Genomic DNA, 115,343 nt, shown 5'->3' on the forward strand with positions numbered 1-115,343 from the left:
GGTTGTCTCACGTGGTGATGGTGTGAACTGCGGCATGATGTCTCTTCATGAGTGCCGATCTGTCGCGGCGGCTGGTTCCTGACGGTTTGTGGGATCTGGTCGCGCCGTTGCTGCCGTCGTTCAGCTCTCGCCCGCAGGGCGGTGGAACGGCGCCGTTGGATGAGCGGGCCGTGTTCACGGCAGTGGTGTATGTGCTGACCAGCGGGTGCGCGTGGAGGTATCTGCCGGAGACGTTCGGGGTGTCGCCCGCGACGGCGCATCGCCGGTTCACGGCATGGACCGGGGCCGGGCTGTGGCGGCGTCTGCACCGGGCGGTCCTGGACGAACTCGGCGCCCGGGGTGAACTCGACTGGACGTCCGCGATCGTCGATGCCGCGTCGGTGCGGGCGAAAAGGGGGGCTCGCTGACCGGGCCGAACCCGGTCGATCGCGGCAAGAAGGGCAGCAAGCTGCACGTGCTGTCCGAGGCTCAGGGCATTCCGCTCACCGTGACCGTGTCCGGCGCGAACATGCACGACAGTCTGGCCCTCAAGCCGCTGATCCGCGGCATCCCCGCCATCCGCTCCCGACGCGGCCCCCGTCGGCGCCGCCCGGTCAAACTCCGCGCCGACAAGGCGTACTTCTCCGCCGCCCACCTGACCTGGCTGCGTGAACGAGGGCTGGTCCCACGTATCGCGCGACCGGGCATCGAGTCCGGCGAACGACTTGGCCGGCACCGCTGGAAGATCGAGCGGTCCATCGCCTGGCTCTTCGGCTACCGCCGCCTCACCGTCCGATACGAACGAAAGGGCTCCCACTTCCTCGCCTTCCTCGGCCTGGCCGCCGCCCTCACCTGCTACAAGAAGCTCGCAAAACTCACCACGTGAGACAACCTCTCAGAGGACTGGACGACGATGCCTAAAATTGTGTTGGCCAATTTTCGCGCCGACTACGCCGAGAACGTTCGATCCGCTTCGGGGTTTCCCGTGGGAACCAAGACGGGAGGGGACACCAGCTGCCGCTTCCTGTGGCACGCGTCCGAGGGCGACGTACTGGTCGTTCCGGACTCCGTGGGCCCTGAACACATCAAGCACTACAGTGCGCTGGCCGGGGTGGACGGGAGCCGCATCAACGTGGTGCCCGTGGACCATCTGCTGTCGGACAGCGCCCTGACCGACGAGGCATTCGTGTCCCGCCTGCGCCCGTTCGTCGGTACAGACCCGGCACAGTGGTCGCTGTTCCCCTGCGTATTCACCAAGGGCGTGGCCGAACTCGCTGACGCTCTGGGCCTCGCACCGGCCGCCGGGAGCGGATTCGCCGACCAGAACGGCGTGGACATGCTCAACCTGAAGTCCACGTTCCGCAGGCTTGCTGCCGGAGCAGGCGTTCCCCTTCCCCCGGGAAACGTTGTCCGGTCTTCCGGCGAACTCGCCAGGGCGATCACCGCAAACGTGGCCGAGACCGGCATGGCGATCGTGAAGCAGGACCGCAGTGGCGGTGGCCACGGCAACGTCGGTCTTACCACCCTCCAGGGCGCCTCGCTGCCGGGAACCCGGTACTCCCGGTTCATCGGCTCCGTAGACGTCGAAGCCCTCGCCCTCGAGCTGTGGGACGAACTCTCCGACGAATCCAACTCCCTGCTCGTGGTCGAGAGCTACCAGGAAGCACGTAAGCGCTTCTACCTGGAGTTCTTCATATCCGACGAGGACGTCACGTTCCTCAACGGCGGGATGATCCGCTACTCGCCCGAGAGTAGTGGCACGGAGGCGAACGAATCCGCGTCCGAGAGCCCGCGGTGGGTCGGCCTCGACCTGCAGCTGCACCTCGGCAACCGGGCGCCCACACCGAAGTGGTGGGCCACGCCCGGACCTTCCTCGACCTGGTCCGGCAAATCGGCTATCGGGGACACGTCAACATTGACGGCCTGGTCACCGTGGCCGGTCACATCTACTTCCACGAGATCAACGCCCGCTGGGGCGGAAGCCTCGTCTACCACGAGGTTGGGGACAGACTGCTCGGCCACGGCTACGCCGACCACGGCCTGGTCTCCTCGGCCCTCGGCACGGATCCTGTCCCCTTCGAACAGCTGGTTTCGCTGATCGACGAGTCGCGCCTGGCGTTCGACCCGGACACCCGGACGGGCGTCGTGCCGATGGCGGGCAATTCCGACCTGGGAGGCGGCACTGAGTCCGTGGTCCTCGGGCGCGACGCCGCTGAGGTCCGTGACCTCAAGGGCCGGCTGAGCGCATGTATCGCTGGCCGTGCCCGGACCGAGGGAGCCTGAGCTCATGCCGGTCGAGTTCGACGCGGATTCGTTCAAGCCTGCGGAACTCAAGTGGACTGAACAGGGCCCCGCGAACATTGGCCTCGGGGTCGCCGAGATGGACTTCGGCACCGCGCCTGTCGTCGTCGACGCTGTCCACGACGCGCTGCGGTCCGGTGTGCACGGTTATCTGTCGCCGGCCCGGTCACTGGCTACACGTGTCGCGAGCGCCCAGTGGCAGAAGTCCCGCTACGGGTGGTCGGTGGACCCCGAAATGGTCCGGCTGGTGCCAGACGTCGTCACCGCGTTGTTCCGGATCATGACGGAGTACATCAACCCCGAGTGGCCGGTAATGGTCATGACGCCGGCGTATCCGAAGTTCTTCAAAATCGCCGATGCCCTGGGCCGCCGGAGCATTGGCGTGGAGCTGCTCCGGGAACCCTCCGCCTTCACACTCGACCTGGAGCGTGTAGAGGGCCATCTGAAGACCGAGGGCCCGTGTCTCGTCGTCCTGTGCAACCCGCACAATCCGACAGGGTCCGTTCTGAAGGAGGGTGAGCTAGTACAGCTGGCGGAGCTGGTGCGCAGGCACGGCGGCATGGTGATCAGTGACGAGGTCCATGCCCCGTTGGCCTACCCCTCCGCCACGCACCTCCCCTTCGCCTCGCTGCCTGGTGAATCAGCGTCGAGCATCACTTTCACGATCACCTCGGCGTCCAAGGCATGGAACATCTCCGGCATCAAGTGTGCAGAAGTGATCCTGCCGCACCGGAACGCCGTGGCAGCATGGGATGGCTCCGAGATGCTGCGCTCGACGTCGAACTCAACCTCCACCCTGGGGGCTGTCGCGGCGATGGCCGCGTATCTCGACGGCGCAGAGTGGCTGGATTCGGTGATCGACTATCTAGCCGGAAACCGCGACGTCGTCAGCCTCTTCGCCCGCACCGAGCTGCCCGTCATCGGCTACGTCGAGCCAGAGGCTTCGTACCTGTCGTGGCTGGAACTGCCTGAGTGGCTCGGCCAGGGCAACGCAGGCCCTGCGGAGTTCATCTCGCGGGCAGCCAGAGTGTCGGCCATGGAGGGTGCCGACTTCGGGCCGGTCAGCAAGGACTTCGTCCGGCTGGGCTTCGCAACCTCATGGCCCGTTCTCCTCCAGGCGCTCGACCGGATAGCCGACGCGATAAAGGGAGGCCCGGTGAAGTAACCCGACGCCGCGAGCTTCGGGCGCAGCGGCACCCCCGCTACGCACAGGGAACGACCGCCCCTCTCCCGCGTCCACGCCTGCCGCGCCGCGGGCCCGGCGAGGACGCAGCCGGGCGCTCGTGACGGGGGCGGGTCAAGAGACCGCTGGGCATCCCGCTACAGGCCGGCGAAGAGCGTATTCGCGCGGCGGCGGCCGCCCGGATCGGCTGTCGGGGGCCCCGCAGCCGCGCTCCGAGCGCCACACGGAACCTGGCCATGCCTGGAGAACGAAGGGATAGAACAATCAGCGAAGACAGGGCTAGCGAGACAGACGTGACCGCGCAGACCACCAGCAAAAGAGCCTGGGCGACGGTCGCGGTTCTCTGCGTGTGATGTCGAGCTGCTGCAGCGGGCCGGCCGACTCCCTCACATGCAGCACTTATGTAGTGACCAAACCTTGCAAGTCGCAAATGAGGAGAAGAATGGACCACCATCTGTCCCCCGAGCACGAGGAACTCCGCAGCACGATCGAGGCGTTCGCGCACGACGTCGTTGCCCCCAAGATCGGCGACTACTACGAGCGCCACGAGTTCCCGTACGAGATCGTCCGCGAGATGGGCCGCATGGGCCTGTTCGGCCTGCCCTTCCCCGAGGAGTACGGCGGCATGGGCGGTGACTATCTCGCGCTCGGCATCGCGCTCGAAGAGCTGGCGCGGGTCGACTCCTCCGTGGCGATCACACTGGAAGCGGGTGTCTCGCTGGGCGCCATGCCGATACACCTCTTCGGCACGGACGAGCAGAAGCAGGAGTGGCTGCCCCGGCTCTGTTCCGGTGAACTGCTCGGTGCCTTCGGTCTGACCGAGCCGGACGGCGGCTCGGACGCGGGCGGCACCCGCACGACCGCGGTGCGGGACGGCGATGAGTGGGTGATCAACGGCTCCAAGTGCTTCATCACCAACTCCGGTACGGACATCACGGGCCTGGTCACGGTCACCGCCGTCACCGGCCGCAAGCCGGACGGCCGTCCGCTGATCTCCTCGATCATCGTGCCGTCGGGGACGCCCGGGTTCACGGTCGCGGCGCCGTACTCGAAGGTCGGCTGGAACGCCTCGGACACGCGCGAGCTCTCCTTCTCGGACGTGCGGGTCCCGGCGGCGAACCTCCTCGGTGAAGAGGGTCGAGGATATGCCCAGTTCCTCCGGATTCTCGACGAGGGCCGGGTCGCCATCTCCGCGCTAGCGACGGGTCTCGCGCAGGGTTGCGTGGACGAGTCCGTGAAGTACGCCAAGGAGCGGCACGCCTTCGGGAAGCCGATCGGGGCGAACCAAGCGATTCAGTTCAAGATCGCCGACATGGAGATGCGGGCGCACATGGCGCGGGTCGGCTGGCGGGACGCGGCGTCGCGCCTCATCGGCGGGGAGCCCTTCAAGAAGGAGGCGGCGATCGCGAAGCTCTACTCCTCCACGGTCGCCGTCGACAACGCCCGCGAGGCCACGCAGATCCACGGCGGCTACGGCTTCATGAACGAGTATCCGGTGGCCCGGATGTGGCGGGACTCCAAGATCCTGGAGATCGGCGAGGGCACCAGCGAGGTGCAGCGCATGCTGATCGCCAGGGAGCTGGGCTTCGTCGGGTGACGCCGACCCCCGGGGTTCCATTCACGTCGCCTTCGCCAACGGGAGCGGCAACGATCAGTAGTTAGATGGGGGCTTCGGTCCGGGGTTGAACAGGAGTACTGGAAAGTGCTCCTGTTTCGCCCCTTCCTCGGCGGGCGGACGCCGTCTGCGGACAGTGGCAGCGGGGCCAAGGGGCGCTGGTGGCGGTCCCTAGTGCTCTGACCGCATGGGTTCGCCGGGTTGGCGGTCGTGGCGGTTGGATGTGCGGTGACGCAGGTCGGCTTCCCCCTGCGCAGTGAGCGAGAGGAGCTGGCCGGGCCGGTACACGTTCTCGGTGATGTCCTGATGCAGTAGCCCGTCGGCGACCAGCCGCTGCACGGTCTGCGGGAAGACCGCCGGGTCCTGCCACTGGGCCCTCTCCCGCGAGATGTACGGGTCCTCGCCGATCGCGTTGCGGCGAAAGCGAACACCTCCGGCCGCAACCACTCCGAGGGCTACCAGCCCGCGCTCCCCGGCAACGGCCCAGTCGTCGTCCCGGTGGGGCCTCGTCTCCTGGCCCGGCCCATGGCTCTTGTTGCTCGCGTGTTGAGCAGGCTCCGGCGAGGAAAGAAGCCGGCGGTAGGCGGACAGGGACTCGACGAGCTGGCTGTATGCCCGGTCCTGCTGGGCCAGGCCGTCTCCGAGGTCCGGTAGAGCTGTTTGCAGCAGCGCGTACGACACCTGGGCTCGGCCGACTTCACCGCGACCAGTGCCTTCGAGCAGCCGCTGAGCGCGCTGGACCGCGTTGAGCACGCTCTCGTGTCGCTCGTCCAGCGCCGCTGCGGCTTCGATGACGCGTGTAGCGGCCTGGTGCAGCGGCTCCTCCGGACCATGTGCGAGGGCGTGCACGCTGACATCCCCGACACCGAGCACTTCGACGACGAGATAAGGCCCAGGGTGTGTGTCTGCGTCGTACGGGTTCACTCCGTCGTCTCCATCCGGGCGAGCAGGGAGCGGACCAGAGCGGGCAGGCTCCCGGGATCGTTGTCGAGCCGAGGGCGGTCGCTCAATTCGCTGAGGAGATCGGCGTCATCGAGCAGGCCGCTGGAGATCTCCATGCAGGCGTCGGTGATCCGGGCGGCGGCGAGCAGCGACTGGGAGAGAACCTCGACGTAGTCGTCCGGCGCGAGGCCGGCGGCCTCGGCTGCGTTGCGGACCGCCTCCAACTCAAGTGCGTTGAAGGCGAAGTCGAACTCGTCGTCCCGCTCAGTACCACCGGGCGCGGCGGCGATCGGGGCGCGTGGCTCCGTGGGTATGCCCACGCGGGTACAGATCTCGTCGACCGAGGAGGTCAGCTCGGCGAACGACTCGGTGAGCCACCCCAGCGCGGAGGCGTAGGAGGCCAGAGCGAACAGGCCCGCCGAACCAGCAGGGCGTGGCTCTATGGCCACGAAGCCCTCGAACCGGTCGTTCAGCTCGGTGATCACGCGGGGCCCAGCGGCCAGCGGACCCAAGACGGGATGCAGGTAGGAGCGGGCGGCGGCCGTCGGGTACTCGGCGGCAGGGATGCCGCCGACGTTCTGAGCGGCCTCGGTGAGGAGATCCGCCAGTTCTGAACGGGTCCGCGCAGTACGGTCGTTGGTCATCGATGGGTGGCCTTTCGAGAAGCAGTGGCCGAGGGCGGCGCTGGTGACGGGGCAGCCGCGCGGCCCGTTGTCGGCCGTTCGGTGGTGAGCGTCGAGCGAGACCGGGCGGCCTGCACGCGGGCCTCCGTGGCGGAGTCCGGGCCGACCCCTTGCTGGGGCTCGGTCCGTAGGTGGGCCGCGCGGTAGACCGCGTAGTCCTTCCGGCTGCCAGCCGCCACGAGGTAGATCTCGCGCTTGTGGGTCGAGGTCGGTGGCGCTTGGCGGAACTGGATGACCAGCCGGTAAGAGACCTCCGGGTCGACGTACACCTTGTGGAAGCCGGCGAGGCGGCCCTTCAACGGCAAGCAGTCGTCGCTTCCGTGGACCAGGTTCTGCAGCTCCAGCAAGGCCAAATCGCGCATCTCAGAGGGGAGTTCCCGCAGGTCGGCGATGGCGTCAGGGTGCGCGGCGAAGGCGAAGCGGGCACGGCTCACAGCAGCCTCCCCTGGACCGCACGCTGGACCGGTGCCGCCGCTGTCGCACGGGGCGCGTCGAGCCCGGTCTGCGGTGTCGGAGAGGTGCCGGCGGACCGGGAAAGAGCGATGCGGGCGATGCGGGCCCGGACGACAGCACCGTTGTGGTCGCTGTACTCCGGAGGCTCGGGCAGCGGTTCACTGCGCTCGTCCAGCCAGGTCTGGGCGACGCCGACGTCGGGGAAGGCGCCTTCGCGCATCGTGTACGTGCCGGCACCGTGGTTCCACTCCTCGTAGAAGAGGTGAACCGGTGCCTGGGTGGCCTGGGAGTCGTTGACGAGTGTCCACGCCTCGCTGGGGTTGTCGTCAGAGGTGTAGGTGTCGAGGACCTCGTAGCGGGTGCCCGACTTCTGGATCTGCTGTTCCACCTGGAGGGTGAGGTCGTCGGCGGGCTCGATGTAGTCGCCACCGTGCAGTGCGATCCGTTCGAGCGGGCAGCCGCGTTCTGCCAGCCAGTTCTGTGCGAAGGACGCCGTGGCGTGGTGACTCGTCTCGAACGTGAACGTGGACTGCCGCAGATCCCGAGCGACCGCGATCGCAACGAGCTGTGGCTCGCCGGGTATCCCCCAGGTGACCGATCGGTCGTGGGCGAGGACGAAGCTGTGCGAACCGTTGGGTGTGGTGTGGTGCTGGGACAGCACCGTCAGGTCGCCAGCCCAGAGAGCCTCCATCGCCTCCTCGGAGTCGTCGTCGACCGGCGAGAGATCGTCGAGGCCGAAGTCGAGAACGTCGTTCACGCCGCCACCCCCGCCTGCTCGGGCGCCGGGGTGGCCAGCACCCGGTGATTGGGGCGAGTTGCGCTGGTCGTGCAGGCCGCGAACGGTCCGTCGGGCGCACGCAGGTGCGCCAGGGTCTGGTCCAGGTGGTCGCGGTGCCAGGTCGAGGGGCCGGACAGGCCGGCCTCCGTGTCGGTGAACTGCTGCCAGGCGAGCCAGAGTGCGTGGAGCCGGGCGACGGCCTCGGGGTGTTCGTGCCAGTGCGCGCACCAGGGACGGCTCGTGCTGATCTCCCGGCCGTACACCGGCAGGAAGAGGTAGTTCACCCAGTCGCTGAGGGCAGCGAGTTCGACGGCGTACTCCTTGCCGCCCAGGGCGAGGATGAACACCGAGGCGGGGCCGTCGGGCTTCTTCCCGTCAGCCGCCTCGGCTTCCGGAGCGCCGTCCGGCGGCTGGATGGCGCCGGGGTCGGGCTCGGAGCCGAGGCGGTCGAGGATGACGCCGTGCTGCCTGACCTCGGCCATGGTCTTGGCGAGGGTGCTGGCGAGGTCGTCGAGGTCTGCGTCGGGGACGCGGTACGGCTCGGGGCCGGGGGAGGTCGGGCTGGTGTCGGTCATGGGGGTGTGCTCCATCTGTGAGACGGCGACATGCCCGAGAGGATCCGGAGAATCAGCGGTTTGGTCCGGCCGGAAAATCGCGGTAGTGGAGCGCTATCGGTCGGCGCAGCGGGGACAGCGGGGGAAGGGTGGTGCCAGCAACTGCAAGGCGTGCGAAGCCTGTTGTGGGACGACGCCGTTGCCGAGCGCGGTGAGCTGCGCCGGACGGCCGAGCCCCGGAGTCGCGGTGACCCAGCCGGCGTCGAGGCCCTGCATCCACTCCACGAAGTCCGCGCGGAGCCGACCGGCCGCGTCTGTGGGGGCCGGGGCCGGGCGGGTGAGGCTCTCCCATCGGGTGATGGCGGATCCGTACGCTCCCCATCGCCGGTCCGCGCCCCCGCCTCCGGCGTCTCCTCCGCCCAGAGGGGCAGGACCACCGCCGACAAGGGAGGCCGCCATCCCTTCCCGGGGCGGCGGCCCGGGGTGCCCGTGTCGCTGGCCCTCGGCGTCGGCAACAGAGACGCAGCCGCGCTGGGCAGGGTCATGTCGCCATTGCCGTGCCGCTGGTTCGGCGAGCCCTTGATTCCGTCCGACGCCTTCGGGGTCGGCAGCAGCAGCCACTCGACCTCGTCGGCCAGGTTCGGACCGTGCCCCCCGCTCTTCCGCTTCGATGGATGCTGGCTGCCGCCGTTCTTCCCGATGTTGCTGGTCGGCGTCTTCAGCAGGGTGCCCGGCGGGCCAGGCGGCGAGGAAGATCCGCTCGCGGCGGTGCGGGGCCCCGACGTCGGAGGCGCGAAGCACCAGCCACTTCGCGTCGTACCCGAGGTCGGCCAGGGATCCGAGTACGGCACCGAGTGCCCGCAGAGCAGGCTGACCTGCGGTGTCTCCCAGACACCACGGGCAGGGTTCCACGTCGCCAGGGGAACCGGCGGGGGAGGTGAGGAGGCCGCGCACATTCTCGATCACAACCAGGCAGGGTCGGAGGGCTGCGACCGCACGGGCGACGTGCAGCCAGAGCCCGGAGCGGGTCTGGGCGTTGAGTCCGGCCCGGCGGCCGGCGACCGAGACGTCTTTGACAGGGGAAGCCGGCCGTCAGGACGCACACCCGGGGGACGGTGCACCAGTCGACGGCGGTGATATCGCCCAGGTTCGGGACGCCGGGCCAGTGGCGGGCCAGGATGCGTGAGGCGTTCGGGTCGACCTCGGCGTGCCAGGCGAGCGTGCCGCCGAGCGCGGACTGCACGCCCAGGTCGAGGCCGCCGTACCCCGAGCAGAGAGACCCGATCAAGGGGGTGGCGAGGCTCGGGGCCGTGACGCGTAGGTCCGGCGCGGCTGCGGAGATGGGGTAGATCAAGGCGAGTTCCAGAGGCAGAAGAGGCTGGTGGGGAGGGGGTCTCACGGGTGGCCGCGCGAGGGTGGTCGGGCTGCTGACTGCGTGGGGAGACGGCTGGCCGGGGCTGGGGGTGACGCGCCTGGGCGTGGTGTGCTGCGGGCGCGGGCGGCCTTCACTCGGTCGGGCGGCGGCTCGGCCGTCGGCGGCGCGGATGCCGTGGCCTTCGGAGCCGGACTGCTGTTCGCGGTGACCCAGCGGGCACGTACCTCGTCGAGCGGACCGAGTTCGTGCAGGGCGTGGTTGATCAGCCGACCGGGCCCCAGAACCTCGTCCTGGGCCAGAGTCCGGATGGCTCGCGCGGAGGCGGCGGCGGTGCGGGTGACGGAGGAGCGCATCACCCGCTGTCCGAACCAGTCAGCGCTTCCGGGGACCATGCCTTCGCAGACGGCGGCCAGCTGCTCGCTCGACACAGTGCCGTCAGCCAGCAGACCGCGTCGCTGGGCCTCCCAGAGCAGGGTGATCCGGTCGATTGGTTCGCCTCGGTGGTGCAGCGCGCCCAGGCACCGGTAGAGCTGCCCGTGGGTAGGGTCGGCGAAGTCTCCCGGCCGCAGCCAGGCCACCACCTCGCCCATGGCCCCCGGCTGTTCGGCGAGGACCGCCAGGAGGAACCGCTCGTCCTTGGCGACTTGGCTGCTCTGCGCCGGAGGCGGGATGTCCGTGGCGGCAGAGCGCCCAGCGGTGGGTGGGACCGGTCGAGGGTCGGTTCCCCAGCGTCGTGCAAGGTCGGTGAGTACGCCGGTCAGGACGTCCGCCGTACGCAAGGCTCCCTCGACCTCGCCTTGGACGGCGTCGGCCCGAGCCGCTTGGTGGAGACGGATCGCGTGCTGGGCGACGGTGCGGTGAATCGCCCCCTCCAGCACCATGCGTCCGTACACCGGGGCGTGCTCGGTTCGGGGACACGCCTGGATCAGGGTGTGGGCGTACGCCGCGGTCAGCCCGCGCACGTGCTGTCCGGCCTCCTCGACCGCGTCGGTCACCCACGACAGCGGCAACGGACCATCGGCCGAGAGCGCGGGATGCCCGTCGTTGCGCAGCTTGCGGAGGGCGGCGAACAGCGCTTGGTGGACGGGCCGATAGAAGTGGTCCGCAGCGAGCCACTCCAGGTGCGTGAGCTGCTCGGGGTCGAGGAGTGCGGCACCGAGGACCGCCTGCTCGGCACTCATCAGTGGGTTCACCGCCGGCCTCCGGGATCAACGCAGGACGCCTCGTCCTGCCGGATGAGGAGGCTGGTGACTGCCTGGTCGGCAGCGGCCATCGACAGCGCGAAGTCGTCCAGGACGGCGGTGAAGGCGGGATCGGAGGCGGGGACCGAGTCGGCCCCGCCGTCAAGCCACCACCAGCCACCGCGCAGGACGACCGGAGCGTGGGCCAACCGCCCTTGCTGTGGTGTGGGCGCGCTCATGCCGACAGTCCAAGATCGTCCTGGTCGATGCTTTTCGCGAGGGCGCGCTCGGTGATGGCCTTCGTGGCGCGGGCGGAAGCCGGGCCGACCACCTTGGCGGAGGGCTCCTTGTACCAGGGCTTGAGGTTGAGCATGGCGACCCGGATGCCGGTGGCCAGCAGCAGAACCTTGCCCTTGGGTAGGGCGCGGATGGCGTCCGGCGGAAGGATCCGCTCCGTGCGCATGCTCACCGAGGTGGACTTGCCGCCCTCGCTGGTCGACACCGAGGTGGTCTGGACGTCGTGATCGCCGACCTGACGGCTGAGCCGGTCGGCGAAGTCCGCGTCATCGATGCCAGATCCGATGATCTTGATGGTGGCGGCGGAGTACAGGGCGTCCATACCGGCCTCGCCCCAGCACCGCTGGCCCTGACGGTAGGACTGCAGGATCGTCATCGGGATGACGCCTCGGCTGCCCAGGTGGCTGTAGAGATCAGGGAGGTCCGAGATGCGGCAGACGTTCGCCGCCTCGTCGAGGACGCACAGGGCGGGCGGGTCGAGTCGCCCGCCGGAGCGCTCGGCCACGATCACGGCCGCGCGCATCACGGCGTCGGCCGCTGCCGCGATGATCGCGGACGCGCTGCCGCCGCCGTCCTTGCTCAGCAGGTACAAGGTGTCACGGGACGTGGCGAAGGCGAACGGCTGGAACTCGGGAAGGTCGTCGTTGGGGGTGACCCAGGCGGCGACGTCCGGGTCGAGCAGGCAGCTCGCGTACTGCCTCGCGGTCTCATAGATGCCGTCGCGCGTTTCGGTCGCGCCGGAGACGGTGCCCTGGAGCTGGGCGGCGACCGCATGGTGGCCCGCGTCGGTGAGCAGGTCCACCGGGGTGCGGTCGGCCGGCATCGCGAGCCAGGCCAGGACGTCGGTGATCGGCCGCCGGTGGGACGCGGCGGCGAGGAAGAGGGCACCGAGGGTGTTGCTCGCGGCGGTGGACCAGAAGTCGGAGCCGCTGGACTCGTCCACGCTCGCGGTCACGAAGTGCCCCGCCAACCTCTTAGCCCCGGCGAGATCGCGGGCGTCAGCGAGAATGTCCCACCACATCCCGCGCGGGTGGTGGGCGATCTGCTGCGGATCGAGGGTCCAGATCGTGCCGACCTCGGCACGGACGTCCACCGTGGTGGTGAAGGCGTCGTTCGCGGCTTTGTTACTGGTGAGCAGGACCGGGCCCGGTGCCGAGAGGATCGCGGGGATCGCCAGCCCGGACGTCTTGCCGGAACGTGGGGCCATGATCGCGACGATCACGTCCTCCCAGGACGCGCGGACCTCCGCACGACCGGGATCGAGGGTGCCGAGCAGGATGCCGCGGTCAGCGGGCAGGACCTCTTTACTCTCCCGGCCGCCCAGGCTCGGGCGCAGGCTCTTCGCCTTGGCGACGATCTCCTTGTCCAGCAGCGGCGCCAGGTCCGCCTTGCGGGCGAGGCCGGACTTGGACCCGGCATGCCAGCGCATCCACAGCACGGCAGCGGTGACGACCAGGGCAACGGTGAACAGGGCGGGGACGACGCGGGCGCCGATCATCAGCATGCTGGTGCTCAAGGCCGGCCACAGCACCTCCGGGTGCAGCAGCGCGTCCGTTACGCGGAAGGGGGCCCATGTCCCGCTCCCGACGAAGGTGTTGGTGAGATTTCCGGTCAGCCAGGCCAGGGAGCCGAAGGCCATGGCGGCGCCGAGGATGCCGAACAGGAGGTAGAGGAGCGCGTCCGACCCGGTGGTGGTCGAGGGCGCGCTGGTGCGCGGGGAAGGCACGGCAATTCCTTAGGTGTGCGAGCGGGCGGGGGCTAAGCGGGCTCGGCTCTCGTGCACCTCATGGGGGTACTCCTGGACGTCGGAAGCGGCACGTTTCAGCGGGTCGGCTGGCAGAACGAGGCGCTGGGAGAGGTGCTGCGGTGACCGGCGGCGAAGAGAGCGGCCAGGGTCACCGTCGGGGGGCTGAGGCGCGCGGCGGGTGACCCGCCGTGGTGTGCGGCGGCATCTGGGAACTGGACGCCGAGGAGACCTTGGCCTGGTTCGCCGCAGGAGAAGTGGTCAGAGTGGCACCACGGTGATCACGGACGGTCCGTGCTGCCGAGTAACTCGTCGAATAGGCGCCGACGCGGCGTAGCTCGGCCTCGGAATCGACGAGTTCAGACTGGGCTGAGCTGACGAACTCCGAGGCGAAGCCGAACCGGTCGGCGAGCGCATACGCGTCGTCGTCCAGGTCGTTGACCTGTTCTCCCGCTGCTTCCAGCGCCTCCCGGACACGCTCCAGCGCACCGTGCTCGGGGTGAAGGAGGTGGTCAACTGCCCGCTGAAGGCTGGCTCCGTCTTCGGCCGCACGGATCTGGTCCGTGATGCTGAGAAGTTCGGCTCCGGCGGCGTAGGGCCCCAGCGCATGCACCGGAGGGCTCATCCGGGCCGTGTCGAGAGACGGCGGAAGGGTGACGTCATAGCGAGCGGCTCGAAGCATCTCGGCCGCATGGCTGGCGATGGCGACCTGGTCGGCGAGCGGAGTGGTGGTGGGCAGGCGATGGCGTCGGCCGTGCCAGTCGTCGATCTGCTTGAAACCGGCATGACGGAGGAGCTGCGCGGAGAGGTCATCAGTAGCGCCCTTGGCAACGACGCTGCCGCTGAACTCGGACGTGATGGTGATCGAGGTAGGCACGGAAGTCTCCGGGGCAGAGGGAGCGAAGGACCCGTTGGAGGTGGGCCAGTGGGCAGAGCGTCCGGCAAATCCGGCGTTTGGTCCGGCCGAGAATCGCTGGTAGAGGCCGCACGGTGGCGGTCAGCCGGGTGCCCCGCCGCAGCAGGGCACCCGGTCGGTCAGAAGAAGGGATTCTCTGTCGGCCGGTCGGCCCCGGTGGCGGCTCGGAGCAGTTCGGTGAGGTCTTCGGGCTCGGACGACCTCTGGTCTATCCACCACCCGGCACGGGTCACCGTACGAGCGTTCTCCTCGATCTCCGCCCACTCCGCTTCGCTGGTCGTGCCCTGCTCGGGATCAGCATCGAGACCGCCACAGCCTGGACGAAGTTCGGCGGCAACTGGACTCGATACGCGGCAGAACTCCCCGACTGGCCTCATCCGCGGACGTGATCTTCAAGCCCTTGATCAAGAAACCCGGTGCCTCACCGGCACCAGGGGTCCTAGGGTCCAATGCATGGATGCTGAACGACTTCAGGTCTCTTCGCAGAGATGGATGGCAGCGGCTCTTGCTGCGTTCTCCCACGGCTCGGAGTCGTACGACTTCGCGGTCCACCATGCCGGGATCGCCGCCGAGCACCTACTGAAGGCATTCCTCGTCTCTTTGCACCCGAGTCTGGTGGTCGAGGGGAAGGACTTCGACTCCCTTCTGCACGCCGCTGGGCAGGGCGGACATGCTTCTGCACCAATCACCAAGGTCAAGACAATTGGGCTGGTCGAGGCACACTCCCGCACCTACCGGATCCTCCGGAACAAGATCCCCATTAGCCAGCAGGACCTGATTCCCCTAGCCAACGCACGAAATGGAGTCGCGCACAGCGGCCTCCACGAGGTCACGGACGTCCGCACCGTCTTCACCACCTGCCTGCGCTTGCTAGACCCGCTCCTGGTTGAGCTGAACATCTCTCCCGCCGCCTACTGGGGCCCCTACCAGGATCTTCATGACGAACTGATCCGAGAGCGGATACAGGACACGACCCTTCAGCTGCAGCAGAAGCTTGCTCAAGCCCGAACCACGTTCGAGCACCGCTTCGGACACCTCGGCCCTCAGGAGCGCATCGCGGTCTTGGCCGCCGCGACCCGCCGTCCCGCTCGGGCAAGGGACTGCGTCGAGAAACCCTGCCCCGCGTGTCATTCGAGGGCGTGGTTGCACGGCACCACCATGCTCAACGAGGAGACGAAGCTAGCCCGATTCACCCCTGGCACCTTCTGGTGCCTTGCCTGTGACCTACAAGTCCAAGGCGAAGAGCTCCAGGAACTGGGAGATCTTGGGAAGGAGACGCTGGTGGAGACGAACCGCCGAGTCTTCCTCGGCTTCGAACCTGAGACCCAGAAAATCCCTGAGGAAGACTGGGAGCCCGACGAGGACTTCCTCAGAGGTCGCTAGCTCCTCGGCAGAGGCGTTCATCAAGCTGCGTTAGCCGCAGTTACCAATAACGGCCATGGAAGGGCCTCCTTGAGGAGTTGGATCAGCGGTCACGGGAGTACGCGACGCGGGGGTCAACCGGCCGGACCGCCGGTGTGGTGACGGCGGCGGGGACCGGTGCCCTGCCCGGGATACCGGCACACGCCGGGCTGGCGGCGAGCGCGGCGGCGCGCAACGGAGACGCGCGAGCGGGACCACGGACGCGCTCACGGTCGGCGGTCGGCGTGGCAGCAGGGCGGGGCCGAGCCGTCACCTCTTGAGCGAGGCGGGGCTGCACTGCGACCTGGAGCCCCGAACGGTGCAGGGCCACCGTGGCGTCGGCGACTTTCCCTAGCGCCTCGACGCGATCGGTGGTCGCGGGGAGCGTGTAGATGTCCAGGCTCGAGTTGTGCCGCCAGCCGTCCTCCACCAGCGCGAGCCCGCTGAGGCCGGAGACACGGTCGTCGAGGGCTGCAACGATGCCGAGCTGCGGGTGATCGGCGAAGGCGACGTCTGGTTCACCGAGCGGACCGCGGTCGCGTACCTGTGCCGTTTCGGGCGCCAGCGCAGGGTCAAGTGCGACGTCCACATCGACCTGGTAGCCGGCCTTGCGCAGCAGCTCGATGGCCCGGCTCGTACGGCCGTGTCCGTCACGGTTCTGGTCGGCCAGCGCGTACAACGTCGGCTGGTCGGGGACGGGATGGAAGTCGAATCCCTTGAGCATCCAGGTGCTGGCCGCGAGGTTCTTCGGGTTCGCGGCGACGATGCCGTGGACGGGGTGGTGGCCGAAGGCCAGGTCGGGCAGCACGTCGTAGTGGCTGGGCATGGCAGATCCATCCGAGGCGGGTGCGGTTACAGGTGCGGGCGGCGGGCGGATCAGTTCTGAGGGTGCGGTGCACGGAGGACTCCTGGATCGAGGTCGGTCAGAGCCGGGGAGCGGATGAGGAACTGGCCGACGGCGGCGCGGCCCGCGCGGAAGACTCCGGCGGCGGACCGGTCGGGAGCACGCGCTGGCCGACCGACGGCGAAGAGGCGAGAGCGACACTCGCCCGGGATGGAGCGGAGTCGGGCGGGAGCACGGTGGCGGCGCGCGCCTTGCCGGAACGTTCCTGCTCCTGGCGTGGCGGTACGCCAAGCTGGTCCAGGCAGGCGTCGACAGCGGAGAGGAGGTCCGGCACGCTGCCGCCGTGGCACGCATGCGGACCGTCCGGCTCGGAGTCGTAGATCACCTCGTAGACGGCAGGCTCGACGGACCGGTGGCGGGTGACCATCCAGCTTTCCGGGGACTCGGGGTGCTCGGAGGGTGGCTCCTGCGGCGGCGAGATGATCAGTGAACTGCCGTCGGGAAGCTCGGCGTGGACGATGTAGTCGCTGAGGCCGTACTCGACGGTGCCCTCCAGGCCGCGCTGCCCGAGCGCGGAACAGAGGGCAGCCTGAAGGCGACGCGGATCGGACGTGGCGGTCGGGGGCGGGGTTTCGTGGTGCATGGAGTTCTCCGTTGCGAACACCCCGCCGCACGGCGGGAGCCGACGGGGCGTGGAGCTTGAAGGAGTGCGGTGGTCCATGAGGATCCGGTGATCGGGCGGTTTGGCGCTGCCGTGACTGCGTGCTAGCGATCACCGCGAGCGACCGGGAGCCGACGGATGCGATGCCGGCGGGACCTGGGGCGAAGCAGGTGATCCGGCAGGGGCGTTGTGCGTCGAGCGGGTCAGGGCGACGCGAGCCCGCTCGGTCTGCGCCGGCCGTTCGGTGTCCGCCCGGTGAACTAGGTATTCGCCGACGCGCACCAACGCCGGTCCCTTAGAACCCAGTTCGTGTGAGTAGTGCCAGCCTTCGGTGTTGCGGTGCTCCTCGGCACGCTCCTGGTAGAGGTGGAGCACGCTCGGCTGCGAACCGTCCATAAGCGCCATGACGCCGTCCCATTCGTGCCGCAGCTCCTCCGCCCGGAACAGGATGGTGTCGATCCCGCGTATCCGACGGAGGTCGTCACTGATCGGCCCCTCGACGTAGTCGGGGCCGTCGGCGGCGGCGCGGACCCCGGCCAGCACCTCGGGTCCGTGGTTGAGGAACACCTCGGCGTGCTTCCACGCTTCGGCGTCCCGCTTGACCTTCCCGTCCCCGTAGACCTTGTCGTCCAGCGGCCAGCCGTCCGCGTCGCAGAGGGAGTCCGAAACCGCATCCCAGGCGTCGCACGCCTCGTTGATCCCGGCGGCGGCCGAGGCCAACGCCGGGAGGTGCCGTCGCCACGCCAAAGGGTCGGTGGTCCGCGACGGCTGGTTGTCACCGGAGGAAGGAGTGGAAGAAGCAGACATGATCGATTCCCGTTGCTGTGCTGGTCGTTGGGCTAGGCCGCCATGCGGGCGTCTGTGTCGAACAGCTCCCGCTCGGTCGGGTGGAGGATGTGCTGGGTGATGAACGAGCGGCCGGCGACCTTCCACAGACCTCGGCCCTTGGTCAGGGCGGACACCGCCTGGGTCTCGACGCCGGTCAGGCCGAGCAGAGATGCAGCGGCGGCGAGCTGGTCGGGCTCCTGGCGGTAGATGATGCGCGTGCTGCAGTCCGCGAGGAGCCCCTCGGCAAGGACACGGCCGCGCGACCCGGCGTCGCCCGCCGAGAGCAAATCGCTGAGGCGGTGGATCACCATCAGGTTCGCGATGCCCAGCCCTCGGGAGAGCTTCCACTGGCTCTGCATCCGCTCCAGCAGCCCGACGTGCCGCATCAGCCGCCACGCCTCGTCGTAGATCACCCAGCGTCGACCACCATCGGGATCACTGAGGGCTGACTCCATCCACGCGCTCGCGCACGTCATCGCGAGCACCAGTGCCGTGTCGTCACCGGAGCCGCCGAGACGGGAGAGATCGATGGACAGCATCGGTGTGGTCGGGTCGAACGACACGGTGCTCGGCGCGTCGAACATGCCGCTCAAGTCGCCGTGCACGAGACGTCGCAAGGCATGGGCGAGGTCCTGGGCGGCTGAACCGAGGTGCCCCGCTTGGTGGCCGAGGGCCTGGTCGAGGCGTTCGGGGGAGCCGAGTACGTGCGCGATCGCGCCGAGCAGCGGCACCGTGCCCCGGGCGGCGGCGTCAGCGACGACCAGATCCAGGGCCAGGTCGAGGGCGGTGTGCTCCATCGGCAGCAGGTCGCGCTTCAGGACGGTGCGGGCGAGGCTGGCCAGCAGCAGCAGACGGCGCTTGCGAACTTCCGTGAACCAGTCCTCTTCGCTCACGGAGGCGGGGCGGGCCGGAGCGTCCAGCGGGTTCAACCGGCCGGGGAGCCCCGGGCCCAGGGCGATGCTGTAGCCGCCGAGGGCTTGCGAGACACCGGTCCACTCCCCCTTGGGATCGCAGGGGATGTAGATCCGGTAGCCGTGGGCGATCGACCGGGTGGCGATCGACTTCGCCAGCGCGGACTTGCCCATGCCGATGATGCCGGCCAGGACCGCGTTGGGGTTGGTGAAGCCCTCCACCCTGCCGCTGTTGTAGAGCGAGAACGGGTCGAAGCAGAAGGCCGCCTCCGCGTGCACATCGCGGCCGATGAACACCCCTTCGGCGCCCAGGCCGCCCTCGGCCACGAACGGGTATGCGCCGCTGGCTGTGGCGGTGGTCATCCGGTGGGCGGGCAGGGCGAGCTTGCCGCCGCGGGCGGAGGCCGGACCCGGGCGACCGGCGAGCGGGTAGGTGGGCCGCAGATCCGGGTCGAGGGTCTGCTCGGCGCGGTGCTTGGGCGGGTTTCCGACGAGGCGTGCCTGGCGGCGGGCTTCGGTGAAGCCGGCTCGGGCGGCCCGCTGTTCGGCGCGTGTCGTCTTACGGGGCACGAACAGAGGGGAGGCGCTGGCGCGGGTACGGGGCATGAGCGTTTCTCCAGATGAGGGGCGGGTCAGCGGCGGACGAGGCCGGTGAACGGGGCGTGCAGGTCGGCCGGGGTGGTGCGCCGCCGGACGAGATGAGCGGTGCGCTGATGGCGCTGGCAGATGGTCAGTCCCGGTGCTCCCTCCGGAAGGCCGGCCTGGCACGCCTCGGGTGCGGGGATCTCTCCGGAGTTTGGCCGGGGCGCCGCGTGGTAGGCGGTGTGGAGGTGCTCGGCGGCCTGCCAGATGCGGGTGCGGGCGGTACGGAGCTGGTCGCCCTCGACCGCGACGAGCTGCCCGGTGCGTCCGGTGTGGGCGTCGAGCAGCCCGTACAGCGCGACGAGGTGGGCGTGCAGGGTGTCCAGCTCGGCCCGGCTGGTGACCAGCGGGCCGCCCGGGATGTTGAGCGCCCGGTGGAAGTCGAGCGCGGCGGTGGCGAAGGGCACGAAGTCCTGCGCGGTCGGGCTGGCGGTGCGGGACATGAGGGTGCTCTTTCGAAGGGAAGGGTCAGGCAGCGAGCGCGAGCGGCAGGGCGGCGGCGGTGAACGCCTCGGCCTGCTGCCAGGTCAGCGGCCGGAGATCGAGCTGGGCGCCGACAGCGGCGGTCTCCACGACGGCGCAGGCGGTGCGCAGCTCGTCCTCGGTGTCGGCCGAGACGGTCAGCAGACCGGTCAGGGCGACGTCGGCGTGCCCGGCGATGAGCTGGCGTTCGCGGGACTTGATGTCCTGGTACTCGATCGAGTCCGCCTCGGAGTCGACCTGGCCGCGCCGGGCCCGTTCGGCGGCGTCGGCGATCACGCTGGACTTCTTGCGCTGCACGTCGCGCAGGGCGGCGTCGAGGTTCTTCGGCTCGTAGGAGAGCGACAGCGTGCGCCGGACGCCGCCGGTGAACAGGAGCTGGTGCAGGAAGCCGGCGCTGGTCTCGGTGCGCGGCCAGTTCTCCACCCAGTAGGTGGCGTGCACGGCGGAGTCGGTGGCGATGTGGTCCGCCTTCTCGACGACCACGACGGGGCCGGCGGCGGCGGGCTCGGCCTCGGGGCGACCGGCCGTGGACCAGCGGTCGAGTGTCGCCAGCGCCTTCGGGTCGTAGGAGGTGCGCACCACGGCGGCGATCTCGCGGGCGGTGAGCCAGCCCGTCGGGGTGAGACCGGCGGTCCGCGCCGCCTGGTCGAACGTGGAGGTGAGCTGGGCGAGGACGCTGAAGGCACCGGTGAGACCGCCGCCAGCCTGGTTGATCAGCCGACGGGCCGCCTTGGTGTCCAGGGACACCGCGACGTACGCCTCGTGCGGGGCGGCTGCGGGACCGGCGCTCTGGATCAGCTCGTTGTAGATCGCGCCGGCCATCGGGGTGTCGGGGCGGCCGTGCTCTTCCCAATAGCGGCGCAGCGCGTCGCCGGAGTCGGGGATGGTGCGCTCGATCACCTGGATGCGGGCGATCTGCCCGGTACGGGCGAGAGCTGCCAGCGCGCGTCCCCAGCCGCCGACGTTGGCCTGCTGGGTGCCGGGGTCGAGCAGGGCGTAGGCGCGGGAGGAGACCTTGACCACCGCGGTCAGCGTCCCGGTGTGCGGGTTGTGGACGGCGCCGTACTTGCCGTCGGGAGCAGTGGTCACGCGCAGGCTGGCAGCGGTGCCGGGAAGGTGGAGCAGGCCCTCGCGGGTCGGCCGGCGGGACGGCCGGGTGAGCCAGACGAGCTGGCCTCGCATCCGGCGCAGCGCGTACCGAACGACGATCGGGGCCCAGTCCGCCAGAGCACGGCCTCGGTGGCGGACGAAGACGAGCAGGGCGATCACGGCCCACAGGGGGATGAGCTGGAGGGCGCCGACCACACCGCGGGCGAGGATCACGGCGAGAAGGAGAAGGCCGGTGAGCCCGGCGACGGCCAACTGCGGGACGGACAGGCCGAGCAGGACGCCGCGCCTGCTGCGGTGCGGGAACTTCACGGTGGGCGTGGAGGACTGGTGCTTGCCGGACATGGTGGTTCCAGACGGTGGGAGCGGGCGGAGGACGGGGCGCGCGGCGCTCTTCTGGACGTCATGGCGAAATTTTCCTGCTGGTGGGGGGGCGGGGGCGGGCCGTGGAGTGCGTCCCGCCCCCGGGGGATGTGGGTCAGGAACCCGACGGCGGCTGGGTGGGATACACCCAGTTCGTCGGCGTCGCGGAGCCGGTGGCCGACGGTCCGGACGCGGACGCCGGAGTGCCCGAGGCCGAAGGTCCGGGGTCGGCTGGCGGCATGGAGGTCATGTCGCCGCCCGGAGCCGATGCGGCTGCGAGGTGACCGGAGCCGCCCGCGACGCCTTGGGCAGTCGATTCGGGCCCTTCCGGTTCGTCCTCGCCAGGACGTGTGATCAGTGGCGGGATCCCGGGGCGACGGATCAGAGCCCGGCCCTTGTCGCCGCTCGCGTCCGGGTCTTCGCCGTACCGGAAGCGGGTCTGCTGCTTGGGCGGCCCGGCGTCGATGCCCTCCTTGCTGAGGTTGCCGCCGGAGGGGTTGATGCCGGAGGCGACGCCATTGGTGCCCGCGCCCGGGACCTGGTTCGGACCCTGCGGAGCGGGGGCGCCGGTACCGGCCCGCAGTGCGAGGCTGCCTGCGGTCTTCGCGGCTCCTGCGGCGACCGCCATGCCGGCGACACCGGTGCGGTGCATGTCGTCGTGGCCGCCGCCGTCGCTGGCCCAGTGGACGAACTTGTACGTCGCGTAGGGGCAGAGCAGCACCAGGACCATCACGACGATGCCGGCCATCGCGTCGGACAGGGCCGCCATTCCGTCGCTGGCGTCGGTCTTGCCCATGGCGGAGACGCCGATCAGGAAGACCACGGTCATCAACAGCTTGGAGACGATCAGGGTGCCGGTGGCCTCGATCCAGCCGCGCCGCCACCGTTTGGCGACTTCCCAGCCGCCGCCCGCCCCTGCGAACACCGCGAGCGCGACCATGATCAGGACGCCGACCTTGCGGGCCACCATCACGCCCCAGTAGAGGAAGGCACCGATCGCGCACCCAAAGGCCACCAGCGCGGGCACACCCCAGCCGAGGCCGTACATGGCCCCCATCTGATCGACCTTGATCACACGGCGGATCGCGTCGTCGATCGAGGTGTTGGCGGCTTTGAAGAGGCCGTCGGACAGCGCGTCCACCACGGTGATGGCGACGGTCGTGAAAGCGATGGCGGAGAAGCTGAAGAGGACTCCGGTCATGGTGCCGAACGCCGCCTTGGCGAGTGCGCGTTCGTCTCGGCGCCAGGCCGCGGTCATGAGCTGGATGCAGAAGATGCCGACGGTCAGGGCGAGGCCGATGGGCAGCAGCAGCTCGTAGTTGTCGCGGAACCACCCGGCGTTGAGGTCGATGGCCGTCGTCTTGTTGACGGCCTTGGCGGCCAGGTCGGCCGCGCTGGACGCCAGCTCGCCTGCCGACTTCGCGATCCACGCGCCGAGACCGTCGGTGACGGTGCCAGCGGGGTTGGTGGCGAAGTCGACAGCGCCGCACACCTTGTCCATCAGCGGGAAGTCGCAGACTGCCATGGGTCGTACCTCCGTTCTGGGGCGAGGGTCAGGGCGCGACGGACGGCATGACGCCGACCAGGACGCAGGAGTGGTTGGGCCGGCACTGGATCGCGAGGGTGGTGGACCGGCTCTCCGCGCCGCCGGCAGCCGAGCCCTTCCAGCGAATCGACTGCTTGCCGGAGACCGTGACGGCGTAGACGTACGCCTGGGTGATCGCCCCGGGGTCGTCCTGGAGGGCCTGGGTAAAGGCATGCGGGAAGTGCCCCTCGTTGATCTTGGCGGTGGCGACCTGTTTGTTGGCCGCCATCTCCTTCCACAGCACGGCCGAGGGGACCGCCTGGTCGACGGAGGCCGGGTCGGCGTACTTCGACTCCGTGGTCAGCCAGCCGCGCAGCGCCTTGCGCAGCTCGGGCTGCGAGTACGCGCGGGTGTCGTACGACCACAGCGCTGCGGCGGCGGCCTTCCCGTACGTGATCGGGTCGTGGGTTTTCGGCGGAACGGGCAGAGCGCGGGGCCGGGTGTGCGGCCCGGACGGTGCCGCGGGCGACGAGGACGCCGTGGGCGAACTCGGCGGTGGGGAAGCAGTATCGGAGGGGCTTCGGCCCTCGCGGGTGAGGTAGGCGGCCAAGCCGGCGAGGGCGACGAGCACCGCCAGGACGGCAGTGCCGAGCAGCGCCCGGCGGCGCACGCGAGATGCGCCGCCGGGGTGGGTGGAGTGCTGAGCCATCAGTGGACCTGCGTCCCGAGCGTCGAGAAGAACGCCACTACACCGTTGGCCGCACCGAGAAGAAGGGCCGCGCCCGCGCTGACCAGCACGCCCTTCTTCCCGTTCGCCTCGGCCTGGTGACCACCGGAGTGGTGACCCCAGGCCCACACGCCCGCACTGACGGCGAGGGCTCCGACCACGGCAATGAGTCCGAACAAGTTGATCGAGCCCATCACCTGCTTGAGGACGTTGAGGCCAGGGAGCCCGCCCTCGTTAGGCTTGATTCCGGGGTCGTAGGCGAGCTGTATGACCTGTTCAGCGAGATACACGGGAACTCCAGTTCGAATGAGCGCACGCCAAAGCCCGGTGAGACGAACCAGCGGTGCGAGGGGAGGAGGGGAGGAGCGCCGGTCAGACGACTCGGCGGGCCGCGAGAATCCGCGATTTCCAGGACGCGACGGTGGTGATCCGGACGACGTCACCGGTGTGCGGGGCGTGGACGATCAGGCCCTGCCCGATCGCCATCCCGACGTGTTCCGGTACGGCGGCCGTCCCCTCGGTGAAGAGGAGGTCGCCCGGCTTGAGGGCATCGACCGAGACAGCCTTGCCGTCCTTGACCTGCGTGTACGTGGTCCGCGTCAGGGTGACTCCGGCGGCCTTGTACGCGCCCTGCATCAGGGAGGAGCAGTCGCAGCGGCCCATCGGGTTCTTGCCGTGGGAGTCGGTGCACGTGCCGCCCCACTGATACGGGGTGCCGAGCTGGCCGAGCGCCCACCGGATCGCCGTCTGTACCTTCGGCGGCGCGGAGGCGGGAATCTTGTACTCCTCCGGCAGTGCACCCGCCGGGATGGTGCCGAAGTCCGTCCCGTCGCCGTCCGCCGAACAACCCCCCGCGGAATCGGGAGATGGGCTGCCGGTCTCGGCAGAGCCGGACGGCGACAGGCTCGGCGATGCGCCGCCGGCCTTCTGCAACAGGGGCTCGATGGCCTTCTGCAGGGCGGTGGCCAGCGGCTCCCATTTGGCGTACGCCTCCGGGAAGCCCGACTTCTGTACCGCCTGGGCGGCCTGGGTGACAGAGAGGGACTGCCAGCCGGAGACCTTCTTGAGCCCCTCGTAGAACTTCGTCGAGGCGTGCACCGGGTCGAGGATCTGGCTGGCCGTACCCCAGCCCATCGACGGCCGCTGCTGGAAGAGACCCAGCGAATCGCGGTCTCCGTAGGTCAGGTTCCGCAGGCCGCTCTCCTGCAGCGCGGTCGCCAAGGCGACGACCTGCCCTCGGGCGGGGATGTTCATCGCGACGCCCGTGGCCTGGATCGTCTTGGCGTTGGGCACCTGGTCGGCAGGCGCGTCCAGCCCCGGCACGGAGACCGAGCCCTTGTCGCCGCCGTCCAGGATGGCCTTCACCTGCTTGGCGACGGCGGAGGTGTCCACACCCTGTGCGCCGTCGGTCGAGCACGAAGCCGAGGCGGTCCCGGCACCGATGCCAAGGATCGGCAGGGCCAGCAGGAGTGGTCCGGTGACGCACAGACCGACGAGGGCTCCCGTCGTCTTCTTCACGGCCGCCGCCGTTCAGCGCGACGGCGGTGCGGACCAGACGACGGAGGTGGGTCGGGGCGCGGGTGTGTCAGGGCATGCTGCATCGCAGCGGCTCCTCGGTGTTCGAAGGAGACGCGGTGCCGACTTCTCGTGCAAAGCCGTCGGCACCGCGCCGATGTGCATCCGCCTCTCGGCGAGCCCGGGTCAGAGGAGTTGGTAGCTCCAGGACGCCGGTTTCAGGTCACACGCGGCAGCCAGCCGCGCTCGTAATCTCAGGCAGTGCACGTGGGCCTCCTCACGGCGCTCGCGGGCAGATGGGCAACATGCCTCCGACGCCGCCCGATTGGACGAGACAGCACCGATAAGCACAGCTCAACGGGGGCGGAGCAGTGCTCCTTCCCGGTGGCACGGCGAGACAGTAGACCGGGATTCCGGCCGCGCCAAACGACTGCCATCCAGGGGCCCGAAGCAGGGAGCCACCTCGTTAGGCGCGGCCGGAATTCGCCGTTAACCTCCGCTGCAACCTCGCACCGGATGCATGCCGTTGAGCGCTGTCCGGAGCAGGTCCAGACTCCGCCGCGCCCGAAGAGAGGCCCTCCCCATGAGCTACACGCTGCACCGAGGCGACGCCCTGACCGCCCTGAAGTCCCTCCCGGACGAGAGCGTCCAGGCGGTGATCACCGATCCGCCGTACAACTCCGGAGGCCGCACCAGCTCCGATCGAACCGGCCGCACCGCTCGCGCTAAGTACGTCACGAGCAACTCGGCGCACGACCTCGCCGACTTCCCGGGTGAGAACCGCGACCAGCGCTCCTACCGCTCCTGGCTCACCGAACTGCTCACCGAGGCGTACCGGGCCTCGACCGAGCACGCGGTCGCGATGGTCTTCACCGACTGGCGACAGGAGCCGACCACGTCCGACGCCCTGCAGATGGCGGGATGGACCTGGAGCGGCACGATTCCGTGGATCAAGCCGTCCAGCCGGCCCCGCAAGGGCGGGCCGAAGCAGGACTCGGAGTTCATCATCTGGGGCGTCAAGGGCTCCCTCGACAACACCCGCGATCTCTACCTGCCGGGGCACTACATCGCCTCCCAGCCCCGCAAGGGCCGGGTTCACATCACCCAGAAGCCGGTTGAGGTCATGCAGCAGCTCGTCCAGGTCTGCCCCGAGGGTGGCACCGTCCTTGACCCGTTCACCGGCAGCGGCTCCACCGGGGTCGCGGCCCTGCGCGAGGGACGCCGCTTCGTGGGCGTCGAGCTGTCCGCGCACTACGCGGACGTCGCCGAGCAGCGACTCCGCGCCGAGCTGACCAAGGGCGACTTCGACCTGGCCGGACCGGAGGCATGAGCGTGAGAGCGAAGAGAGGCCAGGGCCAGCGGCCCACAGACGCCAGAGGGGCGGCTGGAGCATCGACTAACCGATGCACCAGCCGCCCCTCCTGTTACGTCAGGCCGCCTCGAACGCCCGCCGGATCAGCGGCGCCGCCTTCTCCAAGTCGGCTGCCGAGACGACGCGGACCTCCAGGTCGCCGGTCCCAAGGTGTCCGATACCTCGCATGTCCCGGGTGAAGCCCTCCTCCAACTCCACCGCGTCCGGGTCGAGTCTGAGGTACAGCAGGATCGCCTCGTGCTTCGGACGGAAGATCACCGACGCCACGTTCACCAACCGCCGGTAGGCGATGTAGTGCCGCAGGGACGCCACCTCCACCTCGCCCCATGCCGTGAGCGCCTCGTCCAGTTCCGCGTACAGGTCCCGCAGGCACTCCGGCACCGCTCCTCCACCCGCAGGCGGAGAGACCGCCGAAGCCGTCGGCACGCTGTCCGCCACGGGTGCCCGCTCCCGGCCCCGGCGAGAAGAGGCAGCGCTCGGGAAGCCGGTCGCGGAGTCCACGAGCAGCAGCCCCAGCAGGCCACCGTCGAAGATCCGGTAGCGCACCAGGTCGATCCGCTCGGGCAACCTCTGCACCGCCACCCGGTCGTGGTGCGAGAAGCCCGCCGCGATGCAGATCATCCGCGGACGACGCCAGTCGACGGACTCGGCGGCCTCCGCCCCCAGCACCTTCCGCACAAGCGCCTCGAACTCGTGGTGCGCCGACTCCAGCCAGGACAGGTAGGAGACCGCCTGGGACATCACCCCTTCTCTGAACTACGAGTTGAGAGGGCCGGCGCCAGACCGACATGGCCGGTCACACTCCGATGAAGCTCACGGTTTCTGTCATGTCCGCCCGCCCGGTACGCAGCCGTGGCACGCCCTCCTTCTCGAATCCCACCGCGACACCGCAGAACAGCACGAGCCCGTCATCGGCTCCGACGATCTGGCTGACGGTCTTGCGATACATCGTCCACATCACCTGGGGGCAGCTGTGCAGCCCTTCTGCCCTCAGTAACAGCATGACCGTCTGCAAGTGCATCCCCGCGTCCCCCCACTGCCCTGGCCCCATCGTCCGGTCGAGGTAGCAGAACAGCACGACCGGTGCCCCGAATGCCCCCGAGTTCAGGGCGGCGATCTTCATGGGCCTGTCGGGGTCGTCGCGCTCGATTCCCAGTGCCTTGTACCGCTGAGCAGCCGCGGCGGAAAAGCGGTCCACGTACGGCGAGGTGAGTTCGGCCGGGTACATCGGATACTCCCGCTCATCCCCCGGGTCTCCCGCCCGTGCCCTGGCTGTTGCGCGCTTCTTCAGCTCGGCCAGGGGCTCGCCGGTCACGACATACATATGCCACGGCTGGAGGTTCCCACTCGACGGAGCCCGCGTTGCAGCGGCCAGCACGCGTTCGAGTATCTCTTTGGATACCGGCTCATCGCTGAACGCCCGCACAGCCCGGCGACTGTCCACGGCTTCATACACATCCACGTCTGCTTTTCCTCTCACTTAACGACAGCCACTTCTCTACCGTCTTGAGCACGCACACGTGGCAACAGGTGATCCGGATCGCACTTCGGTCTGCGGCTGGCGGCAGCGCTGTTGGTCGGCCTGTCGATGCGATCGGCCTCCGCTTGCTCCACGAGGCGGTGGATGGGCTCGTCGGTGACCGGAGAAATCATGGAGCGGGCTCCTTGACGTCACTGGTGCGGATCGCGATCTGGGCGAAGGTGGGCATCCCTAGGTCGATGGCAGTGCCACGCCGACTCTGCTCGGCATGAGGCTGAGCGAGTTTGTGCTCTGCCCCGGCCAGGCTCACCTGCAGCCCTTCCACTTCGCCGAGCCATCCTTCGCGTTCGGCCTCGGCGATGCGGGCGAGAAGGTTGTCGCGGATCTCGACGAGCCGGTCACGCTGGGCGGGGTCGGGCCAGAGCATCGGGCAGCGCACGCAGGCGTGTTCGTGGATGCAGGGGGTGCCGAACGCGCGGCCGCATGCTCCGATGGAGACTTTGCGCCGCTCGAAGTGGCCGAGGAACTCCTGCCATTCCTCGTCGGTGGGGACGCGGTATTCCTCGCTCGGGCGGAGGGACCTGCGGCGGGCGAGGAACCCCATGTGCGCCTGGATCGCCTCTTCGGGGTAGACGGCCTTGTAACCGAGAGTCACGTTGATGTCCTGGTGGCCGGCGATCACCTGGGCGATGTGTGGCGGCAGCCCGTTGAGGATGGCATCGGTGATGAACAGCCGGCGGAAGTCGTGCGGTGTGTAGCGAAGCGGTGCACCGGTGACGTCGGTCAGGCCCGTGTCGATGAGGGCCTCGTCGAGCATGGTGCGAACGGTTTCATCGGTGAACGCGCAGTCGTCACCGCGGATGCGTCGTTGGAACAGCAGCGGGGACGGCTCCTGCCACGCACATTCGCGGCGGTCGTAGGAGCGGACCAGGGGGACGGCGCCGGTGGCCTCCCGGGCTCGGCAGATGATCGCGCTCAGGACGTCGGCGAGCTCGGGGCTGACCAGCAGCAGCCGCTCGGTATCCGTCTTGGACGGGACGATCTGCAGGAGGGGGACAAGTTCACCGGTGGTGGGCAGCCGATATTGGACCAGGCTGTGGTGGCTGAGTTCCAGCAGTTCCTCGATGCGGATGCCGGTGGCCCGCAGGACCTCGACCACGGCCCAGGTCCAGAAGGCTCTCTCGTCATCGAGTCCCAGATCGCGGCGTTTTCCGGTGTGCGGGTCCTCGGCCCAGATCCTGCCGGCTGTTCCGTGCGGAACCACGGCGCGTACGAGTTGCTGACCGGCAGCGATGAACACCTCGCCGGGGCCGGCATGGCGAGCGGCCTCCAGTACCGCGGCAGCGTCCTTGCGGCGCTGGTCGACCGTGCGGACGAGGATCGGCAGGACCGGCAGGCGCTCGCGGGTGCGGGCGTCCATCCTTGCCTTGCGTCGCCGTTGTACTTTGCGGTTCTCCAGCTCGTCAGCCTTCACCGGGCTCGGCGCCACCCACGGGCCCCAACGGCCGGGATCTTCCAGTGCCCACTGCGCGATATCGAGGTAGAAGGCCCGCACCTGGGTGAGCGTGTCCCGGTGGTTGAGCCTCTCGACCTTCGTGCTCGTGCGTCGGCCGTCGGGGCCGGTAACGGTCTTGTCCTTGGTGCGCATCCTCTGCTTCCACTGCCCGATGACGTCCGGGGCAAGGCGGAGACTGGCGGCGTCGGGATGATGGTGCTCGATGTCCTGCCAGAAGCGCTTGCCGAGGTGGTAGGAGAGAGACTTCAAGCTGTTGTAGTCCAGAGCGGGCTGGCGTTCACGGAGATAGTCCACCAGGAGGTCACGGACGGGACGGCAGCGCAGTCCGTAGCGGTCGACGAGTTCCTCGGGGGTCCGCTGTCCTCGGTTGCGGACCCCGCGCAGATTCTGCGGGGCATCCTCTCCCAGAGCTCCGAGCTGGTGCAGCAGCCGGTAGAACACCTCGGTTCCCGCCGTCATCCGCTTGAGAACCGTGGCCTGGGCCTCGAAGAGCTCCAGGACGTCGCCGACGGTGATCCCGGTCAGCATGCCGCCCTTGGCCGCGAGGATGAGGGCGCTGCGGCAGAGAGCCGCGCTGACGGCACCCGACCGTAGGTCCTGGACTGACGCGCCCAGCTCCCGCAGATCGTCGTCCCTCTGGACGCCCACCCCGAGTTGTACGCCGAAGCCCGCCGCCAGGCCCGGGAACTCGGCGACGCCCTCTCCTTCCAGCGCAGCGATCTTGCCCTGTTCCACCTCGACGCGCGGACCCGGACCGTCACCTGCCGCCTCGTCGAGGTCAAGTGCTACACCGCGCTCGACGACATCGGCGCCTACCAGCGCCTCAAAACCAAGGTGACCCAGCAACTCGGACGGAGCCAGACCGTCCTCACCGAGTCCTTTGATCCTGCCCACGCCACCCGGGATCGGGTGGACCGACCGGTCAAGAACCTGGCTCTCGGATCCCTGCTCCGCTTCTATCTGGAGCGGGCGGCACGCCACGGGACCATGGGGCACGCCCCCAGGACAGCGGCCCACGCCCTGCTCGACAGCCTCGACGACGGCTACGCCCTCCACTTCACCCGCAGCGGCCTGATCTTCGACCTCGCCCGCGAGGGAACCGACCGTGAACTCGACGACGAGGTGGAGTTCCACCGCATCGGCAGCGATCTGATCACCGAGCTGATCAACGCCATTCGCACGGTTCGCCCGGGTGTACCAGCGCCTACGGACCTAGCCGTTGATGAGGAGCAGGAGGATGAGGATGGAGCGGCCACAGCTCCCACCCTGGCACTGTCGCAGTTGGCTGTGCCACGGCTCTCAGACGCCGAGTTCCGGGCACCTGATGCTCAGGACGAGCGGGATGCCCAAGATGCCCATGAGGAAGACCAGGAGCAGGCCGGTGGGGGCAAGGCGGCGACTGTCCTCGACACGGACGGGGTCGCGAACGGCCACGGCACCACGCCAATCACCGCAACTGGGCGTGCGGGCCGTGAGACAGGCTCGGCTCAGGCCGAGGCACCTTTGACTGTGCCTGCTGCCGACGCGGCGGAAGCGGTCCCGGCGTCTCCCTCTTGGGAAGGGCCCGCATCGGCCGCTGCTACCCCGGGCGGTACCGGAAATCCGCTGCGGACGGGGACCGTCCCTGAGAGTCAGGGCTTCCACGAGGCGCTGACCATCGATGTCCAGCCCACCTCTGCCACAACGGGACCGGTGTCACCAGGGGGCCTCCCTGAGATCTTCCTCGGCGTCACCCGCCCCTCCCCACAACACGGCGTACTCGGCGAGGTGGCGGGCCGGAAAGTCGCGGTCGATCTCGACGAAACCCACACCATCAGCCTCTTCGGCGTACAAGGAGGCGGCAAGAGCTACACCCTGGGCAGCATCATCGAGATGGCCTCGCTGCCCACCCCGCCGGTCAACGAACTTCCCCGCCCTCTCGCGACCGTGGTGTTCCACTACAGCCGCACCATGGACTACACACCGGAGTTCACTTCCATGGCGCGCCCCAATGGTGACCAGGCGCAGCTCCAGGTCCTGAAGGAGCGTTACGGAGCAGACCCCCAAGCACTGTCGGACGTGCTGCTGCTCGCCCCCGCCAGCCAGGTCGCCGACCGCCGACGGGAATTCCCCGGCATCGACGTCCAGCCCCTCGCTTTCTCCTCCGCCGAACTCCAGGCAGCCCACTGGCGCTTTCTCATGGGAGCGGTCGGCAACCAGTCAACGTACATCCGGCAGCTGACCCGCATCATGAAGTCGAACCGCAACAACCTGAACCTCGGCGTCATCCGGCAGGGCGTGGCCGATTCCGGTATGCCCGACCACGTCAAGCAACTGGCCCAGGAGCGGCTCAACCTCGCCGAGGACTACATCGACGACAACGCCCGGCTCACCAGCCTCATCAGACCCGGCCGACTGATCATCGTTGACCTACGCGACGAGTACATTGAGAAGGACGAAGCGCTCGGTCTCTTCGTCGTCCTGATGCAACTGTTCGCCGAGGCGCGCAACGGGGACGAACACTTCAACAAGCTGGTCGTCTTCGACGAAGCGCACAAGTACATCGACAGCCCGGACCTCGTCGCCGGCCTGGTCGAGACCGTCCGCGAGATGCGCCACAAGGGAATGAGCATCCTGGTCGCGAGCCAGGACCCGCCCTCCGTACCGATCTCCCTGATCGAACTCTCCGACCACGTCATCCTGCACAAATTCACCTCGCCAGCCTGGTTGAAGCACCTTCAGAAGGCAAACACCGCCTTCGCCAACCTGCGCTCTGAGCAGATGGCGCAGCTGCAGCCGGGCGAGGCATACGTGTGGGCGAGCAAGTCCACTGACCCGGCGTTCACTCACGGAGCCGTCCGGATGCGATGCCGTCCTCGGGTGACCCGGCATGGCGGAGGGACGAAGACGGCAACGGGCGGACAGCGAGCTGGCAGCACGTCGTCACAGTGAGCGCTTCGACGAGGTGGGTGCTTAGCCCGTGACACCGGCGCCTGTCTGCAATAGAGGACCCACGCCCGCGCGGTGTAGGTCCTTCATTGCGTGGCGAGGTGATCGGTTAGAGGACCCAGATGAGTGGCTGGACCCCAGGCTGCGTCGCGAGGCCGGAGACATCGGGCAGGTGGCGGCTTGCCTCCTCGACCACACGCGGTCGGCGTGACGCGACCGACATCAGACGTTGCGAGGTCGCTTCGGTGACAACTCTGCGTAAAAGCTGACGACTGCTCAGGTTTACCTGACGCATCGTCGACCAATCAAGATCATCTTGCACACGCGTTGCACAAGGTGCTGAAAGACAACAGAGATCAGCGAAAGGTTGTGAAGGTAAGTATTCGCAGGTCAGGCAACATGTCGCGGTGTCGTGCCCCTTGTCTCCAAGGGGCACGACACCCTGCCCGTCAGATGTCCCGGAACGTCTCGATCTGCGCCCCGACCGAGTTGAGCCGCTCGGCCAGATCCTCGTACCCGCGGTTGATGACGTACACGTTGCGCAGTACGGACGTGCCCTCGGCCGCCATCATCGCGAGCAGGACGACCACGGCGGGCCGCAGGGCCGGCGGGCACATCATCTCGGCGGCGCGCCAGCGGGTCGGGCCCTCGACCAGGACCCGGTGGGGGTCCAGGAGTTGGAGGCGGCCGCCGAGGCGGTTGAGGTCCGTCAGGTAGATGGCGCGGTTGTCGTAGACCCAGTCGTGGATCAGCGTCTTGCCCGACGCGGCGGCCGCGATGGCCGCGAAGAAGGGGACGTTGTCGATGTTCACGCCGGGGAACGGCATCGGGTGGATCTTGTCGATCGGCGCCTCCAGCTTGGAGGGCCGGACGGTGAGGTCCACCAGGCGGGTGCGGCCGTTGTCGGCGGGGTACTCCGGCGTGCGGTCGTGGTCGAGGCCCATCTCCTCCAGGACCGCGAGCTCGATCTCCAGGAACTCGATGGGCACCCGGCGCACCGTCAGTTCCGACTCCGTGACGACCGCGGCGGCCAGCAGGCTCATCGCCTCGACCGGGTCCTCGGAGGGGGAGTAGTCGACGTCCGTGTTGATGTCCGGCACGCCGTGCACGGTGAGCGTGGTGGTGCCGATGCCCTCCACCTTGACGCCCAGCGCCTCCAGGAAGAAGCACAGGTCCTGGACCATGTAGTTGGAGGAGGCGTTGCGGATGACGGTGACGCCGTCGTACCGGGCGGCGGCCAGCAGCGCGTTCTCGGTGACCGTGTCCCCGCGCTCGGTCAGCACGATCGGCCGGCGGGGCCGTACGGACCGGTCGACCACCGCGTGGTACTGGCCCTCGGTCGCCGCGATGTCCAGCCCGAACCGGCGCAGCGCGATCATGTGCGGCTCGATGGTCCGCGTACCGAGGTCGCAGCCGCCGGCGTAGGGCAGTTTGAAGCGGTCCATGCGGTGCAGCAGCGGGCCGAGGAACATGATGATGGACCGCGTGCGTACGGCGGCATCCGCGTCGATCGCCGCCATGTTCAGCTCGGCCGGCGGGACGAGTTCCAGGTCGACGCCGTCGTTGATCCAGCGGGTGCGTACGCCGATGGAGTTGAGCACCTCCAGCAGGCGGTACACCTCCTCGATGCGCGCGACCCGGCGCAGCACCGTGCGCCCCTGGTTGAGCAGCGAGGCGCACAGCAGGGCCACACACGCGTTCTTGCTCGTCTTCACATCGATGGCGCCGGACAGCCGACGACCGCCGACCACGCGCAGGTGCATCGGGCCCGCATAGCCCAGAGAGACGATTTCGCTGTCCAGTGCTTCACCGATGCGAGCGATCATCTCAAGGCTGATGTTCTGGTTGCCGCGCTCGATGCGATTGACGGCACTCTGACTGGTGCCGAGCGCTTCGGCAAGTTGTGACTGTGTCCAGCCCCGGTGCTGCCGGGCGTCACGGATGAGCTTGCCGATGCGTACGAGGTAGTCGTCTGCCATGAGCTTGAGGCTATCTCAGATATGAGATGGTGCCTCTCGAGGGGGGCCGTTCGGGTGATGACGGCGAGAGACCTGAGGGTTCGTCAACGGCGCTTGGCCGTACGGGTGCGGCGCCATCCGAAAGGTCCGGGCAAATCCACTGATGTCGTACGTCGTCCTGTGCTGCTGCTCGTGTGCCGCGGCCCGTGGCGGCCACCACCGGTGGTGACGGACCAGGAGCGCCGGTTGATGTTCAGGCGTACGCCCGGCAGGATCCGGAAACTCTTGCGGAAGGTGAGGGGCATGTGGGCCTCCCTTCAGGATCGGTGTCAGTTGCTCCCAACTCCTGTCGGATACCCCCACTTGGCGAACTGATGGCCGTACTGCACCGCCTCCTCGAAGGTGACCGACGTCACCGGCTCCGTGCCGTACGGCGGTACGACCGGACCGACGACGTACCGGTGCCGGGTGACGCGACCGTCCTCGTCCCGCAGTTGGAGGACACCCGGCTCCGGGCAACTCCACGTCAGCCGTGTGACGGACTCCCCGTCGAGGTTGGCCAGCGAGCTCCACCCCTCGCCGTTGGCGCGGAGCTCCATCTCGGACGACTCCATGACGCCGTGGTCGAAGGGGGCGCTGTCCCAGTGGCCGATGAGCGATTCGTCCAGGCCTGCCCGCGGGTCCGTGGCGTCCCGCTCGGCGATCCAGAGAAGGAAGGCGGTGTCGGCCCCGCCGGTATCGACGACACGCGGGCCGTGCAGGAGAACGCCCAGCCCGTGTTCCTCGTCCCACGGGCGGGAGAACTCGATGCCCACGTAGGGGATGCCGTCCCTGGAGACGGGGTGGACGTAGAGGGTGCTGACGTGGACCGGATCGGTGAGGCCGGACGCGGTCGCCAGGTCCTCCGGCTGCAGGATGTGGACGGCGTGTGCGCTCAGGGCGGGCCGGGCCGCGGCGAGCAGGGCCGGCAGCCGGGCGACCGTCCACGCGGCCGATGCGATCTCGGCGGCGTCCAGCGGGTGGTCCTCCCGCCCCTCCGGCGCGTAATAGAGGGGGACGAGCGTCCCCGCGGTGGCGGCCCAGGTGTCCGGCGGCAGCGGCACCCGGGTCATCCAGGCGAACTCGTCCCAGGAGAAATCGGCTCGGTTCATGGTCGCAGGAGGACATCACAGCGAGGCCGGGCATGACCAACCCGGCCCCATGTACTAGAGTTATCTCGACATCGAGATATCTGCCGAGGCGCGCCGCGGTCGCACGTCGTCATCAGTCCGGCAGTAAGGCATGCCTAACTTAGCCTTACCTTAGCGGATCGGCCAAGAGGGCGTGGCGGCAGGATGCGGTGGTAAGCGCACAAAAATGAAGGAGACTGTCGTGTCGGCGAACAGCTTCGACGCCCGCAGCACGCTGCAGGTGGGCGACGAGTCGTACGAGATCTTCCGGCTGGACAAGGTGGAGGGCTCGGCCCGCCTGCCGTACAGCCTCAAGGTCCTGCTCGAGAACCTGCTCCGCACGGAGGACGGCGCGAACATCACCGCCGACCACATCCGCGCCATCGGCGGCTGGGACTCGCAGGGCCAGCCCTCTCAGGAGATCCAGTTCACGCCGGCCCGCGTGATCATGCAGGACTTCACCGGTGTGCCCTGTGTCGTGGACCTGGCCACCATGCGTGAGGCCGTGAAGGAGCTCGGCGGCGACGCGGCGAAGGTCAACCCGCTCTCCCCGGCCGAGCTGGTCATCGACCACTCCGTCATCGCCGACAAGTTCGGCACCAACGAGGCCTTCGCGCAGAACGTCGAGCTGGAGTACGGCCGCAACCGCGAGCGCTACCAGTTCCTGCGCTGGGGCCAGACCGCCTTCGACGACTTCAAGGTCGTCCCGCCCGGCACCGGCATCGTCCACCAGGTCAACATCGAGCACCTGGCCCGCACGGTCATGGTCCGGGGCGGCCAGGCGTACCCCGACACCCTCGTCGGCACCGACTCGCACACCACGATGGTCAACGGCCTCGGTGTGCTGGGCTGGGGCGTCGGCGGTATCGAGGCCGAGGCCGCGATGCTCGGCCAGCCGGTCTCGATGCTCATCCCGCGCGTCGTCGGCTTCAAGCTGACCGGTGAGCTCACGCCCGGCACCACCGCCACCGACCTGGTGCTCACGATCACCGAGATGCTGCGCAAGCACGGCGTCGTCGGCAAGTTCGTCGAGTTCTACGGCGAGGGCGTGTCCGCCACCTCGCTCGCGAACCGCGCCACCATCGGCAACATGTCGCCGGAGTTCGGCTCCACCGCCGCGATCTTCCCGATCGACGACGAGACCATCAAGTACCTGAAGCTCACCGGCCGCGATGCCCAGCAGCTCGCGCTCGTCGAGGCGTACGCCAAGGAGCAGGGCCTCTGGCTGGACCCGAAGGCCGAGCCGGACTTCTCCGAGAAGCTGGAGCTCGACCTGTCGACGGTCGTCCCGTCGATCGCCGGCCCGAAGCGTCCGCAGGACCGTATCGTCCTCGCGAACGCAGCCGAGCAGTTCAAGGTCGACGTCCGCAACTACGTCGACAGCGTCGACGAGGCGGGCCAGGAGTCCTTCCCGGCCTCGGACTCCCCGGCCATGGCGCCCAACGGCGCTCCGTCCAACCCGGTCACCGTGACCGCCCCCGACGGCTCGACGTACGAGATCGACCACGGTGCGGTGACGGTCGCGGCCATCACCTCCTGCACCAACACCTCCAACCCGTACGTCATGGTCGCCGCCGCGCTCGTCGCGAAGAAGGCCGTGGAGAAGGGCCTGACCCGCAAGCCGTGGGTCAAGACCACCCTCGCCCCGGGTTCGAAGGTCGTCACCGACTACTTCGACAAGGCCGGGCTCACCCCCTACCTCGACAAGGTCGGCTTCAACCTCGTCGGCTACGGCTGCACCACCTGCATCGGCAACTCCGGCCCGCTGCCGGAAGAGGTCTCCAAGGCCGTCAACGACCACGACCTCGCGGTCACCTCGGTCCTCTCCGGCAACCGGAACTTCGAGGGCCGGATCAACCCCGACGTCAAGATGAACTACCTGGCGTCCCCGCCGCTGGTCGTCGCGTACGCCCTCGCCGGCTCCATGAAGGTGGACATCACCAAGGACGCCCTGGGCATCGACCAGGACGGCAACCCGGTCTACCTGAAGGACATCTGGCCCTCCGAGGCCGAGGTCAACGACGTCGTGGCGAACGCCATCGGCGAGGACATGTTCAACAAGTCCTACCAGGACGTCTTCGCGGGCGACGCCCAGTGGCAGGCGCTGCCGATCCCGACCGGCAACACCTTCGAGTGGGACCCGCAGTCGACCTACGTCCGCAAGCCCCCGTACTTCGAGGGCATGACGATGGAGACCACCCCGGTCTCCGACATCACCGGCGCCCGTGTCCTGGCCAAGCTGGGCGACTCGGTCACCACCGACCACATCTCCCCGGCCGGTGCGATCAAGGCCGACACCCCGGCCGGCAAGTACCTCACCGAGCACGGTGTGGAGCGTCGCGACTTCAACTCCTACGGCTCGCGCCGAGGCAACCACGAGGTCATGATCCGCGGCACGTTCGCCAACATCCGCCTGCGCAACCAGATCGCGCCGGGCACCGAGGGCGGCTACACCCGCGACTTCACCCAGCCGGACGCGCCCGTGTCGTTCATCTACGACGCCTCGCGCAACTACATCGAGCAGGGCACCCCGCTGGCCATCCTGGCCGGCAAGGAGTACGGCTCCGGCTCGTCCCGCGACTGGGCCGCCAAGGGCACCGCGCTCCTCGGCGTCAAGGCCGTCATCGCCGAGTCGTACGAGCGCATCCACCGCTCGAACCTCATCGGCATGGGCGTCCTGCCGCTCCAGTTCCCGGAGGGCGCGAACGCCGAGTCCCTCGGCCTGACCGGCGAGGAGGCCTTCTCCTTCACCGGCGTCGAGGAGCTCAACAACGGCACCACCCCGCGCACGGTGAAGGTCACCACCGACACCGGTGTCGAGTTCGACGCGGTCGTCCGCATCGACACCCCCGGCGAGGCGGACTACTACCGCAACGGCGGCATCATGCAGTACGTGCTGCGCTCGCTCATCCGCAAGTAAGCGGTGCCGCAGGGCAGTTGAGGGCCGTATCCCCGGCGACGGGGTGCGGCCCTTCGCCGTGTCCGGAATCAGGGCATCCCAGGTCATCACCCACCCTCAGGCGGAGCACAGGGTTCCCTCAGCGGACGGGGACACGATCAGTACATGACTGGCACCGCCGGGTCCCGAACCGGCCGCGTACGCGTGCACCTCGTCGACGACGAGCCCACGCTCACCGAAGTGTTGTCCGTGGCCGTCGCCGGGACCCCACAAGCCGTCGTGCTCGACGGGATGCCGGGCCGGGCGCCGAGGATCCACACCGTGCACGGGCCGGGTCACGCGATCAGGCCGGCGGAGGAGCGGAGATGACCGCCAGGCCGCGCCCGAGGCTGCGCACGCGCTCCCTGCGCACCCGGCTGCTCCTCTTCGTCGGTGCCACCCTCGCCGTCGTGTGCGCCACCATGGCGTTCACCACCGCCTACGTCCAACGCTCCTACCTCATGGACGACCTGGACGACCGCGTCACCCACGCTGCCGAACGCAGCCTGGGCGGTGCCTCGCGCCGCCCGGACCTCGAGGACGACCTGGGCTTCCTCACCGCATCCGGCCAACCCGCCGACATCCTCGCCGCCCGGCTCGACGCGGACGGCACCGTCCTCTCCGCGGAGGTCGTCGGCCCGGACGCCGCGCCCAAGGCCCTCACCGCCGCCCAGCGCACCGCCCTGCAGGGCATCGGCACCGACGGCTCGAAGCACACCCGGACCGTCCCCGGCCTCGGCACCTACCGGGTCACCGCACTCGACGACAACGGGCTCCGCGTGCTGACCGGGCTCCCGATGGACGACGTACGGCACATGATCAACAGCCTGGCCGTGATCGAAGCGGTTCTCGCGGGCGCCGGGCTCGTCCTCGCGGGCTGTACCTGCGCGGTCGTCGTACGACGCCAGCTGCGGCCCCTCGACCGGGTCGCCGCCACCGCCGCCGAGGTCACCCGCGCGCCCCTCGGCCGCGTCGAGCACCTCGGCCTGGCCCGGGTGCCCGAACCCGACACCGACCCGGGCAGCGAGGCCGGCCAGGTCGGCGCGGCGCTCAACCGCCTGATCGACCACGTCGAGTCCTCGCTCGCCGAACGGCAGCGCAGCGAGGAGCGGGTGCGGAGCAGCGAGGAGAAGATGCGCCGCAGCGAGGCGAAGATGCGGCGCTTCCTCGCCGACGCCAGCCATGAACTCCGTACGCCGCTCGCGTCCATCGCCGGATACGCGGAGCTGATGAACCGCGGCACCGGCCCTCTCGAGCCAGTACTGGCCTGGCGCCGCGTATCCGCCGAGTCGGCCCGGATGACCGGCCTGGTGGAGGACCTGCTCCTGCTGGCCCGGCTCGACGAGGGACGGCCCCTGCAGTCCGCCGAGGTGGACCTGGCCGCGCTGGTCGCGGAGGCGGTGTGGGACGCGCGGACCGCGGGCGGCGGCCACGACTGGCAACTCGAACTGCCCCTCGACGCGCCCGCGCTGGTCGCCGGTGACGCGGCCCGGCTCCGTCAGGTGGTGGCCCACCTGTTGGCCAACGCGCGTATGCACACGCCTGTTGGCACGACGGTGGTCGTGTCCGTCGAGGCCGCGCCCGCCCGCTGCGTCATCCGGGTCCGCGACGACGGCCCCGGCATTCCGCCCGCCCTCCTGCCCGGGGTCTTCGAACGCTTCACCCGCGCCGACTCCTCCCGCTCCCGCACGGACGCGCGAGCGGGAGGGTCGGGGCTCGGACTGGCCATCGCGGCGGCGATCACGTCCGCGCACGGCGGCCGTATCGACGTACACAGCGTCCCCGGCTGCACGGAGTTCACCGTCGGCCTCCCGGCGGCGGACCAACCGGCGGGGGTGCAGGCGGCCCGGAGCAGGCCGGCGTCGGTCTAGGCGATCCGGTCTCGGCGACACGCCCGTGGCACAGGCACTGGTCTGATGCGGCTGAACAGCCGTGCGACACAGGGGATTTGCGATGGGCGACCGGCATACGCCGCTGAGCACCGGGGCATCGGAGCCCATCGGGTCCATAGGCGGCTATACGCTGCTCGACCGGCTCGGCAGCGGCGGCATGGGCGTCGTCCACCTCGCCCGCGCGGCCTCCGGACGTCAGGTCGCCGTCAAGGTCGTCCACACGCACCGCAGCAGGTGGAGTGGGAGCCGGATGACGGGCGGGACGAGGCGTACAAGACCCTGCTGAGGGTGAACCCGGCCGGCGGGGCCGCCGTCCGGACCCCGCTGGCGGGTACCCCGCGCGGCACGGCCACCCTCATCGGCGGTGCGGTGTACTTCGTCCGGCCCGACGGGACCGTCACCGCGAACAGGGTGACCGACGGCGCCCGGCTGTGGCAGCAGGGGACGCAGCTCGAGAACCTGTCGGCGCCGGTGCTGTCGACGACGTACGACCACCTCTACTTCGCCAACCGCTACGGCCGCCTCCTCGCGCTCGACCGGAAGACCGGCGCCGTACGGTGGACCACGGACAAGCTGGACGACCCGGGTACGTCGGCGCAGGACAGGATCCCGAGCGTGCTGCTCGTGAAGGACGCGATCGTGGCCGTGGCGGGCGACACGGCGTTCTCCGTACGCCCGGACCGCGCCGGCATCTCCTGACCTCCCCCGCACCACCACTGACGGCACCAGTACCTCGAGGGCCGCACTCACCGAGGTGCGGCCCTTGTGCGCCAGCCGTTTACAAGTGGGCCGGTCGGCGCTAGCTTCCCCCACAGGTGGGGTGGGAGCGCTCCCACAGGGTGGACCGGAACCTGCCCCGTGGTCGCCCCCGCCCCCCGCATCCGCACACACGTCCGCGCAGGCGTATCCGCTGCGTACCCGCGCACCCACACACACGGCCCGTACCTCAAGGAACGGACTGATATGTCATGATCACGACAAAAACAGTCTCGGCGGGATCCCCGCGCCGATTAGTACTCCCCACCCGCGCCAGAGCCCTCTTCCTCGTCCTCGTGGCCCTGCTCGCGACGATCCCGGCGCTCAGCCTGGTCGTCACGGCCGGCGGCGATGCGGAGGCGCACGGCACCCCGATGAAGCCCGGCAGCCGTACCTTCCTGTGCTGGCAGGACGGCCTCACCGACACCGGTGAGATCAAGCCGGTCAACCCGGCCTGCAAGAACGCCCAACAGGTCAGCGGCACCACGCCGTTCTACAACTGGTTCTCGGTGCTGCGCTCGGACGGCGCCGGCCGCACCCGCGGCTTCGTGCCGGACGGCGAGCTGTGCAGCGGCGGCAACACCAACTTCACCGGCTTCAACGCGGCCCGCGACGACTGGCCGCTCACCCACCTCACCTCGGGCGCGACCGTCGACTTCTCGTACAACGCCTGGGCGGCGCACCCGGGTTGGTTCTACGTCTACATCACCAAGGACGGCTTCGACCCGAAGCAGACCCTCACCTGGGACGACATGGAGGACCAGCCCTTCCTCTCCGTCGACCACCCGCCGCTCAACGGCAGCCCGGGCAACGTCGAGGCCAACTACTCCTGGAACGGCAAGCTCCCCGACGGCAAGTCGGGACGGCACCTCATCTACATGGTGTGGCAGCGCTCGGACAGCGCGGAGACCTTCTACTCCTGCTCCGACGTCGTCTTCGACGGCGGCAACGGCGAGGTCACCGGCATTCACGACCCGGGCAACCCGACCGAGCCGGTGCCGGGCACCTGCACGGCCACCCGCAGGACGACGGGCAGTTGGAACGGCGGCTACCAGTCCGAGGTGACCGTCACCAACTCCGGTGACGTGCCGATGCTGGGCTGGATGGTCGACTGGACGCTGCCGGGCGGCCAGAAGGTCGACAGCCTGTGGAGCGGCAACGCGACCTACACCGGCCAGGCGGTGATGGTTCACAACGCCGACTGGAACGGTTCGCTGGATCCGGGGGAGAGTACGACGTTCGGCTACGTCGTCTCCGGCTCCGGCGGTGACACGGCGACGACACTTCCCTGCCGGGTCGGCTGAATCGCCGCCGGCCGATCTGTCGCCTCGAACCGCTGCTCAGGGCGGACCCGGTGGGCTGTGTGCCACCGGGTCCGCGAGCCGGCCGGGCGTGGGGGGAGAACGTCCGGCCGGGTGGTGTCGGCTTGTGGTGAGGCCATTGACGGCGACAACGTTGTCCGATGGCCTGTACGTGACTCTACCGCCCCAACGGACAACGATGTCAATCCGGTTGGGCGCTGAGCCACTTCACGTGCCCCGCCCGCTCATTCACGCCCGCACTGGACTCAACACACCTGCCAGCCAGTCGAGTTGGCGACGCACATGCACCGCGTCGCCCCCTTCGTGACCGTTGTACGGATAGGCGTGGATCTCCTTGCGGGGGTCCGCGCCGGCCAGCTCCCCATAGCGGTTGAACGCGGCGTACGCCCCGCTCGGCGGGCACACCGTGTCGCGCAGGCCCACGCCGAAGTGTGCCGGGGCCTGCGCGCGCCGGGCGAAGGAGATGCCCTCCAGGTAGGACAGGGTGCGGTAGGCCGCCTCTTCGGCGCCCCGGTGGACGGACAGGTACGCGGTGATCTCGCCGTACGGTGCCGCGTCGGTGAGGTCGAGGGCGCGTCGGATGCCGCAGAGGAAGGGGGCCGTGACCAGGACGGCCGCGAGGTCCGGCACCAACCCGGCGGCGGCCAGGGCGAGGCCGCCGCCCTGGCTGTTGCCGACGACCGCGACGCGGCCGCTGTCCGCCCCGGGCAGTTCCCGCACCGCGGCGACCGCGCGCACCGCGTCCGTGATCAGGCGGCGGTAGTGGTGGTCCTGCGGGGCGAGCAGGCCGCGTACCGCGGGGCCGGGGCCGCCCGGGGCGCCCGTGTGCGGGTCGGGGGTGTCGCCGCCGCAGCCGTACTGGTCGCCCTGGCCCCGGTTGTCCATGAGCAGGTGTGCGTATCCGGCGTTCGCCCAGGTCAGCCGCTCGTGCGGGAGGCCGCGCCCACGGCCGTACCCGGCGTACTCGACGACGGCAGGCAAGGGGGCGCGCACCCCGGCGGGCCGGCTGTACCAGGCGCGGACCGGATCGCCGGCGAAGCCGCGGAAGGTGACGTGCCAGGTCTCCGTCAGCCGTAGACCGCTGTCCACCGGGCGGGCCGACACCACCGGGTCCCTCTGCCCGGCCTCCTTCAGGGTGCCGAGCCAGAACTCGTCGAAGTCGGAGGGCTCTTCGGGGTCCGGCCGGTACTGCTCGAGCTCTCTCAGGGGCAGGTCGAACGCGGGCACGGCGGCACCTCACAGGCGTCAACGGGGCGGCTCGGTCCGATCGTTGCGGCCGTAAGTCGGAAAGTTCCGTCGTGACCGCGCCGATCCCTTCATCTCTTCCACCCTCGTCCCGAGGTGAATCCAGGGCGGCGCAGTCGTCTCACCGCTCAACTTTCCCCTCTGCAGCCCCCATTGACAGCGCTTTCTGCTGCCCCTAAGTTGCCGCGAAGTTACCGGTAAGAGCTCGAAACTTTCGGTTCCGCGTCCCATGCCACGGAAGGCCCGAGCATGAGCACGTCCACCACGTCGGCCCCACCGCCGGGCACCCAGGACCCCCCTCCGGCCCGGGCCGCGCCCCGCCGCCGTACGCGAAAGGCCGCGCGCCCCGGATGGCGGCGGACCCTGCGCCGGGACTGGCAGCTGTACTCGCTGGCGGTGCTGCCGCTGCTGTTCTTCCTGGTCTTCCGCTATCTGCCGATGATCGGCAACGTCATCGCCTTCCGGCGCTTCGAGCCGGGCGGCTCGATCTTCGGCGAGCAGTGGGTGGGGCTGCGCTATGTGCGCATGTTCCTCACCGACCCCACCTTCTGGCAGGTGTTCCGCAACACCCTGTGGCTCGGCGGACTCACGCTGGTCTTCTGCTTCCCGATTCCGATCGTGCTGGCGCTGCTGCTCAACGAGGTGCGCAGACGCTCGCTGAAGCGGTTCGTGCAGTCGGTGTCGTACCTTCCGCACTTCCTGTCGATCGTGATCGTCGCGGGCATCACGATGCAGATGCTCGCCACGGACGGCCCGGTCAACCACGCGCTCGGCTGGTTCGGCCACGAGCCGATCCGGTTCATCCAGGAACCGGAGTGGTTCCGCACGATCTACGTCGGCTCGGAGATCTGGCAGACCGCCGGCTGGGGCACGATCCTCTACCTCGCCGCGCTCACCACGATCCACGAGGACCTGTACGAGGCCGCGCGCATCGACGGCGCCAACCGCTGGCAGCAGATCTGGCACGTCACCCTGCCCGGCATCCGGCCCACGATGATCACGCTGCTGATCCTCAACATCGGCACGTTCATGGCGGTCGGCTTCGAGAAGGTCCTGCTGCTCTACAACCCGCTGACGTATCCGAAGGCCGACGTGATCTCCACGTACGTCTACCGGACCGGTGTCGAGTCCAACAGCTTCAGCTACGCCGCCGCCATCGGCCTGTTCGAGGCGGTCATCGGCCTGGTGCTGATCTTCTCCGCCAACCAGCTCTCGCGCCGCACAGTGGGGACGAGCCTGTGGTGAGCGTCAACCGGCCCACGCGTGGATACCGCGTCTTCCAGGGCGTCAACGGGGTGATCCTCACCCTCGTCGTGATCGTGACCCTGTACCCGTTCGTGAACATCGTCGCGCGGTCCTTCAGCGGAGAACGGCAGATCCGGGCCGGCGAGGTGGCGTTGTGGCCCAAGGGCTTCAACCTCACCACGTACAAGATCGTGTTCCAGGACTCGATGTTCTGGCGGAACTACGGCAACACCGTGCTCTACACGGTCGTGTCCACCGTCATCGCCATGGTCCTGACGACGTGTTACGCCTACGTCCTGTCGAAGAAGCAGCTGCGCGGGCGCGGACTGCTCGTCGGCATCGCCGTGTTCACCATGTTCTTCACCGGCGGTCTGATCCCCAACTACGTGCTGATCAGCAGCCTCGGTATGAAGAACACCATCTGGGCGCTGGCGATCCCGAACGCGATCAGCGTCTTCAACCTCCTGGTGATGAAGGCCTTCTTCGAGAGCCTGCCGACCGATCTGGAGGAGGCCGCGCAGATCGACGGCCTCAGCACGTACGGCATCCTCCTGCGGATCGTGCTGCCGCTGTCCAAGGCGGTCGTCGCGACGATGATCCTGTTCTACTCGGTGGCCTTCTGGAACTCCTGGTTCGCGGCGTTCCTGTACATGGACAGCACCGAGCTGATGCCGGCCACCGTCTATCTGCGCAACCTCATCTCGGGCGCCACCGGCGGCGGCAACGCCGGTGCCGCCACCGAGCAGCTCAGCCAGGTCGGGGCGAACATCCAGTCGGTCACGATCGTGCTCACCGCGCTGCCGATCCTCTGCGTGTACCCGTTCGTCCAGCGGTACTTCGTCTCGGGCGTGATGCTCGGCGCGGTCAAGGGCTGACGGCACCTCAATTCACTTACGGAACAAAGGAGTATCCGTGACGAACGCAGGAGAGCTGTCCCGGCGTCAGATCCTGGCCGCCGCAGGATTCATCGGCCTCGCCACCCTCACCGGCTGCGGCAGCGGGGACGACGGCGGGGACTCCAAGGACCTGTCGAAGAAACAGAACGGGGCGATGAAGGAGTACCGCGCCGGCCAGCAGTTCAAGGCCGCCAAGGCGCTGTCCTTCTCGGTCCTGCACAACAACAACCCGGTCTATCCGACGAAGGACAGCTGGCTGTTCTGGAAGGAGCTCACCAAGCGCACCGGAGTCACCCTGAAGCCCGTCGACGTCCCGCTCGTGGACTACGAGAAGAAGCGCAGCGTCCTGATCGGCGCGGGCGACGCCCCGTTCCTCATCCCCAAGACGTACCACCCGGCGGAGGTCGCCTTCGTGTCCTCCGGCGCGATCCTCCCGGTCAGCGACTACGTGCACCTGATGCCCAACTACCAGGCCAAGGTGAAGAAGTGGCGTCTTGAGCCCGAGCTCGACTCCATCCGGCAGTCCGACGGCAAGTACTACCTGCTGCCCGGTCTGCACGAGAAGGCCAAGTCCGGCTACTCGCTGTCCTTCCGCACGGACGTCCTCGACAGGCTCGGCCTGAACCTGCCCACCACCTGGGACGAGGTGTACGAGGTCTTCAAGGCGATCAAGGCGGAGTACCCGGACCGCTACCCCTTCTCCGACCGCTGGAGCATCAACACCCCGTACCCCGTGGCCGCCCTCCTCAGCTACCTCGGGCAGGCGCACGGGGTCAGGGCGGGCTGGACGTACGACAACATCAGCTACGACTCCACAGCGCAGAAGTTCGTCTTCACCGGCGCGCAGGACGGCTACCGCCGGATGGTCGAGTTCCTGAGAAAACTGGTCGCCGAAAAGCTGATGGACCCGGAGAGCTTCACCCAGACCGACGACGCCGCGGTGCAGAAGCTGCTCGGCGAGAAGTCCTTCGCGATCAGCGCCAACCCGCAGGAGCTGGTGCAGAACTACCGCTACAACCTGGAGAAGCAGGTCGAGGGCGCGAAGATCGAGATGATCCCGGTGCCGCTCGGACCGGCGGGGCCGGTGCTCATCGGCGGCAGTCGCCTCGAGAACGGCGTCATGATCTCCAGCAAGGCGCTCAAGAGCGACAGCTTCGTCGCGATGATGCAGTTCGTGGACTGGCTCTGGTACTCGGACGAGGGCCAGAAGTTCTGCAAGTGGGGTGTCCAGGGCGTCACGTACACCGAATCCGGCGGCACCCCGAAGCCGGCGTCGGGCATCAGCCTCATGGGCTCCGACCCGGACGCCCCGAAGGACCTGCAGAAGGACTACGGCTTCTTCAACGGCGTCTTCACCTACGGCGGCAGCTGGGCGCTGGTCTCCTCCTCCTTCAGCCCGGACGAGAAGAAGTTCCAGGCCGCCATGGCGGAGCGCAGAGAGCTGCCCATCGCCCCGGCGCACCCGCTCCAGTCCTTCGAGCAGGAGCAGGCGACGCTCTGGGACACCCCGCTCCGGGACCACGTCACCCAGAACACCCTGAAGTTCGCCCTCGGCAAGCGCCCGCTGTCCGAATGGGACGCCTATGTCGCCGAGTTGAAGGCGAAGAACATGGACCGGCTGGTCGACCTGCACAACAAGGCGCAGGACCGATTCAAGAAGGAGAACGGGTGATCCGTGTGCCCGCCGGGTCGAGTGGCCGGCTCTCCGACGCCTGGCGCTTCCGCGTCGGCACCGGCCGCCTCGATCTCGCCCTGGTCACGCGGCACGGCGACGGCCGGGTGACCGTCCTCGCCCGGGCGCCGGTCGACGCGAGCGGTGAGACGCCCGGGCCGGAGCGGCACGCACTGCGCCGGTCCGTCCCCGTCGCCGCCCCGGAGGCCTTCGTACGACGCTCGCTCGTGGACGAGGAGCACGGCAACGCCCGTGCCGCCTGGCAGCGCATGGCCGGCCCGCGTTCGCCCCGCCCGCACCAGATCGACGTACTGCACGAAGCCGCCGAGCCCGCCCGCCCGCACCAGAGGCTGCCGGCCCAGGACGGCCGGGTAGACCTGGACCTGACACCGAGCCGTCATGAGGTCACCCTCGTCGAGGTGACCCCCGTCGAGGACGAGGCACCGCCGTGGACGGACGAGCGGCGGCCGCTGGGAAGGGAGCCGCAGTGAGCACGAGCACATCCGTCACCTTCGGGGAGGGCGTCCTCTCCCGCGCCGCCGCCCTGATCCACACCCTCGTCACCGTCGAAGCGCTGCTGCTCGCCGCCGCCGCACCGGGCCTGGCCGGACTGCTGCTGGTGGGCCCCGACGCCGCCAACCTCCCCCTGGCCGCCCTGTGCCTCCTGCCCCTCGGCCCGGCCCTGTCCGCCGCCCTGTACGCCCTCCACCACCGCGACCGGGACCTCACCGACCTCCACCCGGCCCGCACCTACTTGCGGGGCTGGCGGCTCAACGCCCTCCCGGCCCTGAAGCTGTGGACGCCGCTGCTCGCCTGGCTGACCGTCGTCGCCTTCACCCTCACCCACTTCTCCGCCACCGGCCTCCCCGGCTGGTGGGCGGTGCTGCTCGCGGCCGTCGGCGCCGGCTCCCTCCTCTGGGGCGCGCACGCCCTGGTGCTCACCTCGCTCTTCGCCTTCCGTACCCGCGACACGGCCCGCCTCGCCGCGTACTTCCTGTTCCGGCACGGCCGCGCCACCCTCGGCGCCGCCTCGCTGCTCGTCCTCGCCGCCGGACTGACCGCCCTGCTGACCGAGGCCCTGCCCGCCCTGCTGGCCGCCCCGCTGCTGCTGTCCCTGCTGCACAGCGGCCGCCCGGTGATCGCCGAGACCCAGGAGGACTTCACCGCATGACCGTGCCCGGCACCCCCAGGATCCCGTACGGCGGTGACTACAACCCCGAGCAGTGGCCGGAGGAGGTCTGGGACGAGGACCACCGCCTTTTCGAGACGGCGCGCATCGACACCCTCACCGTCGGCGTCTTCTCCTGGTCGCTCACCCAGCCCGCCGAGGACACCCACGACTTCACGGTCCTCGACCGCGTCCTCGACCGTGCCGCCGCCGAGGGCCGCCGGGTCTGCCTCGCCACCGGCACCGCCGCCCTCCCGCCCTGGCTCGCGAAGAAGTACCCCGAGGTCAACCGCACCGACTTCGAGGGCCGCCGGCACCGCTACGGCCAGCGCCACAACTTCTGCCCCAGCTCACCGGCGTACCGCCGCCAGGCCACGGCGATGGCCGCCCGCCTCGCCGAACGGTACGCCCAGCACCCGGCGTTGCTCGCCTGGCACATCAACAACGAGTACGGCGGCGCCTGTTACTGCGAGCTGTGCGCCGAGGCCTTCAGGGACTGGCTCCGCGAGAAGTACGCCACCCTGGACGCCCTCAACGACGCCTGGTGCACCACCTTCTGGTCCCACCGCTACACCGACTGGGCCGAGATCGAGCCCCCGAACGCCCTCACCGAACACTGGCGCGGCCCCGACCACACCGCCTTCCAGGGCACCACGCTCGACTACTTCCGCTTCACCACCGACGCCCTCCTCGGCTGCTTCCTCGCCGAGAAGGACGCGATCCGCGCCCACGACCCGGACACCCCCGTCACCACCAACTTCATGGGCATGTACCGCCCCCTCGACTACCACCGCTGGGCGCCCCACCTCGACTTTGCCTCCTGGGACAGCTACCCGCCCCTGGACGCCCCGCCCACCTGGCCCGCCCTCGCCCACGACCTGATGCGCGGCCTCAAGGACGGCGCCCCCTTCTGGCTGATGGAACAGACCCCGTCCACCACGGCCTGCCGCGACGTCAACCCCCTCAGGCGCCCCGGCGAACTCCGCCTCGCCACCTTCCAGGCCGTCGCCCACGGCGCCGACGCGGCCCTGTACTTCCAGATGCGCGCCTCCCGCGGCGCCTGCGAGAAGTACCACGGGGCGGTCATCGGCCACGCGGGCCGCGACGACACCCGCGTCTTCCGCGAAGTGGCCGACCTGGGACGGGAGTTGGAGCTGCTCGAAGACGCGAGCCTCGGCGCCCGCACCCCCGCCCGCACCGCCCTGGTCTTCGACTGGGACAGCTGGTGGGCCCTGGAGATCTCCGACGGCCCCTCCCGCCTCGTCCGTTACCAGGACACCGTCCACACCTACTACCGTGCCGCCCGCGAGGCCGGCGCCGACGTGGACGTGATCCCCCAGACCGCCGACCTCACCCCGTACGAGGTGGTTCTCGCCCCCGCCCTGCACATGATCAAGGGCGACCTGGCGGCTCGCCTGGAGGCGGTGGCCGCACGAGGTGGCACTGTCCTCTCCACCTTCCTCTCCGGCCGCGTCGACGAACACGACCGAGCGTTCCTCACCGACGTCCCCGGCCCGCTCGCCCCCCTCATGGGCATCCGGGTCGACGAATGGGACTCCCGCGCACGGGACTTCGTACAGCCGGTAAAGCTGGGGGAGTTGACGAGTGAGGCCCGCCTCGTCTTCGAGATCGTGCAGCCAGGCGGCGCCGAGCCGATCGCCACCTACGGCACCGACTTCTACGCGGGCACCCCGGCCGTGACGCGCAACGAGTACGGCAAGGGCGAGGGCTGGTACGTCGCCACGGCCCTCGACCAGCCGGGCGTGGACCACGTCGTACGCCGCATCCTCGCCCGCCACGACCTGCTCGGCCCGTACGCCGACCAGCCGGGCCTGGAGACCGCGACCCGCGTCGCCCCGGACGGAACCGTCCTCCTCTTCCTCCTCAACCACACCACCGACCCCGCCCACCTGACCGCCCACGCCACTGCCACCGACCTCCTGACCGGCAAGCGGGTCGAACACGGCGAACCACTCACCCTCGACCCACTCGGCACAGCGATCCTGCGCATTCAATAGAACGGATCAATAAATGCGGCGCCCCTGTGCGTCCGGCACACCCGACTTCCGGAAGAAGTAGCTGTTGATCTGATCGCGCCACTCGCGGGCGCTGCGGAGCTGCTCCTCGTACCGCTCCGCCCCCCGCGCGTGGCGCGCCGGATCGATCACGCCCGCCAGCGAAGCCCACACCTCCCGGGCCGCCTCCACCTCCTCGACGCCCTCGAAGTGCGTGTCGTAGATGTGCTGGATCACCGTCTTCCCGCTGTGCAGTACGTGGTCGTACGACACGTGGTGGAAGAACAGCAGCAGCTCGTCGGGGCAGGTGTCGGGCGACTCGTACAGCTCGGCCCAGGGCTTGGCGTACTGCCCCGCGTACCCGGTGCCGGTGGAGCAGCTGCGATCGACGCCGACGCCGTTCCGGTCGGCGAAGTGGTAGGTCCCCCAGGGGCTGTACTCGTAGCCGTCCACGCTCGGCCCGTAGTGGTGCCCAGGCTGGACCATGAAGCCCACGCCGAGCGGCGCGGTGTACTTCTCGTACGTCCGCCACGAACCGTCCAGCGCCGGGCGCAGCCCCGTCGCAGGACCCGTCCCGAAGGTGAGCCGGATCCACTCGTCGAGAACGCCGTCCGGATCAGCGTCCGGCTGCCAGGCCAGCCGACCGAAGGTGTAGAGGTTCGCCTGGGCGAGCGGATGCCCGGTCCAGAAAGGGTCGTCGCCGACGTTCGACACGGCGACGAGCCCGCCTGCCAGCTGTCCGACGCTCGCCTCCCAGTCCACCGGGAACCGCAGCACCTCGCTCCACATCGGCCCCAGCCAGCACACGTGCCGCTGCTGCCCGGTGTACTCCTGCGTGGCCTGCACCTCCACCGCGAGGCGGGTCCGCGGCATCGCGCCGATCAGCGGGGACACCGGCTCCCGTACCTGGAAGTCCATCGGCCCGTGCTTGACCTGGAGCACGGCGTTCGACGCGAACTCCCCGTCCAGCGGCACGAAATGGTCGTACGCGGCCCGCGCCCGGTCCGTCGTCCGGTCCCGCCAGTCCTGGCGGTGGTCGTAGACGAAGGCCCGCCAGTGCACGGTCCCGCCGTACGGTTCGAGCGCGGCGGCGAGCAGGTTCGCCCCGTCGGCGTGACTGCGGCCGTACGCGAACGGGCCGGGTTGGCCCTCGGAGTCGGCCTTCACCACGTACCCGCCGAAGTCCTCGATCTCCTCGTACACCCGCGCCGTGGCCCCGGCCCACCACGCCCGTACCGAGGCGTCCAGCGGATCGGCCGTCGGCAGCCCGCCGAGCACCATCGGCGCGGCGAAGGTGACCGACAGATGGGTACGGATGCCGTACGGCCGCAACGCGCCCGCGATCTCGGCGACTTCACCGATCCGGTCCGTGAGCAGGTGTGCCTCGGTGTCGTGCACGTTGACGTTGTTCACCGCCACGGCGTTGATTCCACAGGCCGCCAGCAGCCGGCCGTACGCCCGCACCCGCTCCAGCTCGCCGCGTGCCCGCCCGTCCGCCCAGAACAGCGACCCGCCCGCGTATCCGCGCTCCACCTGGCCCATGACCGGGTGCACGGCCACGTTGTCCCAGTGGTCCAGCATCCGCAGCGCCAGTGCCGGACGGTGTTCCTCCTGCGGGCGCTCACCCGTGAAGGCGTCCTCGCCGAGCCGTACGACATGGAACAACCCGTACAGGAGCCCGGCCTGTCCCGACGCGGTGACGGTCGTACGGCCGCCCTCGCGCACATACGTGAACGCCTCGGTGCCATCGGTGCCCGTCAGCTCCAGCACCAGGTCGTACGAAGGAGCGCCCGGCTCGGCGTCGCGTACGACACGACCACCGAACCGGGCGCAGGCATCCGCCACTTCCGCGTGCGCCGAGTCCACCAGCAGGCCGGATCCTCGGATCAGCGTCCGCCGGGTCCCGACCGCCCGGAAGGCGTCCGGTGGCAGCCAGGCCGGGTCGACACCCTCGGGCGGTACGGGCACGGGAAGCGGCATCGGGACCCCCAACTCGGCTGCTCAGGCAAGCAGTTCGACCTCGGACACCACCGCCTCGCCGTCGACGACCAGACGGTACTTCTCGTAGTTACCCGGGGCTTTCACCGAGAACGCACGTGTCTGCCTGTCCCACGCGAAGGACTCCCCGGAGCGTTCGTCGAGGGTCTTCCACGTGGTTCCGTCGGCCGAGCCCTGGAGCGTCCACCCGGTCGGTGCCTTCGTGCGGTCCGACGACGACGTCAGCGTGTACTGCACCGCCTTCGCATCCTTACCGACCGGCAACTCGACCGTGGACACCGGGGCTTCGGTCGCCGACGTGTCGTCGAACAGGGCACCCTCACCCTTCAGCACGTCCGCACGCGGGGCCGGCGCCTTGTCGTCCTTGCTGATCGACACGGGGGCCGCGTTCTTGCCCGTACCCCACGAAGAGGGCCGCGGTCCCATGTCGAAGTCCAGAACGCCACCGCGGGCGAGCAGCGCGTGGGGGAGGGAAGTCGACGACCAGGAACGGCCGTTGACCCTCAGCCCCTGCACGTACACGTTACGCGCGCTGTTCTTCGGCGCCCGGACCACCAGGTCCTCGCCGTTCTCCAGATGAACGGTCGCCTTGGTGAACAACGGTGACCCGACGGCGTATTCACCGCTGCCCATCACCAACGGGTAGAAGCCCAGCGCGGAGAACAGGAACCAGGCCGACTGCTCGCCGTTGTCCTCGTCGCCGTGATAGCCCTGTCCGATCTCGCTGCCGGTGTACAGCCGTGACAGCACCTCGCGCACGTTCCGCTGGGCCTTCCAGGGCTGTCCGGCCGCGTCGTACATGTAGTTGACGTGGTGGGCGACCTGGTTGGAGTGTCCGTACATGCCCATCCGGACGTCCCGGGCCTCGGTCATCTCGTGGATGACGCCCCCGTACGAACCGACGAACTCGGGCGAGGCGGTCTCCGGTGTCGCGAAGTACGTGTCGAGCTTCTCCGCGAGCCCGGAGCGTCCGCCGTACAGGTTGGCGAGTCCGCGCGAGTCCTGGGGTGCGGTGAAGGCGTACCCCCAGCCGTTCGTCTCGGTGTAGTCGTAGCCCCACACCCGCGGGTCGTACGCGGACGACTCGACCCGCCAGTCGCCCTTCGCGTCCCGGCCCTGGAAGAAGCCGGCCTTGGAGTCGAACAGGTTCACATAGTCCTGGGCCCGGTCGAGGAAGTACTCCGACTCCTCCTGGTACCGCTTCTCCCCGGTCTTCCTGTACAGCGCCTGGCCCATCCGCGCGATGCCGTAGTCGTTGAGGTAGCCCTCCAGCGCCCACGACAGGCCCTCGTGGGTGTCGGTGCTCGTGTAGCCGAGGAAGGGCGAGGTCGCCATGCCCTTGCGGCCCACGCCGGACGACGGGGGCACGACCGTGGCGTTCTTCAGGGCCGCGTCGTACGCCGCCTTCGCGTCGAAGTCGACACCCTTGACGTACGCGTCCGCGAAGGCCACGTCCGAGGAGGTGCCGGTCATCAGGTCCGCGTACCCGGGCGAGGACCAGCGCGAGGTCCAGCCGCCGTCCTTGTACTGCTGCACGAAGCCGTCGACCATCTCGCCCGCCTGATCGGGCGTCAGCAGTGAGTACGCGGGCCAGGTCGTCCGATAGGTGTCCCAGAAGCCGTTGTTGACGTACACCTTGCCGTCCACGATCTTCGCGCCGGTGTGTGTCGGGGTGTCGGGGCCCGGCATCGGCGAGAAGGGAGAGGCGTACTGGTACTTCGAACCGACCTTCTCGAAACCGGAGTTCGGGTACAGGTACAGGCGGTACAGGCTGGAGTACAGCGTGGTCAGCTGGTCCGGCGTCGCGCCCTCGACCTCGACCTTGCCGAGGATCTTGTCCCACTGCTTCTGGGCACGCGACTTGACCGCGTCGAAGGAGGTGCCGTCCGGGATCTCCTGGCGCAGGTTGTCCTTCGCCTGATCGACGCTGATCAGCGAGGTGGCCAGACGGAGCGTGACCGTGCGGTCGTCGCCGGCGTCGAAGCGCAGATGGCCCTTGACCCCCCTGGAGGTGCCTTCGGTCACCGGCTTGTCGAACACGCCGTACACGAACAGCCGGGTGGCGCCCGTCGACAGTCCCGACTTCACGTCCGAGTACCCGGTGACGACCCCCGCGGCCTTGTCCAGGGTCAGCCCGGCCTGGTCGGTCACGTTGTCGAAGAGCACGCTCGCGTCGTCGCCGGGGTAGGTGAAGCGGAGCGCCGCCGCGTGGTCCGTCGGCGTCATCTCCGCCTTCAGGCCGTTCTCGAAGCGCACCCCGTAGTAGTACGGCCGCGCGGTCTCGTTCTCGTGCCGGAAGGCCAGCTCGCGGGCCTCACGGCCGGTGTCCGGGGTGCCGGACGCGGCCGACGGCATCACCTGGAAGGTCTGCCGGTCGCCCATCCAGGGACTGGGCTCATGGCTCGCGCTGAACGCCTGGACGGTCGGCAGGTTGTCCGCGTTGTTCGCGTTGTTCGCTCGCGCGTAGTCGTACAGCCAGCTCAGCGAGGAGGCGTTGGTCACCGGCGTCCAGAAGTTGAAGCCGTGCGGGACGGCCGTCGCCGGGAAGTTGTTGCCGCGTGAGAAACCTCCGCTGGAGTTGGTGCCGCGGGTGGTGAGCGCGTAGTCGGACAGATGGGCCTTCGGCTTCTCCGGGGCGACCGGCTCGATCCTCACGTCGTCGAGCCAGCCCCGGAACTTGGCCGGGCCCGCGGGGGAGTCGTACGCCACCAGGATCCGGTCGACCCTCTTCCCGGCCGCGACCGACCCGATTCGCGAGACCACGTTGTTCCACTGGTTGACGTAGAGCACCTTGGCGGCCCCCTGCGCCCGCGGCGACAGCCCGAACCCGTGCTGGTCGGTGGCTCCCAGCCCGCTCAGCTGGGTGCCGTCGGTGAAGGCCAGGTCCACGGAGACGTTCGTGGCGTCGTAGTCCCGGTCGCCGTCCGCCATCGACGGGAAGACCCGGTACGACAACCGCGTGTCCCGGCCGACCGCCACGTCCACGTCGAAGACCTTGTTGTACGAGTACGCCCGCCCGTCGGCCGTGTGCCTGCCGGCGTACCGCAGCGCCCGCTTGCCGGTGAAGCCCGCGCCCGCCTTGGCGGTCGGCGAGCCGCTCGGGCCGCGGTCGACCAGCGAGAGCATGTCCTGCGGGACCGGGCCGTCGCTGCCGCCGGTGGAGAACTGGACGTCGGCGAGCTGTAACACTCCGGAGGCGCCGTTGTTCTTCGTGATGTCGAGCCGGAAGTGCCGGTACTCGGCGACCGGCTCCGCGAGGTCGTACTTCTTCGTCAGGAACCGCTCTTCGAACGACTCGCCGGAGCGGGTGTCGAGGGACTTCCACTCCTTGCCGTCCGTGGAGCCCTGGAGCGACCAGTCCTTCGGGTCGCGCTCGGCGAAGTCGTTCGCGGAAGTGAGCGCGTACGTCACCACCTTCACCGGCTTGTCCAGGTCGAACTCGGCCCAGCCGGTCGGCTCGAAGGCCAGCCATTTGGTGCCCGGCTCGCCGTCCACGAGGTTCTCCTTCACCTCGCCGCCGCCGGTGTTCTCGGCGCTCGCCCGGACGTCCGTGACGTGGTCGGTGACGTTGCCGGGGATGCCGGTGCTGTAGCCGCCGTCGACGCCCAAGGCCCGTTTGCCGCCGTCGGGGGCGGTGTCGACGGTGTTGAGCCAGTCGGGTGCCGGGTCGCCCGTCTCGAAGGACGAGGCGAAGGACCGGTCGGCCGCGGCGGGCGCCTGAGGCAGGGCGACCGCCGCGCCCTGCGAGCCCACCGTCATGATCAGGGCGGCCACCGACACCCGGACCGCCGCACCACGTCTGTGCCGAACCCTGTGCTGCTGCATACGCGAGCACTCTCCCCTGCGCGTGTGTGGACAACGTTGTCAATTGCTCTGCGCAAGGATCAGTTGTGGCTCAAGTGAACTGTGATGTCAAGGGTGTTGACTGTGGCATTCGGGCTCTATGTCAGGGATTTTTCCGGCAAGGTGCACACAGGTCGCTCATATTTCCGGGAGGTCTCAACTCGGGAAAGACCCGCGGCCAACCTTGCATTCGATCTTGCTCCATTGACCTGAAGTGGACTATACCTGTCGACGATTCACACGATCCGCACGTCATGATCCGCACGAACCTGCTTGACCTGACCGCGGTGCCCGGGAGGATCCGGTACACCGCCTGAGTCCTGGAGAAGGCGAGGACTTGAGCATGGGATCCACTTCCGCCGAGAACAACGGCACCGGTGGCGTCGGCCGCCGCGATCTGATCAAGCGGTCCGCCGCGCTGGGTCTGATCTCCGTCCCCACGATGAGCTTCCTGTCGGCGTGCGCCAGCAGCGGCGGCGACGACAACGGGGACAAGGCCGAGACCGGAGAGAAGACCGCGAAGAACCCGCTGGGTGTGAACGACACCGCGGGGATGGAATTCGTCCTGTTCGACGGCGGATTCGGCAAGGAGTACGCCGAGGACGCCGTGAAGATCTACGAGAAGAACTTCCCCAAGGCCAAGGTGAAGTTCTCCGCCACCCAGAAGATCCAGTCCACCCTCCAGCCCCGGTTCAACCAGGGCACCCCGCCGGACCTCATCGACAACTCCGGCGCCGAGCAGATGGACATGGGTGTCCTGGCCGGCAAGAACCAGCTCACGGACCTCACCCCGCTCCTCGACGCCCCGTCCTACGACGACCCGAACAAGAAGGTCCGTGACACGCTGCGCCCCGGCATCGTGGAGATGGGCCAGCTCGACGGCGACCCGGTCTGGATCATGTACTACGCCTACACGGTGTACGGCGTCTGGTACTCGCAGAAGGCCCTGGACTCCCTCGACGCCGCCTATCCCGAGACCTGGGACGAGATGCTCGCGGTCTGTGAGAAGGCCAAGAAGCAGGGCATGGCGGGCTGGACGTACGCGGGCAAGTACCCGTACTACCTCCCCTTCTCGCTGTACCCGATGATCGGCAAGGTCGGGGGCGTCGAAGTCCTCGACGCGATCGACAACCTGGAGCCGAACGCCTGGAAGCACCCGGCGGTCAAGGCGTGTTTCGAGGCCTACTACGAGCTCTACAAGAAGGGTTACATCCTCAAGGGCACGCCCGGTCTGGACCACATCCAGTCGCAGACCGCGTGGGCCAAGGGCAAGGCGCTGTTCATCCCGAACGGCTCCTGGGTGGAGAACGAGTCGGCGAACGTCATCCCGGCCGACTTCAACCTCGCCGTCTCCGCGCCGACCGGCATCGACTCCTCCGACAAGCTGCCCTTCGGCACCATCTGGGCCTCCGGCGGCGAGCCCTTCATCGTCCCGGCCAAGGCGAAGAACGGCACCGGCGGCATGGAGCAGCTGCGCATCATGCTCAGCGAGGCGTCCTCGAAGAACTTCACCAGCAAGGTGAAGTCGCTGACCGCGTACAACGGCGGCACCGACGGCATCACCCTCACTCCCGGTCTCAAGTCGGGTGTCGCGGCGCTGGAGAAGGCCGGCGACAACGTGGTGAATCCGCGTCTGCAGGACTGGTACGTGCAGTTGCAGAAGGAGAAGATCGGGGTGTCCGGGCTCGGCGAGATGATGGCCGGCCGTCTTACTCCGGCCGAGGCGATCAAGAAGATCCAGGCCTACGCCGACGAGACCGCCAAGGACACGTCGATCAAGCACTACAAGCACCAGTAAACGGACCGGAGAAGCGATGCAGCACGGCAAGTACCGGTTCATCGTGGGGTTTTTGGCGCTGCCCCTCGGACTGTACGCGCTATTCGTGATCTGGCCGTTCATCCAGTCCATCTACTACTCGTTCACGGACTGGACCGGCCTGAGCCCCGAATTCAAGATGGTCGGCCTGGACAATTACCGGAGGATGCTGGACGACGAGATCTTCTGGAAGTCCTTGCAGCACAGCTTGATGTTCGCGCTCGTGCTGCCGCTGGTGACGATCAGTCTGGCGTTGTTCTTCGCCTTCATGATCAATGTCGGTGGACGGCGAAGGAAGGGCGGCCCGGTCATTTCCGGCGTCCGGGGCTCTTCCTTCTACAAGATCGTCTACTTCTTCCCGCAGGTGCTCTCGATCGCCATCGTCGCCCTGCTGTTCGCTTTCGCGTACAACCCGGACAGCGGCGCCATCAACTCGCTGCTGCGCGGGATCGGGCTCGACAGCGTCCAGCCCCTGTGGCTGGGCGACCCGAGCCTGGCCCTGTGGTGCGTGATGGCCGTGCTGGTGTGGTCCACGGTCGGCTTCTTCGTGGTTCTCTTCTCCGCCGGGATGGCCTCCATCCCGGCGGACCTGTACGAGGCCGCCCTGCTCGACGGGGCGGGCCGCGCCACCACGTTCTTCCGGATCACCCTGCCGCTGCTGTGGGACACCGTGCAGTCCGGCTGGGTCTACATGGGCATCCTCGCCCTGGGCGCCGAGTCGTTCGCGGTCGTACAGATCATGACGACCGGTCCCGGCGGTCCCGACTACTCGACCACCGTCATGGTCCTGTACGTGTACCAGAAGGCGTTCCGCGACGGGCAGGCCGCCTATGCCACCACCATCGGCGTCGCCCTTCTCGTCGTCACGCTGGCCTTCGCCGCCCTCGTGATGCGGCTGGGCCGGCGCGAGCGGCTGGAGTACTGATCAGATGAAGACCGAGACCCCCGCCCCTGTTCCTGCCGAGTCCGGTGTCCCCGTCGCCAAGACCGACTCCGCGGCCGGCCCGCCCCGCAAGGAGAAGAAGGAGGGCACCACCCTCAACGTCTTCTCGCACGGGATCCTGGTCATCTGGGCGATCCTGGTCGTGATGCCGTTGCTGTGGGCGGTGATGACGTCCTTCAAGGACGACAGCTCCATCTTCGGCTCGCCCTGGTCGCTGCCGGACAAACTGCACTTCGACAACTGGTCGCGGGCCTGGACCGAGGCCAACATGAGCGACTACTTCCTCAACACCATTCTGGTGGTGGGGGGGTCGCTCGTCGGCACGCTGGTGCTCGGCTCGATGGCGGCCTATGTCCTGGCCCGCTTCGACTTCCCGGGCAACCGGTTCATCTACTACTTGTTCATCGGCGGCATGAGTTTCCCGGTCATGCTCGCACTGGTCCCGCTGTTCTACGTCGTGAACAACATGGGCCTGCTGAACACGATCCACGGCCTGATCCTGGTCTACATCGCCTACTCGCTCCCGTTCACGGTGTTCTTCCTGACCGCGTTCTTCCGCACTCTGCCGAGCTCGGTGGCGGAGGCGGCCTTCGTGGACGGGGCCTCGCACTCCCGGACGTTCTTCCAGATCATGCTGCCCATGGCCAAGCCGGGCCTGATCAGCGTGGGGATCTTCAACTTCCTCGGGCAGTGGAACCAGTACATGCTGCCCACGGTGCTGAACACCGATCCGGACAAGCGCGTCCTCACCCAGGGCCTGGTGCAGCTGGCGGTCAGCCAGGGGTACAAGGGCGACTGGTCGGGACTGTTCGCGGGCCTGGTGATGGCGATGCTGCCGGTGCTCGCGGCGTACATCATCTTCCAGCGTCAGGTGGTGCAGGGACTGACCGCGGGGGCGCTGAAGTAAGGGCGCCCTCACCCGTACGGCCACCGCTTCCGGATCTTCCGGAAGCGGTGGCCGTGTTTGTGTACATGAACGCGGATGCGGTTCAACCTCTTGACGGGAGGCAACCCGAACGGCTCAGCTTAGAGTTCACTAGTTGGACATAGACGGGGCCTCATTGAAGCGGTCCCCGCGCGCAGGAGGTCGTCGTGGAGACTCCGGGGTCGCAGTCGTCGCTGCACCGAGCCAACCTGGAGCGGGTCGTACGGGCCGTACGGCTGGCCGGGTCGCTCACGCAGGCGGAGATCGCGCGGGCGACGGGCCTGTCCGCGGCGACCGTCTCCAACATCGTGCGCGAACTCAAGGACCGCGGAACCGTCGAGGTCACGCCCACCTCGGCGGGCGGCCGCCGGGCCCGCAGCGTCTCGCTGAGCGGGGACGCCGGGATCGTCATCGGCGTCGACTTCGGGCACACGCATTTGCGCGTCGCGGTCGGAAACCTCGCCCACCAGGTGCTGGCCGAGGAGGCCGAGCCGCTCGATGTGGACGCCTCCTCGACGCAGGGCTTCGACCGGGCGGAACAGCTGGTCAATCGCCTGATCGCAGCAACGGGCGTCGACCGGTCGAAGATCGCCGGTGTGGGTCTCGGCGTACCCGGTCCGATCGACCTGGAGTCCGGCACCCTCGGCTCCTCCGCCATCCTGCCGGGCTGGATCGGCACCAAGCCCGCCGAGGAGCTCAAGGGCCGCTTGGGCGTGCCCGTGCACGTGGACAACGACGCCAATCTCGGCGCCCTCGGCGAGCTGGTGTGGGGCAGCGGGCGGGGGGTGCGCGACCTGGCGTACATCAAGGTCGCCAGCGGTGTCGGCGCCGGCCTGGTGATCAACGGGAAGATCTACCGCGGGCCCGGTGGCACTGCGGGAGAAATCGGACATATTACACTTGACGAGTCCGGCCCCGTCTGCCGTTGCGGAAACCGGGGCTGCCTGGAGACCTTCGCGGCCGCGCGGTATGTGCTGCCGCTGCTCCAGTCCAGCCACGGGACCGACCTGACGATGGAAGGCGTCGTACGACTGGCGCGGGACGGAGACCCGGGCTGTCGTCGGGTGATCGCCGACGTCGGCCGACACATCGGCAGTGGAGTCGCCAATCTCTGCAATCTGTTGAACCCGAGCCGGGTGGTCCTGGGTGGTGATCTCGCCGAGGCCGGTGAGCTGGTGCTCGGGCCGATCAGGGAGTCTGTCGGCCGCTATGCGATCCCCAGTGCGGCACGCCAACTGTCGGTGCTTCCAGGGGCCCTTGGAGGTCGTGCGGAGGTGCTCGGAGCACTCGCTCTCGCGCTCAGCGAGATGGGTGATTCGACCCTTTTGGATGGCACGCTGCACGCGGCCACTCCTGCCTTCACTTAGAGAACGCAGGAGGCCGTTGCCATCTCGTTAAGTATTTACTTCTTGACGTCGCACGTGTGGCCGAGTTGACTTCCAGCCACCTCGGTCGCAATGTCGCGGCCTCGTCAGGGAGGTTTCTGAAGTGAATACGCGTATGCGTCGCGCCGCCGTTGCTGTTGTGGTCTCGGCGCTCGCCGTCTCGGCCGCCGCTTGTGGCAAGGCCGGTGACGACGACTCGGACAGCGGCAGCAGCTCGGACAGCAAGTCGATCGGCCTGCTTCTTCCCGACAACGTCACCGCTCGTTACGAGAAGTTCGACAGGCCGTACTTCGAGGACAAGGTCAAGGCGCTCTGCTCCGACTGCACGGTCGATTACGCGAACGCCGCGGCCGACTCGGCCAAGCAGGCGCAGCAGGTCAGCAGCATGATCACCAAGGGCGTCAAGGTCATCGTGATCAGCGCCCAGGACTCCGCCGCGATCAAGTCCTCGATCCAGAGCGCGGTCGACAAGGGCGTCAAGGTCATCGCGTACGACCGGCTGGCCCAGGGCCCGGTCTCCGCGTACGTCTCCTTCGACAACGTCAAGGTCGGCGAGCTCCAGGGCCAGGCCCTGATCGACGCTCTCGGCTCCAAGGCGACCCCGAAGTCCAAGGTCGTCATGATCAACGGTGACGACGCCGACCCGAACGCCGCGCAGTTCAAGGAAGGCGCCCACAAGGCCCTCGACGGCAAGGTGGACATCGCCTACGAGCAGTCGGGTCTGTGGAAGGACACGGTCGCCGCGCAGAAGATGTCGGCCGCCATCACGCAGCTCGGCGCCAAGAACATCGCGGGCGTCTACGCCGCCAACGACGGCATGGCCGGTGGTATCGCCACCGCCCTCAAGGGCGCCGGCATCAGCGGCATCCCGCTGACCGGTCAGGACGCGGAGCTCGCCGGTATCCAGCGCATCGTCGCCGGCACCCAGTCCAGCACCGTCTACAAGGCCTTCAAGCCGGAGGCCGAGGCGGCCGCCCAGCTCGCGGTCAAACTGCTCGACGGCAAGAGCATCGACGACCTGGCCACCGAGACGCTGACCAGCGGCTCCGGCGACAAGGTGCCCTCGCAGCTGCTGACCCCGGTCTCGGTCACCGTCGACAACATCAAGGACACGGTGATCAAGGACAAGCTGTACACCGTCGCCGACATCTGCACCGCGACCTACGCCGCCAAGTGCAAGGCAGCCGGTCTGCAGTAGCAGCCGCGCAGCGGCATGCAGAGCCTGTCCGGCGCCCGCCCCACCTTCACACCCCGCTGCGGGGCGGGCGCCGGACGGAAGCATGACGCGAGCGGCCAGGGACGTTCGGGCACATCCCCGCGCCGTCCCGGCGCCGCTCAGCCGTTGCCAAGAGGCACCGGCCGCGCGCATGTTCATCTTGTTGACCAGTGCCTCGAGCACAACCCTCCGCGCCTTTCGACAAGCGCGGCATCCCCGCCGGTCAGGCGGCGAAGGAGATGGTTCACGTGTCCGCTACGCCCGTGTTGGCGTTGCGCGGAGTCTCCAAGCGATTCGGTGCGGTGCAGGCCCTCACCGACGTCGAACTGGAGGTCCACGCCGGAGAAGTGGTCGCCCTGGTGGGCGACAACGGCGCAGGAAAGTCCACGCTGGTCAAGACGATCGCCGGCGTGCACCCCATCGATGAGGGCATCATCGAGTGGGACGGCAAGCCGGTCAGCATCAACAAGCCGCACGACGCCCAGGGACTCGGCGTCGCGACCGTCTACCAGGACCTCGCGCTGTGCGACAACCTCGATGTCGTCGGCAACCTCTATCTCGGCCGTGAGCTGCTGCACCGCGGTGTCATCGACGAGGTCACGATGGAGAAGAACGCCCGCGAGCTGCTGAGCACCCTCTCCATCCGCATCCCGAGCGTGCGCATCCCGATCGCCAGCCTCTCCGGCGGTCAGCGCCAGGTCGTCGCGATCGCCCGCGCGCTGATCGGCGACCCGAAGATCGTCATCCTCGACGAGCCCACCGCCGCCCTGGGCGTCGAGCAGACCGCGCAGGTCCTCGACCTGGTCGAGCGGCTGCGCGAGCGCGACCTCGGCGTCATCCTCATCAGCCACAACATGGCCGACGTGAAGGCGGTCGCGGACACCGTCGCCGTCCTGCGCCTGGGCAAGAACAACGGGTCCTTCCCGGTGAAGGACACCACCCACGAAGAGATCATCGCCGCGATCACCGGGGCCACGGAGAACGCCGTGACCCGTCGTGCCGGGCGTCGCACCACGGAGGCGGCAAAGTGAGCGACACGTCCAAGACCGTGAAGCAGGATCCGGAGCCGGCCTCCCAGGCCACCGTCGCTCCGGCCGACGACCCCACGGCCGCCCCGGTCACCGTCCTCGACCCGCGGCTGCTGATCCGCGAAGAGGGTCTCAAGGGCTACCTGACCGAGTTCAAGCGGAAGATGAAGGGCGGCGAGCTCGGCTCCCTGCCCGTCGTCGTCGGCCTGATCGTCATCTGGACGATCTTCCAGCTGCAGAACGACCGGTTCCTCAGCGCCGACAACCTGTCCAACATCAGCTACTACCTCTCGGCCACCGGCATGCTCGCCATCGGCCTGGTGTTCGTGCTGCTGCTGGGCGAGATCGACCTGTCCGTCGGCTCCGTCAGCGGCCTGGCGTCCACGGTGTTCGCCGTCTTCGTGGTCGACCACGGGGTGAACTCGTGGCTGGCCCTGGTACTGACCGTGATCACCGGCGTCGGCATCGGCGCCCTGCACGGCTGGTTCTTCGCGAGGATCGGCGTTCCGGCCTTCGTGGTGACCCTGGCGGGCTTCCTGGGCTGGAACGGTCTGATGCTGTGGCTGCTCGGTGAGAGCGGCACCATCAACATCCCGGACGAGGGTCCGGTGCACCTGTTCGGCCAGAGCTCGTTCTTCATGGACCAGGCCATCATCGGTGCCTACGTGCTGGCCGGCCTCGGTGTCGCCTCCATGCTCTACGGCTCGCTCATGGACCAGCGCCGCCGTCGTGCCGCCGGTGTGCCCTTCCGGCCCACCAGTGAGATCGCGCTGCGGGTCGGTGCCCTCGCGGTGGCCGCGTTCGTCGCCGCGTACGTGCTGAACTCGTCGGCCGGTGTGTCCAACGCGCTGGTGATCTTCCTCGCGTCGCTGGTGATCGTGGACTTCGTGCTGCGGCGTACGCCGTACGGCCGCAAGGTCTTCGCGGTCGGCGGTGGCATCGAGGCCGCCCGCCGTGCCGGTATCAACGTGTCCATGATCCGTATCACCGTGTTCGCCATCGCCGGTGGCTTCGCGGCGGTCGGCGGCATGTTCTTCGCCGGGCAGACGCAGAGCGCCACGCTGAACGCCGGTGGCGGCAACACGCTGATGCTGGCGATCGCCGCGGCGGTCATCGGTGGCACCAGCCTCTTCGGTGGGCGGGGCACGGTGTGGTCCGCGCTGCTGGGCATGCTGGTCATCCAGTCGATCCAGACGGGTCTGGACCTGCTGAACATGAACACGTCGATCCAGTACATGATCACGGGTGCGGTTCTGCTGGGTGCGGTTGTTATTGACTCCGTCTCGCGTAGGAGTCAGAAGGCTGCGGGTCGCGCGTAGCGCGGAAGCGCCGTCGGGGTGCGGTGTTCTGGCGGCTGACCGGCCGTATGTGGCTGGTCGCGCAGTTCCCCGCGCCCCTGGGGAACCAATGTTGCCCGGCATCGAAAGGTGCCGGGCAACAGTCATGTCGTAGGAGCGCCGCAACTTGGGTACAGCCGATCGCGTGACGTATGACGCACCGCCCGGGCGCGGGTCGCAAAGGCGGAACATTAGACTCGACAAGCCCGGCAACAGCTCTACTGCAAGGAGGCACGGGTGCCGCTGCTGACCCGCATCAGGGGACCGCGTGATCTGGACCGGCTCAGCCTGGAGCAGCTGGACCAGCTGGCCGAGGAGATCCGGAACTTCCTCGTCGACGCCGTCTCCAAGACCGGCGGCCACCTCGGCCCCAACCTCGGTGTGGTCGAGCTCACCATCGCCCTGCACCGGGTGTTCGACTCGCCCAGGGACAAGGTGCTGTGGGACACCGGACACCAGTCCTATGTGCACAAGCTGCTCACCGGCCGTCAGGACTTCTCGAGGCTGAAGATGAAGGGCGGCCTCTCGGGCTACCCCTCGCAGGCCGAGTCCGAGCACGACGTCATCGAGAACAGCCACGCCTCGACGGTCCTCGGCTGGGCCGACGGCATCGCCAAGTCCCACCAGATCCTCAAACGCGACGACCATGTGGTCGCGGTGATCGGTGACGGGGCGCTGACCGGCGGTATGGCCTGGGAGGCGCTCAACAACATCGCGGCCGCCAAGGACCGCCCGCTGGTCATCGTCGTCAACGACAACGAGCGCTCGTACGCGCCGACCATCGGCGGCCTCGCCGACCATCTGGCCACGCTGCGGACGACGGACGGGTACGAGCGGTTCCTCGCCCGCACCAAGGAGGTCCTGGAGCGGACGCCCGTCGTCGGCAGGCCGCTGTACGAGACCCTGCACGGCGCCAAGAAGGGCCTCAAGGACTTCATCGCGCCCCAGGGCATGTTCGAGGACCTCGGCCTGAAGTACGTCGGCCCGATCGACGGCCACGACATCGAGGCCCTGGAGTCCGCGCTGGCCCGTGCCAAGCGCTTCGGCGGCCCGGTCATCGTGCACTGCCTCACCGAGAAGGGCCGCGGCTACCAGCCCGCCCTCCAGGACGAGGCGGACCGCTTCCACGGCATCGGCCCCATCCATCCCGACACGGGACTGCCGGTCAAGGCCTCGGGCGCCGACTGGACCTCCGTCTTCGGCGACGAGATGGTCCAGCTCGGCAAGGAGCGCGAGGACATCGTCGCGATCACCGCGGCGATGCTCCAGCCGGTCGGCCTGAAGAAGTTCGCGGACGCCTTCCCGAACCGCATCTACGACGTCGGCATCGCCGAGCAGCACGCCGCCGTCTCCGCGGCGGGCCTCGCCACGGGCGGTGTGCATCCGGTGTTCGCGGTGTACGCCACATTCCTCAATCGTGCCTTCGACCAGGTCCTCATGGATGTCGCCCTCCACAAGTGCGGTGTGACTTTCGTACTGGACCGGGCCGGTGTCACCGGTACCGACGGTGCCTCCCACAACGGCATGTGGGACATGTCGATCCTCCAGGTCGTGCCGGGGCTGCGGCTGGCCGCGCCGCGCGACGCCGACCAGGTCCGCGCCCAACTGCGCGAGGCCGTCGCCGTCGACGACGCGCCGACCGTGGTCCGCTTCTCCAAGGGTGCAGTCGGCCCCGCCGTACCCGCCGTGGGCCGCGTCGGCGGCATGGATGTGCTGCGCGAGCCCGGCACCGACACCCCGGACGTGCTCCTCGTCTCCGTGGGCGCGCTGGCGCCCATGTGCCTGGAGATCGCGAACCTCCTCGACAAGCAGGGCATCTCCACCACCGTCGTCGACCCGCGCTGGGTCAAGCCCGTCGACGAGGCCATGGCCCCGCTCGCCGAGCGCCACCGCGTGGTCGTCACCGTCGAGGACAACTCCCGCGTCGGCGGTGTCGGTTCCACGATCGCGCAGGCCCTGCGCGACGCCGGAGTCGACGTCCCGCTGCGCGACTTCGGCATCCCGCCGCGCTTCCTCGACCACGCCTCCCGCGCCGAGGTCATGGCGGAGATCGGCCTCACCGCCCCCGACATCGCCCGCCAGGTCACCGGCCTGGTCTCCAGGCTGGACGGCAAGTACGGCAGCACGGCGGCCGAGGTCGACTCGGTGGAGCCCGCGCGCGACTGACACCCCCGAATGGGCCGTTCGTACCACCCTTCACAGTGGTACGAGCGGCCCATTCGCGTGAATCCGCCCGCGTCGGGGCATACGCACTACGCCCCCTCTCGATCATGTCGAGGACGACAAAGCGTGGGAGGTACGCCCGTGAGCAGCACCCTCTTCCGGACGAAGAAGGTCGAGCAGTCCATCCTCGATACCGAGGAGCCAGAGCACGCGCTCAAGAAATCCTTGTCCGCGCTGGATCTGACCGTCTTCGGCGTCGGCGTCATCATCGGCACCGGCATCTTCGTCCTGACCGGCACCGTCGCCAGGAACAATGCCGGTCCCGCCGTCGCCCTGGCCTTCGTGGTGGCCGGGGTGGTCTGCGCGCTCGCCGCGCTCTGCTACGCCGAGTTCGCGTCCACCGTCCCGGTGGCCGGCTCGGCGTACACCTTCTCGTACGCCTCACTCGGTGAACTGCCCGCCTGGATCATCGGCTGGGACCTGGTCCTGGAGTTCGCGCTCGGCACGGCGGTGGTCGCCGTCGGCTGGTCCGGCTACGTCGCCTCGCTGATGGACAACGCCGGGTGGCAGCTGCCGGAGGCGCTCAGCGGCAGAGACGGGGCCGACGGCTTCGGCTTCGACATCCTCGCCGCCGCGCTCGTCCTGGTGCTCACCGCCATCCTGGTGCTCGGCACCAAGCTCTCCGCGCGTGTCACCTCGCTGGTCGTCGCCATCAAGGTGACGGTCGTCCTGACGGTGATCATCGCCGGTGCCTTCTTCATCAAGGGCGACAACTACGACCCGTTCGTCCCGAAGGCGCAGGACGTCCCGGCGGGCGACAGTCTCCAGTCCCCGCTCATCCAGCTGATGTTCGGCTGGGCGCCCTCCAACTTCGGCGTGATGGGCATCTTCACCGCCGCCTCGGTCGTCTTCTTCGCCTTCATCGGGTTCGACGTCGTCGCCACGGCCGCCGAGGAGACCAAGAACCCGCAGCGGGACATGCCCCGCGGCATCATCGGCTCCCTCGTCATCTGCACCACGCTGTACGTCCTGGTGTCGATCGTCGTGACCGGCATGCAGCACTACAGCGAGCTGTCCATCACCGCCCCGCTCGCCGACGCCTTCAAGGCCACCGGACACCCCTGGTACGCGGGCTTCATCAGCTTCGGCGCCGCCGTCGGCCTCACGACCGTCTGCATGATCCTGCTGCTGGGCCAGACCCGCGTCTTCTTCGCGATGAGCCGCGACGGACTGCTGCCCCGCTTCTTCTCGCAGGTCCACCCGCGGTTCAAGACCCCGCACCGGCCGACCATCCTGCTGGGCGTGCTCATCGCGGTCCTCGCCGGCTTCACTCCGCTGAGCGAACTCGCCGAGCTGGTGAACATCGGCACGCTGTTCGCCTTCGTGGTCGTCGCGATCGGCGTGATCATCCTTCGCAGGTCCCGCCCCGACCTGCACCGGGCCTTCCGCACCCCGTGGGTGCCGTTCATCCCGATCCTGTCGGTGTGCGCCTCGCTGTGGCTGATGCTCAACCTGCCCGCCGAGACCTGGTTGCGGTTCGCCATCTGGATGGCGGCCGGTTTCGTCGTGTACTTCCTCTACGGCCGCTCCCACAGCCGTCTGGGCGGGCGGCAGGAGACCGAGGTCGGCCAGGTCGTGAAGCCGCCGAACGGCAGCGAGGGCTAAGCCACCGGCGCTGCGGGCCGCGAGCGCCCGTGCCCTCGGAAACGGAGGCCCGGGCGGGTCGTTCGTCAGGTCGGCCTGACGGTCCGTGGACCTGTCACCTCGGCCCTCAACTCGTCGACCCGACACGGTAGTTCGTGGTCCGTTGTTCCGTCCAGTACCGGGTGGTCAACCGTCGGTGCTGCGGGCCGCGAGCGCCTGGGCCCCTGGAAACGGAGGTCCGGGCGGGTCGTTCGTCAGGTCGGCCTGACGGTGCGTGGACCTGTCACCTCGGCTCCCAACTCGTCGACCCGACACGGTAGTTCGTGGTCCGTTGTTCCGTCCAGCCGGGTGGTCACCCGTCGGTGCTGCGGGCCGCGAGCGCCTGGGCCGCTGGAAGCGGAGGTCCGGGCGGGTCGTTCGTCAGGTCGGCCTGACGGTCCGTGGACCTGCCACCTCGGCCCCCAACTCGCCGAGCTGGCGCCGTAGTTCGTGGTCGGTTGTTCTGTCCAGTACCGGGCGGTCACCCGTCGGTGCTGCGGGCCGCGAGCGCCCGGGCCCTCGGAAGCGGAGGCCCGGGCGGGTCGTTCGTCAGGTCGGCCTGACGGTGCGTGGACCTGCCACCTCGGCCCCCAACTCGCCGACCCGGCGCCGCAGTTCGCGGTCCGCCGTCACGACCAGCACCGGACGGTCACCCGCCTGGCCCGTCAGGGCCACGATGTGGTCGTCCCCGCTCCCCGGCGCGGCTTCCACCCGCACCCCCGGTACCGGCTCCACGCCACGGGCCGCGCCCTCGACGACGAGGACGATCTCCACTGCCCCGGAACGCCCCGGCACCCCGTCCGCCGCCAGCCGGTCCCGCAACCGCTCCGCGGCCCCTCGCCGGTCCCGCCACCACCCGTCGGGCACCGACCCGACGACGTTCGCGGCGTCCACGATCACGAGCAGGGGGGCGTTGTCGTCCATACCGGCCAGGGTCCCACGGCCGATGGGGGACCGGGGTGCCTGTTCAGTCCTCCCGCTCTGTTCAGTCCTCCCGCTTCTCGTCGAAGCTCGCGAAGTACGCCGCCACCATGTCCTCGTCGGCGTGCCCCTGCGCGGCAGCCCGCTCCAGCCGTTCCGCGCTCGCGACCGCCACGTCCAGCCGTACGCCGTTCCGCTCGCCCGCCTGGACGATGAGACGGGCGTCCTTGGCGGCGGTGGCCACCCCGAACTGGGCGGGGGAGAGCCGGTCCTCGAGGACGAGCGCGGCCTTGGCGCGCAGATAGCCCATGTCGAGCGGGCCGCCCGCGATGAGGTCGAAGAAGTTCTGCGGGTCGACGTCGAGGGCCTGGGAGAGGGCCAGCACCTCGCCGGTCGCCGCGGTGGCGGCGATGACCCAGCTGTTGGCCACCAGCTTCAGCCGGGTGGCGGAACCTGCCGCGCCGTCCTCGCCGGTCCACACCGTCCGGGCGCCGACCGCGTCGAAGACCGGCGTCACCGCGGCCCGGCCCTCGTCCGGTCCGGCGGCCAGCACGGTCAGCTGGCCCGCCTCCGCGGGCTGCCGGGTGCCCAGCACCGGCGCGTCGAAGAAGACCAGGTGCTGCTCGCGGGCGAAGTCGGCCAGTTCGCCGATCGCCTCGATGCCCGCGGTCGTCGACTGCGCCCAGGCGACGCCGGGACGCAGGCCGGGCACCGCCGCGCGCATCACGTCCAGGGCGGCGGGACCGTCGTACAGCATGGTCAGGACGACGTCGGCGCCCCGCACCGCCTCGGCGGGGGTGTCGGCGACGTACGCGCCGTCGGCGGCGAGGGGTTCGGCCTTGTCACGGGTGCGGTTCCAGGCCCGGACGGTGTGTCCGGCGCGGACGAGGTTGCGGGCCATCGCGGCCCCCATGATCCCGGTGCCGAGAACGCTCACGGTGCGGGTGTCGGTCATGACGTCAACTTCCTGTCCTCGTACGGTGCCGACTGCTGCCGACCAGCCTGCCCGATCGGGGCGGAAGCCGTCGGGGCGCCTCCCCGCACCCGGGGCCAGGCGGTGTCGGGAAACCCCCTCCGCTTAGAGTGAACCGGTGAACGGCGACTGGCTCCTACGCGGCCGAGACGGCCGCCTCAGTGTGTATCTGCCCGCGGGCGACGCCGTCCTGTGCCGCGCGGAGCGCGGGCCCGGCGGGTCGTGGGAACCCGCCCGCCGGGTGGGCGGCGACCAGAAGCTGCAGCCCGTGCTCGCGGTCGGCCAGGGTGCCGACGGCTACGCCCATCTGGTCTCCTGGCGGCCCACCGCCGCCGGCGAGTGTGGCCTGGTGCACTCCACGCACTTCCGCCCCCGGCTCGCCGCCCTCGACTGGCTGTCGATCGGGCACCCCAACAAGAAGGGCGCCCGCACCGGCACGCCCGCCGTCGCGGTCGACGCGCAGGGCCGCGCCCATGTCTTCGTACGGAACAAGGGCGGCGGCGTGAGCATGGTCGCCCAGAAGGAGAAGGGCGGCTGGGACCCCTGGCGCGACCTCAAGGGGAGCGGCGTACAAGAGGACTTGGCGGCCGTGACGGGGGAGTCCGGACGCGTCGAGCTGTACGCGGCCGTCCCCGGCGGCATCCTGCACTGGCGGCAGGAGAAGCCGGGCGCCCAGCCTGTCCTGGAGGAGACGATCGAGGCCCCGGTGCGGCCCGGCACCCTGCGCGCCCTCGCCACCTCTCCGGAGAGCACGACCCTCTTCTTCGCCGACACCTCCGGCGACCTGTGCGCCTGGCGGCCCGGCGCCAAGCCGGTCACGCTCCTCGCGTCCGCCGGCCCCGGCCCGGTCTCCGCCGTCCGCTGCGAACTCGACGGCCACGACTGCACGTTGATCGCCCAGCGCTCCGCGAGCGGCCGGGTGGCGTTCGCCGCGTACCCCACCGAGCAGGAGTCGGCGGGCGCCTGGTGGACCGAGTCGGGGCCCCAGCTCCCCGCGGACGCCGAGGTGTGCCTGGCCGTCGACGAGGACGACCGGGTCGTCGCGGCGACGCTCTCCCCGTCGAACGGGCAGCTGCTCCTCACCCGCCGCAAGGCGGAGCCGGGCCTGGCGCTGGAGGCCTGGCGGCAGGTGTGAGAGCGAACCCGCAGCCGGCGCCCGTCGTACGCGAACGGCCGGCGGCCGGGCTCCCGGGGTGCACGTGTCCCGCACAGGGTCGCCATGCGTTGTTCACCGAACGCTCATTCTATGATGGGCCAGCTCGGCCCCGCACACGGGTTCGGGACTGGCAGGTCAGCCGGCCGAGCGTCACGGAAGGGGCAGGTCACGTCATGCGGACCAGATCCGGGCGCGCCGCGCCCCGCGGGAGAACGGCCGAGGCCGTCGAGCGCACGGCGGCCGAGGACCACGCGGCGCAGGGCACCGTGGACGGCCGCTGGCTGACCCTCGGCAAGGACGGCCGTCTGACCGCCTACGCCCGCACCCGGGCGGGCCTGCTGCGGTGGACCGAGGTCCGGCCGGGCGGCCCGGCATGGACGGGCCCCGACTTCTTCCCGGTCGCGAACCTGACCCACCTGTACCTCGCCCAGGGCAGCGACACCTACGTCCACTTCCTCGGCCGGCGCGAGGTCGCCAGGGGCGACGGTCCGCCCGCCGTCGACGTGGTGCACGCCGTCCAGTACCAGACCGGCCGCCCCGTCACCGAGTGGCGCTCGCTCGGCAACCCCCACCAGGACCGCGAGAAGGCGGCCCGCTTCGGCGTCCCGGTGGCCGCGGTCGGCACGTCGGGCCGTGTGCACGTCTTCGCGCGCAACGCCGGTCGCGGGGTGATGCTGCGCCGGGAGGCCCCCAGCGGGAAGTGGGAGCCGTGGAAGGACCTCACGGGCAGCGGCGTACGGGACGGACTCGCCGCGGTCGCCCACGACACCGGGCGCATCGAGCTGCTGGCCGGCGGTGAGCAGGCCGCGATGTGGTGGCGCCAGGCCGAGCCCGACGGCGACTTCGGGCCGGAGCCGAACATCCCGGTCCGGGTGGCGCCGGGCACGGCGAGTGTCCTGTCGACCGGGCCCGACCGGGCGACGTACTACTGGGCCGACCCCGACACGGGCGGGCTCGTCGCACACCGTCCCGGCGGCTGGGTGATTCCGCTCGGCGGCGCCCCGGCGGGGGATCCGGTCGCGGTGCTGCGCGCGACGCTCGACGGCTACGACTGCACGCTGCTGGCCCACCGCGATCTCGACGGGCAGGTCATGCTCGCCGCGTTCGGCACCGAGAACGAGCAGGGGGGCGTGTGGTGGTCGCCCACCGGTGAACGCTGCCTGGGCGCTCCGGCGTTGGCGCTCGACGGCCACGGCCGTGTCGTGCTCGCCGTGCTCGGCCAGGACGGAGCGCTGCACATCTCCCGGCAGACTCCCGAGCCGGGGTTCTCGCTGGCCCCGTCGATCCGCGTCTGACGGCCGACAGGGCCCGCGGGGTGTCAGCCGCCGGCCGGTGACTTCTTGGCCGACTCGGGTACGTCCTGGTCCTTGCGCAGCGCCTCCCACAGCTGTTCGGCCTGCGGCTGGGCGGCGACCACCCGGTTGGGGTCCTGCTCGTCGTACTTCACCGGCAGCATGATCGTCTCCATGGCGGCCGGGTCGACCCCGTTCATGCTGCGGCCGAACTCGGCGAGCTGGGTGAGGGAGGCGAGCTCGGAGTCGGTGGTGAGGGACTCGGTGAGCTCGTTGGCGATCTTGAACGTCTTGGTGGGGCTGCCCAGCAGGTCCTGCTGCTTGATCTCGGAGAGCAGGGCGATCATGAACTTCTGCTGGAGGCCGATGCGGCCGAGGTCGCTGCCGTCGCCGTGGCCGTACCGGGTGCGCACGAACTGCAGGGACTCCGTGCCGTTCAGCCGGTGGGTGCCGGAGCCGAGGTCCAGGCCGCTGTTGCTGTCCTTGATCGGTTCATCGAGGGTGACGGTCACGCCGCCGATGGCGTCCACGAGGCCCTTGAAGCCGGCGAAGTCGATCTCCATGTAGTGGTCCATGCGGACCCCGGACATCTGCTCCACGGTCTTGACCACGCAGGCCGGACCGACCTGCGAGTAGATCGAGTTGAACATCACCCGCTGCGCCGAGGACACCTCGGTGCCGTCGGACTTCGCACACGCGGGACGGGTGACCAGGGTGTCGCGCGGGATGCTGACGGCGACGGCCTTCGTACGGCCCTCGGGTATGTGCATCACCAGCGCGGTGTCGGAGCGCGCTCCGGAGACCTTGCCCCCGTCCAGCGCGGCGTTGGCGCCGGCGCGCGAGTCGGAGCCCAGGACCAGGATGTTCTGGCCGGAGGTGGGCAGTTTCTCGGGCCGTTCGCCGCCGATCGCGTCGTTGATGTCGACGCCCTTGATGTTGCCGTCGAGGTCCTGGTAGAGCCAGTAGCCGGTGCCGCCCGCGGCCAGTACGACGGTGACCAGGCCCAGCGCCACCCAGCGGCCCACGCGGCGTCGGCGTGGTGCGGCGGCCCTGCGGCCCGACGGCGCTCGCCTGGATCTGCGGGGGCTGGTGTCCGTCGGGGCATGCGTCATGCCTCGGTCCTCTCTCGCTCAAATGGCTCGTTGCCTGGTCCGTACGTGGGGGGCACGAGTGCGGGGAGAGGGGCCGGGCCGCGCGGCGGTGAACGCCGTGATGTGCCCGAACTATAGACGGCTTTCCGGGTGGGGCGGTGCCGGGTGTCCGTTAACCCGCCCGATTCCGGATGTTCAATGGTTGCACGCGTGGCCGTGTGTTTTGGGTTACTTGTGATTGCTGTTGACAGCTATGTGAACCCACGGTGATGATGTGCCGGACCTGTGAAGGTTAAATCTTAGGTGTGAATGAAACGCCGACGACACAGTCGGCCGGGTGTGGTCGCGGATTCGAGCCGGGGGGCACGAGGGCGGGCGGCCACCATGCTCACCGTCGGCCTCGGCCGGGTGAGGAACGAGGGGGAGTGGCTGAGGTGCTGCGTGCGTCGGGCCGTGAAGGGCGGCGGCGTGACGGCCGTATCTGATCACGTCGTCCAGCAGGCGCCGGGCGCAGCCGTCCGCACCGGGCGGGGCGAGGGTGGACATCCGCGGCCGGCCGCGGCCGAGCCGACGACCCTCACCCCCGAGCACGGCGACGTCTACGTCGAGCCGGGACTCACCCCGCTGGCGGCCCGCGAGGCCAACCGCTCCGCGCTCACCGCCCTGCTCGACACGGCCGGCGTGGCCCACTTCGCCGTCCGCGGCACCTCCGACCACGGCACGGTGATCGCCGTCGCCGAGGAGGACCGGGACCGGGTGCTGGCCGTGGTGTTCCGCGGGCTGAGCCAGTTCCCGGGCCACCTGAGCGTCATCGACCCGGACGCGCCGCGGCCCGCCAAGCCCGTCTCCTCGCGGGACGCCAAGGCCTGGCGCACGGTCAACGGCGCCCGGATCCTGCAGATCAGCTGGTACCGCACCGACCCGGGCCGGCACCTGCTGCTCGGTCACGAGTACGGCTGCGCGATCGAGTTCTGGCAACGGCACGGCACCCACCTGGTCGCGCCCCGCGCCAACCGCGCCACCTGGGCCGTCGCCGTCGACGGGAGGAACGTGCTGGGCGCCGCCCGGCTGTTCAGCCGCTTCGTGTCGGACTGGACCCCGGCCCCGCTCGCGCCCGCCCTGGCCACCCGCCCCGAGTTCCTGGTGCACTGCGCCGACGACATCGCCTTCCCCGTCGACGCCGTCTACACCTGGGTCGACGGCGACGACCCGGCCTGGAAGCAGCGCAAGGCACAGGCCAAGGGCGAGGTCTACCACGCCGAGTCGGCGAGCGACGCCCGCTTCATCAGCCGTGACGAACTGCGCTACTCGGTGCGCTCGATCCACCTGTTCGCGCCGTGGATCCGCAACATCTACATCGTCACCGACGACCAGGTGCCGCCCTGGCTGCGCGAGGACGTGCCCGGGCTGCGCATCGCCACGCACCGGGAGATCTTCCGCAACCCGGCGGACCTGCCGACCTTCAACTCGCACTCGATCGAGAGCCAGTTGCACCACATCGAGGGCCTGGCCGAGCACTTCCTGTACTTCAACGACGACATGTTCATGGGCCGCCCGGTGGCCCCGCACGCCTTCTTCACCCCCACCGGCACGGCGCGCTACTTCCCCTCGCGCAACCGCATCCCGCAGGGACCGGTCGCGGAGACCGACACCCCGGTCGACGCCGCGTGCAAGAACAACCGCGCCCTGCTGCTCGAACGTTTCGGCAGAGTGATCACCCAGCCCATGGAGCACATCCCGTACGCGCTGCGCCGCTCCGCGATGGAGGAGGCCGAACGCGACTTCCCCGAGGCCTGGGCGCGCACCTCGGCCAGCAGGTTCCGGGCGATGACCGACCTGTCGCCGACCTCGTCCTTCGCGCTCTACTACGCGGCGCTGACCGGACGGGCCCAGCCCGGCTCGATGCCCTTCACCTATCTCCAGCTCGCCGTGCCCGACCTCGCCGACCGGCTGCAACGCCTGCTCGACGGACGTGACCAGGACACCTTCTGTCTCAACGACGCCTTCTCCACACCCGAGGACATCGAGGCCCAGCAGGAGCTGCTGGACGGCTTCCTCGATTCCTACTTCCCCACACCCAGCCCCCACGAGCGATGAAACGGAGTTCATGACGTGTCGGACCCGACGTCCATGAGCTCCGCAGCCCAGGTCTACAAACGGTTCGTCCCCCAGCCGGTACGCGCCGCCGCGACCACCACGGTGCCGGTGGGCGTACGACGCAAGGTCAAGCGACAGCTGGCCCGGACCCTCGGCCGGCGCGAGGCACGGCTGCACCGCCGTGCCCTGCGCCGGGTGCGCAAGGCGGAGTTCGGCCGCTCCGAACGCCGTACCAAGGCGCCCGACGGCAGGCTCGGCCACGTCCACACCGGACTCACCGTCGACCTGGCCCGCCGGCTCGACCACGACCTGGTCACCCACGCCCTCGACACCGCCGACATCCCCTGGTTCGCCGTACCCGCGCTCGACGACCGCCGCATCTGCCTGGCCGTCGACCAGCAGGACAAGGGCGCCGTCCGCCGGGTGCTACGCGCGTTGCTGGAGGAACACACCGGCTATGTGGTCTCCGTGTCCCCGGCGCAGAACGACACCTCGGACCTCCCGGGCAGCCATGTGAAGGCGTGGAAGCACTACGCCAAGGCCAAGGTCATCCGCCTGACCTGGCTGCGCACCGACCCCACCGAGCACCTGTGGACCGGCGAGGACCAGGGCATCGAGATCGAGTTCTGGACCACCGACACGAAACTGCCCCAGGAACGCCTCGTCGGCCCCCGCCCCAACCGGGTCCAGCGATCCGTGCCCAGCGACGCGCCCGGCGTCGAGATCGGCATCGACCGGCTGTGCGGCTACGCCGACATCGACGGTGACCTGGAGCCGACGATCACCCTGGAGACCTTCGACGTCCTGCGCCTCGAAGAGATCACCTTCCCCGTCGACGCGGTCCTGCTGTGGCAGCACCCGACCCCCTGGGGCGAGGAACTGCTGCGCGCCGCGCTGCGCTCCCTGCACCAGTACGCCCCCTGGGTGGACGTCGTCCACGTGGTCGCCGAGGCCGAGCCGCCCGCCTGGCTGAAGGCCGGCGACCGGCTCACCGTGGTCCGCGCCCGGCCGGGCGCCGAGTGGTACCTGCACCAACTGCCCGACCTCGCCGAGCACTTCCTGCTGCTGCGCCCCGGCGCCCTGTTCGGCCGGCCGGTCCGCCCCTTCGACTACTTCACGCCGACCGGCTCGACCCGCCCCCGGCGCGGCCCCTGGAACGCCCAGGAGTCCTTCGCGCCGTGGACCCGCGCCGCGTACTCCGCCACCGGCCGGGTCGCCTCCCACGGCTACGCGCACGGCCCGCAGCCGCACCGCGTCAAGACCCTCGCCCGGCTCGCCGACAGCGGGGCCGCCCCGCTGCCCCTCGACGACGGGCAGCGGCTGCCCGTCGTCCCCGGCACTCACCCCGTGGACGGCATGGTCCACCACGTCGGGCACACCGCCGGACTCGCCGAACCCTCCGGGGAGGCGTCCGTGACGCTGCACGGCGCGCTGCCCGGCATCGCCTCCCACCTCACCCGGCTCCTCGTCCGCCGCGACACCCAGCAGATCCAGTTCCTCGGGCTCGGCACGGAAGAGGCGCGCACCCGGGGCGGCACCAAGGCGGTCGTGCGGTTCCTGCGCCGCTACCTCCCCGTCCCGAGCGTCTTCGAGCAGGACGCCTCCCACCCCTCCCACTCCTCGGACAAGGCGGACCACCGGCCGTGAGCATGGGCAACCCCGAGGCAACCGCCGCGGTCGGGGCGTACCGCACCCTGATCCCCGCCGGGCTCAGACGCCGTATCGCGCGCCGGGTCCCGATCCGGCTGCGCATGGCGCTCAAGCACCTGCTGCGCCGGCTGCACGCCCTCGGCCTGGTGATCCGCGTGGTCCGCGGCATCCGGGCCCGCCGCCGCTGGCCGCACCTGTTCGGACCGGGCGAGCGGCTCGCCGCGCTCGCCGGACACAGCGCCCGGATCGCCCTGGTCCGGCCGACCGTCTCGCCGCTCGGGCTGCGCGAGGCCAACCTCGAACTCGTCGTCACCGCCCTGGAGAAGGCAGGCGTCGACTACTTCGCGATCCGCGGCACCTCCGACTTCCGCTCCTGCCTCGCCGTCGCCGAGGGCGACCGGGACCGGGTCGCCGAGGCGTTGCGGCGCTGCGCCGAGCACAGCCCCGTCTACCTGCGCGCCTGCCGGGGCGAGGCCGCCCAGGGGCGGACGGCGCTGGCCGGCTCCCGGCCCGGCCGCCACCTCGCCGACACGGCCGCCGTGCTGCGCGTCGGCATGATGTGGAGCGACCCGGCCGGCTCCCTGCTGCTGGGCCTGGAACACGGCTGCGACATCGAGTTCTGGCGGCCCGAGGAGGGACGCCTGCGGGCCCCGCGGCCCAACCGCGTCACCGAGGACGTCGCCCTCGACGAACCCCGGGTCACCGTCCCGGTCAGCCGCCTCACGGGTTTCGCCGCCCTGCACACCCGCCGCACCCGCTCGGTGCGCACCATCCGGCCGTGCGCCGACCCACTGCCCGAGGACGTACGGTTCCCCATCGACGTCGTCTACACCTGGGTCGACGGCAGCGACCCCGCCTGGCAGCACCGACGCGGCGGCTACGGCGAGGGCGGCTACCACACCGAGTCCGCCAACGCGGCCCGCTACATCAGCCGCGACGAACTGCGCTACTCGCTGCGCGCGCTGGAGCAGAACGCCCCCTGGGTGCGCCACGTCTTCCTGGTGACGGACCGACAGCGCCCTGTCTGGCTCAACGACAGCCACCCGCGCGTCACGGTCGTCGACCACACACAGATCTTCGAGGACCCGGCCGCGCTGCCCACCTTCAACTCGCACGCGATCGAGAGCCGGCTGCACCACATCAAGGGCCTGGCCGAGCACTTCCTGTACTTCAACGACGACATGTTCCTCGGCAGCCCGGTCACCCCCGGCGACTTCTTCCTGTCCAACGGCATGACCCGCACCTTCTTCTCGCCGTCCCAGGTGCCCCGCTGGGACCCGAGCCCCGTGGACCGCCCCGTCGACGCGGCCGGCAAGAACAACCGGCGGCTCCTCCAGGAGCACTTCGGCACCGCCATCGTGCAGAAGCTGCGGCACGCCCCCTACGCGCTGCGCCGCAGCGTCCTCCAGGAGATCGAGCACACCTTCGCCGACGAGCACCTACGCACCTCGCGCAGCCGGTTCCGCAGCGCCAGCGACATCTCCATCCCCTCCTCGCTGTACCACTACTACGCCTACTTCACCGGCCGGGCCGTGCCCTCGAACATCAGCTTCGCCTACCTCGACCTCGCCAGACCGGAGATCCAGCGCCGGCTCGGCATCCTGCTCGCCCGCCGCAACCGGCAGGCGTTCTGCATCAACGACACCCTCTCCGACGGCCACGACACCGACCGCCAGACGGCGATGCTCCGCCGCTTCCTGGAGTCCTACTACCCCGTGCCGAGCCCCTTCGAATGGAAGGACGGACGGAAGGAGCGTGAGGTCCGGTGAAGATCTCCTTCCTGATCAACAACATCTACGGCATCGGCGGCACCAACCGCACCGTCATCAATCTCGCCGAGGCGCTCGCCGTCCGCCACGAGGTGGAGATCGTCTCGGTGTTCCGGCGTGCCACCGCCACCAAGTTCGAGATCTCCCCGCGCATCACCGTCCGCGCCCTGGTCGACCTGCGCCCCGGCTCCGCCGACCGCGACGCCGCCGGCAGCGACGAACCGAGCGAAGTGGTGCCGCGCCAGGAGGAGTTCTACGCCCAGTACAGCCGGTTCACCGACGGCCGCATCATCCGTGACCTGGAGAAGACGACCGCCGACGTCGTCGTCGGCACCCGGCCCAGCCTCAACCTCTTCGTCGCCGCCCACACCCGCGACGGCGCCCTGCGCGTCGCCCAGGAGCACATGACCCACCTGGCCATCCCGCCGGCGGTGCGCGCGGAGATGGCCCGGGTCTACCCGCGTTTGGACGCCATCACGACCGTCACCGAGGCCGACGCCCGCTCCTTCATGGAGAACACCCCGATCCCCGGCATCCCCGTCGTCGGCATCCCCAACAGCGTGCCCGAGCCGGCCGTCGCCCCCTCCGACGGCACCCGCAGGGTCGTGGTCAGCGCCGGCCGCATGCACCAGATCAAGCGGTACGACCTCCTCATCCGCGCCTTCTCCACCCTGGCCGAGGAGTTCCCCGACTGGCAGCTGCGCATCTACGGCGACGGCGGCGAGGCCGGCAAGCTGCGCACCCTCGTCACCGAACTCGGCCTGACCGGGCGGGCGTTGCTCATGGGCGGCTTCTCCCCGATCGAGTCGGAGTGGGCCAAGGGCTCCATCGCGGCCGTCACCTCCAGCGCCGAGTCCTTCGGCATGACCCTGGTCGAGGCGATGCGCTGCGGCCTGCCCGTGGTCTCCACCGACTGTCCCGTCGGCCCCCGCGAGATCCTGCGCGACGGCGAGGACGGCTTCCTGGTGCCCAACGGCGAGGTCGAGGGCATCGCCTGGGGCCTGCGCCGCCTCATGGCCGACGAGCCGCTGCGCCGCACCATGGGCGCCGCCGCCCTGCGCAACGCCGCCCGCTACGACCCGGCCGCCGTGGCCGACCGCTACCTGGAGCTCTTCGAGGACGCCGCCCGCCGCCGCGCCGCCGCCCAGCGCGGCTACCGCGCACCCGCCGCGGGCCGCAGGACCGGCGCCGACCAGCTCACCGTGGAGCCGGTCGCCCTCGGCGCGACCGTCGTCGACGTCACCGCCGACGACGCGGGCTGGCTGCGGTTCAGCGCCGACGGGCCCGCCGAGGGCCGCCGCCGCTGGCAGTTCGTCCTGCGTCACAAGCCCGTCGACGGCGTACGCCGCCCCGACCTGCCCCTGCGCACCTCGCGCAAGGACCTCGACAACGGCGGAACCCACTACAGCGCCGTCCTCACCCCGTCGGCCCTCGACGAACTCGGCGACGGACGCTGGCAGGTGACCATGGGCGCCCCCAAGACGTCCCACGTCCACATGAAGGCCGGCGTCCGCGACACCCGCGCCCTCATCGACGCCCGCGCCCGTCTGATCGCCCGCCCGCCGTCCGGCCCCATCGGCTGGAACCTTCCCTACGCCCAGCCGAACGGCCGGCTGATGCTGCGCACGGTCCTGCGCGAGGAACACGCCGAGTGCACCGGCGTCGACGTCGGCGACGGCGCCGTCACCCTGCGCGGTGTGCTCTGCGGCGGACGCCGGATCGAGGCCGGCGCGCTGTTCATCGTCAGCCGCCGCGGCCGGCACCGACAGAGCTTCTCCGTGCCCGTGCAGGTCACCGGCCGCCAGGCGTTCCGGGCCGAGGCACCCCTGCGCAGAGTCGTCGACCACCGCCTGGAACGCTGGGAGGACTGGGACTGGTGGCTGCAGCCCGACCCCTTCGACCGGCGCAAGGTGCGCGTGTGCCATGTGCTGGAGGACTTCCCCGACGTCAAGGGCGCGTACGTCTACCCGTCCGTCCCGCTGGTCGGCGACGAGCCCTCGGCGTACGCGGTGGTCCACCCGGCCCGGCCCGTGTGGGTGCGGCCGTACTGCTCGGCCTCGGGGGCGATGGCCATGAACGTGGTCGACCGATGAACGCGACCCGCACCGACGAGACGGCCGGAAGGGCCCGATGAACACGACGACCCAGATGACCACGACGCCCGGCCGAGGAGGCCCGATGACCGCCGTGACCCGAACCGTCCTCCATGTCGTCGCGCACCAGGACGACGACCTGTACTTCATGAACCCCGACCTGGTCCGCTCCCTCCAGGACGGCGACCGGATCGCCACGGTGGTCCTCACCGCGGGCGAGGGCGACGGCATCAACGTCGACACCAACGAGCCCCAACGGCGCGCGGTAGCGCCGGACTTCGCCCGCTACAGCACCGAGCGGGGCTGCGGACTGCGCTCCGCGTACGCCCGCATGGCCACCGGCAACCGCGACCATCCCTGGCAGCGCGAGCCCGTGGACCTGGTGCCCGGGTTCGCCACGGAGCGGTTCACGCTCGTCGGCCACGACCAGGTGAGCCTGTACTTCCTCCAGCTGCACATGGGCGCGCCCACCGAGCGCGGCACCCGCACCCGGCTCCACGAACTCTGGGAGGGCGCCCTGCGCACCCAGGCCACGCTCCCGGTGCACGGCTGCACCGTGGGCGAGGTCCAGCACGTCACCCGCGAGCAGGTGATCGGCGGACTGGCCGCCCTGCTCGGACACCTCCGGCCGACCACGGTGCGCACGATGGACCCCGACCCCGAACACGACGGCGGGCGACCGGAGTTCGTGTGCTCGGACCACGTCGACCACACCACCACCGCCCAGTTCGCGCTCGCCGCCCTGGCCCGGCACCGCGAGGCCGGCCACAACCCGGTCGTCGAGCACTACCGCGCCTACGCCAACCGCTTCTGGGGCTACAACCTGGACTCGACCGCGGCCACCGAGAAGGCCGAGTACCTGGCGACGTACGCCGGTCTCGACGCCCCCACCGTCTGCCCGCACGGCACCTGCCAGACCTGCGGCGACCGGCAGCTGGGGCCCGACCCGTTCCGCAGCACGCACATGATGAGCGCCGCCTACCGCTACTCGCCGACCACGAACTGGCTGCGGCTGGGACCGGGCGGACGGCTCAACGCCTTCGGGGTACTGGCCGGCCGCCTCGCCTTCTGGACGGAGACCGGCCCGGGCAGCGGCGAGTGGAAGGGGCCCTACGTCCTGGGCGACGGCTGGATCGCGCCCACGCTCGCCGTGACCGGGCTGCCCGGCGGCCCGGCCGAGCTGGTCGGCCTGCGCCGGCAGCACGTGGTGGGTGGCGGAGTGACCGTCGACGTCGTGCACACGGCCCAGGACCCCGGCGGCGACGGCTTCAACGGCTGGCAGTCCCTGGAGAACCCCGACTGGGCGAACGGCGACGGCCGCCGCCAGCGCGAGGCGGGCGTGCCCTCGGCCGCCGTCGACGCGGCCGGCCGGCTGCATGTCTTCGTCCGCAACTTCGACCAGGGCATCAGCCTCCGCCGCCGGGACAGCGACGGCGGCTGGGCCCCGTGGGAGAACCTCGGCGGCAGCTTCGTCCAGGACGCGGGCACCGCCCTGACCACCGAGCGCGGCACCGTCGAGCTGTACGTGCCGGGGAAGAACTCGGTGTGGCGCTGGCACCAGACCGAGCCCGGCGGTGCCTTCCTCCTCGACGACACCCTCAAGACCGGCCGGCCGGCGACCGGCGGGATCACCGCCGTCGACTCGGGCGGCGGCCGCACCTGCCTCTACTTCCGGGAGGCCGGTACCCAGCAGGTCATGGCCTACCGCCAGCACGCCGACGGCCGCTGGCCCGGTTCCGGCGCCGGAGTCGGCGGCCACGGCGGCACGGGCGCCGTCGCCGCGCTGTGGGCGCCCGAACGCGGCGCCCGCGAGGCCTTCCTGGCCCACCGCGGCAGCCGCGGCCGGCTCGTCGTCTCGCTGCCCGACCGGGACAAGGACGTCTCCGGCACGCACTGGCACGAGTCCGGCGAGATGGTCGCCCACGCCCCGGCGATGGCGTACGACGCGACGGGCGCGCTGGTCGTCGCCGTCATCGGGACGGACGGGAAACTGCACACCCGCCGCCAGCTCGCGCCGACGGCGGGCAGTCCGCTGGGACCCTGGCGTCCCTGACACGATCGCTCCACCATCCGACACGGAAAGCGAGTACACGCATGGCAGTTGGACGAAGAGTGTTCCTGGGCGGCTTCACCGCGGGCGCGGTGACCGTCGCGGTCGGCGGCGCGGAGACGGCGGCGGCCGCGGCGGGGTACACGGACTACGCCTCGCCGGCCAACTTCTGGAGCACGTCCACCACGGACCCCACGGTGGCCATCAACCTGGCGGCCACCTCGGGGCCCGCGACGGCGCTCAACGTGACCTCGAAGAACCCGCAGACCTCGGCCATGAACCTGACCGGTACGGAGACCGGCCGCGGGACCCTGAAGATCTCCCATGTGGGGTACGCCGACGGCTCGGACCCCGGCTCCTCCGCCCTGTCGATCGACCTGCTGACGGCGGGCACCGCCGCGCAGGGCATCTTCCTCACCTCGACCAACGGCCCGACCACGGGCGCCCTGATGGTGCTGCGGAACACCCCGGGCCGGGACGACTTCGTCGTCAAGGGCAACGGCCTGACCGGCATCAACATAAGCCGCGGGGACAAGCCCCTGTCCCAGCTCCACGTGGTCCAGGGGGCCGACGCGCCCTCGGCCATCCTCGCCGAGGGCGCGGTGCGGCTCGCGGACGTCGACGCGGAACCGACCAACGCGCCCGCCACGGCCGGCGGCGGCTCCCTCTACGCCCAGGACGGCAAGCTGTACTGGAAGGGCGTCGGCGGTACGCCCACCCGGCTGGCGTGAGGGAGGACGAGCGTGCAACTGACCCCCGAGCAACTCGTGTCCGAGTTCCACGACGCCGTCATGGAGCTGTACTTCGCCCGTAAGCGCATCAACGCCCTGGAGGCGGAGAACACCGAACTGAGGGCACGGCTCGCCGCGGCCGAAGAGAACGACTCCACCGAATGACAAGAGGGCCTCCGCCAAAGGCGGAGGCCCTCTTCACACAGGCACTTCACACAGACGCTGTCACGCCGGAACCGACGCCACGCCCGGAGTCAGGAACCGCTTCCCGGTCACGCGCTCGGAGACACCCTCGCGGTCCAGGTACGGCGTGATGCCGCCCAGGTGGAAGGGCCAGCCGGCGCCCGTGATCAGGCAGAGGTCGATGTCCTGGGCCTCGGCGACGACGCCCTCGTCGAGCATGAGCCCGATCTCCTGCGCCACCGCGTCCAGGACGCGGTCACGGACCTGCTCCTCCGTCAGGACCACATCGCCCTGCTTGAGCAGCGCGGCGACCTCCGGGTCGAGCTCCGGCTTCCCGGAGTCGTACACATAGAAGCCGCGCTTGCCCGCCTTGACGACGGCAGCGAGGTTCGGGGAGACCGTGAAGCGGTCCGGGAAGGCCCGGTTGAGGGTCTCGGACACGTGCAGACCGATCGCGGGACCGACCAGCTCCAGGAGCACCAGCGGCGACATCGGCAAACCGAGCGGCTCGACGGCCTTCTCGGCGACCTCGACCGACGTGCCCTCGTCGATGACGTTCTGGATCTCGCCCATGAAGCGGGTGAGGATGCGGTTCACGACGAACGCCGGGGCGTCCTTCACCAGAACCGCGGTCTTCTTCAGCTTCTTGGCGACACCGAACGCGGTGGCGAGGGAGGCGTCGTCGGTCTGCTCGCCGCGGACGATCTCCAGCAGCGGGAGAATCGCGACCGGGTTGAAGAAGTGGAAGCCCACGACCCGCTCGGGGTTCTTCAGCTTCGAGGCCATCTCGGTGACCGACAGCGAGGAGGTGTTGGTGGCGAGGACCGCATGCGCCGGGGCGACCGCCTCGACCTCCGCGAACACCTGCTGCTTGACCCCGATCTCCTCGAACACGGCCTCGATGATGAAGTCCGCGTCGGAGAAGCCCTCGGCCTTGTCCAGCACACCGGTCACCAGCGCCTTGAGGCGGTTGGCCTTGTCCTGGTTGATACGGCCCTTGCCGAGCAGCTTGTCGATCTCGGCGTGGACGTAGCCCACACCCTTGTCGACGCGCTCCTGGTCGATGTCGGTCAGCACGACCGGCACCTCCAGGCGGCGCAGGAACAGCAGCGCGAGCTGCGAGGCCATGAGGCCCGCGCCCACGACGCCCACCTTCGTCACCGGACGCGCCAGGTTCTTGTCCGGCGCACCCGCCGGGCGCTTGGCGCGCTTCTGGACGAGGTTGAACGCGTAGATACCGGCGCGCAGTTCGCCGCCCATGATCAGGTCGGCGAGCGCCTTGTCCTCGGCGTCGTAGCCCTGCTGGAGGTCGCCGTTCTTGGCGGCGGCGATGATGTCGAGGGCGCGGTAGGCGGCCGGAGCCGCCCCGTGCACCTTGCTGTCCGCGATGAACCGGCCCTTGGCGACGGCCTGGTCCCAGGCCTCGCCGCGGTCGATCACCGGACGCTCGACCTCGACGTCGCCCTTGAGGACGTTGGCCGTCCAGAGCAGCGACTGCTCCAGGAAGTCGGCGCCCTCGAAGATCGCGTCGGCGATACCGAGGTCGAAGACCTGCTGACCCTTGAGCTGCTTGTTCTGGTTGAGCGAGTTCTCGATGATCACCGAGACGGCCTTGTCGGCACCGATCAGGTTCGGCAGCAGGGTGCAGCCGCCCCAGCCCGGGACCAGACCGAGGAAGACCTCGGGGAGCGAGAAGGCGGCGATCGCCTTCGACACCGTGCGGTACTTGCAGTGCAGGCCGACCTCGACGCCGCCGCCCATGGCCGCGCCGTTGTAGTACGCGAAGGTCGGCACGGCGAGGGCCGACAGCCGCTTGAAGACCTCGTGACCGCCCTTGCCGATGGCGAGCGCGTCGTCGTGGTTCTTCAGGAGCTCGACGCCCTTGAGGTCCGCGCCGACCGCGAAGATGAACGGCTTGCCGGTGATGCCGACACCGACGATCTCGCCGGCCGCGGCCTCCTTCTCGACCTGGTCGACGGCGGTGTTGAGGTTCGCCAGCGAGGCCGGGCCGAAGGTGGTCGGCTTGGTGTGGTCCAGGCCGTTGTCAAGGGTGATGAGCGCGAAACGGCCCGCACCGAACGGCAGGTCGAGGTGGCGTACGTGCGCGGACGTCACGACCTCGTCGGGGAACAGCTCGGCCGCGCCCTTCAGGAGTTCAGCGGTGCTCACTTGTCGCCTCCGGCGTCCTTGTGGTGCGGGTTCTCCCAGATGACCGTGGCGCCCATGCCGAAGCCGACGCACATGGTGGTGAGGCCGTAACGGACCTCCGGCTGCTCCTCGAACTGGCGGGCCAGCTGCGTCATCAGCCGGACGCCGGAGGAGGCCAGCGGGTGACCGTAGGCGATCGCGCCGCCGTACTGGTTGACGCGCGCGTCGTCGTCCGCGATGCCGTAGTGGTCGAGGAAGGCCAGGACCTGGACGGCGAAGGCCTCGTTGATCTCGAAGAGGTTGATGTCCTCGATGGCCAGGCCCGCCTTGGCGAGGGCCTTCTCGGTGGCCGGGATCGGGCCGTAGCCCATGACCTCGGGCTCGACGCCCGCGAAGGCGTACGAGACCAGGCGCATCTTGACCGGCAGGTTGTTCTCGCGGGCGAAGTCCTCGCTCGCGATGAGGGAGGCGGTCGCACCGTCGTTCAGACCGGCCGCGTTGCCGGCGGTGACCCGGCCGTGCACACGGAACGGCGTCTTCAGACCGGCCAGGTTCTCCAGCGTGGTGCCCGGGCGCATCGGCTCGTCGGCGGTGACCAGGCCCCAGCCCGTCTCACCGGCCTCCGGGTTCGTCCGGCGTACGGAGATCGGCACCAGGTCGGCCTGGATCTTGCCGTTGGCGTACGCCTTGGCGGCCTTCTCCTGTGAGCGCACCGCGTACTCGTCGGCGCGCAGCTTGGTGATGTGCGGGTAGCGGTCGTGCAGGTTCTCGGCGGTCATGCCCATGAACAGGGCGGACTCGTCGACCAGCTTCTCGCTGACGAACCGCGGGTTCGGGTCCACGCCCTCGCCCATGGGGTGGCGGCCCATGTGCTCGACACCACCGGCGACGGCGACGTCGTACGCGCCGAAGGCGACACTGCCCGCGACCGAGGTCACGGCGGTCAGCGCACCGGCGCACATGCGGTCGATGGAGTAGCCGGGGACCGACTGGGGGAGACAGGCGAGGATGCCCGCGGTGCGGCCGAGGGTCAGGCCCTGGTCGCCGATCTGCGTGGTCGCGGCGATGGCGACCTCGTCGATCTTCTTCGGGTCGAGACCGGGGTTGCGCCGCAGCAGCTCCCGGATCGCCTTCACGACGAGGTCGTCGGCACGGGTCTCGTGGTAGATGCCCTTCGGGCCCGCCTTGCCGAACGGGGTACGGACGCCGTCTACGAAGACGACGTCCCTGACGGTACGAGGCACGATGGCTCTCCTCCAGAATGCGGGACGGCTCTACTGCTGCGATGCGCTGAGCGCGCGCTCAGAACCCATGCTACTTGTGGGTAACCAGGCTGCCCAGTCCCCCCGCCCCAAGCGGTGAAGGTCACACCTTCGGCGGAGCCGTGGATCCCCGCGGAGTCAGCACCGGAGTCGGCACCTGATGCGACCCGGGCCCGTCTCCCGTGATCACCCCGAACAGCGTCCGCGCCGCCTCCGCGCCGAATCCGTGCACGTCGTGGCTCATCGCGGAGAGGGGCGGATGCGTGATCCGGCACAGCTGGGAGTCGTCCCAGGCGAGCAGGGACACGTCGTCCGGCACGCTCAGCCCCATCTCCGCCGCCACCGCCAGCCCGGCCACCGCCATGATGTCGTTGTCGTACACGATGGCCGTCGGCCGGTCGGGGGCCGCCGCCGTCAGCAGCGACCGTGTCGCCCGCGCCCCCGCCTCGCCGGAGTAGTCCGTGGCCACCTGCCAGGCCCCGGCCAGTTCCAGGGCGCGGGCCGCCTCGTCGAAGGCGGCGGTCCGCATGGAGGTGTGCCCGAGGGCCGCCGCACCCCCCACCCGGGCGATCCGCCGGTGCCCGAGCGCGGCGAGATAGCGCACCGCCTCCGTCACCGCGGTGGCGTCCTCGGTCCACACGGAGGTGAGGCTGCCCGTCAGCGACGGATGCCCGACCGCGACCACCGGCATCCCGAGCCGCTCGACCGTCGCCACCCGGGGATCGTCCGCGCGGAAGTCCACGAGGATCGACCCGCCGATCTGCCGCCCCCGCCACCAGGACTCCTGCAGCCCGACCTCCTCCTCCAGACTCCGTACGAGCCTCAGCAGCAGCGAGCAGGAGTGCTCGGTCAGAACACTCTCCACCCCCGAGACGAACTCCATGTAGAAGGGTTCGAGCCCGAGCAGCCGGGCCGGCCGGCAGATCGCCAGCCCCACCACGTCCACCCGCGATCCGGCCAGTGTCCGAGCGGTCGGGCTCGGCGCCCACCCCAGCTCCCGCGCGGCCCGGAAGATCCGGTCCCGGGTCGCCTCCGACAGCCCCGGCTTCTGGTTGAAGGCGAGCGACACGGCACCCTTGGACACGCCGGCGCGCGCGGCGACCTCCTTGATGGTGATGCGGGGGGTCGGCGTTGCCGTCATCGGCCGGTCTCCATGCAGTACAGGGCTGAACGTGCCTTCTCGGCATCCGGAGTCTGCCAGCCGCGCACCCCGATGGTGACCCGTTCGCCGGGCAGCAGCGTGACCAGTCCCCGCTCGGCCCGCGCCGCCGGCTCCAGCCGGTCGGCCTGCAACAGCAGATCCCGTACGAGGGTGCCGGCCGTCACCTCGATCCCGCCCGGCACGATCTCCACCTCGAACTCCGGGCGCGGATACGGCACTTCGTGGTCCGGCACCGGGAAGTACAGGGCACGCAGCCCTCCCCCACTCTCGACTTCGCTCGAGCGGGGGGACCCCCATGCGTCCGCGACGAGGAACTCCTTGGGCCCGACGGGCTCCAGCTCGCGCGGGACGCCGATGTCGGCGACGGACCGTCTCCCGGCGGTGAACCGAACGCGGGACGACCCGATCACGCCACCCTCGACGGACATCCGACGCAGCGTCAGCGCACCGGACCATTCCTCCGCCGACTGGTTCACGGCGGCCAACACCACTGAAGAGCCGCGCACTTGAAGCGTGAGCAGCCGGTCCGCGTACACCCGCCGCAGCTCGTGGTACAGCGGCTTCTCCCGCCCGTCCCCGTCGATCGCCGCCCACGAGGTCACCGGCCAGCAGTCGTTGAGCTGCCACACGACCGTTCCCGCGCACACCGGCCAGTGCGAGCGCCAGTGCTCGATCCCGGCGGCGACCGCCCGCGCCTGATTGACCTGCATCAGGTAGTGCCAGCGGTCGAAGTCGCCCTCGGGCACGGCGAAATGGCGCGCCAGGCCCCGCTCCAGCTTGCCGTTGCCGTCGTCCGCCTTCTGGTGGTGCAGCATGCCGGGGGAGTCGGACGCGAGCTCCTCGCCCGGCAGCGCCCGCCGCAGCGTGGCGTACGCGGGCGGCCCCTGCCAGCCGAACTCGGCGACGAACCGGGGCACGTTCGCGCGGTACTCCGCGTAGTCCTCCCGGTTCCACACCTCCCACGAGTGATGCGTACCGTGCGCCGGATCGTTCGGATGCCGGTCCCACGATCCCGACCAGGGGCTGCCCGCCGTATACGGCCGGGTCGGATCCAACTCGGCCACCACGCGCGGCAGTACGCCCAGGTAGTACCCCTCGCCCCAGGAGTCCCCGGCCAGCCGCTCCTCCCAGCCCCAGTCCCGGAACCCCCACAGGTTCTCGTTGTTGCCGTTCCACAGCACCAGCGAGGGATGCGGCATCAGCCGTACGACGTTCTCGCGCGCCTCCGCCTCGACCTCGCCCCGCAGCGGCTGCTCCTCCGGGTAGGCGGCGCACGCGAAGGGGAAGTCCTGCCAGACCAGCAGCCCGAACTCGTCGCAGGCGTCGTAGAATTCCTCGCTCTCGTAGATCCCCCCGCCCCACACCCGCACGAGGTCCACACCGGCGTCGGCCGCCTGCCGCAGCCGCTCCCGGTACCGGTCCCGGCCGATCCGGGACGGGAACACGTCGTCCGGAATCCAGTTCACGCCGCGCGCGAAGAGCCGCTCGCCGTTGACGACGAAGGTGAACCCGCTGCCGTGCGCGTCGGGCCGCCGGTCCAGCTCGACGGTCCGGAAGCCGATCCGGCGCCGCCACCCGTCCAGCGCGCGGTCCTCGTGCACAAGCGTCAACTCGACGTCGTACAAAGGCTGTTCGCCATACCCGCGTGGCCACCACAACCGCACGTCCGGCACGTCCAGTCGTACGACCCCCCGCGTCCCGTCGATCCGGGCACGCGCCCGCACGCCGCCGACCGTGGCCTCCACGGACAGCTCGGCCTCGACCCGGGAGCGCTCGACGTCCACGTGCAGCTCGACCCGCCCCCGGCCGTCCTCGACGGTCACCAGCGGCCGCACCCGGGCCACCCGGGCCGTCGACCAGCGCTCCAGCCGGACCGGCCGCCAGATCCCGGCCGTGACCAGGGCCGGCCCCCAGTCCCAGCCGAAGGAGCAGGCCATCTTGCGGATGTACTGATACGGCTCGGCGTACGCGGCGGGCCGCTCGCCCAGCGTCCCGCGCACCGCCTCCGCCTCGGCGTACGCGGAGCCGAACCGCACCGAAAGACGCCCGCCGAGCCCGGTCACGTCGAAGCGGTACGAGCGGTGCATGTTCCTCGTGCGGCCCAGGAGCCTGCCGTCGAGGCGGATCTCGGCCGCGGTGTCGAGACCGTCGAAGACGAGGTCGGTCTGCTCGTGCCCGTTCGTCGCCGCGAGCTGCGTCTCGTACGTCCACTCGCGCCGCCCCACCCAGGCCACCTCGACCTCGTCGCGCCCGAGAAAGGGATCCGGGATCACCCCCGCCGCCAGCAGGTCGGTGTGCACACAGCCCGGCACCGAGGCCGGCAACGCGGAGCCCTCGTGGCGCAGGATCCAGCCCTCGGTGAGCGGTGTGGCCTCCAGCATGCGCGCTCCTAAACCGTTTCAGCCGTGTACGCGGTCCCATGTTTGCAGCCTTGGCGAAATAGGGACTTTACCGGTTCAGAAAGCGCTGTCAGAGTGCCGAATCAGCCAACCCAGCAATCCGTACGTGCTCGTCCGTCCCTGGAACGTCCCTAGAACGGAGCTGATGCACATGAACCGCCGTCACATCCTCGCCATCGCCGTGGCAGCCGCCCTGCTGGTCCCCGGCTGCACCGGCACCGGAGGCACCTCGAAGGGCGCCGACGCCAAGGCACCCGACGACCCGTCGAAGGTCAGCGGGACCATCAAGGTCCTCACCCAGCGCACCGATCTCGTCTCCGACGGCACGATGAAGAAATACGCCGCCGAGTTCAACAAGACGTACCCGAAGGTCAAGGTCGAGTTCGAGGCCCTCACGAACTACGAGACCGAAGTCAAGATCCGTATGAACACGGAGAACTACGGCGATGTGCTGCTGATCCCCGCGGTCATCAAGAAGGACGACTACCCGAGGTTCTTCGCCTCGCTGGGCACCGAGGCGGAGCGCAGCAAGAAGTACCTGTTCACCGACTACACCACCGTCGACGGCAAGGTCTACGGCCAGAGCCCGATCGGCGTGATCCCCGGCTTCCTCTACAACAAGCGGGTCTGGCAGGAGGCCGGCGTCACCGACTGGCCCGCCACCCCGGCCGAGTTCCTCACCGACCTCAAGGCGATCAAGTCCAAGACGGACGCGGTGCCGTACTACACCAACTTCGCCGCCCAGTGGCCCCTGTCCCAGTGGACGCAGGTCAACGGCTCGGTCAACTGCGACCCCCAGGCGTCCACGAAGCTCGCCGAGGGCGACCCGTGGGCCGAGGGCGCCGACCTGCGCGTCGGCGACCAGCTCCTGTACGACACCGTGCACGAGAGCCTGATCGAGAAGGACCCGACGACCACCAACTGGGAGGAGTCCAAGCCCCGGTTGGCGAAGGGCGAGCTCGCCACCCAGTGGCTCGGCACCTGGGCGATCATCCAGTTCCAGGACGCCGCCCGGCAGGCCGGGGCCAGCCCCGACGACATCGGGTTCATGCCCTTCCCGGCCAAGGTGGACGGCACGTTCTGCGCGGTGATGGCGCCCGACTACAACCAGGCCGTCAACGTCCACTCCAAGAACAAGCCGGCCGCCCGCGCCTGGATCGACTGGTTCACCGACAAGTCCGGCTACGACAAGGACAACCTGGCCATCTCGCCCCTCAAGAACGCACCGCTGCCCGAGGTGCTGAAGCCGTACGAGGACGAGGGCGTGAAGCTCATCGAGCTGGACGACAGCGCGGGAGCCAAGGTCAAGCAGATCGACAACCAGTCCGAGGTCGGCATCTACGCCCCCGAGTACCGCCAGAACCTCGTCGACCTCGCCCGCGGCGCGAAGAAGGGCAGCCTGGACGACTTCTTCGCCGACCTCAGCACGCGCTGGACCCAGACGCAGCAGACGCTGGGGTCCTGATGACGGACACCACCCAGAAGGCGGCCGTGAAGGCCGCCACGGGGGCGGCGCCCGCCGCCCCCGCCCCGGCCCCCGCACCACGCAGGACGCGCGTATGGCGCGGAGTGACGCCCTGGCTGTTCCTGATCGCCCCGCTCGCCCTGCTGATCATCTTCACCTACGCGCCGATCGCCAACATGCTGGCGTACAGCTTCACCGACTGGGACGGCGTGAGCCCCGAGCTGCACTACACGGGCTTCGAGAACTACACGGAGATCTTCACCAGGGAGGACCTCTTCCGGGTCTTCTTCGTCAGCGGCTACTACCTCGCCGCCTCCGCCGTCCAGATCGTCGCCGCGCTCTACTTCGCGACGATCCTCAGCTTCAACATCCGCTTCCGGAACTTCTTCAAGGGCGTGCTCTTCTTCCCGTACCTGATCAACGGGGTCGCGATCGGCTTCGTCTTCCTCTACTTCTTCCAGGACGGCGGCACCCTCGACGCGGTCCTGTCCCTCTTCGGCGTCCACACGGACCACGCCTGGCTGGGCACACCGGTCTCCGCCAACACGTCCCTCGCCGGGGTCTCGATCTGGCGCTACCTGGGCCTGAACTTCGTGCTCTTCCTCGGCGCGATCCAGTCCATCCCCGGGGAGCTGTACGAGGCGGCCGAACTGGACGGCGCGAACCGCTGGCACCAGTTCCGCTACATCATCGCGCCCGGCATCAAGCCGGTCCTCACTCTGACGGTGATCCTGTCCATCTCCGGCTCGCTGTCGGTCTTCGAGGTCCCGTACATCATGACCGGCGGGGCGACCGGCACCGAGACCTTCGTGATCCAGACGCTGAACCTGGCCTTCCGCTTCAACAAGACGGGGCTCGCCTCGGCCGCCGCGGTCGTGCTGCTGCTGATCATCCTGCTGGTGACCTGGGTGCAGCGCCGCCTCGTCCCGGACGACAAGGTGGACCTCGCATGACACGCCGGACCGTGGCCCGCACGCTCGTGTACCTCTCGCTGATCGCCGCGACGATCCTCGTCCTGCTCCCGCTCGGCGTGGTCCTGCTGACCTCCCTCAAGTCCTCGAAGGAGTTGGCGGGCGGCAGCGGCGCGCTCTCGCTCCCCGACAGCCTCTTCAACGTCGACAACTACGTGACGGCGTTCCAGGACGGCCGCATGCTCACGGCGTTCACCAACACGGCGATCATCCTGGTCGTCGCCATCGGAGGCACCGTCCTCATCGGCTCGATGACCGCCTACGCCATCGACCGCTTCACCTTCCGCTTCAAGAAGCTGGTGGTCGCGCTCTTCCTGGTGGCCGCGCTGGTCCCCGGGGTGACCACCCAGGTGGCGACCTTCCAGATCGTCAACAGCTTCGGGATGTTCGACTCCCTGTGGGCGCCGATCGCGCTCTACATGGGCACGGACATCGTCTCGATCTACATCTTCCTGCAGTTCGTACGGTCCATCCCGATCTCCCTCGACGAATCGGCCCGCCTCGAGGGCGCCAACGCCTTCACGATCTACCGGAAGATCATCTTCCCGCTGCTCAGGCCCGCGATCGCGACGGTCGTCATCGTGAAGGGCATCACCGTCTACAACGACTTCTACATCCCCTTCCTCTACATGCCCTCCGAAGATCTTGGCGTGATCTCGACGTCCCTGTTCCGCTTCCGCGGCCCCTACGGCGCCCACTGGGAGGTGATATCGGCGGGAGCGGTCCTGGTGATCCTGCCGACGCTGATCGTGTTCCTGTCGTTGCAGCGGTTCATCTACAACGGCTTCATGCGAGGAGCGACCAGGTGAGGTGTCTGTCAGGGGCGCGGGGCTGTATCAATGTGCGGCTCCGCCGCGTGGGCGCGACCAGCCACAACGAACCGTTGGCCGCCGTACGTCAGAAGCCACCTACGGCGGCTAGGCGGACAGCGCAGCCACCAGCACCGGCGTAACCTGCTCAACCTGCCAAGGCCGCGCCCCGAACCCCGCAAGCGTGGCCCCCACGGACTCGGCGCTCACCTCCGCCGGCGGCTCCCAGCACACCCGCCGAACCGTATCCGGTGCGATCAGATTCTCCTGCGGCATGCTGAGCGCCTCGGCCAGCGCGGACACCGCCGCACGCGCCGCGGACAACCGAGCCGCGGCGGCCGGATCCTTGTCGGCCCAGGCCCGCGGCGGCGGAGGCCCGGTCACCGCCTGCCCCGGCTGCGGCAACTGGGCGTCCGTGAGCGCCTTCGCCCGGTCCACCGCCGCCTGCCACTGCTCCAGCTGCCGCCGCCCCATCCGGTGCCCGAACCCGTTCAACGCGGCGAGCGCCTGCGCGTCGACCGGAAGGGAGAGCGCGGCCTCCACGATGGCCGCGTCGGACAGCACCTTGCCCGGCGACACGTCCCGCCGCTGCGCGATGCGGTCCCGGGTCTGCCACAGCTCCCGTACGACGGCCAGCTGCCGCCGCCGGCGCACCTTGTGCATGCCGGACGTGCGTCGCCACGGATCCTTGCGGGGCTCCGGCGGCGGCGCCGAGGCGATCGCGTCGAACTCCTCGCGGGCCCACTCCAGCTTGCCCTGCCGGTCGAGATCCTTCTCCAGCGCGTCCCGCAGATCGACGAGGAGCTCCACGTCCAGGGCGGCGTAGCGCAGCCACGGCTCGGGCAGCGGGCGGGTGGACCAGTCGACGGCCGAGTGGCCCTTCTCCAGGACGAAGCCGAGGACGCCCTCGACCATGGCGCCGAGGCCCACCCGGGGGAACCCGGCGATCCGGCCGGCCAGCTCGGTGTCGAACAGCTGCGTGGGGACCATGCCTATTTCGCGCAGACACGGCAGGTCCTGGGTGGCCGCGTGCAGCACCCACTCGACGCCGGCCAGGGCCTCGCCGAGGCCGGAGAGGTCGGGGCAGGCCACCGGGTCGATCAGCGCGGTGCCCGCGCCCTCGCGGCGCAGCTGTACGAGGTAGGCGCGCTGGCCGTAGCGGTAGCCGGACGCCCGCTCGGCGTCCACGGCCACCGGGCCGGAGCCGGCGGCGAAGGCGGCGATCACCTCGGCGAGCGCGTCCGCGTCGGCGATGACCGGCGGGATCCCTTCGCGCGGCTCGAGCAAAGGGATCGGTTCGGGGCCCGTGTCGGGGCCGGTATCAGGGTTCGGCGCCTCCGTAGCAGAAGATCCGCCGTCGTCCGGAGGGGCGCCTCCGGTGGTTCGCAGTGTGCTGTCTGCTGCGGTGTCTTGGGCGTCGGTCACATGTCAAGGGTATCTGTGTATGGACAGCGCCCGCCGACGGAACGTTCCGTCGACGGGCGCCTGAGGGTCGTAAACCAGTCAGCTCGGTGAAAGATCCGGTTCACGACGGGGGAGGGGGTACGTGGCTGGGGATCAGCGGCCGATCCCCTTCACGTGTGTGCAGGGCGGGGTCAGTGGATGATGCCGGTCCGCAGGGCCACGGCGACCATGCCGGCGCGGTCTCCGGTGCCGAGCTTGCGGGCGATGCGGGCGAGGTGGCTCTTGACGGTCAGGGCCGACAGGCCCATCGAGACGCCGATCGCCTTGTTGGACTGGCCCTCCGCGACCAGTCGCAGTACCTCGACCTCACGGCCGGACAGTTCGCGGTAGCCACCCGGGTGACTCGGGGCACCCGGGGGGCGGCGGTGCATACGGGCGGCGGCTCCGATGGGGGCGGCACCCGGCCGGGTGGGGAGCCCGACGTTGGTGCGGGTGCCGGTGACGACGTAGCCCTTCACGCCGCCGGCCAGGGCGTTGCGTACGGCGCCGATGTCGTCGGCGGCGGAGAGGGCGAGGCCGTTGGGCCAGCCCGCGGCGCGGGTCTCCGACAGGAGGGTGAGGCCGGAGCCGTCGGGCAGATGGACGTCGGCGACACAGATGTCGCGGGGGTTGCCGATGCGGGGACGAGCCTCCGCGACGGACGAGGCCTCGATGACGTCGCGCACACCGAGCGCCCACAGGTGGCGGGTGACGGTGGAGCGGACGCGGGGGTCGGCCACGACCACCATGGCGGTCGGCTTGTTCGGGCGGTAGGCGACCAGGCTTGCGGGCTGCTCGAGGAGAACGGACACCAGGCCTCCTGGGGTGGGGGACGGGGCCGGCTTGTGGGGATGAAGCCGGGACGAACCGTGCTTTCAAGGTCACAGACGTCTTCGGCACCAAACCCGTCCGCCTTTAGAGAATGATCACGATCTGGTGAGTAACAATCCGTGCAATTCGGACACGCGATCGATCATTCGAAGACCGAACGGTTTCGGTCTGCGTCAATACACGGCCGAAAGTGGCCGTATCGACAAAGAGAGGTGGGTCGTTCAGCGCGACTGCGGGCCGCGGCGCTGCGGCAGCGTGACCACCGACGCGTCGCCCGGCCCGGCCGGCGGCAGGCCGGCGATCTGGGCGAGCAGGTCGCACCAGGAGGCCAGGTGGGCCGCGGTGTCCGGAACGCCGCCCAGGCCCTCGCGGGGCGTCCAGGAGGCGCGGATCTCGATCTGGGAGGCGGCCGGCCGTTCGGACAGGCCGCCGAAGTAGTGGGAGCTCGCGCGGGTGACCGTGCCGCTCGGCTCGCCGAACGCCAGGCCGCGCGCCGTGAGCGCACCGGTGAGCCACGACCAGCACACCTCGGGCAACAGCGGATCGGCCGCCATCTCCGGCTCCAGCTCCGCCCGCACCAGCGTCACCAGCCGGAAGGTGCCCCGCCAGGCGTCGTGCCCGGCCGGGTCGTGCAGCAGCACCAGCCGGCCGTCGGCCAGGTCCTGGTCGCCGTCGACGACCGCCGCCTCCAGCGCGTACGCGTAGGGCGCGAGCCGCTGCGGCGCGCGCGTCGGCTCGATCTCGACCTGCGGCCGCAGCCGCGCGGCCCTGAGCGCGTCGACAGCCGCCCGGAAGGGCAGCGGATCCGTGCCGCCCGTATGCAGGTCCTCCTCCTTCGCGTCGTCCATTCCGTCAGCGCCGTCCGACAGTCGTCCCTGAGCCGCAGCCATGCGGGGAAGATTAAAGGGAACGGGGGCTTCGTGCAGGGAGGACACCCTGTTGCCCGGTGTCGGGGTTGCCGTCCGGGCCGGGCCGGGCCCCGTGCGAGACTTGCCCCGTGAGTGCCAACGAGAGCCCCGCGACGCCGCAGCAGACAGCCACCACGTACGAGTCCGCCTTCATGAAGGCGTGCCGCCGTGAGCCCGTGCCGCACACGCCCGTGTGGTTCATGCGGCAGGCCGGCCGCTCGCTGCCCGAGTACCTCAAGGTGCGCGAGGGCATCCCCATGCTCGAGTCCTGCACGCGGCCCGAGCTGGTGGCCGAGATCACGCTCCAGCCGGTGCGTCGGCACAACGTGGACGCGGCGATCTACTACAGCGACATCGTCGTCCCGCTCAAGGCCATCGGCATCGACCTCGACATCAAGCCCGGCGTCGGCCCGGTCGTCGAGAAGCCGATCCGCACGCGCGCAGACCTGGCCCAGCTGCGCGACCTCACCCCCGAGGACGTCTCGTACGTCACCGAGGCCATCGGCCTGCTGACCGCCGAGCTCGGCGAGACGCCCCTCATCGGCTTCGCGGGCGCGCCTTTCACCCTCGCGAGCTACCTCGTCGAGGGCGGCCCGTCCCGCACGTACGAGAACGCCAAGGCGATGATGTACGGCGACCCGGAGCTGTGGGCCGACCTCCTCGACCGCCTCGCCGACATCACGGCCGCCTTCCTCAAGGTCCAGATCGAGGCGGGCGTCAGCGCCGTCCAGCTCTTCGACTCGTGGGCCGGCGCGCTCGCCCCGGTCGACTACCGCCGCTCGGTGCTGCCCGCCTCCGCCAAGGTCTTCCGGGCCGTCGAGGGCTACGGCGTGCCCCGCATCCACTTCGGTGTCGGCACCGGTGAGCTGCTGAAGCTCATCGGCGAGGCCGGCGCGGACGTCGTCGGCGTCGACTGGCGCGTCCCGCTCGACGAGGCCGCCCGTCGCGTCGGCCCCGGCAAGGCGCTCCAGGGCAACCTCGACCCGACCGTCCTGTTCGCCTCCACCGAGGCCGTCGAGGCCAAGACCCGCGAGGTCCTGGACGCGGCGGCCGGCCTTGAGGGCCATGTCTTCAACCTCGGGCACGGCGTCATGCCGTCCACCGACCCGGACGCGCTCACCCGCCTGGTCGAGTACGTCCACACGCAGACGGCTCGATAGAGCACGCTCACCACGTGTGCCGGGGTCGTGCCTTCCTGCCGAAGAGCAGGCCGCGCGGTTCCGGTGGCGGGGGCGTGCCCGGCTTGAGCGGCCAGGCGAGCAGCATGCCCGCGAGGAAGCCGACGGTGTGCGCCGCGTACGCCACCGTCCCGGCGTCGGACACGCCCTCGCCGGACGAGTACACCGCCTGCAGCACGAACCAGAAGCCCAGCACCAGCCACGCCGGCAGCCGCAGCGGCAGGAAGACCAGGAACGGGACCAGGACCCAGACCCTGGCCTTGGGGTACAGCACGAGGTAGGCGCCCAGGACCCCGGCGATCGCCCCCGACGCACCGATGAGGGGGTCGGCCGAGTCGGCGTTGAGGAGCGCGAAGCCGTACGACGCCGCGTAGCCGCAGACGACGTAGAAGAGCGCGAACCGCACGTGTCCCATGCGGTCCTCGATGTTGTTGCCGAAGATCAGCAGGAAGAGCATGTTGCCCAGCAGGTGCAGCCAGCCGCCGTGCAGGAACATCGCCGTCAGGACCGACAGTTCGGGGGACTTGTCGTAACCCGGCGGGCCCACCACGCAGCCCGGGCCCTGCGGGCCCACGGCGGCATCGCCCGTCGGTACCACGCGCGGCAGCTGATGGTGAATCAACTCCTGTGGCACGGCCGCGTAGTGGTCCAGGAACGCCTGGAGGTGGCACAGCTGGGCCAGGCTGCTGTCCCCGGCCACGGAACCGGCGAGGCCGGGCATGGACAGGAACACGAGGACGTTCGCGGCGATCAGCGCGTACGTCACCACGGGGGTGCGCCGCGCCGGGTTCACGTCATGGACGGGGATGACCACAAGGAAGTAGTGCCCCCGATGCGGTCGGTGAATCGGTGAACGCCGTCCGCCGCGCGTGCGTATGTCTCCTCAACCGCCCGCGGCACGGGGAAGGCGCTCGCGGGGACGACGTGAGGAACAGGCGATGAACGACCGAGTTACTCCTCCGATGCACGCCCTGCCGGACGGCGAGGCCGAGATCTCCTTGGTGCTGCGCCTGCCGTGGGAGGACGTGGCCAGGCTCGGCCAGGAGGCCGGACGGCTGGCTTCCCAGATGCAGCGACCCGTGACCCTGGACGAGGCGGTGAGCAACCGGCTGCGGTCCACGCGGCCGGCGGCCTCCCACGCGAAGCCCGCGGGCGAGCAGCCGACGCCCATGCCCACGAGCGCGTCCGTCTCGTCGCTGCCGCCGCGGCCCCCGGCCGATCAGGCGCGGCAGGCCATCGAGCGGATCAACGGATCGGCGTAGCGGCCCGGCGAGCAGCAGCCCTTCAAGAGGCCCGCACTTTCACCGCTGCCTTGCGGGCGGCCACCAGCACGGGGTCCCACACCGGTGAGAACGGCGGCGCGTAGCCCAGGTCCAGGGCCGTCATCTGTTCCACCGTCATGCCGGCCGTCAGCGCCACCGCGGCGATGTCGACGCGCTTGCCCGCGCCCTCCCGGCCCACGATCTGCACGCCGAGCAGCCGCCCCGTGCGGCGCTCGGCGAGCATCTTCACCGTCATGGGGGAGGCATCGGGGTAGTAGCTCGCCCGGCTGGTCGACTCGATGGTGACCGACTCGAACTGCAGGCCCACCCTGAGCGCGTCCTTCTCGCGCAGGCCGGTGCGGGCGATCTCCAGGTCGCAGACCTTGCTGACCGCCGTGCCGACGACGCCCGGGAACGTGGCGTAGCCGCCTCCGGCGTTGGTGCCGATGACCTGGCCGTGCTTGTTGGCGTGGGTGCCGAGCGCGATGTGCCGCTCCTGGCCGGACACCAGGTCCAGGACCTCGACGCAGTCGCCGCCGGCCCACACGTTCTGCTGCCCGCGCACCCGCATCGCGAGGTCGGTCAGCAGCCCGCCGTGGTTGCCGAGAGGCAGCCCCGCGGCCTTCGCGAGCCCCGTCTCGGGCCGTACGCCGATACCGAGCACCACCACGTCCGCCGGGTACTCGGCGTCGTCCGTGACCACCGCCCGCACCCGGCCGTCGTCACCCGTGAGCAGCTTGGTCACCTCGGCGTCGTTGACCATGGTGATGCCCAGGCCCTCCATGGCCTCGTGCACCAGGCGGCCCATGTCCGGGTCGAGCGTGGACATGGGCTCCTTGCCGCGGTTGACGACCGTCACCTCATACCCGCGGTTGATGAGCGCCTCGGCCATCTCGACGCCGATGTAGCCGGCGCCGACGACGACCGCGCGTCGGCCACGCGTGCGTGCCAGCGTGTCCAGCAGCGCCTGCCCGTCGTCGAGGGTCTGCACGCCGTGCACCCCGGGGGCGTCGGCCCCCGGCATGTCCGGGCGGACCGGGCGGGCGCCGGTCGCGATCACGAGCTTGTCGTACGACGTCCAGGACTCGGCCCCGGAATCGACGTCACGCGCGCGTACCCGCCCCCGCCCGACGTCGATCTCCGTGACCTCGGTGCGCATCCGCAGGTCGATGTCGCGGGCCCGGTGCTCCTCGGGCGTCCGCGCGATCAGCTGGTCCCGCTCGGTGACGTCGCCGCCCACCCAGTACGGGATACCGCACGCCGAGTAGGACGCGAAGTGGCCGCGCTCGAACGCCACGATCTCCAACTCGTCGGGGCCCTTCATACGACGGGCCTGCGACGCCGCGGACATGCCCGCGGCGTCGCCGCCGATCACCACCAGACGCTCGGCCCCAGGGCCCGTCCTACGGCCCGTCCCACGGCTCGCTCCGCTCATGCTCATGCGAACACGCTACGGGGGCAGGGCATTTCAGTCCCGCTCAGCTCTCCTCGGACCGGCCCGGTTCGATCGTCGCGGATGCGGTCGCGGTGGCCGGCCGGCGCGGCAGGCGAGGCCGTACGAGACGCAGCCACACGAGAAGGATCAGCACGATGACCGCCGCGAACGGAAGCACCGCGGCGATCGCCACCACGATCCAGCGCAGCATCGTCACGAGCGCGTCCCAGCCGCCCGTCAGCGCGTCGAGGACCCCGGGATCCTCGTCCTCCTTCGGGGCCACCTTCACCGGCGTCTCCGACAGGTTCAGGGTGATGGTCGCCAGGCCGGCGCGGTCCTTCAAAGACGCCTGCCGGGCCAGCAGCGACTCCAGGTCGGCCTGGCGGGTGCTCAGCTCGCCCTCCAGTGTCACCACGTCGCTCAGCTTGGTCGCCTGGTCCATCAGCTCGCGGATCCGCGCCACGCTCGCGCGCTGCGAGGTGATGCGGCTCCCCACGTCGACGACCTGATCGGTGACGTCCTGCGCCTTCGCCGTGCGCTCCAGGAGCTTGCCCGAGCCCTCCAGGTCGGCGAGGACCTCCTCGTACTCGTCGACCGGCACGCGCAGCACCACATGCGTCTGCTCGTGGCCCTCCTCGTCCCGGGACGTGGTCTCGTTGCCGACGTAGCCGCCCGCGTTCTCGATGGTGGTGCGGGCCTCGGCGAGGGACTTCGACACGTCCTTGACCTGCACGGTCAGGGAGGCGGTACGGATGATGTGGTTCGTGGAGATCTTGGGCGGGGCGGTCGCCTTGGCGCCGCTGCCGCTGTCGCTGTCCGCGGCGCCGCCGGGAGCGGCCTCCTTCGCCTCGCTCTGCGCGGCGGCCTCGTCTTTGGCCGTGCCGGCACCGGAATCACTGCTGTCGGCACCACCGCTGCAGCCGGTCAGCGCGAGGGCCGCGGCCAGCAGGACCCCGGCCAGGGTCTGGACGGGTCGTACGGAACGTCGTGTGCGCATGTGGGCGTACCCCCGAAGGTTGTGACGAGTGACGCTCCTTCGACGCCGGACCCCGCCCGGACGTTGGCGGGAAACGGTCCCGATGCGGTCACGGTCGGGACTCGTGAAGGACACCGGGGCGCCGCGGCGGTGTCAGTGGGGTCTGAGAAAGTGGGCACATGAGCGCAACGGGTACGGGCAGCGGGCATGTCGTCGTCATCGGAGCCGGAATCGCGGGGCTGGCCGCCGCCCACCGGCTGCTGCAACGCGGCGCGCGCGTGACCGTGCTGGAGGCGTCCGACCGGGTCGGCGGCAAGCTGCTGCCCGGCGAGATCGCGGGCGCCCGCGTCGACCTCGGCGCCGAGTCGATGCTCGCCCGCCGCCCCGAGGCGGTCGCCCTCGCCCGCGAGATCGGCCTCGCCGACCGCCTCCAGCCGCCCGCCACCGCCACCGCCTCCCTGTGGACCCGCGGCGCCCTGCGCCCCATGCCCAAGGGACACGTCATGGGCGTCCCCGGCACCGCCGCCGCCCTCGCCGGTGTGCTGTCCGACGAGGGCCTCGCGCGCATCGAACGCGACGCCGACCTGCCCCGCACGGAGGTCGGCGAGGACGTGGCGGTCGGGGAGTACGTGGCGGCGCGGCTGGGCCGCGAGGTCGTGGACCGCCTCGTGGAACCGCTGCTCGGCGGGGTCTACGCGGGCGACGCGTACCGCATCTCGATGCGCTCGGCCGTCCCGCAGCTCTTCCAGGCCGCGCTCACGCACGACTCGTTGACGGAGGCCGTCCGCGAGATCCAGTCCAAGGCCGCCGCCAACCAGCAGACCGGGCCGGTGTTCATGGGCATCGAGGGCGGGGTGGGGACCCTGCCGCCGGCTGTCGCGGAGTCGGTGCGGGAGCGCGGGGGCGAGATCTTGACCGGGATGCCGGTGAAGGAGCTGCGCAGGGTGGGGCCGCCGGGAGCGGAGGGCGCGGGCGAGCCGCGTGCCTTCGGCCGCGGCGGCTCGGCGGTCGGCGGGGTCGATGCCGGGCGCGCGGGAGACGAGTCGGTGGACCACGGGGCCGGACCGCGCCCCTCCTACGGCCCGCTCTCCCAGCTCCCCGCGGCGGCGCAGCCGCGCGCGACCTGGCGGGTCCTCGCCGGTGACCGTGCGCTGTACGCGGACGCCGTCGTCATCGCCGTGCCCGCCCCGGCCGCCGGCACGCTCCTGCGCACCGAGGCCCCGGCGGCCGCCGCCGAGCTCACCGCCGTCGAGTACGCCTCCATGGCCCTGGTCACCCTCGCCTACCGCCGCGCCGACATCACCCTCCCCGAGGGCAGCGGCTTTCTCGTGCCGCCCGTCGACGGACGCACCATCAAGGCGTCGACGTTCGCATCCCAGAAGTGGGGCTGGATCGCGGACGAGAACCCGGACCTGATCGTTCTGCGTACCTCCGTCGGGCGGTACGGCGAGACGGAGATCCTCCAGCGCGAGGACGCCGACCTGGTGGCCGTCTCCCGGCACGACCTGCGCGAGGCCACCGGCCTGGACGCCACCCCTGTCGAGACCCGCGTCACCCGATGGAACGACGGACTGCCGCAGTACCCCGTCGGCCACCACGCGCGCGTGGCCCGCATCCGCGAGCACGTCGGCAAGCTGCCGGGCCTCGCGGTCTGCGGCGCGGTGTACGACGGCGTGGGCATCCCGGCGTGCATCGCGAGCGCGTACGCGGCCGTCGACCAGATCCAGGGTGACCTGCGCGGTATGGAGCAGCTCACCGCCAACCCGGTGCAGAGTCTGCACGGAGGAGCGGGAGAATGAGGCCATGAGTGACGACGCCCCCACCACCGAGTCCGCCAGGATCCCGAACAAGGGCAAGCTGGCCAAGGACCTCAACGAGGTCATCCGCTACACCCTCTGGTCTGTCTTCAAGCTGAAGGACGTGCTCCCCGAGGACCGCGCGGGCTACGCCGACGAGGTTCAGGAGCTGTTCGACCAGCTCGCCGCGAAGGACGTGACGGTCCGCGGCACCTACGACGTCTCGGGCCTGCGCGCCGACGCCGACCTCATGATCTGGTGGCACGCGGAGACCGCCGACCAGCTCCAGGAGGCGTACAACCTCTTCCGCCGCACCAAGCTGGGCCGCGCGCTGGAGCCGGTGTGGTCGAACATGGCGCTGCACCGCCCGGCCGAGTTCAACCGCTCGCACATCCCGGCGTTCCTCGCCGACGAGACGCCGCGCAACTACATCAGCGTCTACCCGTTCGTGCGCTCCTACGACTGGTACCTGCTGCCCGACGAGGACCGCCGCCGCATGCTCGCCGACCACGGCAAGATGGCCCGCGGCTTCCCGGACGTGCGCGCCAACACGGTCGCCTCATTCTCCCTCGGCGACTACGAGTGGCTCCTCGCCTTCGAGGCCGACGAGCTGTACCGCATCGTCGACCTCATGCGCCACCTGCGCGCCTCCGAGGCCCGGATGCACGTCCGCGAAGAGGTCCCCTTCTACACGGGGCGCCGCAAGGACATCGGCGAGCTGGTCGCGGGCCTCGCCTGATCGGCCGAGGCCGGGCGCTCAGCGTGCGGCGGCCCTGGCGGCCGGCGTCTTCCGGGAGTCGGCCGCCGGCCGGGGCCTCGGCTCCGGGCGTGGTGCGCAGGCCGCGCGCCGCACCGGGAGCCGGCCCTCCAGCAGATACGCGTCCACGTGGCCGTTGACGCAGGGGTTCGGCCCGCCGGCGATGCCGTGCGTGCCGGAGTCCCGCTCGGTCACCAGCACGGAGCCCGACAGCCGCCGGTGCAACTCCAGGGCGCCGTCGTACGGAGTCGCCGCGTCCCGCTCGCCGGCGAGGATCATCGTGGGCGGCAGCTCACCCGGACCGGTCCGCACGTCCAGGGGCTGCTGCCGGGGCGCCGGCCAGTACGCGCACGGCAGGTTCATCCACACGTTGTCCCAGGTCTCGAACGGCGCCACGCGCGCGAGCCGGGTGTTGTCCCGGTCCCACACCCGCCAATCGGTCGGCCAGGGCGCGTCGTTGCACTCGACGGCCGTGTAGACCGCGTGCGCGTTCTCCGCCTCGGCCGCCGCCTCCGGATGCGGCCCGGCCTGCTGGATCAGCGGCTTCGGGTCGCCCTTCAGATACGCCGACAGCGCCTGCGCGCGGTGCGGCCAGTAGTCGTCGTAGTACCCGGCCGTAAGGAACGCCCCCTGCAACTGCCCGGGCCCGACCTTCCCGCCCGCCGGCTCCACGGCCAGCCGCGCCGCCGCCTTCTCATAGCTGCGCAGCACCTTCTGGGCCGTGTCGCCCAGCCCGTACACGTCGTCGTGCTGGGCGATCCACTCCCTGAGGTCCGCCCAGCGGCCCTCGAACGCCGCCGACTGGCCGAGGTTGTTGCGGTACCAGATCTGGTCGGGGTCCGGGTTCACCGCCGAGTCGAACACCATCCGCCGTACGTGCGAGGGGAACAGCGTCGCGTACAGCGCCCCGAAGTAGGTGCCGTACGACGCGCCCATGAACGTCAGTCTCTCCTCGCCCAGCGCGGCGCGCAGCACGTCCAGGTCGCGGGCGTTGTTGAGGGAGGTGTAGTGCCGCAGCGCGCTGCCGGCCCGCTGCGCACAACCGCGCGCGTACGCCTTCGCCCGCGCGATGCGCTCCCTCTTGTACGACTCCGAGGGATGGGTTGGTGCCGGCGAGGGCGCCTTGTAGAACCGCTTGGGATCCTCGCAGGACAGGGGTGCGGAACGGCCCACCCCGCGCGGCGCGTAGCCGACGAGGTCGTACGCCGCCGCCGGCCGCTTCCACTCGGGGAGTACGCCGATCAGCGGGAAGTACAGACCGGAGGCGCCCGGCCCGCCCGGGTTGTAGACCAGGGCGCCCTGCCGGGGCACCCGGCGCTTGCTGTTGTGCGGGTCCTTGTGGGTGGCCTGGGTCCGGCTGACGGTCAGTTCGATCCGCTTGCCGTCGGGACGGGCGTAGTCGAGCGGGACCGACACCGTGCCGCACTGCACGCTGCCGGGCAGATCCTCCCCCTTGGGGCAGGCGCCGAAGTCGATGCCCGCGGCCCGGGCACGCGCCGCGGCCACCGCGGTACCGCGCACCTCGGCCGCGCCCGGCACGGCCGGGGCGCTGTCGGCCGGGGCGGCGGCGAGCGTGGTCAGGAGCAAGGACCCGGCAGCCGAGTAGAGGGCGGGGGCTCTCATCGCGTATCCCTTCGGTGCACGGCAGCAACAAAAGGGATATTTCGTTCGGTTGTGGGCGAAGGCAAGCACCGCCCGTCCGGTGTCGGCCCCAATGCCTCCGTGCGCCCCCTGCGGGGCCCGCTGACCGCTATCGCGCTGCGCGCCGGTGCGGCTGCTCGCCGCCGTGGGCGAAGGCCGCGCGCAGGTCCGGTTCGCCGATCGCGCGGATGCCGTGGACGGCGACGGAGGTGAGATCCGTACGGTCGCCCCCGCCGGGTCGCCTGGTGAGGGCGCCGAGGAGGCGCTGGCCGGCCGGGGAGGCCCAGCGCGAGTACGGGTGGACCTCGATCCGTGCGATCGCGAGGCAGCTCAGGGTGAGCGCGAGCGGGAGCCCGAACCAGAGGGCGACCAGGTGCCGCGGCATGTCCGACTGGGCCGGCGTCAGCAGCGCGGCGGCGCCCAGCGCGGCGACGGCCACCACGGCGAGCTGCACCTGACGGACACCCGCCGCGACCCCGGCCCGGGCCCCGTCGGGCACGGCGAGCCCCGCGCTGACCAGCCGGTCGGCGATGCCGCGCACCGCGTCCGTGGCGGCGGCGGTGGCCCGTACCGGCGCGATCAGAGACTGCCCCTCCGGCCCGATAGCCCCTATCACCGACCGCTCCAGGTCGTCCCGGCCGCGCGGGTCGACCACGGTCGCCCAGCCGGTGTGGGCGAGCAGCAGCCGCCGTTGGCGCGCCATGGAGACGAGGGCCAGGTCGGCGACCCGTCCGGGCCCGCCGGACAGGAACGCGGCCTCGTACAGCGTCAGATCGTGTACCCGGCCCGCGTCCGCGTCGACGGCCGCCGCGCGTACGGCGGCCAGGCACAGCCGCGTACACGCCGTGCCGGCGGCGGCCCAGGCCAGCAGCAGGAGAAGGACCCAGTACATGTGGATTTTCTATGCGACGGGGTCAGGCGGCGCCATGCCTTGTTCACGATCCGGACCAGGAGTTGCCGGTATGTGACGTTCCGGTCGGTATCGCGGTCACTGATCCGGTGGGGAGGGCGGACTGGTGGCGGGCGGGGGGAGCGGATAGCTCGGGGATGCCGCCGGGGTCACCGGGGTCGCTGGGGTCACGGGGATCGCCGGGTTCGGGTCGGCGGCCGGGGCGGGCGGGGCCGGGGAGTTGGTGAGCGGGGGAGTGGAGCCGGCGGCCATGTCCTGGGCGAGGGCGTCGAAGTCGACGTAACCCGTGGCCTCCAGGACCTTGATGTGGTCCAGCACGGTCGTGTTCGCGTCGTCGGCGAGGGCCCGGACCAGGGAGTTGCGGGTACTGGCGCGCACCTGTGCGACGACCGAGAACACCTTGCCGTGCGCCAGCCGCAGGATGTTGGCGAAGTCCCGGTCGTAGGTCACGCCCTGGGCCGCGGTCAGCGTCTGGAGCCACTGCTTCTGCTGCTCGTTGGGCTCGTTGGGCAGTGCGAGACCGAGCTTGGACGCGACGTCACGCACGCGTTCGTCCAGGAACATGTGCCCCTCGATGAGGTGCTGTCCCGCCGTCTTCACGGCCTGGGTGGTGCCCTTCTGCTGCGCCTGCTGTCCCGCGGGCAGCTCCCACAGGCCGGCCAGCCGGACCTTCGTGACGAACTCGCGGTCGAGCCCGGACAGCGGGCCGTACTTCGTCGACACGGTCTGGGCGTTCAGCACGTCCACGCCGGTCCCGGAACGGTCGGCGTTCGACCAGATCGGGAAGATCAGCGCGACGAGGGTCGCGGTCAGGCAGGTGATGATGAGACCGGTGCCGGTGAATATGCCTCTGCCGTTGACGGGGGGTCGGGGTCGCATGGTGCCTCCTGCTTGCGGCACCGCACGCTAGTGCGTTTCGGGTGCGGGATTGGCATGTTACTGCGGGGTCTACGCCAACTGCCGTACGGGGGCGAATGGTCGTATCGGGGGCGTTGCGGGGCCAATGAGGGAGGGGGGGTGGGGTGCGTTTCGGGACAAAGGCGGGTGAGGTGCGGGCGGGGTGTGCGCTGTCGTTGAGCGGTGTTAACCCCGGCACAGTCGGGGGTGGGGCGTGCGCTTAGTCGGGGTGCGGGGTGCGGGGTGCGGCGTAGGGCGGTTGGGCGGTTGGCCGGTGCGGTGGCTGGGGCGGTGGGGTGCGCAGCCCGGCGTGGCGGGGTGCCGCCCGCGCCCACCCGTGCCGCCCTGGGCGGCACGATTGCCCGCGGGCTGACGGCCTCGCCGCCCGCGTGCTGGGGGCTCGGAGTCCGCGTACTGGGGGGGCTCGGGGTCCGCGGATCGGCGGGCTGGGATGGTCCTGGAGTGGCGGGTTGGGCTGCCTGTCGGTTGGCCGCGGATTGAGGACGTCGGCGTCTGCGGACCGGCGGCCTCGGCACACGCGTCCTGGCCGGCTTGGTTGCCCGCGGACTCGCGGCCTCGGCGTCTGCGGATTGACGGCCCCGGCGTCTGCGGACTGGGGGGGGCTCGGGGTGCGCGGATCGGCGGGCTGGAATGGTCCTGGAGTGGCGGGTTGGCCGCCTCGGTTGCCCGCAGACTGGGGGCTCGGCGTCCGCGTGCTGGCGGTCCCGGCATCCGCGGATTGGCGGGTTCGGGTGCCTGTTGGTTGGCCGCCTCGGTTGTCCGCGGGTCCGCGGGTCCGCGGGTCCGCGGGTAGGCGGGCAGGGCTGGGCCTGGATTTGGGTTGGGCGGTCGTGGATTGGCGGTCTCCGCTGACCGCGGGTTGGTTGCCCGGGGCGACCGCTGCGGGCGGCAGGGACCTGCGCTCAGCAGGCGGCAGGGGCCTGCGCTCAGCGTCGCAGGAGTGCTCGGCGCGTTGCTTGGGCCAGTCTTACCGTCGGTCGTTGGGAGCGCGGGGTTGAGCCCGAGCGGTCGAGCCACCACTCGCGCAGTGCCCGTCGGGTCGCCGGGTTCTCCAGGTGGCCGGCGAGGAGTACGTGTTCGGCGAAGTCCAGGGCGTCGCGGCGGTAGCCGGCGGTCATCGGATGGCGGGGGGCGTAGGCGAGGAAGGTGGGGCGGTAGGCGGTGCCGAGGATCTCCGGGAGTTCCGGGGCGACCTTGGCCACGACGTCCGCACGCTTTCCGGCGAGGGCCCGTCCCTGCACACCCAGCCGTACCCGGTCGAAGCCTTCCGGTACGGGTGTCCCCGCGACCAGCGCGGACAGCAGGGCCGTCTGGGCGAGGGCGAGGCGCTGGCGGGTGAGGTCGTCGGCGGTCGTAGCCGGTGACGAGGGGGCGGGCGTCGGCGTGCCGGCGGGCGCGGGCTTCGCGCCGCCCTTGGCCAGCGCCTCCCGTATCGACCTCAACTCGCCCTCCAGCTCGGCCGGTTCGGGGAAGTTCTCGTCTCGCTCCAGCAGGACGCCCGGCGGGGACACCCGGGACGCGAGGTCGGTCAGGATGTCGAGGACCGGGCGGGGGACCGGGTGGGCGTGGCTGTCGTGCCAGACGCCGTCGCGTTCGAAACCGCCCGCGACATGGACGTACGCGATGGCCTCCAGGGGCAGTTCGGCGAGCGCCTCGGCCGGGTCCTCGCCGCGGTTGACGTGGTTGGTGTGCAGGTTCGCCACGTCGATCAGCAGGCGTACGCCGGTGCGGTCGGCCAGCTCGTACAGGAACTGTCCCTCGGACATCTCCTCGCCGGGCCACGCGATGAGCGCGGCGATGTTCTCGACGGCGAGCGGCACCGGCAGCGCGTCCTGCGCGATGCGGATGTTCTCGCACAGCACGTCGAGGGCGTCCCGGGTGCGCGGGACGGGCAGCAGGTGGCCCGCTTCCAGGCGCGGGGACGCCGTCAGCGGCCCGCCCGCCCGGACGAACGCGATGTGCTCGGTGACCAGCGGCGAGCCCAGCGCCTCCGCGCGCTCGGCGAGGGCGGTCAGCCGGGCCTCGTCGGGGCGGTCCGCGCCGCCGAGGCCGAGCGAGACGCCGTGCGGGACCACCGTGACCCCGCGTTCGCGCAGCCGCAGCAGCGAGTCGGGGAGGTGCCCGGGGCACACGTTCTCGGCCACGACCTCGACCCAGTCGATGCCGGGCATGCGCTCCACGGCGTCCGCGATCTCGGGCCGCCAACCGATGCCCGTTCCCAGTCGCTTCATGGTCCCCTCCTCGGCTTCCTCCGGATCCGCGGTGCCGCCTCCTTGGGCGTGACGGGGGTATGGCCCCGCCGGACGGCCCCGAACCCCTCGGCACGCTCCTTCAGAGCAACATTTGAGGTTCGGGCCGGGCCTCGGGCAGTGCCTGGAGGTACGCAGGAGCCGCCCGCGCCGTTCAATCGGCGGCGAAAAGGAGCGGCCGATACACCCCTGACGGTCAGCGCAGTGCCGGGTGGTCCGCGACCACCGTGCACGATCCGGGCGCGATCTCGGTGAACCCGGCATCCCGTACCAACGGCAGCCCGATCGTGGTGAGTTCATCCCAACGGCCGGGGTCCGCGGTCCGCACGGCCAGCGGGAAACCGGCGTCACGCCACCCGGCCCGCTCCTCCTGCGACAGCTCCCACCAGGCGAGCTGGGCACCGTGCCCGGCCTGCGCCATCGCCTTGCCGGCCGACATGTCCAGCTCCGGGTTCAGCCACAGCACGGGCACCAGGCCGTCCGCCGCCACGGGCGGCTCCGGGTCGTCGAGGTCCGTGCCGGACACCTGGAGCCGGGCCAGATCCTTCGGCCATCCGTCCAACGGCACCGGCGGGAAGACCCTGACCTCCGCAGACTTTCCGGTGACGGTCACGCCGGGCAACGCCTCGGCCCGCCGCCACTCCGCACCGCGGGCCCGCCGCACGACCTTGCGGATCCGGGCGTCCTGCCATGCGCGCACGGCCTCGGCCCATGCGCCGTCCCCGAGGGACCGCTCGTCGCTCAGCATCACGAGTACGGCACGGGCGGCGGCCTCCAGAGCGTCCGTACGGGCCGGGGGAGCGCCCCGCTCGATACGCACGACGAGCGGCAGCACGAACTGCGGTGCGATGTCGCGATCACCGGGCTCGGACCGGAAGGGACTTTCGTTCACGGGCGTCGACTCATTGCTCACCCGCACAGTCTGCCAACCGGGGGACGGGAACCTACCCTGGGTGTATGAGCGAGGACTACTGCACGATCCGCGAGGCGCCGACACCGCCGAAGGCGGACGGGCCGCCGTACGCGGAGTGCGTCCTGTGCCGGAAGCCCACGGAGCACCCGGAGTCGTACAAGGGGATCACCCTGTGCCCGGTGTGCGAGTGGCAGGAGGCGCAGCGGACGGCCTGCTCGGGCTGAGCGCCGCGTCCCCGATGAGCTCGGACACCTTCACGAACCGGTACCCCCGCTTCCGCAGTTCCGGCACGATCCCGCGCACGGCCCGCTCGGTCGTCGGCGCCGCACTGCGCGTGCAGTGCATGACGACGACCGACCCCGGCCGCACCCCCTCCAGGACCTGCCGTGCCACGGCGTCCGCGTCCGTCGCGAACGCGTCCCCGCCGACCACGTCCCACTGCACCGCGGTCACCCCGGCCGGGGTCAGCGCCTTCAGGGCCCGCCGGTCGTAGCACCCGCCGGGAAAGCGGAAGTACGGCATCGGATCGGGCACCCCGGCCTCGCGGAACGCCCCGTACGCCCGCTCCACATCCGCGCGCATCCGGTTCTCGGAGACGGTCGGCAGCCCGTAGCAGTCGTCGGTGAAGGCGTAGTGGCTGTAGGAGTGGTTGGCGACCTCGAAGAGCGGGTCCCGGCCGATGGAGCGGGCCTGGGCCGGGTACTCCTCGGCCCATCGGCCCGTCATGAACACCGTGGCCGGCACCTTCAGCGCGCGCAGCGTCGAGATCAGCCGCGGATTGTCGAACCGCTCGCCCGCCGCCGCCCGGGGCCCCTGGCCGGCGGTCATGTCGGCGTCGAAGGTGAGCGCGACGGTCCTGTCCGAGGCGCGGCGAGGGCCGTTCTCGAAGACGGGGGTCAGGCCGGCCGGGCCGGGGGCGAGGGTCGGCGGCCGGGACGGGGTCGCGGAGGGCGCGGAGGGCGCGGGGCGAGCGGGCTGGGGTGGCTGGGGTGCCTGAGGAGTGCCGCAGGCGGCGAGAGTGGCGAGGGCGGCGGCAAGGCCGCAGGCGGTGGTGACACGACGTACGCGAGTGATCACCGTAGGAACGTATGATGATCATCTCTCTACGGGTGCAGGCGCGGCTGCGATGTCACCCGGTCAGATCTCCCGCTGCTCCAACGGCCGCGTCGCCGGCCCCTGCACCACCTTGCCGTCCGTGTCGAAGCGCGAGCCGTGGCACGGGCACTCCCACGCACACTCGGCCGCGTTGAAGGCGACCAGACAGCCCATGTGGGTGCAGCGCGGCGAGAGGGCGTGCAGATGACCGGCCTCGTCCCGGTACACGGCGAGCCGGTCGCCGTCGGCGCGGACGACGGCGCCCTCGCCGGGCGGCAGCGCCTCGACCGGCGGCGGGGGCCGCAGCCGGTCGCCGACGAAGTGGCGGGCGACCTGCGCCTGGTGCTTGAGGAACGACGGCGCCTCGCGGACGGTCGAGCGCAGCCGGCGCGGGTCGTACAGCTCGCTCCACGCGCACTCCTCGCCTGTGATCTGCGCCGTGAGGAGACGGCCCGCCATGATCCCGCCGCTCATGCCCCAGCCGCCGAAGCCGGTGGCGACGTAGGTGTGGTGGGCGCCCGGGTGCATCGGGCCGACGAGCGGGACGGTGTCCGTGGGGTCGTTGTCCTGGGTGGCCCAGGCGTGGGTGAGGGTGACGTCGGGGAAGTGCTCGGCGGCCCAGTCGGACAGGTGCTGGAAGCGGGAGCGGGTGTCGCCGGTGCCGGGCGTGAAGTGCTCCCCGGTGACGATGAGCAGCCGGTCCTCGCCGTGCGGTGCCGTACGGACCGACCGGGTGCCCTCGTCCGGCGTGATGTACATGCCGTCCGGGTCCCGGTCGGCGCCGATGGTGCCGGCGACGACCAGCTCGCGGCGCGGGGAGAGCCGGGTGAACAGCAGGGCGCGGTCGAAGACCGGATAGTGCGTGGCGACCACGACGTCCCGGGCGGTCACCCGCGCCCCCGCGTCGGTGGTCAGCCGGCACGGCTCGCCCTCCTCCAGGCCCACCACCGTGGTGTGCTCGTACACCTGCCCGCCGCGCGCGACCAGGTCGTCGGCGAGGGCCAGCAGGTACTTGCGCGGATGGAACTGCGCCTGCCCGGTGACCTTCACGGCGCCCGCCACGGGGAACGGCAGCCCGGTCTCCGTGACGAAGGAGGCCGGCAGCCCCGCCTCCCGCGCGGCCGCGGCCTCGGCGCGCAGCTCGTTGATCCGGCCCGCGTCGCAGGCGTACGTGTACGCGCTCCGGCGCTCCCAGTCGCAGTCGACGCCCAGCTCTTCCGCGGTCCGCGCGGCCCGCTCGATCGCCTCGGACTGCGAGCGGGCGTACAGCCGTGCCCCCTCGGGACCGCGGGTGCGCCGCAGCTTGTCGTAGATCAGGGTGTGCAGGGCGGTCACCTTGGCGGTGGTGTGCCCGGTGACGCCGGCCGCCACCCGCTCGGCCTCCAGCAGCGCCACGCGCCGCCCGGCCCGCGCCAGCTCCCAGGCCGTGCTCAGCCCGGCGATTCCGGCGCCGATCACGGCCACGTCCACCTCGATGTCGTCCGCCAGCGTGGCGCGGTCCGGGCCCTGTGCGGTCTCAAGCCAGTACGAGCCGCTGACGTGCGGGTTCTCGGTCATGCGGGCCGGGTACCCCGTCCGGCCCGGTTCACTGCGCGAGCAATCGCCGGCGGCACTCCGCCACGTCGAAGTCGGGCTTCGGATACCGCGGGTCGAGCTCCCGGAGATGCTCCAGGAGCAGCCGGCCCACCGCCCAGTTCCGGTACCACTTGTGGTCCGACGGGATCACGTACCAGGGGGCGTACGACGTCGAGCAGCGCTCCAGGGCGATCGTGTACGCCTCCTGGAACGCGGGCCACAGCGCCCGGTCGTCGATGTCGGACGGGCTGAACTTCCAGTGCTTGTCCGGGCGGTCGAGGCGTTTGACCAGGCGGCGCCGCTGCTCCTGGTAGGAG

General features: G+C 70.1%; 95 protein-coding genes and 2 pseudogenes (1 of these 97 running past the window's edge). 45 read left to right on the forward strand and 52 right to left on the reverse strand.

All coding sequences use genetic code 11. The features are described 5' to 3' along the window. Positions 1-47 precede the first annotated feature (47 nt). The 5 genes from AC5P09_RS06000 (at position 48) to AC5P09_RS06020 (ending at position 5,060) form a co-directional block, all read left to right on the forward strand. Positions 48-865, forward strand: a protein-coding gene (locus AC5P09_RS06000) for an IS5 family transposase (RefSeq protein ID WP_493872787.1) whose coding sequence is annotated in 2 segments (ribosomal slippage) — positions 48-390 and positions 390-865 — 819 coding nt in all. Because the reading frame shifts where the segments join, the coding sequence is not laid out codon by codon here. Positions 866-964: 99 nt separating this feature from the next. Beyond that, positions 965-2,077, forward strand: coding sequence for a preATP grasp domain-containing protein (locus AC5P09_RS06005; protein WP_493872788.1), 1,113 nt, complete (start codon positions 965-967; stop codon positions 2,075-2,077). 14 nt (positions 2,078-2,091) lie between these two features. Beyond that, positions 2,092-2,262, forward strand: coding sequence for a peptide ligase PGM1-related protein (locus AC5P09_RS06010; RefSeq protein ID WP_493872997.1), 171 nt, complete (start codon positions 2,092-2,094; stop codon positions 2,260-2,262). A 4-nt stretch (positions 2,263-2,266) separates the two neighbouring features. Next, positions 2,267-3,445 carry a MalY/PatB family protein gene (locus AC5P09_RS06015; RefSeq protein WP_493872789.1) on the forward strand — a complete coding sequence of 393 codons (1,179 nt, stop codon included), beginning with the start codon at positions 2,267-2,269 and terminating at the stop codon, positions 3,443-3,445. Between the two features lie 460 nt (positions 3,446-3,905). After that, on the forward strand, positions 3,906-5,060 hold the full coding sequence (locus AC5P09_RS06020; protein WP_249954427.1) for an acyl-CoA dehydrogenase family protein: 1,155 nt from the start codon (positions 3,906-3,908) through the stop codon (positions 5,058-5,060). A 189-nt stretch (positions 5,061-5,249) separates the two neighbouring features. Here AC5P09_RS06020 and AC5P09_RS06025 read toward each other — a convergent pair whose 3' ends face one another. From AC5P09_RS06025 to AC5P09_RS06075, 11 genes and pseudogenes are all read right to left on the reverse strand, one after another. Then, a complete protein-coding gene (locus AC5P09_RS06025; RefSeq protein WP_468185370.1) occupies positions 5,250-6,002 on the reverse strand; it encodes a large ATP-binding protein in 753 nt (250 codons plus the stop codon). Continuing rightward, positions 5,999-6,664: a hypothetical protein gene (locus tag AC5P09_RS06030; protein WP_493872790.1), complete on the reverse strand. Its 666-nt coding sequence runs from the start codon at positions 6,662-6,664 to the stop codon at positions 5,999-6,001. The genes AC5P09_RS06025 and AC5P09_RS06030 overlap by 4 nt, the downstream gene beginning before the upstream one ends. Continuing rightward, the gene (locus AC5P09_RS06035) at positions 6,661-7,137 is read right to left on the reverse strand and encodes a hypothetical protein (protein ID WP_493872791.1); all 477 of its coding nucleotides are present in this window, start codon (positions 7,135-7,137) and stop codon (positions 6,661-6,663) included. The genes AC5P09_RS06030 and AC5P09_RS06035 overlap by 4 nt, the downstream gene beginning before the upstream one ends. Then, entirely contained in the window at positions 7,134-7,913 is a 780-nt protein-coding gene (locus AC5P09_RS06040; RefSeq protein ID WP_493872792.1) for a glycosyl hydrolase, read from the reverse strand. Before AC5P09_RS06040 ends, AC5P09_RS06035 begins: the two co-directional genes overlap by 4 nt. Continuing rightward, positions 7,910-8,509, reverse strand: a complete 600-nt coding sequence (locus AC5P09_RS06045) for a DUF4913 domain-containing protein (protein ID WP_459658120.1) — start codon at positions 8,507-8,509, stop codon at positions 7,910-7,912. Before AC5P09_RS06045 ends, AC5P09_RS06040 begins: the two co-directional genes overlap by 4 nt. A 93-nt stretch (positions 8,510-8,602) precedes the next feature. Continuing rightward, positions 8,603-9,499 carry a DNA cytosine methyltransferase gene (locus tag AC5P09_RS06050; protein ID WP_493872998.1) on the reverse strand — a complete coding sequence of 299 codons (897 nt, stop codon included), beginning with the start codon at positions 9,497-9,499 and terminating at the stop codon, positions 8,603-8,605. Between the two features lie 121 nt (positions 9,500-9,620). Beyond that, positions 9,621-9,887: pseudogene (locus tag AC5P09_RS06055) on the reverse strand (hypothetical protein); the annotation flags it as partial. Then, positions 9,884-11,056, reverse strand: a complete 1,173-nt coding sequence (locus AC5P09_RS06060) for a DnaB-like helicase N-terminal domain-containing protein (RefSeq protein ID WP_493872793.1) — start codon at positions 11,054-11,056, stop codon at positions 9,884-9,886. The gene AC5P09_RS06060 and the pseudogene AC5P09_RS06055, both read right to left, overlap by 4 nt. Then, positions 11,053-11,283: a hypothetical protein gene (locus AC5P09_RS06065; RefSeq protein ID WP_493872794.1), complete on the reverse strand. Its 231-nt coding sequence runs from the start codon at positions 11,281-11,283 to the stop codon at positions 11,053-11,055. The genes AC5P09_RS06060 and AC5P09_RS06065 overlap by 4 nt, the downstream gene beginning before the upstream one ends. Beyond that, the gene (locus AC5P09_RS06070) at positions 11,280-13,067 is read right to left on the reverse strand and encodes a type IV secretory system conjugative DNA transfer family protein (RefSeq protein ID WP_493872795.1); all 1,788 of its coding nucleotides are present in this window, start codon (positions 13,065-13,067) and stop codon (positions 11,280-11,282) included. Before AC5P09_RS06070 ends, AC5P09_RS06065 begins: the two co-directional genes overlap by 4 nt. A gap of 169 nt (positions 13,068-13,236) precedes the next feature. Then, on the reverse strand, positions 13,237-13,962 hold the full coding sequence (locus AC5P09_RS06075) for a hypothetical protein (RefSeq protein ID WP_493872796.1): 726 nt from the start codon (positions 13,960-13,962) through the stop codon (positions 13,237-13,239). Between the two features lie 492 nt (positions 13,963-14,454). Between AC5P09_RS06075 and AC5P09_RS06080 the strand changes: the two genes are divergently transcribed. Next, a complete protein-coding gene (locus AC5P09_RS06080; RefSeq protein WP_398918065.1) occupies positions 14,455-15,384 on the forward strand; it encodes a hypothetical protein in 930 nt (309 codons plus the stop codon). An 82-nt stretch (positions 15,385-15,466) separates the two neighbouring features. Here AC5P09_RS06080 and AC5P09_RS06085 read toward each other — a convergent pair whose 3' ends face one another. The 10 genes from AC5P09_RS06085 to AC5P09_RS06130 form a co-directional block, all read right to left on the reverse strand. Beyond that, a complete protein-coding gene (locus AC5P09_RS06085) occupies positions 15,467-16,228 on the reverse strand; it encodes a hypothetical protein (RefSeq protein WP_493872797.1) in 762 nt (253 codons plus the stop codon). A gap of 97 nt (positions 16,229-16,325) precedes the next feature. Continuing rightward, positions 16,326-16,889, reverse strand: a complete 564-nt coding sequence (locus AC5P09_RS06090; RefSeq protein ID WP_493872798.1) for a hypothetical protein — start codon at positions 16,887-16,889, stop codon at positions 16,326-16,328. A gap of 129 nt (positions 16,890-17,018) precedes the next feature. Continuing rightward, complete coding sequence (locus AC5P09_RS06095) at positions 17,019-17,714, reverse strand: hypothetical protein (protein ID WP_493872799.1); 696 nt, start codon at positions 17,712-17,714, stop codon at positions 17,019-17,021. A 32-nt stretch (positions 17,715-17,746) separates the two neighbouring features. Next, positions 17,747-19,252 carry a putative type IV secretion/conjugal transfer ATPase gene (locus AC5P09_RS06100; RefSeq protein ID WP_493872800.1) on the reverse strand — a complete coding sequence of 502 codons (1,506 nt, stop codon included), beginning with the start codon at positions 19,250-19,252 and terminating at the stop codon, positions 17,747-17,749. Positions 19,253-19,278: 26 nt separating this feature from the next. Continuing rightward, a complete protein-coding gene (locus tag AC5P09_RS06105; protein WP_493872801.1) occupies positions 19,279-19,731 on the reverse strand; it encodes a DUF6238 family protein in 453 nt (150 codons plus the stop codon). 25 nt (positions 19,732-19,756) lie between these two features. After that, the gene (locus tag AC5P09_RS06110) at positions 19,757-21,223 is read right to left on the reverse strand and encodes an SCO6880 family protein (protein WP_311309635.1); all 1,467 of its coding nucleotides are present in this window, start codon (positions 21,221-21,223) and stop codon (positions 19,757-19,759) included. Between the two features lie 133 nt (positions 21,224-21,356). After that, positions 21,357-22,766 (reverse strand): SCO6881 family protein, encoded by a 1,410-nt coding sequence (locus AC5P09_RS06115; protein ID WP_493872802.1) that lies wholly within the window; start codon positions 22,764-22,766, stop codon positions 21,357-21,359. A 28-nt stretch (positions 22,767-22,794) separates the two neighbouring features. After that, entirely contained in the window at positions 22,795-23,475 is a 681-nt protein-coding gene (locus AC5P09_RS06120) for a hypothetical protein (RefSeq protein ID WP_493872803.1), read from the reverse strand. Next, the gene (locus AC5P09_RS06125; RefSeq protein WP_011029048.1) at positions 23,475-23,783 is read right to left on the reverse strand and encodes a DUF6112 family protein; all 309 of its coding nucleotides are present in this window, start codon (positions 23,781-23,783) and stop codon (positions 23,475-23,477) included. The genes AC5P09_RS06120 and AC5P09_RS06125 overlap by 1 nt, the downstream gene beginning before the upstream one ends. An 82-nt stretch (positions 23,784-23,865) precedes the next feature. Beyond that, complete coding sequence (locus AC5P09_RS06130; protein ID WP_493872804.1) at positions 23,866-25,011, reverse strand: C40 family peptidase; 1,146 nt, start codon at positions 25,009-25,011, stop codon at positions 23,866-23,868. Between the two features lie 580 nt (positions 25,012-25,591). Here AC5P09_RS06130 and AC5P09_RS06135 point away from each other — a divergent pair. After that, the gene (locus tag AC5P09_RS06135) at positions 25,592-26,338 is read left to right on the forward strand and encodes a DNA-methyltransferase (protein WP_493872805.1); all 747 of its coding nucleotides are present in this window, start codon (positions 25,592-25,594) and stop codon (positions 26,336-26,338) included. A gap of 99 nt (positions 26,339-26,437) precedes the next feature. On the opposite strand, the gene AC5P09_RS06140 is transcribed toward AC5P09_RS06135, so the two are convergent. From AC5P09_RS06140 to AC5P09_RS06150, 3 genes are all read right to left on the reverse strand, one after another. Continuing rightward, positions 26,438-27,124, reverse strand: a complete 687-nt coding sequence (locus AC5P09_RS06140) for a DUF5655 domain-containing protein (RefSeq protein ID WP_493872806.1) — start codon at positions 27,122-27,124, stop codon at positions 26,438-26,440. 52 nt (positions 27,125-27,176) lie between these two features. Next, positions 27,177-27,842, reverse strand: coding sequence for a nitroreductase (locus AC5P09_RS06145; RefSeq protein ID WP_493872807.1), 666 nt, complete (start codon positions 27,840-27,842; stop codon positions 27,177-27,179). Between the two features lie 187 nt (positions 27,843-28,029). After that, entirely contained in the window at positions 28,030-30,111 is a 2,082-nt protein-coding gene (locus tag AC5P09_RS06150; protein WP_493872808.1) for a tyrosine-type recombinase/integrase, read from the reverse strand. Here AC5P09_RS06150 and AC5P09_RS06155 point away from each other — a divergent pair. Beyond that, positions 30,031-32,307, forward strand: coding sequence for an ATP-binding protein (locus AC5P09_RS06155; RefSeq protein WP_493872809.1), 2,277 nt, complete (start codon positions 30,031-30,033; stop codon positions 32,305-32,307). The genes AC5P09_RS06150 and AC5P09_RS06155 overlap by 81 nt on opposite strands. Before the next feature lie 446 nt (positions 32,308-32,753). On the opposite strand, the gene AC5P09_RS06160 is transcribed toward AC5P09_RS06155, so the two are convergent. From AC5P09_RS06160 to AC5P09_RS06170, 3 genes are all read right to left on the reverse strand, one after another. Then, on the reverse strand, positions 32,754-34,283 hold the full coding sequence (locus AC5P09_RS06160) for a helix-turn-helix domain-containing protein (protein ID WP_493872810.1): 1,530 nt from the start codon (positions 34,281-34,283) through the stop codon (positions 32,754-32,756). Positions 34,284-34,366: 83 nt separating this feature from the next. Continuing rightward, entirely contained in the window at positions 34,367-34,567 is a 201-nt protein-coding gene (locus tag AC5P09_RS06165) for a DUF4236 domain-containing protein (RefSeq protein ID WP_307677865.1), read from the reverse strand. A gap of 24 nt (positions 34,568-34,591) precedes the next feature. Further along, complete coding sequence (locus AC5P09_RS06170; RefSeq protein WP_493872811.1) at positions 34,592-35,413, reverse strand: DUF6985 domain-containing protein; 822 nt, start codon at positions 35,411-35,413, stop codon at positions 34,592-34,594. A gap of 220 nt (positions 35,414-35,633) precedes the next feature. Here AC5P09_RS06170 and acnA point away from each other — a divergent pair, with 220 nt between their 5' ends. From acnA to AC5P09_RS06195, 5 genes are all read left to right on the forward strand, one after another. Further along, positions 35,634-38,351: an aconitate hydratase AcnA gene (gene acnA / locus AC5P09_RS06175; protein ID WP_493872812.1), complete on the forward strand. Its 2,718-nt coding sequence runs from the start codon at positions 35,634-35,636 to the stop codon at positions 38,349-38,351. A 144-nt stretch (positions 38,352-38,495) separates the two neighbouring features. Further along, complete coding sequence (locus AC5P09_RS06180) at positions 38,496-38,699, forward strand: hypothetical protein (RefSeq protein ID WP_493872813.1); 204 nt, start codon at positions 38,496-38,498, stop codon at positions 38,697-38,699. Next, the gene (locus AC5P09_RS06185) at positions 38,696-40,240 is read left to right on the forward strand and encodes a sensor histidine kinase (RefSeq protein WP_493872814.1); all 1,545 of its coding nucleotides are present in this window, start codon (positions 38,696-38,698) and stop codon (positions 40,238-40,240) included. Before AC5P09_RS06180 ends, AC5P09_RS06185 begins: the two co-directional genes overlap by 4 nt. Before the next feature lie 255 nt (positions 40,241-40,495). Further along, positions 40,496-40,960 (forward strand): outer membrane protein assembly factor BamB family protein, encoded by a 465-nt coding sequence (locus AC5P09_RS06190; RefSeq protein ID WP_493872815.1) that lies wholly within the window; start codon positions 40,496-40,498, stop codon positions 40,958-40,960. A gap of 269 nt (positions 40,961-41,229) precedes the next feature. Further along, positions 41,230-42,321, forward strand: coding sequence for a lytic polysaccharide monooxygenase auxiliary activity family 9 protein (locus tag AC5P09_RS06195; protein WP_493872816.1), 1,092 nt, complete (start codon positions 41,230-41,232; stop codon positions 42,319-42,321). A gap of 246 nt (positions 42,322-42,567) precedes the next feature. Here the strand turns inward: AC5P09_RS06195 and AC5P09_RS06200 are convergent, their stop codons facing one another. Next, positions 42,568-43,566 carry an acetylxylan esterase gene (locus AC5P09_RS06200; RefSeq protein WP_493872817.1) on the reverse strand — a complete coding sequence of 333 codons (999 nt, stop codon included), beginning with the start codon at positions 43,564-43,566 and terminating at the stop codon, positions 42,568-42,570. 267 nt (positions 43,567-43,833) lie between these two features. On the opposite strand from AC5P09_RS06200, the gene AC5P09_RS06205 reads away from it, so the two are divergent. From AC5P09_RS06205 to AC5P09_RS06230, 6 genes are read left to right on the forward strand one after another with little or no spacing between them, the layout of a single operon-like run. Continuing rightward, the gene (locus tag AC5P09_RS06205; protein WP_493872818.1) at positions 43,834-44,829 is read left to right on the forward strand and encodes an ABC transporter permease; all 996 of its coding nucleotides are present in this window, start codon (positions 43,834-43,836) and stop codon (positions 44,827-44,829) included. Beyond that, on the forward strand, positions 44,823-45,704 hold the full coding sequence (locus AC5P09_RS06210; protein WP_307677874.1) for a carbohydrate ABC transporter permease: 882 nt from the start codon (positions 44,823-44,825) through the stop codon (positions 45,702-45,704). The genes AC5P09_RS06205 and AC5P09_RS06210 overlap by 7 nt, the downstream gene beginning before the upstream one ends. A 37-nt stretch (positions 45,705-45,741) precedes the next feature. Further along, entirely contained in the window at positions 45,742-47,397 is a 1,656-nt protein-coding gene (locus AC5P09_RS06215; protein WP_493872819.1) for an ABC transporter substrate-binding protein, read from the forward strand. Next, positions 47,394-47,888, forward strand: coding sequence for a hypothetical protein (locus AC5P09_RS06220; protein WP_493872820.1), 495 nt, complete (start codon positions 47,394-47,396; stop codon positions 47,886-47,888). The genes AC5P09_RS06215 and AC5P09_RS06220 overlap by 4 nt, the downstream gene beginning before the upstream one ends. Further along, positions 47,885-48,568: a YesL family protein gene (locus tag AC5P09_RS06225; RefSeq protein ID WP_493872821.1), complete on the forward strand. Its 684-nt coding sequence runs from the start codon at positions 47,885-47,887 to the stop codon at positions 48,566-48,568. The genes AC5P09_RS06220 and AC5P09_RS06225 overlap by 4 nt, the downstream gene beginning before the upstream one ends. Further along, a complete protein-coding gene (locus AC5P09_RS06230) occupies positions 48,565-50,583 on the forward strand; it encodes a beta-galactosidase (RefSeq protein ID WP_493872822.1) in 2,019 nt (672 codons plus the stop codon). Before AC5P09_RS06225 ends, AC5P09_RS06230 begins: the two co-directional genes overlap by 4 nt. A gap of 6 nt (positions 50,584-50,589) precedes the next feature. Here the strand turns inward: AC5P09_RS06230 and AC5P09_RS06235 are convergent, their stop codons facing one another. Together AC5P09_RS06235 and AC5P09_RS06240 are read right to left on the reverse strand one after the other, a co-directional pair. After that, the gene (locus AC5P09_RS06235; protein ID WP_493872823.1) at positions 50,590-52,560 is read right to left on the reverse strand and encodes an alpha-glucuronidase; all 1,971 of its coding nucleotides are present in this window, start codon (positions 52,558-52,560) and stop codon (positions 50,590-50,592) included. 21 nt (positions 52,561-52,581) lie between these two features. Further along, entirely contained in the window at positions 52,582-56,337 is a 3,756-nt protein-coding gene (locus AC5P09_RS06240; RefSeq protein WP_493872999.1) for a GH92 family glycosyl hydrolase, read from the reverse strand. A gap of 427 nt (positions 56,338-56,764) precedes the next feature. On the opposite strand from AC5P09_RS06240, the gene ngcE reads away from it, so the two are divergent. From ngcE to AC5P09_RS06285, 9 genes are all read left to right on the forward strand, one after another. Further along, a complete protein-coding gene (ngcE, locus tag AC5P09_RS06245; protein ID WP_493872824.1) occupies positions 56,765-58,219 on the forward strand; it encodes an N-acetylglucosamine/diacetylchitobiose ABC transporter substrate-binding protein in 1,455 nt (484 codons plus the stop codon). A gap of 16 nt (positions 58,220-58,235) precedes the next feature. Continuing rightward, positions 58,236-59,162 carry a carbohydrate ABC transporter permease gene (locus tag AC5P09_RS06250; RefSeq protein WP_307677880.1) on the forward strand — a complete coding sequence of 309 codons (927 nt, stop codon included), beginning with the start codon at positions 58,236-58,238 and terminating at the stop codon, positions 59,160-59,162. 4 nt (positions 59,163-59,166) lie between these two features. Continuing rightward, entirely contained in the window at positions 59,167-60,087 is a 921-nt protein-coding gene (locus AC5P09_RS06255; protein WP_493872825.1) for a carbohydrate ABC transporter permease, read from the forward strand. 185 nt (positions 60,088-60,272) lie between these two features. Next, positions 60,273-61,472 (forward strand): ROK family transcriptional regulator, encoded by a 1,200-nt coding sequence (locus tag AC5P09_RS06260; RefSeq protein WP_493872826.1) that lies wholly within the window; start codon positions 60,273-60,275, stop codon positions 61,470-61,472. 133 nt (positions 61,473-61,605) lie between these two features. Further along, a complete protein-coding gene (locus AC5P09_RS06265; protein WP_493873000.1) occupies positions 61,606-62,688 on the forward strand; it encodes a sugar ABC transporter substrate-binding protein in 1,083 nt (360 codons plus the stop codon). Positions 62,689-62,945: 257 nt separating this feature from the next. Then, positions 62,946-63,737, forward strand: a complete 792-nt coding sequence (locus AC5P09_RS06270; protein ID WP_266432564.1) for an ATP-binding cassette domain-containing protein — start codon at positions 62,946-62,948, stop codon at positions 63,735-63,737. Then, positions 63,734-65,053: a sugar ABC transporter permease gene (locus AC5P09_RS06275; protein ID WP_493872827.1), complete on the forward strand. Its 1,320-nt coding sequence runs from the start codon at positions 63,734-63,736 to the stop codon at positions 65,051-65,053. Before AC5P09_RS06270 ends, AC5P09_RS06275 begins: the two co-directional genes overlap by 4 nt. Positions 65,054-65,308: 255 nt before the next feature. After that, positions 65,309-67,237 carry a 1-deoxy-D-xylulose-5-phosphate synthase gene (gene dxs / locus AC5P09_RS06280; protein ID WP_493872828.1) on the forward strand — a complete coding sequence of 643 codons (1,929 nt, stop codon included), beginning with the start codon at positions 65,309-65,311 and terminating at the stop codon, positions 67,235-67,237. A gap of 138 nt (positions 67,238-67,375) precedes the next feature. After that, complete coding sequence (locus tag AC5P09_RS06285) at positions 67,376-68,899, forward strand: amino acid permease (RefSeq protein WP_493872829.1); 1,524 nt, start codon at positions 67,376-67,378, stop codon at positions 68,897-68,899. A 399-nt stretch (positions 68,900-69,298) separates the two neighbouring features. On the opposite strand, the pseudogene AC5P09_RS06290 reads toward AC5P09_RS06285, so the two are convergent. From AC5P09_RS06290 to AC5P09_RS06300, 3 genes and pseudogenes are all read right to left on the reverse strand, one after another. Beyond that, a pseudogene (locus tag AC5P09_RS06290) lies at positions 69,299-69,415 on the reverse strand (NTP pyrophosphohydrolase); the annotation flags it as partial. 51 nt (positions 69,416-69,466) lie between these two features. Continuing rightward, positions 69,467-69,841, reverse strand: a complete 375-nt coding sequence (locus AC5P09_RS06295) for a PIN domain-containing protein (RefSeq protein ID WP_493872830.1) — start codon at positions 69,839-69,841, stop codon at positions 69,467-69,469. A gap of 61 nt (positions 69,842-69,902) precedes the next feature. Beyond that, positions 69,903-70,793: an NAD(P)-dependent oxidoreductase gene (locus AC5P09_RS06300; protein WP_493872831.1), complete on the reverse strand. Its 891-nt coding sequence runs from the start codon at positions 70,791-70,793 to the stop codon at positions 69,903-69,905. Between the two features lie 136 nt (positions 70,794-70,929). Between AC5P09_RS06300 and AC5P09_RS06305 the strand changes: the two genes are divergently transcribed. Then, entirely contained in the window at positions 70,930-71,946 is a 1,017-nt protein-coding gene (locus AC5P09_RS06305) for a PLL family lectin (RefSeq protein WP_493872832.1), read from the forward strand. A 194-nt stretch (positions 71,947-72,140) separates the two neighbouring features. Beyond that, a complete protein-coding gene (locus tag AC5P09_RS06310; protein ID WP_493872833.1) occupies positions 72,141-73,262 on the forward strand; it encodes a PLL family lectin in 1,122 nt (373 codons plus the stop codon). Between the two features lie 23 nt (positions 73,263-73,285). Here AC5P09_RS06310 and AC5P09_RS06315 read toward each other — a convergent pair whose 3' ends face one another. Next, positions 73,286-74,371: an LCP family protein gene (locus AC5P09_RS06315; RefSeq protein ID WP_493872834.1), complete on the reverse strand. Its 1,086-nt coding sequence runs from the start codon at positions 74,369-74,371 to the stop codon at positions 73,286-73,288. Positions 74,372-74,818: 447 nt separating this feature from the next. Here AC5P09_RS06315 and AC5P09_RS06320 point away from each other — a divergent pair, with 447 nt between their 5' ends. From AC5P09_RS06320 to AC5P09_RS06350, 7 genes are all read left to right on the forward strand, one after another. Next, positions 74,819-76,447 (forward strand): stealth family protein, encoded by a 1,629-nt coding sequence (locus AC5P09_RS06320; RefSeq protein WP_493872835.1) that lies wholly within the window; start codon positions 74,819-74,821, stop codon positions 76,445-76,447. Positions 76,448-76,462: 15 nt separating this feature from the next. Next, positions 76,463-78,094 (forward strand): sugar phosphotransferase, encoded by a 1,632-nt coding sequence (locus tag AC5P09_RS06325; RefSeq protein WP_493872836.1) that lies wholly within the window; start codon positions 76,463-76,465, stop codon positions 78,092-78,094. Beyond that, the gene (locus tag AC5P09_RS06330; protein WP_493872837.1) at positions 78,091-79,866 is read left to right on the forward strand and encodes a stealth family protein; all 1,776 of its coding nucleotides are present in this window, start codon (positions 78,091-78,093) and stop codon (positions 79,864-79,866) included. Before AC5P09_RS06325 ends, AC5P09_RS06330 begins: the two co-directional genes overlap by 4 nt. Continuing rightward, positions 79,863-81,959 (forward strand): glycosyltransferase family 4 protein, encoded by a 2,097-nt coding sequence (locus AC5P09_RS06335; protein WP_493872838.1) that lies wholly within the window; start codon positions 79,863-79,865, stop codon positions 81,957-81,959. Before AC5P09_RS06330 ends, AC5P09_RS06335 begins: the two co-directional genes overlap by 4 nt. Positions 81,960-82,044: 85 nt before the next feature. After that, positions 82,045-84,012, forward strand: a complete 1,968-nt coding sequence (locus tag AC5P09_RS06340) for a DUF8189 domain-containing protein (protein WP_493872839.1) — start codon at positions 82,045-82,047, stop codon at positions 84,010-84,012. 41 nt (positions 84,013-84,053) lie between these two features. After that, positions 84,054-84,740, forward strand: a complete 687-nt coding sequence (locus tag AC5P09_RS06345) for a hyaluronoglucosaminidase (RefSeq protein ID WP_493872840.1) — start codon at positions 84,054-84,056, stop codon at positions 84,738-84,740. Positions 84,741-84,752: 12 nt separating this feature from the next. Further along, positions 84,753-84,905, forward strand: coding sequence for a hypothetical protein (locus AC5P09_RS06350; RefSeq protein ID WP_493872841.1), 153 nt, complete (start codon positions 84,753-84,755; stop codon positions 84,903-84,905). A gap of 60 nt (positions 84,906-84,965) precedes the next feature. On the opposite strand, the gene AC5P09_RS06355 is transcribed toward AC5P09_RS06350, so the two are convergent. From AC5P09_RS06355 to AC5P09_RS06370, 4 genes are all read right to left on the reverse strand, one after another. After that, positions 84,966-87,092, reverse strand: coding sequence for a 3-hydroxyacyl-CoA dehydrogenase NAD-binding domain-containing protein (locus AC5P09_RS06355; protein WP_493872842.1), 2,127 nt, complete (start codon positions 87,090-87,092; stop codon positions 84,966-84,968). After that, positions 87,089-88,315 (reverse strand): thiolase family protein, encoded by a 1,227-nt coding sequence (locus AC5P09_RS06360; RefSeq protein ID WP_493872843.1) that lies wholly within the window; start codon positions 88,313-88,315, stop codon positions 87,089-87,091. The genes AC5P09_RS06355 and AC5P09_RS06360 overlap by 4 nt, the downstream gene beginning before the upstream one ends. Before the next feature lie 121 nt (positions 88,316-88,436). Beyond that, positions 88,437-89,474: a LacI family DNA-binding transcriptional regulator gene (locus tag AC5P09_RS06365; RefSeq protein ID WP_493872844.1), complete on the reverse strand. Its 1,038-nt coding sequence runs from the start codon at positions 89,472-89,474 to the stop codon at positions 88,437-88,439. Further along, a complete protein-coding gene (locus tag AC5P09_RS06370; RefSeq protein WP_493872845.1) occupies positions 89,471-91,876 on the reverse strand; it encodes a glycoside hydrolase family 2 protein in 2,406 nt (801 codons plus the stop codon). Before AC5P09_RS06370 ends, AC5P09_RS06365 begins: the two co-directional genes overlap by 4 nt. 169 nt (positions 91,877-92,045) lie before the next feature. Here AC5P09_RS06370 and AC5P09_RS06375 point away from each other — a divergent pair, with 169 nt between their 5' ends. From AC5P09_RS06375 to AC5P09_RS06385, 3 genes are read left to right on the forward strand one after another with little or no spacing between them, the layout of a single operon-like run. Then, positions 92,046-93,359: an ABC transporter substrate-binding protein gene (locus tag AC5P09_RS06375; RefSeq protein ID WP_493872846.1), complete on the forward strand. Its 1,314-nt coding sequence runs from the start codon at positions 92,046-92,048 to the stop codon at positions 93,357-93,359. Beyond that, entirely contained in the window at positions 93,359-94,312 is a 954-nt protein-coding gene (locus AC5P09_RS06380) for a carbohydrate ABC transporter permease (RefSeq protein ID WP_493872847.1), read from the forward strand. The genes AC5P09_RS06375 and AC5P09_RS06380 overlap by 1 nt, the downstream gene beginning before the upstream one ends. Continuing rightward, positions 94,309-95,139 carry a carbohydrate ABC transporter permease gene (locus AC5P09_RS06385; RefSeq protein WP_493872848.1) on the forward strand — a complete coding sequence of 277 codons (831 nt, stop codon included), beginning with the start codon at positions 94,309-94,311 and terminating at the stop codon, positions 95,137-95,139. The genes AC5P09_RS06380 and AC5P09_RS06385 overlap by 4 nt, the downstream gene beginning before the upstream one ends. Positions 95,140-95,247: 108 nt before the next feature. On the opposite strand, the gene AC5P09_RS06390 is transcribed toward AC5P09_RS06385, so the two are convergent. The 3 genes from AC5P09_RS06390 to AC5P09_RS06400 all read right to left on the reverse strand — a co-directional run bounded on the left by AC5P09_RS06390 (position 95,248) and on the right by AC5P09_RS06400 (position 98,303). Then, complete coding sequence (locus tag AC5P09_RS06390) at positions 95,248-96,564, reverse strand: HRDC domain-containing protein (protein ID WP_493872849.1); 1,317 nt, start codon at positions 96,562-96,564, stop codon at positions 95,248-95,250. Positions 96,565-96,734: 170 nt separating this feature from the next. After that, positions 96,735-97,394, reverse strand: a complete 660-nt coding sequence (locus AC5P09_RS06395; protein ID WP_255975513.1) for a LuxR C-terminal-related transcriptional regulator — start codon at positions 97,392-97,394, stop codon at positions 96,735-96,737. Between the two features lie 240 nt (positions 97,395-97,634). Continuing rightward, positions 97,635-98,303 carry a DUF3000 domain-containing protein gene (locus AC5P09_RS06400; RefSeq protein WP_493872850.1) on the reverse strand — a complete coding sequence of 223 codons (669 nt, stop codon included), beginning with the start codon at positions 98,301-98,303 and terminating at the stop codon, positions 97,635-97,637. Between the two features lie 107 nt (positions 98,304-98,410). Between AC5P09_RS06400 and hemE the strand changes: the two genes are divergently transcribed. Further along, entirely contained in the window at positions 98,411-99,481 is a 1,071-nt protein-coding gene (gene hemE / locus AC5P09_RS06405) for a uroporphyrinogen decarboxylase (protein ID WP_493872851.1), read from the forward strand. Between the two features lie 7 nt (positions 99,482-99,488). On the opposite strand, the gene AC5P09_RS06410 is transcribed toward hemE, so the two are convergent. Then, the gene (locus AC5P09_RS06410; protein WP_493872852.1) at positions 99,489-100,313 is read right to left on the reverse strand and encodes a rhomboid family intramembrane serine protease; all 825 of its coding nucleotides are present in this window, start codon (positions 100,311-100,313) and stop codon (positions 99,489-99,491) included. 124 nt (positions 100,314-100,437) lie between these two features. Here AC5P09_RS06410 and AC5P09_RS06415 point away from each other — a divergent pair, with 124 nt between their 5' ends. Then, the gene (locus AC5P09_RS06415; protein WP_493872853.1) at positions 100,438-100,761 is read left to right on the forward strand and encodes a hypothetical protein; all 324 of its coding nucleotides are present in this window, start codon (positions 100,438-100,440) and stop codon (positions 100,759-100,761) included. 22 nt (positions 100,762-100,783) lie between these two features. Here the strand turns inward: AC5P09_RS06415 and AC5P09_RS06420 are convergent, their stop codons facing one another. Continuing rightward, positions 100,784-102,202 (reverse strand): FAD-dependent oxidoreductase, encoded by a 1,419-nt coding sequence (locus tag AC5P09_RS06420; RefSeq protein ID WP_493872854.1) that lies wholly within the window; start codon positions 102,200-102,202, stop codon positions 100,784-100,786. Between the two features lie 37 nt (positions 102,203-102,239). Further along, a complete protein-coding gene (locus tag AC5P09_RS06425) occupies positions 102,240-103,193 on the reverse strand; it encodes a DUF4349 domain-containing protein (RefSeq protein WP_493872855.1) in 954 nt (317 codons plus the stop codon). A gap of 158 nt (positions 103,194-103,351) precedes the next feature. On the opposite strand from AC5P09_RS06425, the gene hemG reads away from it, so the two are divergent. After that, positions 103,352-104,971 carry a protoporphyrinogen oxidase gene (gene hemG / locus AC5P09_RS06430; RefSeq protein WP_493872856.1) on the forward strand — a complete coding sequence of 540 codons (1,620 nt, stop codon included), beginning with the start codon at positions 103,352-103,354 and terminating at the stop codon, positions 104,969-104,971. A gap of 4 nt (positions 104,972-104,975) precedes the next feature. Then, positions 104,976-105,707 (forward strand): hydrogen peroxide-dependent heme synthase, encoded by a 732-nt coding sequence (gene hemQ / locus AC5P09_RS06435; protein ID WP_493872857.1) that lies wholly within the window; start codon positions 104,976-104,978, stop codon positions 105,705-105,707. A gap of 18 nt (positions 105,708-105,725) precedes the next feature. Here hemQ and AC5P09_RS06440 read toward each other — a convergent pair whose 3' ends face one another. The 5 genes from AC5P09_RS06440 to AC5P09_RS06460 all read right to left on the reverse strand — a co-directional run bounded on the left by AC5P09_RS06440 (position 105,726) and on the right by AC5P09_RS06460 (position 112,362). Continuing rightward, a complete protein-coding gene (locus AC5P09_RS06440) occupies positions 105,726-107,348 on the reverse strand; it encodes an alpha/beta hydrolase (RefSeq protein ID WP_493872858.1) in 1,623 nt (540 codons plus the stop codon). Between the two features lie 127 nt (positions 107,349-107,475). Beyond that, positions 107,476-108,258 carry a TIGR04222 domain-containing membrane protein gene (locus tag AC5P09_RS06445; protein ID WP_493872859.1) on the reverse strand — a complete coding sequence of 261 codons (783 nt, stop codon included), beginning with the start codon at positions 108,256-108,258 and terminating at the stop codon, positions 107,476-107,478. A 96-nt stretch (positions 108,259-108,354) separates the two neighbouring features. Then, the gene (locus AC5P09_RS06450) at positions 108,355-109,155 is read right to left on the reverse strand and encodes a DUF4142 domain-containing protein (RefSeq protein WP_493872860.1); all 801 of its coding nucleotides are present in this window, start codon (positions 109,153-109,155) and stop codon (positions 108,355-108,357) included. Positions 109,156-110,120: 965 nt separating this feature from the next. Continuing rightward, positions 110,121-111,425 (reverse strand): MbnB/TglH/ChrH family RiPP precursor modification enzyme, encoded by a 1,305-nt coding sequence (locus AC5P09_RS06455; RefSeq protein ID WP_493872861.1) that lies wholly within the window; start codon positions 111,423-111,425, stop codon positions 110,121-110,123. 214 nt (positions 111,426-111,639) lie between these two features. Then, the gene (locus AC5P09_RS06460) at positions 111,640-112,362 is read right to left on the reverse strand and encodes an aminoacyl-tRNA hydrolase (protein ID WP_493872862.1); all 723 of its coding nucleotides are present in this window, start codon (positions 112,360-112,362) and stop codon (positions 111,640-111,642) included. Positions 112,363-112,400: 38 nt separating this feature from the next. On the opposite strand from AC5P09_RS06460, the gene AC5P09_RS06465 reads away from it, so the two are divergent. After that, positions 112,401-112,580 carry a hypothetical protein gene (locus tag AC5P09_RS06465; RefSeq protein ID WP_493872863.1) on the forward strand — a complete coding sequence of 60 codons (180 nt, stop codon included), beginning with the start codon at positions 112,401-112,403 and terminating at the stop codon, positions 112,578-112,580. On the opposite strand, the gene AC5P09_RS06470 is transcribed toward AC5P09_RS06465, so the two are convergent. The 3 genes in view from AC5P09_RS06470 to AC5P09_RS06480 are tightly spaced (at most 60 nt apart) and all read right to left on the reverse strand, a layout consistent with a single transcriptional unit that may run on beyond the window. Next, positions 112,522-113,433 carry a polysaccharide deacetylase family protein gene (locus tag AC5P09_RS06470; protein ID WP_493872864.1) on the reverse strand — a complete coding sequence of 304 codons (912 nt, stop codon included), beginning with the start codon at positions 113,431-113,433 and terminating at the stop codon, positions 112,522-112,524. The two genes, AC5P09_RS06465 and AC5P09_RS06470, sit on opposite strands and share 59 nt — an antisense overlap. A gap of 60 nt (positions 113,434-113,493) precedes the next feature. Beyond that, positions 113,494-115,008 (reverse strand): FAD-dependent oxidoreductase, encoded by a 1,515-nt coding sequence (locus AC5P09_RS06475; RefSeq protein WP_493872865.1) that lies wholly within the window; start codon positions 115,006-115,008, stop codon positions 113,494-113,496. 28 nt (positions 115,009-115,036) lie between these two features. After that, positions 115,037-115,343, reverse strand: the final stretch of a protein-coding gene (locus AC5P09_RS06480; protein WP_493872866.1) for a PPK2 family polyphosphate kinase. Its footprint extends 575 nt past the window's final position; the window shows 307 of its 882 coding nt (coding positions 576-882); the start codon falls outside the window, past its right edge; the stop codon is at positions 115,037-115,039.

It is taken from the genome of Streptomyces sp. a15 (genome assembly GCF_059026085.1).

Coding starts and splice junctions, on each gene's coding strand:
- AC5P09_RS06015 (WP_493872789.1), top strand. CDS start 2,267: ATGCCGGTCGAGTTCGACGCGGATTCGTTCAAGCCTGCGGAACTCAAG.
- AC5P09_RS06020 (WP_249954427.1), top strand. CDS start 3,906: ATGGACCACCATCTGTCCCCCGAGCACGAGGAACTCCGCAGCACGATC.
- AC5P09_RS06030 (WP_493872790.1), bottom strand. CDS start 6,664: ATGACCAACGACCGTACTGCGCGGACCCGTTCAGAACTGGCGGATCTC.
- AC5P09_RS06045 (WP_459658120.1), bottom strand. CDS start 8,509: ATGACCGACACCAGCCCGACCTCCCCCGGCCCCGAGCCGTACCGCGTC.
- AC5P09_RS06065 (WP_493872794.1), bottom strand. CDS start 11,283: ATGAGCGCGCCCACACCACAGCAAGGGCGGTTGGCCCACGCTCCGGTC.
- AC5P09_RS06080 (WP_398918065.1), top strand. CDS start 14,455: ATGGATGCTGAACGACTTCAGGTCTCTTCGCAGAGATGGATGGCAGCG.
- AC5P09_RS06085 (WP_493872797.1), bottom strand. CDS start 16,228: ATGCCCAGCCACTACGACGTGCTGCCCGACCTGGCCTTCGGCCACCAC.
- AC5P09_RS06090 (WP_493872798.1), bottom strand. CDS start 16,889: ATGCACCACGAAACCCCGCCCCCGACCGCCACGTCCGATCCGCGTCGC.
- AC5P09_RS06095 (WP_493872799.1), bottom strand. CDS start 17,714: ATGTCTGCTTCTTCCACTCCTTCCTCCGGTGACAACCAGCCGTCGCGG.
- AC5P09_RS06100 (WP_493872800.1), bottom strand. CDS start 19,252: ATGCCCCGTACCCGCGCCAGCGCCTCCCCTCTGTTCGTGCCCCGTAAG.
- AC5P09_RS06105 (WP_493872801.1), bottom strand. CDS start 19,731: ATGTCCCGCACCGCCAGCCCGACCGCGCAGGACTTCGTGCCCTTCGCC.
- AC5P09_RS06110 (WP_311309635.1), bottom strand. CDS start 21,223: ATGTCCGGCAAGCACCAGTCCTCCACGCCCACCGTGAAGTTCCCGCAC.
- AC5P09_RS06115 (WP_493872802.1), bottom strand. CDS start 22,766: ATGGCAGTCTGCGACTTCCCGCTGATGGACAAGGTGTGCGGCGCTGTC.
- AC5P09_RS06120 (WP_493872803.1), bottom strand. CDS start 23,475: ATGGCTCAGCACTCCACCCACCCCGGCGGCGCATCTCGCGTGCGCCGC.
- AC5P09_RS06135 (WP_493872805.1), top strand. CDS start 25,592: ATGAGCTACACGCTGCACCGAGGCGACGCCCTGACCGCCCTGAAGTCC.
- AC5P09_RS06160 (WP_493872810.1), bottom strand. CDS start 34,283: ATGGCAGACGACTACCTCGTACGCATCGGCAAGCTCATCCGTGACGCC.
- AC5P09_RS06165 (WP_307677865.1), bottom strand. CDS start 34,567: ATGCCCCTCACCTTCCGCAAGAGTTTCCGGATCCTGCCGGGCGTACGC.
- AC5P09_RS06170 (WP_493872811.1), bottom strand. CDS start 35,413: ATGAACCGAGCCGATTTCTCCTGGGACGAGTTCGCCTGGATGACCCGG.
- AC5P09_RS06180 (WP_493872813.1), top strand. CDS start 38,496: ATGACTGGCACCGCCGGGTCCCGAACCGGCCGCGTACGCGTGCACCTC.
- AC5P09_RS06185 (WP_493872814.1), top strand. CDS start 38,696: ATGACCGCCAGGCCGCGCCCGAGGCTGCGCACGCGCTCCCTGCGCACC.
- AC5P09_RS06195 (WP_493872816.1), top strand. CDS start 41,230: ATGATCACGACAAAAACAGTCTCGGCGGGATCCCCGCGCCGATTAGTA.
- AC5P09_RS06205 (WP_493872818.1), top strand. CDS start 43,834: ATGAGCACGTCCACCACGTCGGCCCCACCGCCGGGCACCCAGGACCCC.
- AC5P09_RS06230 (WP_493872822.1), top strand. CDS start 48,565: ATGACCGTGCCCGGCACCCCCAGGATCCCGTACGGCGGTGACTACAAC.
- AC5P09_RS06235 (WP_493872823.1), bottom strand. CDS start 52,560: ATGCCGCTTCCCGTGCCCGTACCGCCCGAGGGTGTCGACCCGGCCTGG.
- AC5P09_RS06240 (WP_493872999.1), bottom strand. CDS start 56,337: ATGACGGTGGGCTCGCAGGGCGCGGCGGTCGCCCTGCCTCAGGCGCCC.
- ngcE (WP_493872824.1), top strand. CDS start 56,765: ATGGGATCCACTTCCGCCGAGAACAACGGCACCGGTGGCGTCGGCCGC.
- AC5P09_RS06250 (WP_307677880.1), top strand. CDS start 58,236: ATGCAGCACGGCAAGTACCGGTTCATCGTGGGGTTTTTGGCGCTGCCC.
- AC5P09_RS06255 (WP_493872825.1), top strand. CDS start 59,167: ATGAAGACCGAGACCCCCGCCCCTGTTCCTGCCGAGTCCGGTGTCCCC.
- AC5P09_RS06265 (WP_493873000.1), top strand. CDS start 61,606: ATGCGTCGCGCCGCCGTTGCTGTTGTGGTCTCGGCGCTCGCCGTCTCG.
- AC5P09_RS06270 (WP_266432564.1), top strand. CDS start 62,946: ATGGTTCACGTGTCCGCTACGCCCGTGTTGGCGTTGCGCGGAGTCTCC.
- AC5P09_RS06295 (WP_493872830.1), bottom strand. CDS start 69,841: ATGGACGACAACGCCCCCCTGCTCGTGATCGTGGACGCCGCGAACGTC.
- AC5P09_RS06300 (WP_493872831.1), bottom strand. CDS start 70,793: ATGACCGACACCCGCACCGTGAGCGTTCTCGGCACCGGGATCATGGGG.
- AC5P09_RS06310 (WP_493872833.1), top strand. CDS start 72,141: ATGCGGACCAGATCCGGGCGCGCCGCGCCCCGCGGGAGAACGGCCGAG.
- AC5P09_RS06315 (WP_493872834.1), bottom strand. CDS start 74,371: ATGACGCATGCCCCGACGGACACCAGCCCCCGCAGATCCAGGCGAGCG.
- AC5P09_RS06340 (WP_493872839.1), top strand. CDS start 82,045: ATGACCGCCGTGACCCGAACCGTCCTCCATGTCGTCGCGCACCAGGAC.
- AC5P09_RS06345 (WP_493872840.1), top strand. CDS start 84,054: ATGGCAGTTGGACGAAGAGTGTTCCTGGGCGGCTTCACCGCGGGCGCG.
- AC5P09_RS06365 (WP_493872844.1), bottom strand. CDS start 89,474: ATGACGGCAACGCCGACCCCCCGCATCACCATCAAGGAGGTCGCCGCG.
- AC5P09_RS06370 (WP_493872845.1), bottom strand. CDS start 91,876: ATGCTGGAGGCCACACCGCTCACCGAGGGCTGGATCCTGCGCCACGAG.
- AC5P09_RS06375 (WP_493872846.1), top strand. CDS start 92,046: ATGAACCGCCGTCACATCCTCGCCATCGCCGTGGCAGCCGCCCTGCTG.
- AC5P09_RS06380 (WP_493872847.1), top strand. CDS start 93,359: ATGACGGACACCACCCAGAAGGCGGCCGTGAAGGCCGCCACGGGGGCG.
- AC5P09_RS06385 (WP_493872848.1), top strand. CDS start 94,309: ATGACACGCCGGACCGTGGCCCGCACGCTCGTGTACCTCTCGCTGATC.
- AC5P09_RS06400 (WP_493872850.1), bottom strand. CDS start 98,303: ATGGCTGCGGCTCAGGGACGACTGTCGGACGGCGCTGACGGAATGGAC.
- AC5P09_RS06415 (WP_493872853.1), top strand. CDS start 100,438: ATGAACGACCGAGTTACTCCTCCGATGCACGCCCTGCCGGACGGCGAG.
- AC5P09_RS06420 (WP_493872854.1), bottom strand. CDS start 102,202: ATGAGCATGAGCGGAGCGAGCCGTGGGACGGGCCGTAGGACGGGCCCT.
- AC5P09_RS06425 (WP_493872855.1), bottom strand. CDS start 103,193: ATGCGCACACGACGTTCCGTACGACCCGTCCAGACCCTGGCCGGGGTC.
- hemG (WP_493872856.1), top strand. CDS start 103,352: ATGAGCGCAACGGGTACGGGCAGCGGGCATGTCGTCGTCATCGGAGCC.
- hemQ (WP_493872857.1), top strand. CDS start 104,976: ATGAGTGACGACGCCCCCACCACCGAGTCCGCCAGGATCCCGAACAAG.
- AC5P09_RS06440 (WP_493872858.1), bottom strand. CDS start 107,348: ATGAGAGCCCCCGCCCTCTACTCGGCTGCCGGGTCCTTGCTCCTGACC.
- AC5P09_RS06445 (WP_493872859.1), bottom strand. CDS start 108,258: ATGTACTGGGTCCTTCTCCTGCTGCTGGCCTGGGCCGCCGCCGGCACG.
- AC5P09_RS06450 (WP_493872860.1), bottom strand. CDS start 109,155: ATGCGACCCCGACCCCCCGTCAACGGCAGAGGCATATTCACCGGCACC.
- AC5P09_RS06455 (WP_493872861.1), bottom strand. CDS start 111,425: ATGAAGCGACTGGGAACGGGCATCGGTTGGCGGCCCGAGATCGCGGAC.
- AC5P09_RS06465 (WP_493872863.1), top strand. CDS start 112,401: ATGAGCGAGGACTACTGCACGATCCGCGAGGCGCCGACACCGCCGAAG.
- AC5P09_RS06475 (WP_493872865.1), bottom strand. CDS start 115,008: ATGACCGAGAACCCGCACGTCAGCGGCTCGTACTGGCTTGAGACCGCA.